71 protein-coding genes and 4 pseudogenes (1 of these 75 running past the window's edge) are annotated in these 84,794 nt (G+C 51.4%); 50 read left to right on the forward strand and 25 right to left on the reverse strand.

What is annotated here, in order from left to right:
* The 14 genes from ispU to tilS form a co-directional block, all read left to right on the forward strand.
* On the forward strand, positions 1-385 hold the 3' portion of the coding sequence (gene ispU, locus Q3A88_RS07830) for a (2E,6E)-farnesyl-diphosphate-specific ditrans,polycis-undecaprenyl-diphosphate synthase (RefSeq protein WP_039467050.1). It extends 377 nt beyond the left edge of the window; 385 of the gene's 762 nt are visible here — the last part of the coding sequence; its start codon lies off the left edge, out of view; it ends in the stop codon at positions 383-385.
* A 9-nt stretch (positions 386-394) separates the two neighbouring features.
* Positions 395-1,252 carry a phosphatidate cytidylyltransferase gene (gene cdsA / locus Q3A88_RS07835; protein WP_110163576.1) on the forward strand — a complete coding sequence of 286 codons (858 nt, stop codon included), beginning with the start codon at positions 395-397 and terminating at the stop codon, positions 1,250-1,252.
* Between the two features lie 21 nt (positions 1,253-1,273).
* The gene (gene rseP / locus Q3A88_RS07840) at positions 1,274-2,629 is read left to right on the forward strand and encodes a sigma E protease regulator RseP (protein WP_039506366.1); all 1,356 of its coding nucleotides are present in this window, start codon (positions 1,274-1,276) and stop codon (positions 2,627-2,629) included.
* 35 nt (positions 2,630-2,664) lie between these two features.
* Positions 2,665-5,106 carry an outer membrane protein assembly factor BamA gene (gene bamA / locus Q3A88_RS07845; RefSeq protein WP_317177691.1) on the forward strand — a complete coding sequence of 814 codons (2,442 nt, stop codon included), beginning with the start codon at positions 2,665-2,667 and terminating at the stop codon, positions 5,104-5,106.
* Positions 5,107-5,283: 177 nt separating this feature from the next.
* On the forward strand, positions 5,284-5,781 hold the full coding sequence (gene skp, locus Q3A88_RS07850; protein ID WP_014914452.1) for a molecular chaperone Skp: 498 nt from the start codon (positions 5,284-5,286) through the stop codon (positions 5,779-5,781).
* Between the two features lie 3 nt (positions 5,782-5,784).
* Positions 5,785-6,807, forward strand: coding sequence for a UDP-3-O-(3-hydroxymyristoyl)glucosamine N-acyltransferase (gene lpxD, locus Q3A88_RS07855; protein ID WP_014914453.1), 1,023 nt, complete (start codon positions 5,785-5,787; stop codon positions 6,805-6,807).
* Between the two features lie 83 nt (positions 6,808-6,890).
* A complete protein-coding gene (gene fabZ, locus Q3A88_RS07860; protein WP_172644777.1) occupies positions 6,891-7,364 on the forward strand; it encodes a 3-hydroxyacyl-ACP dehydratase FabZ in 474 nt (157 codons plus the stop codon).
* Between the two features lie 4 nt (positions 7,365-7,368).
* The gene (gene lpxA, locus Q3A88_RS07865) at positions 7,369-8,157 is read left to right on the forward strand and encodes an acyl-ACP--UDP-N-acetylglucosamine O-acyltransferase (RefSeq protein ID WP_010284845.1); all 789 of its coding nucleotides are present in this window, start codon (positions 7,369-7,371) and stop codon (positions 8,155-8,157) included.
* A 3-nt stretch (positions 8,158-8,160) separates the two neighbouring features.
* Complete coding sequence (gene lpxB, locus Q3A88_RS07870) at positions 8,161-9,312, forward strand: lipid-A-disaccharide synthase (RefSeq protein ID WP_100017422.1); 1,152 nt, start codon at positions 8,161-8,163, stop codon at positions 9,310-9,312.
* 21 nt (positions 9,313-9,333) lie between these two features.
* Positions 9,334-9,930 (forward strand): ribonuclease HII, encoded by a 597-nt coding sequence (gene rnhB / locus Q3A88_RS07875; RefSeq protein WP_010284848.1) that lies wholly within the window; start codon positions 9,334-9,336, stop codon positions 9,928-9,930.
* An 85-nt stretch (positions 9,931-10,015) separates the two neighbouring features.
* A complete protein-coding gene (gene dnaE / locus Q3A88_RS07880) occupies positions 10,016-13,498 on the forward strand; it encodes a DNA polymerase III subunit alpha (protein ID WP_317177692.1) in 3,483 nt (1,160 codons plus the stop codon).
* Between the two features lie 12 nt (positions 13,499-13,510).
* Complete coding sequence (gene accA, locus Q3A88_RS07885; protein WP_010296434.1) at positions 13,511-14,470, forward strand: acetyl-CoA carboxylase carboxyl transferase subunit alpha; 960 nt, start codon at positions 13,511-13,513, stop codon at positions 14,468-14,470.
* Between the two features lie 126 nt (positions 14,471-14,596).
* Complete coding sequence (locus tag Q3A88_RS07890; RefSeq protein ID WP_039497268.1) at positions 14,597-14,986, forward strand: VOC family protein; 390 nt, start codon at positions 14,597-14,599, stop codon at positions 14,984-14,986.
* Positions 14,976-16,310: a tRNA lysidine(34) synthetase TilS gene (tilS, locus tag Q3A88_RS07895; RefSeq protein ID WP_317177693.1), complete on the forward strand. Its 1,335-nt coding sequence runs from the start codon at positions 14,976-14,978 to the stop codon at positions 16,308-16,310. Before Q3A88_RS07890 ends, tilS begins: the two co-directional genes overlap by 11 nt.
* 136 nt (positions 16,311-16,446) lie before the next feature.
* Here the strand turns inward: tilS and rof are convergent, their stop codons facing one another.
* Both rof and Q3A88_RS07905 read right to left on the reverse strand, forming a co-directional pair.
* Entirely contained in the window at positions 16,447-16,707 is a 261-nt protein-coding gene (gene rof / locus Q3A88_RS07900) for a Rho-binding antiterminator (RefSeq protein ID WP_029367608.1), read from the reverse strand.
* Positions 16,694-16,894 carry a YaeP family protein gene (locus Q3A88_RS07905; protein WP_010285748.1) on the reverse strand — a complete coding sequence of 67 codons (201 nt, stop codon included), beginning with the start codon at positions 16,892-16,894 and terminating at the stop codon, positions 16,694-16,696. The genes rof and Q3A88_RS07905 overlap by 14 nt, the downstream gene beginning before the upstream one ends.
* Before the next feature lie 240 nt (positions 16,895-17,134).
* Between Q3A88_RS07905 and Q3A88_RS07910 the strand changes: the two genes are divergently transcribed.
* A complete protein-coding gene (locus Q3A88_RS07910) occupies positions 17,135-17,689 on the forward strand; it encodes a YaeQ family protein (protein WP_317177694.1) in 555 nt (184 codons plus the stop codon).
* A gap of 73 nt (positions 17,690-17,762) precedes the next feature.
* The gene (gene nlpE / locus Q3A88_RS07915; RefSeq protein WP_317177716.1) at positions 17,763-18,458 is read left to right on the forward strand and encodes an envelope stress response activation lipoprotein NlpE; all 696 of its coding nucleotides are present in this window, start codon (positions 17,763-17,765) and stop codon (positions 18,456-18,458) included.
* Positions 18,459-18,520: 62 nt separating this feature from the next.
* Here the strand turns inward: nlpE and mutS are convergent, their stop codons facing one another.
* Positions 18,521-21,085 (reverse strand): DNA mismatch repair protein MutS, encoded by a 2,565-nt coding sequence (gene mutS, locus Q3A88_RS07920; RefSeq protein WP_317177695.1) that lies wholly within the window; start codon positions 21,083-21,085, stop codon positions 18,521-18,523.
* A 516-nt stretch (positions 21,086-21,601) separates the two neighbouring features.
* Between mutS and Q3A88_RS07925 the strand changes: the two genes are divergently transcribed.
* Both Q3A88_RS07925 and Q3A88_RS07930 read left to right on the forward strand, forming a co-directional pair.
* Positions 21,602-21,844, forward strand: a complete 243-nt coding sequence (locus Q3A88_RS07925) for a hypothetical protein (protein WP_317177696.1) — start codon at positions 21,602-21,604, stop codon at positions 21,842-21,844.
* Positions 21,845-22,301: 457 nt separating this feature from the next.
* A complete protein-coding gene (locus Q3A88_RS07930; protein ID WP_317177697.1) occupies positions 22,302-22,646 on the forward strand; it encodes a hypothetical protein in 345 nt (114 codons plus the stop codon).
* Positions 22,647-23,197: 551 nt separating this feature from the next.
* On the opposite strand, the pseudogene Q3A88_RS07935 reads toward Q3A88_RS07930, so the two are convergent.
* A pseudogene (locus Q3A88_RS07935) lies at positions 23,198-23,675 on the reverse strand (Hcp family type VI secretion system effector).
* Between the two features lie 215 nt (positions 23,676-23,890).
* Here Q3A88_RS07935 and Q3A88_RS07940 point away from each other — a divergent pair.
* Positions 23,891-24,046 (forward strand): annotated as a pseudogene (locus Q3A88_RS07940) (DUF4225 domain-containing protein); the annotation flags it as partial.
* Between the two features lie 209 nt (positions 24,047-24,255).
* Here the strand turns inward: Q3A88_RS07940 and Q3A88_RS07945 are convergent.
* The 4 genes and pseudogenes from Q3A88_RS07945 to Q3A88_RS07960 form a co-directional block, all read right to left on the reverse strand.
* The gene (locus tag Q3A88_RS07945; RefSeq protein WP_317177698.1) at positions 24,256-25,488 is read right to left on the reverse strand and encodes a DUF711 family protein; all 1,233 of its coding nucleotides are present in this window, start codon (positions 25,486-25,488) and stop codon (positions 24,256-24,258) included.
* Positions 25,489-25,771: 283 nt separating this feature from the next.
* Positions 25,772-26,401 carry a glutathione S-transferase family protein gene (locus Q3A88_RS07950; protein ID WP_110163589.1) on the reverse strand — a complete coding sequence of 210 codons (630 nt, stop codon included), beginning with the start codon at positions 26,399-26,401 and terminating at the stop codon, positions 25,772-25,774.
* Positions 26,402-26,591: 190 nt separating this feature from the next.
* Positions 26,592-27,143: pseudogene (locus Q3A88_RS07955) on the reverse strand (ATP-binding cassette domain-containing protein); the annotation flags it as partial.
* Positions 27,140-27,475, reverse strand: a pseudogene (locus Q3A88_RS07960) (sigma factor); the annotation flags it as partial. The pseudogenes Q3A88_RS07960 and Q3A88_RS07955, both read right to left, overlap by 4 nt.
* Before the next feature lie 315 nt (positions 27,476-27,790).
* On the opposite strand from Q3A88_RS07960, the gene Q3A88_RS07965 reads away from it, so the two are divergent.
* The 4 genes from Q3A88_RS07965 to Q3A88_RS07980 all read left to right on the forward strand — a co-directional run bounded on the left by Q3A88_RS07965 (position 27,791) and on the right by Q3A88_RS07980 (position 32,318).
* Entirely contained in the window at positions 27,791-29,413 is a 1,623-nt protein-coding gene (locus Q3A88_RS07965) for an EAL domain-containing protein (RefSeq protein ID WP_317177699.1), read from the forward strand.
* A 120-nt stretch (positions 29,414-29,533) separates the two neighbouring features.
* Positions 29,534-29,875: a zinc ribbon domain-containing protein YjdM gene (locus tag Q3A88_RS07970; protein WP_014914475.1), complete on the forward strand. Its 342-nt coding sequence runs from the start codon at positions 29,534-29,536 to the stop codon at positions 29,873-29,875.
* 138 nt (positions 29,876-30,013) lie between these two features.
* The gene (gene mltB, locus Q3A88_RS07975) at positions 30,014-31,084 is read left to right on the forward strand and encodes a lytic murein transglycosylase B (RefSeq protein WP_110163592.1); all 1,071 of its coding nucleotides are present in this window, start codon (positions 30,014-30,016) and stop codon (positions 31,082-31,084) included.
* Positions 31,085-31,592: 508 nt separating this feature from the next.
* Positions 31,593-32,318: a sulfite exporter TauE/SafE family protein gene (locus Q3A88_RS07980; RefSeq protein WP_233989922.1), complete on the forward strand. Its 726-nt coding sequence runs from the start codon at positions 31,593-31,595 to the stop codon at positions 32,316-32,318.
* Here Q3A88_RS07980 and Q3A88_RS07985 read toward each other — a convergent pair.
* The 6 genes from Q3A88_RS07985 to Q3A88_RS08010 form a co-directional block, all read right to left on the reverse strand.
* Positions 32,315-33,211, reverse strand: a complete 897-nt coding sequence (locus Q3A88_RS07985; RefSeq protein ID WP_317177700.1) for a LysR family transcriptional regulator — start codon at positions 33,209-33,211, stop codon at positions 32,315-32,317. The two genes, Q3A88_RS07980 and Q3A88_RS07985, sit on opposite strands and share 4 nt — an antisense overlap.
* A gap of 78 nt (positions 33,212-33,289) precedes the next feature.
* The gene (locus tag Q3A88_RS07990) at positions 33,290-33,997 is read right to left on the reverse strand and encodes a GGDEF domain-containing protein (protein ID WP_100017405.1); all 708 of its coding nucleotides are present in this window, start codon (positions 33,995-33,997) and stop codon (positions 33,290-33,292) included.
* The gene (locus Q3A88_RS07995) at positions 33,984-34,436 is read right to left on the reverse strand and encodes a DUF1987 domain-containing protein (protein WP_317177701.1); all 453 of its coding nucleotides are present in this window, start codon (positions 34,434-34,436) and stop codon (positions 33,984-33,986) included. Before Q3A88_RS07995 ends, Q3A88_RS07990 begins: the two co-directional genes overlap by 14 nt.
* 1 nt (position 34,437) lies before the next feature.
* On the reverse strand, positions 34,438-34,992 hold the full coding sequence (locus tag Q3A88_RS08000; RefSeq protein WP_039276236.1) for a SiaB family protein kinase: 555 nt from the start codon (positions 34,990-34,992) through the stop codon (positions 34,438-34,440).
* A 13-nt stretch (positions 34,993-35,005) separates the two neighbouring features.
* Positions 35,006-36,250: a SpoIIE family protein phosphatase gene (locus Q3A88_RS08005; RefSeq protein WP_317177702.1), complete on the reverse strand. Its 1,245-nt coding sequence runs from the start codon at positions 36,248-36,250 to the stop codon at positions 35,006-35,008.
* Between the two features lie 84 nt (positions 36,251-36,334).
* Positions 36,335-37,528 (reverse strand): alpha/beta hydrolase, encoded by a 1,194-nt coding sequence (locus tag Q3A88_RS08010; RefSeq protein ID WP_317177703.1) that lies wholly within the window; start codon positions 37,526-37,528, stop codon positions 36,335-36,337.
* Positions 37,529-37,739: 211 nt separating this feature from the next.
* On the opposite strand from Q3A88_RS08010, the gene Q3A88_RS08015 reads away from it, so the two are divergent.
* Together Q3A88_RS08015 and uxuA are read left to right on the forward strand one after the other, a co-directional pair.
* Complete coding sequence (locus Q3A88_RS08015; RefSeq protein ID WP_010281749.1) at positions 37,740-38,474, forward strand: FCD domain-containing protein; 735 nt, start codon at positions 37,740-37,742, stop codon at positions 38,472-38,474.
* Positions 38,475-39,031: 557 nt separating this feature from the next.
* Positions 39,032-40,228 carry a mannonate dehydratase gene (uxuA, locus tag Q3A88_RS08020; protein WP_317177704.1) on the forward strand — a complete coding sequence of 399 codons (1,197 nt, stop codon included), beginning with the start codon at positions 39,032-39,034 and terminating at the stop codon, positions 40,226-40,228.
* Between the two features lie 98 nt (positions 40,229-40,326).
* On the opposite strand, the gene pelI is transcribed toward uxuA, so the two are convergent.
* On the reverse strand, positions 40,327-41,370 hold the full coding sequence (gene pelI / locus Q3A88_RS08025) for a pectate lyase PelI (protein ID WP_317177705.1): 1,044 nt from the start codon (positions 41,368-41,370) through the stop codon (positions 40,327-40,329).
* A gap of 577 nt (positions 41,371-41,947) precedes the next feature.
* Here pelI and Q3A88_RS08030 point away from each other — a divergent pair.
* The 6 genes from Q3A88_RS08030 (at position 41,948) to Q3A88_RS08055 (ending at position 50,477) form a co-directional block, all read left to right on the forward strand.
* The gene (locus Q3A88_RS08030) at positions 41,948-43,156 is read left to right on the forward strand and encodes a glycoside hydrolase family 28 protein (protein WP_317177706.1); all 1,209 of its coding nucleotides are present in this window, start codon (positions 41,948-41,950) and stop codon (positions 43,154-43,156) included.
* 752 nt (positions 43,157-43,908) lie between these two features.
* Positions 43,909-45,555, forward strand: a complete 1,647-nt coding sequence (locus Q3A88_RS08035; protein WP_317177707.1) for a multidrug ABC transporter permease/ATP-binding protein — start codon at positions 43,909-43,911, stop codon at positions 45,553-45,555.
* 206 nt (positions 45,556-45,761) lie between these two features.
* A complete protein-coding gene (locus Q3A88_RS08040; protein ID WP_407725599.1) occupies positions 45,762-46,811 on the forward strand; it encodes a type II asparaginase in 1,050 nt (349 codons plus the stop codon).
* Between the two features lie 282 nt (positions 46,812-47,093).
* Positions 47,094-47,615, forward strand: a complete 522-nt coding sequence (aroL, locus tag Q3A88_RS08045) for a shikimate kinase AroL (protein ID WP_014914494.1) — start codon at positions 47,094-47,096, stop codon at positions 47,613-47,615.
* A gap of 139 nt (positions 47,616-47,754) precedes the next feature.
* Entirely contained in the window at positions 47,755-48,039 is a 285-nt protein-coding gene (gene ppnP, locus Q3A88_RS08050) for a pyrimidine/purine nucleoside phosphorylase (RefSeq protein WP_005975968.1), read from the forward strand.
* A 647-nt stretch (positions 48,040-48,686) separates the two neighbouring features.
* Positions 48,687-50,477 carry a methyl-accepting chemotaxis protein gene (locus tag Q3A88_RS08055; protein ID WP_317177708.1) on the forward strand — a complete coding sequence of 597 codons (1,791 nt, stop codon included), beginning with the start codon at positions 48,687-48,689 and terminating at the stop codon, positions 50,475-50,477.
* Positions 50,478-50,601: 124 nt separating this feature from the next.
* Here the strand turns inward: Q3A88_RS08055 and rdgC are convergent, their stop codons facing one another.
* Positions 50,602-51,531 (reverse strand): recombination-associated protein RdgC, encoded by a 930-nt coding sequence (rdgC, locus tag Q3A88_RS08060; RefSeq protein WP_010281791.1) that lies wholly within the window; start codon positions 51,529-51,531, stop codon positions 50,602-50,604.
* Positions 51,532-51,818: 287 nt separating this feature from the next.
* Here rdgC and mak point away from each other — a divergent pair, with 287 nt between their 5' ends.
* A complete protein-coding gene (gene mak, locus Q3A88_RS08065; protein ID WP_039497328.1) occupies positions 51,819-52,730 on the forward strand; it encodes a fructokinase in 912 nt (303 codons plus the stop codon).
* A gap of 18 nt (positions 52,731-52,748) precedes the next feature.
* On the opposite strand, the gene Q3A88_RS08070 is transcribed toward mak, so the two are convergent.
* Positions 52,749-56,432 carry an SbcC/MukB-like Walker B domain-containing protein gene (locus Q3A88_RS08070; RefSeq protein ID WP_317177709.1) on the reverse strand — a complete coding sequence of 1,228 codons (3,684 nt, stop codon included), beginning with the start codon at positions 56,430-56,432 and terminating at the stop codon, positions 52,749-52,751.
* Complete coding sequence (gene sbcD / locus Q3A88_RS08075; protein ID WP_317177717.1) at positions 56,429-57,667, reverse strand: exonuclease subunit SbcD; 1,239 nt, start codon at positions 57,665-57,667, stop codon at positions 56,429-56,431. The genes Q3A88_RS08070 and sbcD overlap by 4 nt, the downstream gene beginning before the upstream one ends.
* 294 nt (positions 57,668-57,961) lie before the next feature.
* Between sbcD and phoB the strand changes: the two genes are divergently transcribed.
* From phoB to proY, 6 genes are all read left to right on the forward strand, one after another.
* On the forward strand, positions 57,962-58,651 hold the full coding sequence (gene phoB / locus Q3A88_RS08080) for a phosphate response regulator transcription factor PhoB (RefSeq protein ID WP_005975981.1): 690 nt from the start codon (positions 57,962-57,964) through the stop codon (positions 58,649-58,651).
* Between the two features lie 27 nt (positions 58,652-58,678).
* A complete protein-coding gene (phoR, locus tag Q3A88_RS08085; protein WP_039275418.1) occupies positions 58,679-60,001 on the forward strand; it encodes a phosphate regulon sensor histidine kinase PhoR in 1,323 nt (440 codons plus the stop codon).
* 15 nt (positions 60,002-60,016) lie between these two features.
* Positions 60,017-60,955, forward strand: a complete 939-nt coding sequence (locus Q3A88_RS08090; protein ID WP_317177710.1) for a phosphate ABC transporter substrate-binding protein — start codon at positions 60,017-60,019, stop codon at positions 60,953-60,955.
* Between the two features lie 242 nt (positions 60,956-61,197).
* On the forward strand, positions 61,198-62,304 hold the full coding sequence (locus Q3A88_RS08095; protein ID WP_039275420.1) for a cobalamin-independent methionine synthase II family protein: 1,107 nt from the start codon (positions 61,198-61,200) through the stop codon (positions 62,302-62,304).
* Positions 62,305-62,972: 668 nt separating this feature from the next.
* Positions 62,973-64,292 (forward strand): branched-chain amino acid transport system II carrier protein, encoded by a 1,320-nt coding sequence (gene brnQ, locus Q3A88_RS08100; protein WP_317177711.1) that lies wholly within the window; start codon positions 62,973-62,975, stop codon positions 64,290-64,292.
* 141 nt (positions 64,293-64,433) lie between these two features.
* Entirely contained in the window at positions 64,434-65,810 is a 1,377-nt protein-coding gene (gene proY / locus Q3A88_RS08105) for a proline-specific permease ProY (protein ID WP_010299043.1), read from the forward strand.
* Positions 65,811-66,042: 232 nt separating this feature from the next.
* Here the strand turns inward: proY and Q3A88_RS08110 are convergent, their stop codons facing one another.
* The 3 genes from Q3A88_RS08110 to Q3A88_RS08120 form a co-directional block, all read right to left on the reverse strand.
* The gene (locus Q3A88_RS08110; RefSeq protein ID WP_110163869.1) at positions 66,043-67,317 is read right to left on the reverse strand and encodes a mechanosensitive ion channel family protein; all 1,275 of its coding nucleotides are present in this window, start codon (positions 67,315-67,317) and stop codon (positions 66,043-66,045) included.
* 223 nt (positions 67,318-67,540) lie between these two features.
* Positions 67,541-68,143 (reverse strand): peroxiredoxin C, encoded by a 603-nt coding sequence (locus Q3A88_RS08115; protein ID WP_010299049.1) that lies wholly within the window; start codon positions 68,141-68,143, stop codon positions 67,541-67,543.
* Between the two features lie 211 nt (positions 68,144-68,354).
* Positions 68,355-68,936 carry an ACP phosphodiesterase gene (locus Q3A88_RS08120; RefSeq protein ID WP_039274427.1) on the reverse strand — a complete coding sequence of 194 codons (582 nt, stop codon included), beginning with the start codon at positions 68,934-68,936 and terminating at the stop codon, positions 68,355-68,357.
* 131 nt (positions 68,937-69,067) lie between these two features.
* On the opposite strand from Q3A88_RS08120, the gene queA reads away from it, so the two are divergent.
* From queA to secF, 5 genes are all read left to right on the forward strand, one after another.
* Positions 69,068-70,135, forward strand: coding sequence for a tRNA preQ1(34) S-adenosylmethionine ribosyltransferase-isomerase QueA (queA, locus tag Q3A88_RS08125; RefSeq protein WP_039511016.1), 1,068 nt, complete (start codon positions 69,068-69,070; stop codon positions 70,133-70,135).
* Positions 70,136-70,231: 96 nt separating this feature from the next.
* Entirely contained in the window at positions 70,232-71,377 is a 1,146-nt protein-coding gene (gene tgt / locus Q3A88_RS08130) for a tRNA guanosine(34) transglycosylase Tgt (protein WP_010282031.1), read from the forward strand.
* 126 nt (positions 71,378-71,503) lie between these two features.
* A complete protein-coding gene (gene yajC / locus Q3A88_RS08135) occupies positions 71,504-71,836 on the forward strand; it encodes a preprotein translocase subunit YajC (RefSeq protein WP_110163797.1) in 333 nt (110 codons plus the stop codon).
* Positions 71,837-71,863: 27 nt separating this feature from the next.
* On the forward strand, positions 71,864-73,711 hold the full coding sequence (gene secD, locus Q3A88_RS08140) for a protein translocase subunit SecD (protein WP_110163796.1): 1,848 nt from the start codon (positions 71,864-71,866) through the stop codon (positions 73,709-73,711).
* 72 nt (positions 73,712-73,783) lie between these two features.
* The gene (gene secF, locus Q3A88_RS08145) at positions 73,784-74,695 is read left to right on the forward strand and encodes a protein translocase subunit SecF (RefSeq protein ID WP_219993363.1); all 912 of its coding nucleotides are present in this window, start codon (positions 73,784-73,786) and stop codon (positions 74,693-74,695) included.
* Positions 74,696-74,770: 75 nt separating this feature from the next.
* Here the strand turns inward: secF and Q3A88_RS08150 are convergent, their stop codons facing one another.
* Positions 74,771-75,340 carry a DUF3251 domain-containing protein gene (locus Q3A88_RS08150; RefSeq protein WP_110163794.1) on the reverse strand — a complete coding sequence of 190 codons (570 nt, stop codon included), beginning with the start codon at positions 75,338-75,340 and terminating at the stop codon, positions 74,771-74,773.
* A 219-nt stretch (positions 75,341-75,559) separates the two neighbouring features.
* On the opposite strand from Q3A88_RS08150, the gene nrdR reads away from it, so the two are divergent.
* The 6 genes from nrdR to pgpA all read left to right on the forward strand — a co-directional run bounded on the left by nrdR (position 75,560) and on the right by pgpA (position 79,772).
* Positions 75,560-76,009: a transcriptional regulator NrdR gene (gene nrdR, locus Q3A88_RS08155; protein WP_010282042.1), complete on the forward strand. Its 450-nt coding sequence runs from the start codon at positions 75,560-75,562 to the stop codon at positions 76,007-76,009.
* 35 nt (positions 76,010-76,044) lie between these two features.
* A complete protein-coding gene (gene ribD, locus Q3A88_RS08160) occupies positions 76,045-77,181 on the forward strand; it encodes a bifunctional diaminohydroxyphosphoribosylaminopyrimidine deaminase/5-amino-6-(5-phosphoribosylamino)uracil reductase RibD (protein ID WP_104213351.1) in 1,137 nt (378 codons plus the stop codon).
* 110 nt (positions 77,182-77,291) lie between these two features.
* Entirely contained in the window at positions 77,292-77,768 is a 477-nt protein-coding gene (gene ribE / locus Q3A88_RS08165) for a 6,7-dimethyl-8-ribityllumazine synthase (protein ID WP_012773708.1), read from the forward strand.
* 24 nt (positions 77,769-77,792) lie between these two features.
* A complete protein-coding gene (gene nusB / locus Q3A88_RS08170) occupies positions 77,793-78,212 on the forward strand; it encodes a transcription antitermination factor NusB (RefSeq protein ID WP_010282066.1) in 420 nt (139 codons plus the stop codon).
* Positions 78,213-78,280: 68 nt separating this feature from the next.
* A complete protein-coding gene (thiL, locus tag Q3A88_RS08175; protein WP_039499020.1) occupies positions 78,281-79,261 on the forward strand; it encodes a thiamine-phosphate kinase in 981 nt (326 codons plus the stop codon).
* Entirely contained in the window at positions 79,236-79,772 is a 537-nt protein-coding gene (pgpA, locus tag Q3A88_RS08180; RefSeq protein WP_039274457.1) for a phosphatidylglycerophosphatase A, read from the forward strand. Before thiL ends, pgpA begins: the two co-directional genes overlap by 26 nt.
* 68 nt (positions 79,773-79,840) lie before the next feature.
* On the opposite strand, the gene dxs is transcribed toward pgpA, so the two are convergent.
* From dxs to xseB, 3 genes are read right to left on the reverse strand one after another with little or no spacing between them, the layout of a single operon-like run.
* Positions 79,841-81,706, reverse strand: a complete 1,866-nt coding sequence (gene dxs, locus Q3A88_RS08185) for a 1-deoxy-D-xylulose-5-phosphate synthase (protein WP_110163793.1) — start codon at positions 81,704-81,706, stop codon at positions 79,841-79,843.
* 18 nt (positions 81,707-81,724) lie between these two features.
* Positions 81,725-82,636, reverse strand: coding sequence for a (2E,6E)-farnesyl diphosphate synthase (gene ispA, locus Q3A88_RS08190; RefSeq protein WP_110163792.1), 912 nt, complete (start codon positions 82,634-82,636; stop codon positions 81,725-81,727).
* Entirely contained in the window at positions 82,633-82,881 is a 249-nt protein-coding gene (xseB, locus tag Q3A88_RS08195) for an exodeoxyribonuclease VII small subunit (protein WP_010282080.1), read from the reverse strand. Before xseB ends, ispA begins: the two co-directional genes overlap by 4 nt.
* Before the next feature lie 252 nt (positions 82,882-83,133).
* Here xseB and thiI point away from each other — a divergent pair, with 252 nt between their 5' ends.
* Positions 83,134-84,582 carry a tRNA uracil 4-sulfurtransferase ThiI gene (gene thiI / locus Q3A88_RS08200; protein WP_014914518.1) on the forward strand — a complete coding sequence of 483 codons (1,449 nt, stop codon included), beginning with the start codon at positions 83,134-83,136 and terminating at the stop codon, positions 84,580-84,582.
* Positions 84,583-84,794: the final 212 nt, after the last annotated feature.

An 84,794-nucleotide genomic window follows, 5' to 3' on the forward strand; every position in this document is an offset into this window, starting at 1 on the left:
AGAAGCACTGACGGAAAAGAATCAGGGGCTCACACTGAATATTGCCGCGAATTATGGCGGCCGTTGGGATATTATTCAGGGAGTACGGCAACTTGCAGAGCAGGTGCAGGAAGGCATTCTGCGCCCTGATAGCATTAATGAAGCGTCATTATGTCAGTACATCTGTCTGCATGATCTGGCTCCGGTTGATTTGGTGATCAGAACCGGTGGAGAACACCGCATCAGTAATTTTCTTCTGTGGCAAATTGCTTATGCTGAACTTTACTTTACTGATGTCCTCTGGCCTGATTTCGATGAACAAGTCTTTGAAGGTGCGCTGAATGCTTTTGCACAACGCGAGCGCCGCTTCGGGGGAACAACACCTATCGATGCTGATGCATCCTAGGGGGAACTTTTGCTGAAGTATCGCCTGATTACTGCTTTTATTTTGATCCCGATTGTTATTGCAGCACTTTTCTTGCTGCCTCCTCTGGGATTCACGCTTGTTACGCTGGCCGTCTGTATGCTGGCGGCATGGGAATGGGGTCAGTTGGCAGGGTTTGCCTCTTATGGTCAACGCCTGTGGCTCGCGATCCTGTGTGGTTTCTTGCTGGCGCTGATGCTGTTATCACTCCCGGCCTACCATTATTCCGTCCATATTCCGCAAATCAGTATCGCGCTCTGGTCATCGCTGGTGTGGTGGGGTGTCGCGCTGCTGTTGGTGCTGTTCTATCCGGCTTCCGCCTCATTCTGGCGTCATTCGCGTACATTGCGACTGGTGTTCGGTATCATGACGATCGTGCCGTTTTTCTGGGGCATGGTCGCGCTTCGTCATTACAATTACGCGATTAACCCATTTGCTGGTGCCTGGTGGCTGCTGTACGTCATGCTGCTGGTATGGGGCGCGGACAGCGGTGCCTACATGTTCGGTAAACTGTTTGGTAAGCGTAAACTCGCGCCAAAAGTTTCGCCGGGCAAAACCTGGGAAGGCTTTCTTGGTGGCCTGGCAACCTCGGCGCTCATCTCTGTGCTGTTTAGCCTTTATGCGCCATTAACGGTAGCGCCAGCCACGTTGTTGATTTGTTCTATCGCCGCTGCGCTGGCCTCGGTGTTGGGTGATTTGACGGAAAGTATGTTCAAACGCGAGGCGGGCATCAAAGACAGTAGCCATTTGATTCCGGGGCACGGTGGTGTGCTCGATCGTATCGACAGCCTGACTGCTGCGGTTCCTGTGTTCTCTTGCCTGATGCTGCTGCTGTTTAAAGTGGCTTAGAATAAAGCGGTAGAGCTATTTATGCTGAGTTTTCTCTGGAATCTTGCCGCGTTTATCATTGCACTGGGTGTGCTGGTCACTGTCCATGAATTTGGGCATTTCTGGGTAGCGCGCCGCTGTGGTGTGAAGGTCGAACGCTTCTCCGTCGGTTTCGGACGTGCGCTATGGCGTCGTCGCGATCGTACCGGTACAGAATTCGTGATTGCGCTGATCCCACTTGGCGGCTACGTGAAGATGCTAGATGAGCGCGTCGACACCGTTGCGCCAGAATTTCGTCACCAATCATTTAATAGCAAAACGGTCTGGCAGCGTGCGGCTATCGTTAGCGCGGGTCCGATTGCCAATTTCCTGTTTGCCATTGTGGCGTATTGGTTGGTGTTTATTCTCGGCGTACCGGGCGTGCGTCCGGTAGTGGGTGAAATACTGCCCAACTCCATTGCGGCGCAGGCGGAAATGTCGGCGGGAATGGAACTAAAGTCCGTTGACGGTATCGAAACGCCTGATTGGGATACTGCGCGTCTGGCCCTGATCGGTAAAATCGGCGATAGCGATGTTGTGATCGGAACCGCACCTTTAGGCTCTGATCGTGTCGTTCAGAAAACGCTGGATTTACGCGAGTGGCAGTTTGAACCTGATAAGCAAGATCCTGCCGCTTCGCTCGGGATTATTCCGCGTGGGCCGCAAATTGAGCCGGTACTGCATCAGGTGCAGGCTGGGTCGGCGGCGGAAAAAGCAGGTTTGCAAGTCGGAGATAGGATCGTTAAAGTCGACGGGCAGGCGCTAGCGCAATGGCGTGATTTTGTTATCGCCGTGCGTGACAACCCCGGACAATCTATTGCTCTGGAGGTGGAGCGCAACGGTTCAACAGTCCCGTTGACGTTAACGCCAGACAGCAAATCTGTGGGAAGTGGCAGAGTTGAAGGGCTGGCAGGCGTTATGCCAAGTGTGACGCCGCTGCCTGAAGAATACAGGACTGTGCGCCAGTATGGGCCGTTCAGTGCGATCTACCAGGCAACAGATAAAACCTGGCAGCTGATGAAATTGACCGTCAGTATGTTAGGGAAACTGGTTATGGGGGATGTTAAGCTGAACAACCTGAGTGGTCCCATTTCGATTGCTCAGGGCGCAGGAATGTCAGCAGATTATGGATTGATTTATTACCTGATGTTTTTGGCCTTAATCAGCGTCAATTTGGGGATCATCAATCTGTTCCCTCTGCCGGTATTGGATGGTGGACACCTGCTCTTTCTTGCGGTTGAAAAGTTGAAGGGCAGGCCGGTTTCTGAGCGTGTGCAGGACGTTAGCTATCGCATTGGTACAGTGTTGCTGATGTTGTTAATGGGACTCGCACTTTTCAATGATTTCTCTCGTCTCTAGGCGCGGGATTAGGTTAGGAAAAACGCATAACAACGATGGCGATCAAAAAGTTGCTCATAGCGTCGCTGCTGTTTAGCAGCGCAACCGTATACGGTGCAGACGGGTTCGTAGTGAAGGACATTCATTTCGAGGGCCTGCAAAGGGTTGCCGTCGGGGCGGCATTACTCAGTATGCCAGTCCGCGTTGGTGATACCATCGGTGACGATGATATCGGTAATACCATCCGTGCCTTGTTTGCGACCGGAAATTTTGAAGATGTTCGTGTCCTGCGCGATGGCGAAACGCTGATTGTGCAGGTGAAAGAACGTCCAACCATCGCCAGCGTCACGTTTTCCGGCAATAAGTCAGTCAAAGACGACATGCTGAAAGAAAACCTGGAGGCCTCTGGCGTGCGCGTCGGTGAAGCGTTAGACCGCACTGCGCTCACCAGCATCGAAAAAGGACTGGAAGATTTCTACTACAGCGTGGGCAAGTACAGTGCGTCGGTTAAAGCCGTTGTCACGCCACTCCCGCGTAACCGCGTAGACCTGAAACTGGTCTTCACGGAAGGCGTTTCCGCCAAGATCCAGCAGATTAATATTGTCGGTAACAAAGCGTTCAGCTCCGACGAATTGATCTCTCGTTTCCAACTGCGTGATGAAGTGCCGTGGTGGAACGTGGTCGGCGATCGTAAATACCAGAAACAAAAACTGTCTGGCGATCTGGAAACGTTACGGAGTTTCTATCTGGATCGCGGCTATGCGCGTTTCAACATCGATTCCACACAGGTGAGCCTGACGCCAGATAAAAAAGGCATCTACATCACCATCAATATGACGGAAGGCGAACAGTACAAGCTGTCCGGCGTAGCGGTGAAAGGCAATTTGGCTGGTCACTCTGCGGAAATCGAAGGATTGACGAAGATTGAACCGGGTGAACTCTACAACGGGACGAAAGTGACCCGAATGGAAGAGGACATCAAGAAGCTGCTGGGTCGTTATGGCTATGCCTATCCGCGTGTGGTCACACAGCCGGAAATTAATGACGCAGACAAGACGGTGAAATTAAACATCAACGTTGATGCTGGTAACCGTTTCTATGTGCGTCATATCCGCTTTGACGGTAACGACACGTCTAAAGACTCCGTTCTGCGCCGTGAAATGCGTCAGATGGAAGGTGCCTGGTTAGGCAACGATCTGGTTGAGCAGGGCAAAGAGCGTTTAAATCGACTGGGATACTTTGAAAGCGTTGATGTAGAAACACAGCGTGTACCCGGCGTGGCCGATCAGGTTGATGTAACGTATAAAGTCAAAGAGCGTAATACGGGGACATTCAACTTTGGTGTCGGTTTTGGTACAGAAAGTGGCGTGAGCTTCCAGGCTGGGGTCCAACAGGACAACTGGCTGGGAACGGGTAACTCCGTTGGTATCAGCGGGACTAAAAACGACTATCAGACGTATGTTGAGCTGTCACTGACCGACCCATACTTTACCGTCGATGGCGTTAGCCTCGGTGGCCGCATATTCTATAACAAATTTGAGGCGTCTGACGCCGATCTGTCCGACTACACTAACGTGAGTTATGGCGTTGGCAGCACCTTGGGCTTCCCGATTAACGAGAATAACTCACTGCGTGTCGGTCTGGATTATGTGCATAACGATCTGTCGGATATGAGACCGCAGGTAGCGATGTGGCGTTATCTGGATTCCGTGGGGGTTAATCCATCCGTGGTTCAGGAAGGGAATAAATCTAGCGCTGACTTCAAAGCGAACGATTTCTTCCTGAATACCGGATGGTCGTATAACAATCTGGATCGTGGCTACTTCCCGACGAAAGGCACACGTGCGTCTGCGAATGCCAAGATTGCCGTACCGGGTTCGGACAACGAATACTACAAACTGACGTTTGATTCGGCGAGCTACTACCCGTTGAGCGACAGTGGCAACTGGGTGGTGATGGGCCGGACGCGCGCAGGTTTTGCGGATGGTATCGGTAGCAAAGAAGTGCCGTTCTACGACAACTTCTATGCAGGTGGTTCCAGTACGGTACGTGGCTTCCAGTCGAATACGATTGGGCCTAAAGCGGCGTATTACCAGTGTACCCGTACATCTGGAGTACTCCCACCTTCTTATTCTGGCTGTGGTATTGATAAAACCAATCTGGATGATGCCGTTGGCGGTAACGCGATGGCGGTATTGAGTGCGGAACTGATCGTGCCAACACCGTTTATCAGTGATAAATACGCGAGTTCCGTACGTACGTCCTTCTTTGTGGATGGCGGTACGGTATGGGATACCAACTGGAAAAATACACAGGAAACAATTGACGCAGGTGTGCCGGATTATAGCAAGGCGACCAACTTCCGTGTTTCCAGCGGTATCGCGTTGCAATGGATGTCTCCGCTTGGGCCATTGGTCTTCTCCTATGCCCAGCCGGTTAAAAAGTACGATGGAGACAAGTCGGAACAATTCCAGTTTAACATTGGCAAAACCTGGTAGTGTGACGTCAATAGATCGTATGCAGGGAATGTCGCATCGTGATTCGTTGAGACGAGTATGTCGTTGATATGAATAGTTCATGGATAGGAATGGTTGATCATAAGACGTTCATACCATGACGCGATGCTCATAATTAAAGTGTTAAGACACAAATTAGGTTAGGTTGAGGAGTTTATAGTGAAAAAGTGGTTATGTGCCGCAGGCCTCGGTTTAGCATTGGCTGCTTCAGCCAGCGTTCAGGCTGCTGACAAAATTGCCGTTGTTAACGTCTCCAGCATTTTCCAACAGCTGCCGCAGCGTGAAACCGTTGGCAAACAGCTGGAAAACGAATTCAAAGGCCGTGCTTCTGAACTGCAATCGATGGAAAACGATTTACAGGGCAAGATGCAGAAACTGCAACGTGATGGTTCTACCATGAAAGCGAGCGAGCGCAGCAAAATGGAGAAGGACGTCATGGCGCAGCGCGAGCAGTTCTCGACTAAAGCGCAGGCTTTTGATCAAGACAACCGCCGCCGTCAGATGGAAGAACGTAACAAAATCCTGAGCCGTATTCAGGATGCGGTGAAAGCCGTTGCAACCAAAGAAGGTTATGATGTTGTGATTGACGCTAACGCAGTTGCGTATGTCGCCAATGCGAAAGACATTACTGCCGATGTGCTGAAACAGGTTAAATAATACATGTATTCAATTCGACTGGACGCGTTAGCTCAACAGTTGGATGCACAATTACACGGTGATGGCGATATCGTCATCACCGGTGTTGCTTCTATGCATTCAGCAAAAACTGGGCAAATTACGTTTCTTTCCGACAGTCGTTACCGTGAGCAACTGGCCGGGACGCAAGCGTCAGCGGTCGTGCTGACGGAAGCGGATTTACCTTACTGTCAGGTTGCGGCGCTGGTAGTGAAGAATCCCTATCTGACCTATGCGCGTATGGCGCAACTGTTGGATACGACACCGCAACCAGCAACCGATATTGCACCGAGTGCGGTTATTGCTCCAGACGCGACGCTGGGCCAGAACGTGTCCATTGGTGCAAACGCCGTTATCGAATCTGGCGCACAGCTGGGTGATGGCGTTGTCATTGGTCCTGGCTGTTTTATCGGCAAAGATGCCCGCATTGGTGCCGGTACGCGTTTATGGGCAAATGTAACGATTTATCACCGCGTTGAGCTGGGTGAGCATTGCCTGATCCAGTCTGGAACCGTGATCGGTTCTGACGGCTTTGGCTATGCTAACGATCGCGGCAACTGGGTGAAGATTCCACAGCTGGGTACAGTCAGAATTGGCGATCGGGTTGAGATCGGTGCGAGCACAACCATCGATCGTGGTGCGTTGGATGATACGGTCATTGGTAATGGTGTTATCATTGATAACCAATGTCAGATTGCGCACAACGTTGTGATTGGCGACAATACCGCGGTAGCGGGTGGCGTCATTATGGCGGGGAGCTTGAAAATTGGTCGTTATTGCATGATCGGTGGTGCCAGCGTAATTAACGGGCACATGGAGATCTGCGATAAAGTGACGGTAACGGGAATGGGGATGGTCATGCGACCAATCACAGAACCTGGGGTATACTCTTCGGGCATTCCTTTGCAACCCAACAAAGTGTGGCGCAAAACTGCAGCGCTGGTGATGAATATTGATGAGATAAGCAAACGGTTGAAAGCCGTTGAACGAAAAGTCGATAACGTTTAATCACTCGCGTTTTATTTGCGGCCTGCCTGAAGACACCTAATTTAGGGTCTGCGCAGGCCGTGTTGTTGATGGCATCAGTTTTTATGGACAGGAAGAGTATTTTGACTACTGACACTCATACTCTGCATATTGAAGAGATTTTAGAATTATTACCGCATCGTTTCCCGTTTTTGCTAGTTGATCGGGTACTGGATTTTGAAGAAGGGAAGTTTCTGCGGGCGGTGAAAAACGTCTCTTTCAACGAACCCTTCTTCCAGGGCCATTTCCCGGGCAAACCGATTTTTCCCGGCGTGCTGATTCTGGAAGCCATGGCTCAGGCCACTGGTATTCTTGCGTTTAAAAGCGTAGGTAAACTGGAACCGGGTGAGCTGTACTATTTCGCTGCTGTAGACGAAGCGCGCTTTAAGCGCCCCGTGCAGCCAGGCGATCAAATGATCCTTGAAGTTGAATTCATCAAAGAGCGTCGCGGCGTTGCGCGCTTTAAAGGTGTTGCCAAAGTTGATGGCGAAGTGGCCTGTGAAGCGTCAATGATGTGTGCTCGCCGTCGGGAGTCCTGATAACGTGATTGATCAAACCGCCTTTATTCACCCTAGTTCGATTGTTGAAGACGGTGCCATTATTGGTGCTGGCGTTCATATTGGCCCGTTCTGCTATATCGGTTCTCAGGTTGAGATCGGTGCGGGGACGGTGCTGAAATCACATGTCGTCGTCAATGGCGTCACTAAAATTGGTCGCGACAACGAAATCTATCAGTTCACGTCAATTGGTGAAGTGAATCAGGATCTCAAATATGCCGGGGAACCGACCCGCGTTGAGATTGGCGATCGTAACCGCATCCGTGAAAGCGTCACGATTCATCGTGGCACGACACAGGGCGGCGGGTTGACTAAAGTCGGTAGCGATAACCTGTTGATGATCAACACGCATATCGCACATGACTGCGTAGTGGGCAATCGTTGTATTCTGGCGAATAACGCGACGCTGGGTGGCCACGTTTCCGTCGATGATTTTGCGATTATCGGTGGGATGACGGCCGTGCACCAGTTCTGCATTATCGGTGCCCACGTCATGGTTGGCGGATGTTCCGGTGTAGCGCAAGACGTGCCGCCGTATGTGATCGCGCAGGGTAACCACGCCACGCCGTTTGGCCTGAATATTGAAGGCCTGAAGCGTCGTGGATTCGAAAAAGACACCCTGCACGCGATTCGTAACGCGTACAAGCTCCTCTACCGCAGCGGCAGAACACTGGACGAAGTGAAACCGGAAATTGAAGCGCTGGCGGCTGAACACCCGGCTGTACAGGCGTTTACCGATTTCTTTGCCCGTTCTACTCGCGGCATCATTCGTTAATCCATGTCATCACGTCCTTTGACTATTGGGCTGGTCGCCGGAGAAACTTCCGGCGACATCCTTGGTGCAGGCCTGATCCGGGCGCTTAAAGAAAAGGTGCCTGATGCGCGGTTTGTCGGCGTTGCCGGGCCACGTATGCAGGCCGAAGGCTGTGAAGCCTGGTACGAGATGGAAGAGCTGGCTGTCATGGGCATTGTTGAGGTGCTTGGACGGCTTCCCCGCCTGCTGAAAATTCGGCGAGATTTAACCCAGCGCTTTAGCGAGCTTCAACCCGATGTTTTCGTGGGCATTGATGCCCCTGATTTCAATATCACGCTAGAGGGCAACCTCAAAAAGCGTGGTATCAATACCATTCACTACGTCAGCCCTTCCGTATGGGCATGGCGTCAAAAACGCGTTTTCAAAATAGGTAAAGCGACCAATCTGGTGCTGGCTTTTTTGCCTTTTGAAAAAGCGTTTTACGATCGTTTCAATGTACCTTGTCGCTTTATTGGTCATACGATGGCCGATGCGATGCCGCTGCACCCCGATAAGCTGGCTGCACGTGCGACGCTGGGTATTGCACCCGATGTGCCTTGTCTGGCGCTGCTGCCGGGCAGTCGCGGTGCAGAAGTTGAAATGCTTAGCGAAGATTTTCTCAATACGGCTGTGTTACTACGCCAGCATTTTCCCGATCTGGAAATCGTGGTTCCGCTGGTCAACAGCAAGCGCCGTGAACAGTTCGAGCGGATAAAAAGTAGTGTGGCGCCCGATCTACGCGTACATCTGCTGGATGGGCAAGCGCGAGAAGCAATGATTGCCAGTGATGCCGCTCTGTTGGCATCGGGTACGGCAGCGCTGGAGTGCATGCTGGCTAAATGTCCGATGGTTGTAGGGTATCGCATGAAGCCCTTTACCTTCTGGCTGGCGCAGCGCCTGGTCAAAACACCGTGGGTGTCTCTGCCGAATTTGCTGGCGGGACGTGAGCTGGTGGCCGAACAGCTACAGACGGACTGTACGCCGGACAAGCTGGCCGCTGCGCTGCTGCCTCTGTTTGCCAATACGGAAAAAATGGCTGAGCTACGCGCGACGTTTGTGGATTTGCACCAGCAGATCCGCTGTAACGCCGATGAGCAAGCGGCTCAGGCGGTGCTGGAATTAGTCAAGCCGTGTTAATAAAACCATGTTAATAAGACCATGAGTGAAATATTTGTCTATCCGCAGGCGAGCTGTATCGCTGGCGTTGATGAAGTGGGCCGCGGCCCTCTGGTTGGTGCGGTCGTGACGGCTGCGGTTATTCTTGACCCAACTAGGCCAATTGTCGGGCTGGCGGACTCCAAAAAGCTGAGTGAAAAACGTCGACTGTCGCTCTATGATGAAATCAAAGAGAAGGCATTGGCGTGGAGCCTTGGCCGTGCGGAGCCGGAAGAGATTGACCAATTGAATATCCTGCATGCTACCATGCTGGCAATGCAGCGTGCGGTTGCTGGCTTGGCTGTCGTGCCTGATTTTGTTCTCATTGACGGCAATCGTTGCCCGGCTTTGCCGATGCCCGCTCAGGCGGTCGTAAAAGGGGATAGCCGCGTGGCAGAAATCAGCGCGGCCTCGATTATGGCGAAAGTGACTCGCGATCGTGAGATGGTCGAGTTGGATCAACGCTTCCCCGCTTATGGTTTTGCCCAACACAAAGGCTATCCAACGGCTTTTCATCTGGAGAAACTGGCCGCACTGGGCGCCACTGAGTTTCACCGTCGGAGCTTCGCGCCAGTCAGACGTGCATTAGGTCTGGCGTAAACATCATCATTAACTCTCGGTATGGCGTGGGCACGTAAGCGTGCCGTTGCCATGCTGACTAATCGATAAATTCTGGGATCTGGAGATGGCCGAACCACGTTTTGTTCACCTGCGTGTTCACAGTGACTATTCCATGATCGATGGGCTGGCCAAAGTCGGTCCGCTGGTAAAAAAAGCGGCGGCACTCGGCATGCCAGCGCTGGCGATTACTGATTTTACCAACCTGTGTGGGCTGGTTAAATTCTATGGCGGTGCGCATGGCGCGGGAATCAAGCCCATTATCGGTGCAGATTTCTGTGTCGAAAGCGACGAATTGGGGGATGAGCTCGCGCATCTTACCGTCCTGGCCATGAATAATGCTGGCTACCAGAATCTTACGCTGTTGATTTCCCATGCTTATCAACGAGGTTATGGCGCTGCCGGGCCGACGATTGATCGGGATTGGCTTGTTGAACATCAGGAAGGGCTGATTTTACTGTCTGGTGGCCGCCGGGGTGATGTCGGTCGGTTTTTGCTGCGTGGTAACCAGACGCAGGCCGAACAGTGTCTGGCCTTCTATCAGGAACACTTCCCCCAGCGTTACTATTTGGAACTGATCCGCACGTCCCGCCCCGATGAAGAAAGCTATTTGCATGCTGCCGTCGAATTGGCGACGAAGCACGGGGTGCCCGTGGTGGCAACCAATGAAGTGTGTTTTATCAGCACCGATGATTTTGACGCTCACGAAATCCGTGTGGCCATTCATGATGGCTACACGCTTGACGATCCCAAGCGTCCACGTAATTACAGCCCACAGCAGTACATGCGTTCCGAAGAGGAAATGTGCGAGCTGTTTGCGGATATCCCCGAAGCGCTGACGAACAGCGTTGAAATTGCCAAGCGTTGTAACGTAACGATTCGTCTGGGTGAATATTTCCTGCCGCAGTTCCCAACGGGCGACATGAGTACGGAAGACTTTCTGGTTCAGTGCTCGAAAAAGGGGTTGGAGGAGCGTCTCGAATTCCTGTTCCCTGATCCGGAAGTGCGCGCTGAGCGTCGGCCTGAATATGATGAACGCCTGGATATTGAACTGGGCGTTATCAACCAGATGGGGTTCCCCGGTTACTTCCTGATCGTAATGGAATTTATTCAGTGGTCGAAGGATAACGATGTGCCTGTTGGACCGGGACGTGGTTCCGGTGCGGGTTCGTTAGTGGCCTATGCGCTGAAAATCACCGATCTGGATCCGCTGGAATTCGACCTGCTGTTCGAACGCTTCCTCAATCCTGAACGTGTTTCCATGCCCGACTTTGACGTCGATTTTTGTATGGAAAAACGCGACAAGGTCATCGATCACGTCGCGGAAATGTACGGGCGTGATGCGGTATCGCAGATTATCACCTTCGGTACGATGGCGGCGAAAGCGGTTATTCGTGACGTAGGGCGCGTGCTTGGGCACCCTTATGGGTTTGTCGATCGTATTTCAAAGCTGGTGCCGCCCGATCCGGGCATGACGCTCGAAAAAGCGTTTGCTGCTGAACCGCAACTGCCTGAAATTTATGAAGCCGATGAGGAAGTTAAGGCCCTCATCGATATGGCGCGTAAGCTCGAAGGGGTAACGCGTAACGCGGGTAAACATGCGGGTGGGGTGGTGATATCCCCCACCAAGATTACCGATTTCGCGCCGCTGTATTGCGATGCGGAAGGCAACCATCCGGTTACCCAGTTCGATAAGAACGACGTGGAATATGCCGGGCTGGTGAAGTTCGACTTCCTTGGCCTGCGTACGCTGACCATCATCGACTGGGCGCTGGGAATGATTAACGCCCGTCGCGCGAAGCAAGAACTGGAGCCGATTGATATTGCGGCGATTCCGCTCGACGATAAGAAAAGCTTCGACATGCTGCAACGCTCGGAAACCACCGCGGTATTCCAGCTTGAATCGCGCGGCATGAAAGACCTGATCAAACGCCTTAAGCCCGACTGCTTTGAAGATATGATCGCACTGGTGGCGTTGTTCCGCCCCGGCCCGTTGCAATCCGGCATGGTAGATAACTTCATCGACCGTAAGCACGGTCGTGAAGCGATCTCGTATCCTGATATCGAATGGCAGCACGAGTCACTTAAGCCTGTGCTGGAGCCGACCTACGGCATTATCCTGTATCAGGAACAGGTCATGCAGATTGCGCAGGTTCTGGCGGGCTATACGCTGGGCGGCGCGGATATGCTGCGTCGTGCGATGGGGAAAAAGAACCCGGTCGAAATGGCGAAGCAGCGTGGTGGCTTCGAAGATGGTGCCAAATCTCGCGGCGTGAACGGCGAACTGGCGGTTAAGATTTTCGACCTGGTGGAAAAATTCGCCGGTTATGGCTTTAATAAATCTCACTCCGCGGCCTATGCGCTGGTGTCTTACCAAACGCTATGGCTGAAGGCGCACTATCCGGCAGAGTTCATGGCGGCGGTGATGACGGCCGATATGGACAACACGGATAAAGTGGTCGGTCTGGTTGACGAATGTTGGCGGATGGGGTTAAAAATCCTGCCTCCGGACATCAACAGCGGACTGTATCACTTCCACGTTAACGACGATGGCGAGATTGTTTACGGCATCGGTGCGATTAAAGGCGTGGGTGAAGGCCCGATTGAGGCGATTATCGAAGCGCGTAATCAGGGTGGCTATTTTAGAGAGCTGTTTGATCTCTGCGCGCGTACCGACATTAAAAAGCTGAACCGCCGCGTGCTGGAAAAGCTGATTATGTCTGGGGCGTTTGACCGTCTGGGGCCGCATCGTGCCGCGTTGATGAATTCATTGCCTGATGCGCTGAAGGCCGCCGATCAGCATGCGAAAGCGGAAGCGATTGGTCAGGTGGATATGTTCGGCGTGCTGGCCGATGCGCCTGAACAGGTTGAGCAATCTTACAGCACGGTGCCGCCGTGGCCGGAGCAGGTGGTGCTGGATGGTGAACGGGAAACGCTGGGGCTGTACCTGACCGGCCACCCGATCACGCAATATATTAAGGAAATTGAACGCTATGCCGGTGGCGTGCGTTTGAAAGATATGCACCCGACGGATCGGGGTAAAATGACCACTGCCGTTGGGCTGGTGTTGGCGGCCCGCGTTATGGTCACCAAGCGGGGTAACCGTATTGGTGTCTGTACATTGGACGATCGTTCCGGTCGTCTTGAGATAATGCTGTTTACCGATGCATTGGAAAAATATCAGCATTTACTTGAGAAAGACCGTATCCTTATCGCCAGTGGACAGGTCAGCTTTGATGACTTCAGCGGCGGGCTTAAAATGACCGTCCGAGAGTTAATGGATATCAGTGAAGCGCGGGAAAAATACGCGCGCGGGCTTGCTATCTCGCTGACTGACAGGCAAATTGATGACCAGCTATTAAACCGTCTCCGCCAATCGTTGGAACCCCATCGATCGGGGACGATCCCAGTGCATCTCTATTACCAGCGTGAAGATGCGCGCGCCCGACTACGTTTCGGCGCAGCATGGCGTGTAACGCCTGCCGATGCACTACTGAACGAGCTGCGCACATTAGTGGGTAATGAGCAGGTGGAACTGGAATTTGACTAATATAGGAATACTATGAGTCTGAATTTTCTTGATTTTGAGCAGCCGATTGCAGAGTTGGAAGCGAAAATTGACTCGCTGACCGCAGTCAGCCGTCAAGACGAAAAATTAGATATTAATCTGGACGAAGAAGTCCAGCGCCTGCGTGAGAAGAGCGTTGAACTGACGCGCAAAATCTTCGCCGATTTGGGTGCCTGGCAGGTTGCGCAATTAGCGCGCCATCCACAACGTCCTTATACGCTTGATTATATTAAGCATATCTTTACCGACTTTGATGAATTGGCTGGCGATCGCGCCTACGCCGATGATAAAGCCATTGTTGGTGGAATTGCTCGTTTGGATGGGCGTCCGGTGATGATCATTGGTCATCAGAAAGGGCGTGAGACCAAAGAAAAGATTCGCCGTAATTTCGGCATGCCTGCACCGGAAGGCTATCGCAAAGCGCTGCGCCTGATGGAAATGGCCGATCGCTTCAAGATGCCTATCATCACCTTCATCGACACGCCGGGAGCTTATCCGGGCGTGGGCGCAGAAGAACGCGGTCAGTCTGAGGCTATCGCGCGCAACCTGCGTGAAATGTCGACGCTGCGTGTGCCAATCATCTGTACCGTTATCGGCGAAGGTGGTTCCGGTGGTGCATTGGCTATCGGCGTGGGCGACAAGGTCAACATGCTGCAGTACAGCACCTACTCGGTGATTTCACCGGAAGGCTGTGCGTCTATCCTGTGGAAGAGCGCAGATAAAGCGCCGTTGGCAGCAGAAGCCATGGGCATTATTGCGCCGCGTCTGAAAGAACTGAAGCTGATCGATACCGTGATCCCTGAGCCGTTAGGTTCGGCGCACCGTAACGTCCCAGCGATGGCAGAGTCTCTGAAAGCACAGCTGCTGGCCGACCTGCTCGACCTCGACGGCCTGACAGAAGAAGAGCTGTTGAACCGTCGTTATCAGCGTTTGATGAACTATGGTTACTGTTAAGTACAGTGGCTACTGCTGATAAAGTGATTGTCTGATTGATGTGTTATCAATCAGGCGATTCTGGCGTTACTTTGAAAATCCGTTGTCAGAAATGACAGCGGATTTTTTGCTATGAGGGTTTGAAGCATGCTGAAGTTGCTTGATGTCCATCACATTGCGGTTATTGCCTCTGACTATGAACGCAGCAAGGCGTTTTACTGTGGTGTGCTAGGGTTTACGTTGAATAACGAGATCTACCGTGAAGCGCGGCAGTCGTGGAAAGGGGATCTCTCGCTGAATGGGCGTTATACCATTGAGCTATTTTCTTTCCCCCACCCACCTGCGCGCGTGAGCCGCCCGGAAGCCTGCGGCCTGCGCCATCTGGCTTTTGCGGTGGCTAACATAGAACAGGCTGTCGCCTCGCTGGAACAGGCTGGCGTTATTTGTGAACCTGTCCGGATCGATCCTGAAACGCAGCAGCGCTTCACCTTTTTCTCCGATCCTGACGGCTTGCCTTTAGAACTGTATGAGATCTGATACCGTGGACCGCACCGAACCTGATGATCGATTGCTCCAGACGATCGCGACGCAAACAGCCGGATGCGGGTCGATCTTGCTGGCCTACAGCGGTGGTCTGGATTCTAGCGTGCTATTGCATCTGCTGGTGGCTCTGCGTCAGCGTTCTGGGCTACCCATTCGTGCGGCTTATATCCATCATGGTTTAAATCCGCTGGCCGATAGCTGGGCTGAACATTGTCGTCAACAGTGTGAGCGCTGGCAGGTGCCGTTTGCCTCGCTGTCGGTGACGGTTGAAGCGCAGAACGGCGGTATCGAAGCTGCGGCCCGAACGGCACGGTATCAGGCGCTGCAAGCGCATCTGCAAGACGGGGAAACCTTGCTGACGGCGCAGCATCTGGATGATCAGAGCGAAACGTTTTTACTGGCGCTTAAACGCGGCAGCGGGCCTGCCGGATTATCTGCGATGGCGGCTCAAAGTACGCTCGGTCATTATCGTCTTGTGCGTCCGCTGTTAGGCCTTTCTCGCTTGCAGTTGGAAGCCTATGCGCAGCGGCATCAGCTTGACTGGATTGAAGACGACAGCAATCAGGACGAACGCTTCGACCGCAATTTTTTACGTCGTCAGATCTTACCGCGATTGACGCAACGCTGGCCGCATTTCTCCTCCGCCGTCGCGCGTAGCGCCGAGCTTTGTGCCGAACAGGAACAGTTGCTAGATGAGCTGCTGGAGGAGTCATTGCAGGCGTTATGCCAACCGGATGGCGCGCTGAATATTGACGGTCTGGTAACGCTAAGTCCGGTGCGTCGTTTTGCACTCCTGCGTCGCTGGCTGGCGCAGCAAGGGGCGATGATGCCCGCGCGTGAACAGCTACAGCGACTCTGGGATGAGGTGGCGACGAGCCGTCAGGATGCGGAACCGATATTGCAACTGAATCAGATGCAGGTTCGTCGTTTTCGTCAGCATCTCTATCTGCTGCCGCTGATGCCGTCACTAAAAGACCAAATTATCCCGTGGCCGTCGCCGTTATGCCCGTTGTCGCTACCCGATAATCTGGGCACGCTGTCACTGGCCGATAGCGGCGTGGAGATTCGCGCGCCGGAAAACGATGAGTTGGTGAGTATCCGTTTTTCGACTAGTGGAACTGTGCATATTGTCGGCAGAGCCCACGGGCGACAAATCAAGAAACTTTGGCAGGAGCTGGGCGTCCCGCCCTGGTGGCGCGACCGTACGCCGCTGGTGTTCTACAACGAGCAACTGATTGCGGCAGTGGGACGATTCGTCACGCGAGAAGGGCAGGCGAGAGAAAGCCAGCCAGTATGGCGCATTGTTTGGGAAAAGTAAGTTTGGGAAAAATAAGCCAGGGGAAAAAGCTGAGGGAAAACCCTGAGGCTAGCGCTGAAATAAAAACGGACAACCTGTGTTGTCCGTTTGGGAAGCATGGGTTCAGCGTTTGCCGCTGAATGAAAGGAGAAGTCTGTCAGGATTCGCTGACGACGACCTTCCCGATTTCAGGATGACTGAAACTGACGATGTGGTCGAGACGTAGCTCGCGCGTTGTGCCTGAGGCTTCAATCACCAGGTATTCGACCTGCTTACGTGAGATCATATCACTGGCTTTACCGGTCACAACTTCACCATTGCGTAGTTCCAGCGTCAGCGTCAAATTCTGCTGACAGGTGGCTTCCAGGCTGTCGTAATCATCACAGTTGATGGGTTGATATTCATTACTCATTGACATAGTCACTCACCAATAAGTTAGCGGCGGCAAAAGCGGCCTGTTCCCTGACGGAGGATGGCAACGCATCATTCGCGGCAATGCCATCCAGGGTTTTTAAAACACAACCCAGCGAATCGGGTATATAGCCCAGATCGCCACTGGCGATCTCTGCGTATAAGCGACGTACTAATTCACAGTATTCTTGCACTATATCCTCCCTTAAAAGCTTAGCTCGGTAGATATTCATGCATCATCACTAGCTGCGGTGCGCGATGTTGTAAGCCTACGAAGATAAACTCTATTTATCAAACCGACTATAGCATAGGCACTAACAGGATATCAGTAGTCCTTAGAGGCCTAATCTATCGGTTACGTGGCAGATATCACCTTTACTGTGAGGATGGCGCTAACTCAAGTAAACTAGGAGGGAATAAAGACGAGGTTACTGATGGCATTAAAAGCAACGGTTTACAAAGCAACAATCAATATTGCCGATATGGATCGGAATTTTTTTCACGATGCGAACCTGACGATAGCGCAGCATCCGTCTGAAACCGAGCAGCGTATGATGCTGCGGCTTTTAGCGTGGATTTGCCATGCTGATGAAAACCTGCGTTTTACCAAAGGACTCAGCGCAGATGATGAGCCGGAAATCTGGCGGCGTAACGATACGATGGAACTGGAACTGTGGATTGAGCTAGGCCTGCCGGATGAAAAACGGCTCAAGAAGGCCTGCAATCAGTCCCGTGCCGTGGTGTTGTACGCCTACAGCGAGCGTGCGGCACAGGTTTGGTGGAGTGCGATATCGGGCAAGGTCTCTGGGTACAAGAATCTGGCTATCCGTTTTCTGGATGATAATCAGCTGGCTCAGCTTGCCGGACTGGTTCAACGCACGATGTCATTGCAGGCAACGATACAGGACGGCACGATCTGGTTGTCTGACGATAAGAATAGTCTGGAAATAGCATTTTTTGAGTGGAAAATTCCTCAGACTCAGGGATGATAACAGATTGGATATATTCCAGATCGTTGAGTAAGAACGATAAAAACAGGGCAGAGACGGCAGGAAAATAATGATGAAAAAACTGGCTATCGGTGTGCTGTTGATTGCAGGGATTTCTGGGTTGATCGGGTGTCATACCCGCTCGCAAGTTCAGGAAGAACCCCTTAAACCAATGGCACAAAGTTATCGTGGCGTTTTACCCTGCGCGGACTGCGGAGGGATAGATACGTCACTGTTTTTGGAAAAAGACGGGACTTTTGTTCTTCGTGAACAGTATCAAACGACACGAGAGGGCAACAACACGTTCGCGTCCTATGGGCAATGGCGACGTACCGCGGACAAGCTGGTGTTGACGGATAGCGCGGGCGAAAAACGTTACTTCCGCCCGGTTGATAACTCTCTTGAAATGCTGGATCGGGAAGGGTTGCCCATCAATTCTTCGCTTCCTCGCCAACTGACGGCAACCAAGCAGGCATTGCCGGATACGCCGATGTCGATGAAGGGCATGTACCGCTATCTGGCGGATGCAGCGACGTTCTCTGACTGCGCAACCGGGAAAACGTTTGTGGTGGCGAGTAATGCCGTGCTGGAAAGGTTGTACCTTCGTACGACGGCGTCGGCAGGTGAACCGGTGCTGGTTTCCTTTACCGCGCATTTTGCCGTGATTCCATCAATGGAAGAAGGGCAGATGGTGAAAGCGGTGGTTCCTAACAGCAGCGATAACGCCCGCATGAACGCGCGAGCAAACTGCGATACACAGATAGACTAACGCAGCGTTAAGTTAAAAAGAAAAGGCACTGATTCCAGTGCCTTTTTCGTATCGATTACGGGTTAGAGCATTTTCTTTAGCTGATAAAGCCAATCCAACGCCTGACGCGGCGTGAGCGCATCAGGATCGATGGCTTCCAGCGCTTCCATTGCCGGTGACGGTTCGTCATTACTCAGCAGCGCTAGCTGCGCGCCATCGATATGGCTGGATGACGCATTATTCGATAGCGTTTCCAGCTCCTTCAGCTTCTGGCGCGCGCGCTTAATCACTTCTTTCGGTACACCAGCCAGTGCGGCGACGGCAAGGCCATAACTTTTGCTGGCTGCGCCATCTTGTACGCTGTGCATGAAGGCGATGGTATCACCGTGTTCGCGCGCATCTAAATGCACGTTCACCACGCCTTCCATTTTTTCCGGCAGAGTGGTCAGTTCAAAGTAGTGCGTTGCAAACAGCGTCATCGCTTTGATGCGGTTCGCCAGATTTTCGGCACAGGCCCAGGCCAGCGACAGGCCGTCATAGGTTGAGGTTCCGCGACCGATTTCGTCCATCAATACCAGGCTGTTTTCCGTGGCATTGTGCAGAATATTCGCTGTTTCCGTCATTTCCACCATGAAGGTAGAGCGGCCGGAAGCCAGATCGTCGGCGGCACCCACACGAGTGAAAATACGATCGACGGGGCCAATGACCGCCTGATCCGCAGGCACAAAGCAGCCGATATGCGCCATCAGCACAATCAGTGCGGCCTGACGCATATAGGTACTTTTCCCGCCCATGTTGGGGCCGGTGATAATCAGCATACGACGCTGTGGTGCTAGCGATAGGGGGTTCGAAATAAACGGCTCACGAAGCACCTGCTCGACAACGGGGTGACGACCACCCGTGATTTTGATGCCGGGCTTATCGCTCAGCGTCGGGCAGACGTAATTCAGCGTATCGGCACGTTCGGCCAGATTCGTCAGAACGTCCAATTCTGCCAATGCGGCGGCGCTTTGCTGAAGCTCGGCCAGATGAGGTAACAGCAGATCGAAAAGCTCATCATAGAGTGCTTTTTCGAGCGCCAGCGCTTTGCCTTTCGAGGTCAGAACTTTGTCTTCGTACTCTTTCAGTTCAGGGATGATATAGCGTTCGGCGTTTTTTAGCGTCTGGCGGCGGACATAGTGGATCGGTACCAGATGGCTTTGGCCACGGCTGACCTGAATGTAATAGCCGTGTACGCCATTGAAGCCGACTTTTAGCGTATCGAGCCCCAGTTTTTCGCGCTCGCGAATTTCCAGACGATCCAGATAATCGCTGGCACCGTCAGCCAGCGCGCGCCATTCATCCAGCTCTGCATGGTAGCCCGGCGCGATGACACCGCCGTCACGTACCAGCACGGGCGGCGCGTCGACAACGGCGCGCTCCAGTAAATCACGTAGCTCATCAAATTGCCCAATCAGGCTGACCAGACGACGAACGGAATCGGTATCCAGTGGCGCAAGCTGCTCACGAATATCGGGGAACTGTTGGAAAGCGTGGCGCATACGAGCCAGATCGCGCGGGCGTGCCGTGCGCAACGCGAGTCGTGCCAGAATACGTTCCAGATCGCCGACCTGTCGCAGATAGGGTTGCAGATCGGGCGTGATGTCCTGCAACGCGCTGATGGCCTGCTGGCGCTGTGTGAGCGCATCAATATCGCGGCTGGGCATATGAATCCAGCGCTTCAGCATTCGGCTGCCCATTGCCGTCACGGTGCAGTCCAGTACAGCGGCCAGCGTATTCTCCACGCCGCCGGACAGATTCTGCGTCAGTTCAAGGTTACGGCGGGTGGCTGCGTCCATGATGATGCCGTCCTGCTGGCGCTCCATGGTAATCCCGCGGATATGCGGCAGCGAGGTGCGCTGGGTGTCTTTTGCGTATTGCAGCAGGCAGCCAGCGGCCCGTAATGCGAGCTTGGCCTGCTCTACGCCGAAACCGGTCAGATCGCGGGTGCCAAATTGCAGGTTAAGCTGCTGGCGTGCGGTATCCGGTTCAAACTCCCACAGCGGACGACGGCGCAGCCCGTGGCGATTTTCGATCAAATCCATGGACTCGAAAGATTCGGGGTAGAGTAACTCTGCCGGATTGGTGCGCTGTAACTCAGCCGCCATGGTTTCCCGATCGTCTGGTTCGCTCACGCGGAAACGTCCTGAGCTGATATCCAGAGTGGCATAACCGAACCCCCGACCGTCCTGCCAGATTGCGGCTAGCAGGTTATCCTGCTTTTCCTGCAATAGCGCTTCGTCACTGATGGTTCCTGGCGTGACGATACGTACAACTTTGCGTTCTACCGGACCTTTGCTGGTGGCGGGATCGCCAACCTGTTCGCAGATAGCGACGGATTCGCCCATTTGCACCAGTCTGGCAAGGTAGTTTTCAACGGCATGATGAGGAACGCCCGCCATCGGTATCGGTTCCCCTGCGGAGGCACCGCGCTTCGTCAGCGAGATATCCAGCAGTTGAGAAGCCCGCTTGGCATCGTCATAGAACAGCTCGTAAAAATCGCCCATGCGGTAAAACAGCAGGATTTCCGGATGTTCAGCCTTTAACCTAAAATACTGCTGCATCATGGGAGTGTGGGCAGTGAAGTCCTTCTCTGTGGCTTCATTCATATTGATTTTACTCAGTCTTAACGCTTTTGTTCGTTCAGGTGACGGCGCAGTGATGGTCAACCTTGCTGATGGCCCATCACCTGAGCATTGAAATGGAATGCCAGAAGTATACTGACTGACGGATGAAAAACATCACCCGCGAATGCGCTATCTTACCACTGGTGGCCGTTATTTGGCGTCAGACGACGTTACCAGACTGGGACCGGGATGCGTATGCGGTTTTTCCTCTATTGCTCAGGCGCGCGAGGCTGCTCGCAAGTTTGCCAGGAAAAGGTATAAGGGCAGTGAGGTGAGGATTAAGTCAAATCGGGGAACAATCAATGTTATTGAGCTTATAATGGGTGACATTTCTGCCCAATAGCGCAGTCAACCATAGGGTAAGATTGCAGTAGCAAGAGAAGGTCTCAGCCTGGATAACGCGTTAAAGTCATCTGTCCGTAAAGCGCTTCGCAAACAGGAATTGGGCCAAAGGGCGAAAATTTAGCTGATTAGCAGAACAGATAACCAAGGGAATGGATGATGGATAAAAGAGCACTAATCTTAAAATCAGGATTGACTGTCAGAGAGCTACTTCGTCTGAAAAATAACTATGTGTATGTCAAAAGCGATGATTTTAAATTTAATACCCTAACAAAGAAAGCGGAGTCCTTTGCAGACTATATTTTTATAGTTGCACGTTTATGCTGGGAAGCAATGTATCTTCCTTTCTTCATGAGCCTATTTTTTCTGTTTATGATTTTTATAAATATGGAAATGTAGTTGCAAGTTTAACAGTGTTTTTTATTCTATAATTATTTTTTTTTGCGTTTTAAAAGTCGAGAGTAATTATTATAGTATACACATGATTACGGTTGTAAAATTAATTGCATTTAAGTTTTTATTATAGATAGTGAATGATTTTACCTAGGTGTAAGTTTTTTTACTATTAATTTAGTTGTCAGCCATGATAAAAGTAGTGCTATTAATACAAGGAAGATAAGTAATGAATCTAAAGACGAATTCATTATGTTAAATGGGTTGGTTAGCTTTGCAATAAATAAGTAAATCTTTTCAGGTAAGTATTTAAATACTAGCTCAAATAAAAATATGATATATATCACGTTAATTATTAAAAATAAAATTGTTTTTTTCACTTTATCCATTCTTCTTATTTTCCTCAACATAAGGTATCATTTTAAGTAAAAGGATTTTAAAGTCAAATTTTATGAGGTACGGGATGACTATTGCTTATCTGAAACAAAAAATGCAAGCAGACCGAATTATTGCGTTGAAAGTTGAGAATGCACTTGTGGAAATTAAGCAGGATCTTAGGGAAACTGCGGATACCTTATATTCCGGAGTAGAAAGAGTAAGTTGGTATGGTTCTTGTCTTTTCGATGATTATAAAGATGTTTGTCGGCAGTTAAGGAAAGAAGATTACAGAATGCTTATTGCTGTTAAGCAGGTGTATCTAAGAGATGATGTTGTTCTTGATATGGTTGAGATTTTTTTCAAAAAAAAGCTAATGGGAATAAGCGAGGAAAAACAAAATAGTATTTTACAGGAGGTTGCAAAAAAATAGCTGAACACACTTCCATTAAATTTAGCAAATTATCCCTTGCTTATGTAATCGCTAAAATAGTCAGAACATCGAGAGATTTTAATGATTCACATACCAAAGTTATTAATAAAGGTAGTCTGGCTGTTGTACAGGTGGGAAGTTTTTATGGAAAAATGCAAAAAGCAGCGATGGCAGCAAGAAGATTAAAAAATATAGAGCCAGAGTATTATTGGGAGTTATATAATGAAAAAATCTAATCATTGTATTTTTTAATTGAACCTGAAATGTCAAAAATAATATACATGACTAACTCCGGTTATTATAATGAAGATGATGTCATTTATTTGCTAAACCAGGTTTTAAAAAAATGAAATGGATTGTTGAATGGTTAGGTCAGTCTTTTTTTATTTTGTACCTGTTGTCGCCATTGTTTTAGGTGGTGTTTTTTTTGTTAGTTTTTTTCCAAACTGCGGATTCTATCTTACCGTTATATGGGTGTTTATTGTTGTTTTTTTATATGTGAAATATTCTAAATGGTATTAGCAATGTTTAGAATATTTCACTGTCAGATGTTAGTATTTTACTGTTTCCCATAAAATGTAAGAACTGGTTCTTGCTACTACATGCTCCCATTCGATTGATGCAAATTTAAAAGAAATGCTTTCATGAGGTTGAACCTCATTATGTGTTAATGAATTCGGATAATGAAATTGTATACCTGTAATAACTGCATCTCTTAGCACCATTTTAAAGTAGAGCTCGTTGCCACCGGATTGGGACGTTCTGTAAAACAGAAATTCACAGGTTAGTTTTTCGTTATCGCTTAATGCCTGAGCCAGAAGTGGGGTGGCTTTATCTATTGGCTTTCTTATTTCGACGGGATACAAAGAAACGTTATCTTGCCTCGTTATCTGACTCATTAACTCATAAACAAAAATTTCATCTTCATGAGAAGCCTGATATTTTTCCGATAGAGTCTGCACTTGAACAGCCCGCAGAGATAAGACCTTGTTTGATGCCAGTGAGCTTTAGGTAGATCAAATTTGCCATTATTTACTCCTTCATGTTGTCCATAATCCTGCCCCATAAATCCTTTTTCCTTATGGGTGGGTAATTTCTGCATTTTTTAATAAATGAGTCAATAGCGGTTATCGTACAATGTGTATGATTTAAATGGTTGCTTATATAGTAATTATCGTGATTGTTATTTGTGTGAATATTTGTTTTTTATAAAAGACGAACTGGGAGGAATGTGATCCATAAGCATCGTAAAATTAACACTAAAACCCGATGCTTGGAGGATTTTTCGATATATTCCCAGCGATTATTATAGAAAAATAAACACGATGAGCAGAGCATCACTGATGCTGAAGATAATCGTACGGCCGATATCATTCAGATTCACTCACCCGAATCACTGACCTGAGTGAGCTCATCGTGATTAAATGAGAGAGATTCTGTCTATCACCGAAGGCCAGTCGTTGGCTGGTCAAATTCGTTCCCGACGAATTTGACCTTCTCTTGCCACGTTATTCGGCCTTACGGCCTCAGCCTTTGGGATCAGCACAAGCGCTGTTCAAAAACGCCTTGCCGTTTTTTTCCTGAAACTCGAATTATTTTGAGCATAACGTTATGGTACAGCCAACACCGCACAATTACATAAGTCATCACTTTCAAAGTTGGTTATATCACCTGCCTGCATGCCAGGAACAGGGAAAACGCGAACAGTAAGTGGTTTATTTAGGCGAAAAGCCATCGTCCCAGTGTCTCTCATTAAAGCAGAAAGTTTATCAATAGATACATCACCGGGAACAGGAACAGTATCCAACCCAATTCCACAAACAGCGCTGTAAGTCAGCAATGCACGAATATCAAAATTTGATTTCACAGAGCCATCGGCTAAACCCTGATCTTCGGTTAATGCAAGCATTAATCCAGAAAAACCCACTAATTCTGTCTCTTTTACTGATTTAAATACTTTGGTTAATAGCCCTGATGCTTCAACAGTACCTGATGCACCAAAGTATTCGACCCCCATCTGTTCATAGACTTCTGCCATACTGGCACAATTTTTAGAGGGAGCTGCTGAACTATCGAAGCCTGAAAACTTAAAAGGAAAATCCATTTCTGCATGTGTAATAATATTTTTAATTGCTGAGATATGATACTGAAGCGCTGTACTCAGTATGGTGTAATAACTACTGAATAGTTCATTATGATTTTTTATATTTTTCTCTTTATTGAAGGTTTTTAATGTATTAACCAGTAGGTCTGGGGTTTCAAGGCCAATAACAAAGCAATCCCCTAATTCTTTTTTGTGATATCCAGCCGGAAAGTAAGGAATCAGTGGCTTGCAATTGAAGTTGACTGTAAAGTTAAAGTTTCCCTCACCCCGAGGAGTTATTATACTGATTTTTTTTACACATGAAGCGGCAGTTTTAATAAGCTCATCGTCGACAATACCATAATCATCTAAGGGGATATTTACACAGGCATTACATAAATCGCCAAACTCATTGATGAGATCAGGCAGTATCTCAATTTCTCTTGTTGTTTTTGCTTCACCAATAGCAAATCGTACCCTTACTCCTGAGTGATTATTATGAGCCAATAACTCGCTAATATAGTGTAAATCATCTCGGGCATTCTCTATACTGCTTAGATTGAGATATTCCCCAAATGGATTGGTAACAATGCGAATGGACTGTACCGTGTAGTGGTGACGTTGAAACTCTGCCATTAAATCTGATAAAAATTTTGAGGCTTTATTAATTTCTGTCTGCCAACTTTCTTTATCGTGACTTAATGATAGAAACGTTGTCACTGTCCGTATTTTACAAAGTGCTTTCTCTTTATAATCCACTAGGTTCTCCCTGGAAACTATTGCCATACATTGAGTTATTTTGTCATATCATCCTACTCGGCATAGCAAAAAAAATACAATAGCATTTGATGTATACGGCGACATGCCCTGCTTTTTTATACGCATTAATATGTATGAGTCGCGATTGGAACTGAGCCATTACCTTGAAAAATAGCGTGTTGTTGGTTTTGATATGGATGCATACCCGATTTTTCCACTATTACTGAAGTGCGCGAGGCGGTACGCAAGTATTCCCAATGGCATGATGCCTCGCGCTGATCCCTTATTCTGCGCGTGATTCAATGGCCTGAATTTTTTGCCAGCTCGGCAGATTTTTCAGGCGTTGTGAGTAGCGCTGAATATTCGGGAAGCGCTCGCCGGGAACGAGTCTCTCCACGACGGTGTTAATAACAAAGCCTAGCATAATATCTGCGCCGCTCAGCGTATCGCCCACGATAAATTCCCGTGAAGATAGCGAATTGTCTAAGAATGAAAAGACTTTCTCGAATTCGTTGTCAGCGTAACCTTCGAGGAAATTCAGCGTGGTGCCGGTATTCTTTTCAAACTCGCCAAAGATCTTCAATAAAACTGGGAGCATGGCGGAGCTTTCCGCAAAGTGTATCCATTGCAGATAGTCAATGTATTCGGCCGCGTTTGCATCCGGGGCCAGATGTTTTGCGTGGCGATTGATCAGGTATTCCACGATAGCGCCGGATTCTGCGATGATCTTTCCATCTTCTTCAATCAACGGTGATTTACCTAAAGGGTGGATCGCTCTTAAGGAGGCCGGAGCTAAATGCGTTTTTTCATCCCGCTGATATCTGACAAGCTCATAAGGTATCCCTGCTTCTTCAAGCAGCCAGAGGATACGAACAGACCGCGAATCATTAAGATGATGCAATTTTAATCCCATATCACGCTTCCTTAAATCCTGATGGTTTGAGTTAATCGCCATAGTGGTGTTATGTGTATTGGTTCCATATCACACAGGCAGAGTAGCGGTTCTGCTGGCTCACGGCTAACAAGGCTATTTTTGAGGGGGCATAAATATTTTTATGAGATGGTTATGCCCACGAATGCTGGATAAAAACCATGACCCTCTATCACCGCACTATACACATTGACTGTCCTGATACGGGTTCGGCGTGGATCTCCGCATCAATGCTGAACACCTGCTGTAGTAACGCCGGTTTCATTACCTTCTGCGATGAGCCCTGCGCCATCACGCGTCCACCTGCCAGCATCACCAGATGATCGCAATAGCGGCTGGCCTGATTCAGATCGTGCAGGACGGTCACGACCGTTTTTCCCGCCTGATTCAGTTCACGTAGCAGCTTCATTAACTCGACCTTATGATTGATATCAGGATAGGTTGTCGGCTCATCGAGCAGGACGACGGGCGTATCCTGCGCCAGCAGCATCGCCCGCTGACGCTGTCCACCGGATAAATCGGTTAACCGTTTGTCGGCAAGGTCGACGATGTGCGTCTTCTCCATTGCGAGCTGCACGCGCTGGCGATCGTCCGGCGATAACCGTCCCCACACTGATAGCCAAGGGCTGCGTCCGTAGGCCACCATGTCACGCACGGTGATTCCCTCTGGCGTCAGATGCTGCTGCGGTAACAGCGCCAGATGGCGCGAGAGTTGGGGGGCATGAGATCCACCTGCTGGAGCGTCTCAAGCTGCTGTTGCTGGATCTCTGGTGAGGGCGCAAGCGCCAGCCGATCCAGATAGGCTTTCTCCAGCGCATTGCGGCGAAAGAGATCGACCATCACACGCTTGGCAACAGTACACAGGAAGGATTTTGGATCGCGGATTGCGGTCAGCGACTCGCCGTTCATCACGCGCAGGAAAGTGTCCTGAGCAATATCATCGGCGTCAAAAGAGGATTGCAGCTTGCCCGTTAGCCAGTGCTTCAGCCAGCCGTGATGCGAACCATAGAGCGATTCGAGCGTCAGTTTAGCAGAGGGCGTGGCGTGGTCAGATATCATGGGCAGAAATAGAAAAAACGTATCGACGGTCAATAATAGGGCGCTATGTTAATATGATAATGGTTCTCATTACAATTAAATCACAGGGCGATAGCGATAAGAAAAAAGTGATAGAAAGCAACTGGCTGTTTTTTAAGGTAAATAGAAAAGCAAATAGAAGAGAAAATAGCGATGTCGCCTTTGCCTGAGAGGCGCAGCGGAACCCGACGGTTACTGATGTCTTAAAATCAGAATTATTTGAGATATCGATACATTGTTGGGGGAGGGTTGTGTGCTATGTTGGATTCTTCATAATAATGATGCGTCGCTCCTATGAAAAAAAGCCTGCTAGCCTATTTTCAAACGCTCTATTTTAAGAAAAGCTTTTTCTTATTATCCTCCAGTCTGTTTTTTACTCTGGTGGCGCTTTTTGCGTTAGTGCTTACGGTTTATTCAACGTTTTCGCTTAGACAGTTTGAAAACGAAGTGGATGATTTTTCTAACGTTACGGTTGAACATGCCGGGAAAATTATTCAGCAGGCCACCTCCGCACTTGATATTTTAGAAGAAGGATTTCCACCTTATTGTGATAATTTTCATTTGGGTTTACTGCGAAAGGTGGCTTACGACAATGATTATATTCAGGATGTAGTATATATCGATGGGAATCGGCCGCGCTGTTCTTCGATGATGAACGAAATTAATACGATGTTTCTTCCGGAACCCGATTTTCGTTATAAAGATATCTATAACATCTGGTATAAAGTTGAAAGTCCGCTGAATAAAAATAAACCGATGATTTATGTTGGTGCCACGCGTCATCTTGTGGTGTTGAATCCACGCTCATTTCTGGATGTGCCTTCCTACAGCTATAATATCCGGTACGCATTACTGGAGAAAAATAAGCTGGACGGTCGGGTTATTCTGTCGGATTCGATGAGTAGCTCTATTTATTCCCGTTTGACCGCAGGGGGAAATAATCCCGATAGATTTTATATTGACGATAAATATTACGTCCTGAAACCCCTACCGGATAGCGATCTGGCTTTGATGGTCAGGGCGGATAAACCCGTGAAACTTTCATTTTACCTAACGATTTTCTTCTCCGTGCTGCCCGTTTTTATGCTGATTTCCCTGCTGTTGTCAGAGATTATCACCAGAAAATACTTGGTCATTCAAAGCCCGCGCTATGTTTTCAATCAGGCGCTGAGGCAAAAAGAGTTTGAATTACATTATCAGCCGATTATTAAACTGGATACCGCTCAGGTCGTGGGGTGTGAAGCCCTGATACGCTGGCGTCATTCGGATGGACGCCTGATTACGCCGGATTCTTTCATTCCCATGATTCGTCAGGTTGGGCTAATGAAAGACTTAACGTTTTTCGTTATCAATGAGGCGCTACAAACGGCCAGTGTGCTGAGACATCGTTATCCTGAGATGTTTGTCTCTATCAATCTTGAAGCGGCGGAGTTCGAAGATATTGATGTTTTCAATTATCTCGTGGAACAGGTTGCCATATACGAACTCGACGGTGCTAATGTTAATGTCGAATTAACCGAATCATCGATGATTGAACCCCAGAAAGCGGCGCCGATGGTAGAGCTGTATCAACAAAAAGGCATTGATGTTGCGATTGATGATTTTGGTACCGGCTATTCCGGGCTGTCGTATCTTGAGCGGGTAAAAGCCAATAAGCTTAAAATCGACAAGTCCTTTGTTGGGAATATTAGTGACCATTCACCGACTGATATCGTGCTGTCTCATATTGTCAGCATGGCGCACTGCCTTAATCTGCATATTGTTGCTGAAGGGATTGAGACTCCGGCTCAGGAAGCCTATCTGAGAAGCCTTGGTGTGGCGTATGCGCAGGGCTGGCTGTATTCCAAAGCGCTAACGCAAGAAGACTTGCTTGCGTTTCTGGCAGCAAGAAGCGAAACGGTATTGGAAGGACAGTAAAGTCACGATAAACGCGGCTTGACTATCAAAAATACGCATAAAAGGGTAAAATATCGAAAATATGGTAATTACCTAATGATATTTATTACTTTTTTATTGTGAATTTTTCAGGAGTTTATCATGCAACAGTTACCTCATTGTCCAAAATGCAGTTCTGAATATACCTGGCAAGAGGGCGAAATGCTTAACTGCCCTGAATGCGGAAATGAGTGGTCGGCGGCAGGTGATGCGCCAGCGCAGGATGACGCTTTAGTGGTGAAAGATGCCAACGGTAACCTGCTGGCGGATGGCGATACCGTAACGGTCATTAAAGACCTGAAAGTCAAAGGCAGCTCAACGCCGCTGAAAATCGGCACCCGTGTGAAGGGCATTCGTCTGGTGGAAGGCGATCACAATATTGATTGTAAAATCGACGGCTTCGGCCCGATGAAGCTGAAGTCCGAGTTCGTGAAGAAAAACTGATTCGGATGTAATAACGCGCGCGTCGGCCTTCTATTTGAGCGGCGCGCGGCATTTTTTCACCTCTGGCTGGTTTTTTCACATCAGACAATCCTTTACCATAGCCTGTATTGATTTCTTACCTGGCTATACGGATATCTGATGCGTCATTTGGTTCGTTTTCTCCCTCTGCTCGTTTTGCTCTCGGCCTGTAGCAGTCAGCCGGCCCCTCCTCCCGCAGAAGCGCCTTCAGGTAATCCTTTTAAAGGTGGTTTCCTGCTTGAGCCCGCACACAATGTTCATCCGCTAGACGGTGATTTTGCGACTAACCCGGCTACCGCGCGGTTTGTCGATAAAATGGTGCTGGAGCATGGCTTTAACCGCCAGCAGCTGCATGATGTGCTGGTGCAGGCGAAAAGTCTGGATTGGGTGATCCGTCTGATGGATAAACAAGCCCCGACATCGCGCCCGCCTTCAGGGCCGAACGGTGCCTGGAACCGTTACCGCAATCAGTTTATTACGCCAGATAACGTGCAGAACGGCGTGGCGTTCTGGAATCAATATCAGGATGCGCTACAGCGTGCTCAGAACATTTATGGCGTTCCGCCTGAGATTATCGTTGGCATTATTGGTGTTGAAACCCGTTGGGGCCGAGTGATGGGGAAAACGCGCATCATTGATGCCCTGGCAACGCTGGCGTTTGATTACCCGCGGCGTGCCGATTACTTTGCGGGCGAGCTGGAAACCTTCCTGCTGATGGCGCGTAAAGAAGGCAACGATCCGCTCAGCCTGCGCGGTTCTTACGCGGGCGCGATGGGCTATGGACAGTTTATGCCGTCATCCTTCAAGAACTACGCGGTGGATTTCGACGGTAACGGACATACAAACTTATGGGATCCGGTGGACGCGATTGGCAGCGTAGCCAATTATTTCAAAGCACACGGGTGGGTGAAAGGCGCGCCTGTGGCGGTGCAGGCAAACGGTCAGGCTCCGCTGCTCCCGAATGGTTTCAATACCCGCTACTCGCTCACGGAACTCCAGGCCGCGGGATTAACGCCACAGCATTCGCTGGCGGGATACAGTGAAGCCAGCCTGCTGCGGCTGGACATCGGCACGGGCTACCAATACTGGTACGGACTGCCGAACTTCTACACCATCACGCGCTACAACCACAGCACGCATTACGCGATGGCAGTATGGCAGTTGGGTGAGGCCGTAGGCCGCGCGCGCTAAGATATTTGCGGATACTGCTTATGCTGTATCCGTCTTCTCTTTCGCAAGGGCAGCTCCTTATACACAATGTAAGGATGCCATCGTGTCTGGCCGTTATCTGGCGTAAAAAATTATGCTGAGGAGATAGCAGGCTTAGGATGAGCCGCAAGGATGCGGCGAAAGCTTGCGCCACGTCGGGAACGTGTCGCAAGCGGTCCTCTAAGCCTGATACCGACGAAGGCACCGCTTTAGCGGCATAATTTCCGCCAAAAGCCGGGGTTCATAGGGGGCTGGCGTAGCCCCCTATGTCGGGCGCGTGCTACGAGGTAGCATGAGAATAGCGATATTGTTGCGCACGAAACGGTCTCTGAGCCTGCATATGCATTATGCATAAATATGTGACTCTCAATCCTCCCTCTACCTCAAATTTTCCCTGAATCACCCTCAATACAATCCGCATAGACACCATCAGCGCCCTCATCGGACTATTCCTGCGTAGGGTTTATGGCGCAACAAACCGAGGCGATGAATGACGACGATGATGGTGGTGTTCCTGCTGGCTGGCGTGGTGAAAGGCGTGATTGGTCTGGGATTGCCGACCATCGCGATGGGCTTGTTAACGCTGGTGATGCCCGCAGCCAGCGCGGCGGGGCTCTTGATCGTTCCTTCGCTGGTGACCAACATCTGGCAGCTTGCCTGCGGCCCCGCCTTTCTCAGCCTGATTAAACGGTTTTGGACGCTGTTTGCCGGGATCATTATTGGGACGTTCTGGAATGGCCTGCCGGCGCTAACTTCGTCATCGTCATGGACCAGCGCGGCACTCGGCGGCATTTTAGTGGTTTATGGCCTGTGGGGAATCATGGCGACGACGTTGCCGCAGCCGGGACGTCACGAAGTCTGGTTGTCGCCGCTGGTGGGCTACATCACCGGCGCTATCACGGCGGCAACAGGCGTCTTCGTCATTCCCGCTGTGCCTTACCTGCAATGCCTGCGGCTCAATAAAAACGATCTGGTGCAGGCGCTCGGGCTGGCGTTTACCGTCTCCACTTTGGGGTTGGCGCTACAGCTGATGCAGGGGATGGGGCTACAGGGCATCAATCTCTGGCAGTCGATGCTGGCGCTGATTCCCGCGCTGCTGGGCATGATGATAGGGCAACGCCTGCGCCAGGCGATTAGCGAAGCGGTTTTCCGGCGCTGCTTCTTCATCGGATTGATAGCACTGGGCGGATACATGGCCGCACGCGGGCTGCTTTAACCTGCTGCGTTCTCTGTCGTAATAAACGTCACGAAATCCTGAACATAGCCGGGCAGTGCGGAAAACTGGCGGGCACAGACCACCAGATTACGCGTCGCCCAGTCGTCTGCGAGCGGGATCGTACGAATCGCCAGCCGCTCCATCATGCGCTGTGCGGCATGTCGCGGAAGAATGCCAATACCGATACCGCTGTGAATCACCTGCGTGACGGCGTCGAAGCTGGCAAGACGCACGCGATAATTGAGGCGTTTTCCTAACCTTTTGGCATGTTCGTCGATGTGTTCCTGCAAAGCCGCGCCTTCGCTAAGCCCGATAAATTCGGCGTCGGCAATGGCGGAAAAGGTGAGCTGTTTTGCGTCAGACCAGATGCTGTCACGGGGAAGGACAACCACCAGTTCGTCCTGACGAAATGGGCGCGTTTCCAGCCCGTCGAGCGGCACGGAATCGGCCACAATGCCAAGATCGGCGGTTTGATTGCGAATCGCATCGACGATATCGCGACTGAGTTTTTCATTCACCGCCACGGATATCTGCGGGCAGACCACTAGATAGCGGCCCAGCAGGGCAGGCAAATATTCATTCAGCGCCGCAGAGTTGCACAGCAGCGGAATATGACCGCGCAGCCCTTTGCTGTACTGGTGTAATTCGCTGCGCATATGGTCTACCTGACGCAGGATAATGTGGGCATGGTGCGCCAGCGAAAAGCCTGCGTCGGTGAGCGAGACACCCGCCTTTGAGCGCAGCAGCAGCGGCACGCCAAGTTCATCTTCCATACCCCGGATTCGCTCACTGGCGGCCTGCACGGTCAGGCTGGACGCCGCTGCGCCACCGGTAATGCTGCCTGCTTTCTGAATATTGAGAAACAGCCGGAGATCGGTTAAATCGAATCGCATAGGGAATCTGTCTCGGATAAGCCGATACCCCCTATTATGGTCATGAGTCAGGGCGACGGCAATCGCCCAGCCTGCGACTTACTGAAACTCCACGCGATTTCTGCCTTTTTCCTTGGCCTGATAGAGCGCAGCATCTGCGGCACCGTAGAGTGCATCGAAACGGGTTTTCTGCGGTGCCCAACTGACGCCAAAGCTGGCAGTGACGCGCTGTTGCGGCAGTACGCTGAGCGGCATTCTGTTGAGATCCTGATGCAGGCGGCTGGCGAGTGAGACGGCCTGCATGAGCGTGTGCCCTTCCAACAGGATAGTGAACTCTTCACCGCCGACGCGGCCAATGCTGCTGGTGGTATTCAGCACGTTCTGCACGCGCGAGACCAGATCGCAGATCACGGCGTCGCCAGTGGGGTGACCATAGGTGTCATTCACCTGTTTGAAGTGGTCGATATCCAGCACGATGAGCGCGGCCTGATTGCGCTCCAGTGCGTGGTTAATGCGTTCAATAATCGCGCCACGGTTATACACGCTGGTCAGCGGATCGTGGCTGGCTTTGTATTCCAGTTCGATGGCCAACTGATTGAGCTGCGCGTTCAGACGGTTCAGCTCTTTCTCCGCCCGGTCGCTGCGTGAAATCAGGCGGTGCGACTCGCGTACCAGCCGCTGATAGTGGTCGGTTAATGCCAGCAGCGTGTCGCGATAGACTTCGGCTGGTCTTTCCTGCTGGTTAGCGATATTGCGCGCGGCGAGCAGAATGTCGTATTCCGGTGTAAACAATTCAATTGTGCTCATGATTATCACTCAAAATGGTGCTGTGAAAGGTCAGGGCAGGGAAATCGATGTGAAGTTCTTCACCAAATTCTTCCGCAATATCGTCGTCTTTGTCGTAATACCAATACAGCGCAATCGAGAGTGTCTGTTCCGCAGCCTGATTAAGCAGATTGAATAAACTGAACAGCATCTTGGTGCTGGAACTGTTGAAGTAAATCAGAGAAACGTGAATTTCGATGCTCGGCAGTGCTCCATCCGGCGGCATCGTTTCGGCGTAGGCCGTCAACGCGTCCAGATATGCCTGAATATCGGTGAGCAGCGGGCGATAAAACGCCGCGGCGTTCTCAGGGTAAGATTCGCCGGAAAGATAAAGACGGTGTGTGTCAAAGTGAAAATCAACCGTCGGGGTACAGGATGTCCCCGAAATATGGAGGTTGCTTAGGGTTGTTATATTTTTCATGTTAAATGATTGCCTTCAGATAAAACGTAGATAGCCCCGTTGATGCATCGGCCCGAAACGTAAACTGGAGTGGCTCACTGGCATCCCGCGCGACGGTCAACAGCCCCATATCCGCGCCTTTGCTTGATGACGGGGTTTCATCACGCAGAGAGACTTTGTAGGCGAGTCGGATTTCATCAAGCGTCATGCCGCGCAGCGGTTCAAGACGTCCCCGCAGCGTCTCGACATCGTCGGGGTGTATCGGGTTGGCGCACAACAGGAAGTATTTCCCATTTTCGTAACCCAGACACACGGAGCCATGACGGACTTCGACGGTGTGATCGAGCGCGGTTAACGGTGCAGCGGAATAGCGGGTAATGTTCTGCACCATTTCGACGAACGTAGAGAACAGTCGGCGACGGATGCCGGCAGGAAGCTGCTTTTTCTCCAGCTGTAGCCGCATGGTTTCGGCCAGTGAACTGATGATGTTTTGTGAAAAATAGCCCACGTAATACAGCGTGATGTCATGCTGGTGTGAGGGCGAAAAAAATTCAGTGTATTTGATGTTTGGCATCATTCTGTCTGCCTGATTAAACAAAAGTCGAACAATGTCGGAAGCCCCAAAATGTTAAATCGTCTCGCCGGGTCTGATCGCCCTGGTAGATCTTGTGTGCCGACAGGAGCTGGTTAGCCAGTTCGCGCATCGGCTGGTGTTGATGGTGCTGGAGGTACTCCTGTAGGCGACGTTTACCAAACATAATCCGGCGTTCTCCGCCGATTTGATCCGTCAAGCCATCCGTGGTGGTGAAAAACATATCGTTATCGTGAAGCGGCAATTCATAGCTCGACCACTGGTAGTCATAAGGCGTTTCGGTGTAGCCGACCCCCATACGATCGCACTGGAGTGGCGTCAGCTGTCCGGTATCGCGTTGCAGTATGAAGGCGGGCATGCGAGCGCCGGAAAACGTCAGCGTATTTCGCGTCATATCGCAGAACACCAGCATCGCGTCGCAGCCGTCGTTAGAGGATGAAAGCTGACGTGCTTCGTCACGTTGCCCCAGCGTATCTTTGATATGACGGTTGATCGCCTGTAATAGCTGCGCTGGCAGCATCGGGCCGTGCTGTGTCAGCGCCTGTTCCAACGCGGAAGAGAAAATCAGCGTCATGAATGCGCCGGGTACGCCGTGTCCGGTACAGTCCGCGACGGCGGCAAGCCAGCCGTTCTGATAGGTTTTAAAGGCATAGCAGTCGCCGCCGACACAGTCTCGCGGTTCCCAGGCTAGACACCAGTCGGCAAGCGTGCGGGACATCGCCTGCGTTGACGTTGTCAGCATCGCTGTCTGAATCACGCTGGCATACTCGATACTCTGCATAATCTGCTGATGTTGGCGCAGATGCATATCGGAGACGGCCTTGATCAGATCGATGCCTAATCCGATGCCGATATAACGCCCGTTCTCGGTGATCATAAAGCCGTCCGTCAGCGACTTATCACCGGTAATCACCGTTTGATCGGCGACGTCGTTCAACGATGCCAGCGCGTCGACAATCAGCGGGTTTTTATCCATAAACGCGATGCAGCTCTTTTTGTCGTACAGCTCGCGATAAAAAGGCCGGGACATCTGCGAGAGAAAAATATGGCGGTTGATGAGGCCGAAAGGGCGTCCATCCTCCACGACAGGCAGGCTGACCCATTCTTTATTCTTACTGAACAGCTGCAATACGGTGGCATTGTCGGTGTCAGGAGAAACATCCGGCAGAGGAATACAAAGATCTCGCGCCACCGGTGTACCCCGGAGGAGTGGTCGGGCGCAAGGAACGGGCATGGCGATCATGGTTAATCTTTGGGCGGATTTATCTTTAAGTCAAAATACCTGCCCTTGATGACCAAATGATGACAACTCCCGTTTTCGGTAAGGCTATTGCGCGTCCAGTACGTTAGCCATGATCTGATTTTGCCAGTCGAAGTAGGGGTTAAAGGTCAGGCGCACATGGGTTTTGCCATTTTCCACGTATCCCCAGTCGGAATACCACAGCGTGCTACGGTCCTGACAGGTTTTCAGATCGTTCAGGGGTTGGCCGTTGGCGCAGATGACGATTGCCCCGGTTTTACCGTATTCCTTATTGTCTGGTGAAAACAGCAGCGACATGTGCGAGAACTGGCTGATGCGCCAGTCGGGCAGCGAGCCTGTGCGCACCAACACGCGTGAGGAATGGATGCCGGCAGGGCGATCGCCATACCAGATCAGACGGCTGCGCGGGTGGGTAAACTGTTTATCGAACGTGTCGACAATGTACGTTGTATCGACGACGGAATCATGTTCCGCCAGCACGATTAGCACCGGTTTGTCATAAGGCTTTTTGGCAAGCTCTGAACGCACCCCACTGCTGGAATAATAATATTGGGCGAAACCGTTGGTCGGCACGCGCATATAGCGGGTTGCTAACTGTTGTGGATAGCCAGGGCGCGGCGGCATCAGCCAGTCGGTAAACACCGACAGCAGCGGCGTCATGAAGTCGTATTTTTCATTGGATTTTATCGCGGGCGAAAACAGCACCAGCCCTTTGATTTCAGGGTGTTGTAAGGCGTATTCCAGTACCAGATTGCCGCCGGTGGAAAAGCCGCCCAGATAGACCTCATCGACTTCTTTACTGAGAATAGCGGCCTGTTCGGCGACGACTTCGCGCCAGTCATCGACGGTGACGTGCAGCAGATCGGATGGCTGGGTGCCATGCCCCGGTAACAGCACGGTTCTGACCAGAAATCCCTGTTCGACCAATTTTGGGGTGATGTCAGTGAATGAACCGGGTGAATCGCCCAATCCGTGCACCAATAAGATGGCTTTCTGTGGCTGGCCGAGGGGGCGGGTTTCGCTGGGGGTGTTCCAGCGTAATTCCAGCTGTTTATCCGTGGTTTGGAAGGCGCGGTGTTGTTCTACCCAACGCGTCGTGTCTTGCTGATAACGCTCGAATGACGTTTGCCCTAATGGCGCGATGTCGCGCGAACTGCTGTTGCATCCCACCATAAAAAGTACGCCGATGAGGGCGAACAGTCCTGTCATCGTCCGCTTCCAGACTCCCCACGAACCGAACCGGAATACGCTTATTGTCATTTATGCTCCTTGCCTTTTGGCAATATCAACCCGATCGCTAACGGGGTAATGGCGTTTCGACAACACTATATCTGAAATTATTTCGCGTGCAGATTGCTCAACGTGCGGCGCTGTATGGCTTCATGTTATACTTCAGACAACTCTGGCGTTTTTTCTGTCTTTTGGTCAGGCCAATATTGCGGTGGCCGATGTTGAATAAAGGGATGGCGGTATGCGTTTATATCAGCAGATTGGCGACAATCTTCGCGCGGAAATTCTGAAGGGAAACTATCAGATTGGCGACCGCTTGCCTCCCGAGCGTGATATTGCTGAAACCTACAACGTCAGCCGCAGCGTGGTGCGTGAAGCCCTGATCATGCTGGAGCTGGAAAAGCTGATTGAGGTGCGTAAAGGTTCTGGTGTTTATGTCATGCAACTGCCAAGCGCGCAGGGAAAAGACAGCGTGGTGGACAGCGGCTATGGCCCCTTCGAACTGATGCAGGCGCGTCAGCTGCTGGAAGGCGAAGTTGCGGCATTTGCCGCGATGCAGGCGACCAAGAGTGACATCCTAAAAATGCGGCAGGCCATTGAACAAGAACGGGCATCGCTTGAGAACGGCAGCGTGGATGAAAGCGCCGATGAACAATTCCATTGCCTGCTGGCGCAGTCTACCCAAAACAGCGTCTTAGCCAACATGGTGTATGAGGTGTGGCAGGCGCGTAAACGCAGCCCAATGTGGCAGGGCATTCACTCCCATACCGATGATTTCAGCTATCAGCGCCAGTGGCTGGACGATCATGAACAAATCCTGCGTGCCGTGTCTCGCCGCGATGTGAACATGGCGCGTCAGGCAATGTGGCAGCATCTGGAAAACGTAAAAATTAAACTGCTGGAAATCTCGAACGTGGACGATCCGGCCTTCGACGGCTACCTGTTCGAGTCTGTTCCTTCCCGTCTGGAATCCTGATTCCCCTGTATACCCGTCATACTTCAAGTTGCATGTGCGTTGGCTGCGCTACTCGGTCCACTTACGTGGACCTCGCCCCGTTGGGGCCGCTGCAAGCAGCGTTCAAACCTGCCTCTGGCAGATTTGTCACCCACCCGAATCACTTACCTAAGTAAGCTCATCGGGATGTCTTCTCTTGCCGCGTTACGAGGCTCATAAGTGAGCCTCGCCCTAGCGGGCCAACGCTTTGCGTTGTTCAAAACGTAACGTTTTGTCCTGAAACTCGAATTATTTAGGGTATGTGTCCCTGTGTGAATTTTCTCTCCGGCATCGTATTGGTGTACGGAGAGAAAAGATATCAGACCAAATAACCCACCCTTGACTCTTTTCCTCACGATTGCAGCCTGAATACGCATGATGTTAGTCCAAAATGCGAATTTTTTGTGTAATTGGTCAATCAATTCGTGAGTTTCGTTTGACAGCCTGTCCCGGTGAGGTAGGCTTTTCCTATTCTCGGCGAAAACTAACAAACTCGACGAAAACTCACTATCTTGACGAAAATAAAAGGGTAACTCGGTATGGAACAAACCTGGCGTTGGTACGGCCCGAACGATCCTGTCTCACTGGATGATGTTCGACAAGCCGGAGCGACCGGCGTGGTGACGGCATTGCACCACATCCCCAATGGCGAAATTTGGTCGGTTGAAGAGATTGAAAAGCGCAAAGCCGAATTGAAGGCAAAAGGGCTGGTATGGTCGGTGGTGGAAAGCGTACCGGTTCATGAAGAGATCAAAACCCAGACGGGGAATTATCAGCGGCATATTGCCAATTACCAGCAATCGCTGCGTAATCTGGCGCAGTGTGGCATTGATACGGTGTGCTATAACTTTATGCCTGTACTGGACTGGACGCGAACCGATCTGGAGCATGTTCTGCCGGATGGTTCAAAGGCGCTGCGTTTCGATCATATTGCCTTTGCCGCCTTTGAACTGCATATCCTTAAGCGTCACGGTGCTGAAAAAGATTACACGGCGGATGAACAGGCACAGGCTGCTGACTACTTCCGTGCAATGAGCGAAGAAGATATCGCGCGCCTGACAGGTAACATTATCGCCGGGCTGCCGGGCTCGGAAGAGGGCTATACGCTGGAGCAGTTCCGCGGCCGTCTGGCGGAATATGATGGTATCGACCATGCGAAACTGCGCGAGCACCTTGGGTATTTCCTCCGTGAGATTGTGCCCGTTGCGGAAGCCGTTGGCCTCCGCCTTGCCATTCATCCGGACGATCCACCGCGTCCGATCCTTGGGCTGCCGCGCGTGATGTCGACGATTGACGATATGCGCTGGCTGAAACAGACAGTCGATAGCCTGCATAACGGCTTTACCTTCTGCACAGGATCGTACGGCGTACGTGCCGATAACGATCTGGTGACCATGCTGGAAACGTTTGCCGATCGCGTGCATTTCACCCATCTGCGTGCGACCTGTCGCGAGAAGAATCCCAATTCCTTCCACGAAGGGGCGCATTTGCAGGGGGATGTGGATATGGTGGCGATTATCAAAGCCATTCTGGCGGAAGAATTACGGCGTCAGAAGGCGGGCGATCGCCGTCCGATCCCGATGCGGCCAGATCACGGGCATCAGATGCTGGACGATCTGAAAAAGAAAACCAACCCCGGCTACTCGGCGATCGGTCGTCTGAAAGGGCTGGCGGAACTGCGTGGCGTCGAGCTGGCGCTGAAGCGCACGCTGTTTACCGAATTGCAGCAAGGGTGATGAAATGAAACAGACCGTGCTTAGTAGCACGGTCTGTAGATGACTGATGCGTCAGGACCCCAGAGGAAGTTAGTTACGTGTGAATTCTGCCAGCAGAATTACAGCGGTTTAACGTTTGAACGGCTGACTTTACAGTTCTTGGTATCCCAGAATTCGCCGTATTTCTCAGATTTACCTTTCCCTTTTTCGACACCTTCAAACTCTTCACATACAGGGGGTTTACCCGCTTTGTAGCCTTTAATGCGAAGATCGCGGATTTCAGCGACATCGCCAAAGTTACGGTTTACGCCAGCGATGCTGTCGATGGTGCCGTTAACGGTTGCGCTGATGATGGTCAGGTTACGTGGGCCACCGTTACCGGTGCAGTCACCGCAAGAGCGCCACAGTTTGCCGTGTTGGCCAGTCAGGGTGAAGTTGCCCTGTACGATAGTGTGGCTGTTTTTGGCATTCTGTTGCAGCACTTTGTCCGGCTTGCCGCCAGGGCCATTGGTGGTGTTATGGGCAACACCGCCGACGATGGTCATGGTTTTACCCAGGTTGGTTGCTGCATCTTCACAAACGTCTTCCCAGATCACGTTTTCAATACGGCAGTTGCCTGACTTACAGTGGATACCGTCAGAACCGCCTTTTTCAGAGATGCGCAGGTTCTTAATGGTGGCATTTTCCAGCGTGATAACAGGAGGCTGTTTATCACTGTCGCCTGAACAGCTCAAACCCAGAGTAATACCACCGCAGTCGACGGTTTTATCTTTAATTACCGCACCTGCTTTACATTCTGGGCTGGCTGCCTTAAGCGGCGCTGCACGCAATGGCGCAGGTGCCGTTGAGGCGGCATTAGATTTCAGAACGCTATTATTACCGCTAACGGTATCTACCCAATACCAATAGTCTGACTGTGGATTGGCGGTTAAATCGGTAAAGGTTCTGTCTGTGGAATTGAGCTCTGCGATTTTTTCGCTGCCTGCCTGAGCACTACTGATGCTGCGATACACATCCTGGCGAACAACATTGCCTGCATCGGTAGACCAGCTTAAATAGGTGGCATTGTCTTTTTTCAGCAGCATCAACATGGTGTCATCAGCTTGAGCCTGAAAAGAAATAGCAGCGGTGCATAAAAATATCGGTGTTAAATACTTAAACATGTGTTTTTCCTTGTAAATTAAACGGATATTTTTTCTCTTTATTTATTCCAAATAAAGAGGGAGTCCTTGGGCATCGAAAAGGATTATATAGCAGAGAATATGAAATGAATAATAATTCGACAAAATTGTTGAGGTTAATCAGGTTATTTAATTTAGTCTGTTATTATTTTATTTTTAATTTTATTTATCGTTTATTATATTCTGTTTAATTATTTCTTTGGGATTAATAAATATTCGGAAGGTTCTTATTAAAAAATAAGAAAAGTGAAGGGTGTAGCGAGATAAAAATCTTATCACTCGCCTACGGCTGTGCGTGATGGGATTCGGTTTGTTTCCACGTTTCGTTGATGTGCCATTTACTTTTCTGGTGATAATTTAATCATGCATAAAACTGGATGCTTCTTTTAATAAACATTGGCAAATTTTTATGTAAACGGAATTTTATTACTCTACATATTCATATGCGACAATTTTTAGTTTCTATAAAGACGTTTCATTTTTCTTAATTAAGAAAAAAGAATGCGCCATTCTTTTTTAGTCACAAGAAATTGCGGATATCTATAAGGGAAGGTTTGACATGGAATATCAATCAGGCAAGCGAGTTTTATCACTATCATTAGGGCTTATCGGGCTGTTCAGCGCATCGGCATTTGCTTCTGACTCACGAACGGTGAGTGAGCCGAAAGTACCGTCTTCCTGTACGGTGCTTAAAGCAGACAGCAGCACGGCCACCAGCACCATTCAAAAAGCGTTGAATAATTGTGGGCAAGGAAAAGCAGTAAGGCTGAGTACAGGAAGTTCGTCTGTCTTTCTGAGCGGCCCGCTTTCCCTGCCTTCGGGTGTCAGCTTATTAATCGACAAAGGGGTGACGCTGCGAGCGGTGAATAACGCCAAGTCTTTTGAGAATGCCCCGTCATCCTGTGGCGTGGTTGATAAAAACGGCAAAGGTTGTGATGCGTTTATTACCGCCACTAGCACGACAAATAGCGGAATCTATGGGCCGGGCACGATTGACGGGCAAGGGGGCGTGAAGCTTCAGGATAAAAAGGTGAGCTGGTGGGATCTGGCTGCCGATGCCAAAGTGAAAAAGCTAAAACAGAATACCCCCCGGCTGATTCAGATTAATAAGAGCAAGAATTTCACGCTGTATAACGTTTCCCTCATTAACTCCCCGAACTTCCACGTCGTGTTCAGCGATGGTGATGGTCTCACCGCCTGGAAAACGACGATCAAAACGCCGTCCACCGCCAGAAACACCGACGGGATCGATCCGATGTCATCAAAAAACATCACCATTGCCCACAGCAGTATTTCGACGGGCGACGATAACGTGGCGATCAAAGCCTATAAAGGCCGTGCCGAGACGCGCAATATTTCCATTTTGCATAACGAGTTCGGAACCGGACACGGCATGTCGATCGGCAGCGAAACGATGGGTGTTTACAATGTGACGGTCGATGATCTGAACATGAATGGCACCACGAATGGCTTACGCATTAAAAGTGACAAATCGGCAGCGGGGAAGGTGACCGGTGTTCGGTATAGCAATGTGGTCATGAAGAATGTGGCGAAACCGATCGTGATTGATACGGTGTATGAGAAGAAAGAGGGAAGTAATGTCCCTGACTGGAGCGACATTACGTTTAAAGATATTACGTCCCAAACCAAAGGCGTGGTCGTGCTGAACGGCGAGAACGCGAAAAAGCCGATCGAAGTGACGATGAAGAATGTCAAACTGACCAGCGACAGCACGTGGCAGATCAAGAACGTCACCGTTAAGAAGTAACGCGATTAAAAAATCGTTCTGTCATCACAGCGCCGCGCGGGGAACCGTGCGGCGCTGTGAGAGGCATGTTTCTGGTGAGAGTACTGAGATTTCTGAGTGTGCCACTGTCGCTAGTCTGCAGGGATGTGGTGCCATTCGGTAAATTTTGTAGTAGGACATTCACTAGCTGAGAAAGCGCCCAATTAACTACTGCATCAACATCCCTGTGTACGTCACGCCACTGAGTGTCGCAGTAACGGTTTGCCCTGGTGAGGCGATATCGATTGTGACGCAGCTAGCCGCTGCGGCATTGATGAACTAACCACTATGACGCGACAGGATATTGGCATTTCTTGCAATAACATTCATATCTGACATGAAATAGCCTCTTGCTTATCTGCAACCATTGTCTGAATACCTCTCACGGCGGATCGGAGACGCAACGCGAGACGTATGGGGCCTAGATTATCGGGATCATATTCACCCAATTCTTGATATTTATAGGCGCGTCTTAACTAAAAATCCAACTTTTTTGAAATGTTTTGAAAACAAAAAACATGGCAATATATCTAATGATAACAAGGTGTGGTTATCTATCATTTTTTCTAATGATTTATCTCTGGTGTTGTGTTTCTCGCGTCTGGTGTTGACGGTTCTGGGTGAAGAGGGTAACGATGACTTTGTGTAGGGCTGGATATGAGAATTATTCTTGATATCACGGTCATCCCTATTACACTGCGGGCGATTGTTTTCATCAGAGAGACCAGGTTGTTATGGAGTTGCTCCGCATTGTTTACCAGCAGTACCGTTGGCCATTTCTGGCCGTTATCCTGTTAAGTTTGTTGAGTGCCGCGCTGGGCATTGGGCTTATTGCCTTTATCAACCTGCAATTGATTGAAACGGTCAATCAGTCGTTGAGCGTATTGCCACAATTTCTGGGCTTGCTGCTGCTCCTGATGGGCGTCACTCTGGTGTCGCAATTGGCGCTGACCACGCTGGGGCACCATTTCGTTTACCGCCTGCGTGGGCAATTTATCAAGCGTATTCTGGACACTAACATTGCCCGTATCGAACAGATCGGCAGTGCGCAACTGCTTGCCAGTCTGTCCAGCGATATCCGCAATATCACGATTGCGTTTGTGCGCCTGCCGGAGCTGATTCAGGGCATTGTGCTTACCATCGGTTCGGCTGCTTATCTGGCCTGGCTTTCCCCGAAAATGCTGGTGGTAACGTCCGTGTGGATTGCGATAACGCTCTGGGGCGGCTTTATGCTGGTTTCCCGTGTGTATCGCCATCTCACTCAGGTGCGGGAAGCGGAAGATCGTCTCCAGAAAGACTACGAAACCGTGATTAACGGGCGTAAAGAGCTGACGCTCAACCGTGAACGGGCGCAGAAGCTGTATGAAGAGGTTTATCAGGCCAATGCGCAGGATTACCGACAGAACGTGATTCGTGCCGACACCTTTCACCTCAGCGCAGTGAACTGGTCGAACATTATGATGCTGGGCGTGATTGGCGCAGTCTTTTTCATGGCCAACAATCTCGGCTGGGCGGATACCAGCGTGGCGGCGACGTACTCACTGACGCTGCTGTTTTTACGCACGCCAATGCTACAGGCCGTTGGCGCACTGCCGACGCTGCTGAGTGCGCAAGTCGCGTTTAATAAGCTAAAGCGTTTCGATTTGGCGGATTATCAGGAACCGTTCTTCGCTGCGGTTGCCCCTGCCGACTGGCACACGTTGGAACTGCGTGACGTGGTGTTTCGCTATGACGATTCCGGCTTTGAAGTCGGGCCGATCAATCTGGTGATAAAACGTGGCGAACTGGTGTTTCTGATTGGCGGGAACGGGAGTGGAAAATCGACGCTGGCGATGCTGCTGACGGGGCTCTATACCCCGGTTTCCGGCTCGCTGCTGCTGGATAACCGCCCCGTTACGGCGGAAACGCGTGAGGATTACCAAAAGCTATTTTCTGCCATCTTTACGGATTTCCACCTGTTCGGACAGATGATGGGGCCGCACGGAACGGAGCCTGATACGGCGCTGGTCGATAGCTGGCTGGATCGCCTGAACATGCGGCATAAGCTGACGCTGGAGAATCATCAGGTGATGAACTTACAGCTTTCTCAAGGGCAGCGTAAGCGCGTGGCGCTGCTGCTGGCCGTCGCTGAACAGCGTGACATCCTGCTGCTGGATGAATGGGCGGCCGATCAGGATCCGCAATTCCGCCGCGTGTTCTATCTTGAGCTGTTACCGCAGTTGCGTGCATTGGGGAAAACGATTGTGGCGATCAGCCATGACGATCACTACTTTGAACATGCCGATCGCCTGCTGGAAATGCATCAGGGAACGCTGTCAGAGCTGACGGGCGACGCGCGTGAACAGGCCTCGCAGGATGCCGTGGCGCAGATTAGCCGGTAGCGTAAATCAGCGCGGCGGAATGCCGCGCTGTGAGGCATCACACATCGTTAACGCGAAGTCTGACAGGCATATATTAATTCGTTGAATTCTGGGGCAGAATAAGCGCCAATGTTGGCAGGCTGCTAACAGAGTGGACGTTTTTTACTTACAGATCAGGCACCTGACGTATCTGGTCTGCCACTTAACTCAATAAGTTGGTATATGTTATGAAAAGGATGTTTAACGCATTATTCGTTGTTGTTTTTGTTTGTTTTTCGTCTCTGGCAAATGCCGCAGAAAACCTACCTAATATTGTTATTCTGGCAACGGGCGGTACGATTGCCGGTTCCGCTGCGGCCAATACGCAAACCACCGGGTATAAAGCGGGTGCGCTGGGCGTAGAGACGCTGATTCAAGCGGTGCCAGAGCTGAAAACGCTTGCCAATATTTCAGGCGAGCAGGTTGCCAGCATCGGCAGTGAAAATATGACCAGCGATGTTCTGCTGAAGCTGAGCAAGCGCGTGAATGAGCTGCTGGCACGCAGCGATGTTGATGGCGTGGTGATTACGCACGGTACGGATACACTCGACGAATCGCCTTACTTCCTGAACCTGACGGTGAAGAGTGACAAACCGGTGGTCTTTGCCGCCGCGATGCGTCCGGCAACGGCAATCAGTGCCGACGGCCCGATGAACCTGTACGGTGCGGTAAAAGTGGCGGCGGATAAAAACTCTCGCGGTCGCGGTGTGATGGTCGTGCTGAACGACCGTATTGGTTCTGCCCGTTTCATCAGCAAAACCAATGCCTCTACGCTGGATACCTTTAAAGCGCCAGAAGAAGGCTATCTGGGCGTGATTATCGGCGACAAAGTTTATTACCAGACGCGTCTGGATAAAGTTCACACCACACGTTCTGTATTTGACGTGACCAACATCGATAAACTGCCAGCCGTTGACATTATTTATGGCTATCAGGACGATCCAGAATACATGTATGACACGGCCATCAAACACGGCGTGAAAGGGATTGTCTATGCGGGCATGGGTGCAGGCACCGTATCCAAACGCAGCGATGCAGGCATCCGTAAAGCGGAAAGCAAAGGCGTTGTTGTTGTACGCTCCAGCCGTACCGGCAGCGGCATCGTACCACCGGATGCGGGCCAGCCTGGTCTGGTTGCCGATTCTCTGAACCCAGCTAAATCACGTATTCTGCTGATGCTGGCGCTGACAAAAACGACGAACCCTGCGGTGATTCAGGATTATTTCCACGCGTATTAATCGTCTGATCGGTTTGTAGTGTGATGGCCCCGCCTTTAAACGCGGGGCTTTTTATTTCCCGTCATTCAATTTTTACTTTTAGTTATTCAACTTTTCGTTTCCACTGAGAAGTCACTTCCCTCTCTGTTGATTTTATCGGTATGATTCAGCCCACGACAAAGCAGGTAATCACCCCTATTTATCTTTGATACCCGAAATAATTCGAGTGGCGGGACTGCCTACGTGCGTCCAGCTTGAAGTATGGCGGAGCGGGTGAATTAAAGAAGAAGGATACGTCATTACATGACACACCCCATTTTTATGGTTGGTGCCAGAGGCTGTGGGAAGACCACCGTTGGGCATCAACTGGCGCAGGCGCTAGGATATGACTTTGTCGATACCGACCTGTTTATGCAGCAGACCACCAATATGACGGTGGCTGATGTGGTTGCGCAGGAAGGATGGCATGGGTTCCGCCAGCGTGAAAGTCTGGCACTTCAGCAGGTGACGTCCAACCGCTGCATCGTCGCGACAGGCGGCGGTATGGTGCTGGCGGAAGCCAATCGGCGCTTTATGCATGATAAAGGCACTGTCATTTACCTCCATGCGGATGCCGAACTGCTGGCCCAGCGGCTGGAAGAAAACCCGCAGGATAACCAGCGGCCGACGTTGACCGGTCGTCCTATCGCTGAGGAAATGGCTGATGTACTGGCCGCGCGTGAGGCGTTGTATCGCGGCGTTGCGCACCACGTCATCGATGCCTCACAAACGCCAGAAGCGATTGTGGCAAGCGTGTTGAAGGCACTGCGTCCGTCGGCAGCATAGGAAGGTGGACCAGGCACTGGCAAAATAATCACCAGTCAGTGTTACCGAACACCAACTTTCAATGAATAGATCGTGACAGTGGCTCGACTCTCCTTTTAAGATGAATTTCCTGAATTTTTTCGACGATAGGTGCCGCGCTATGCTGAATGTAAATGAGTATTTTGCAGGGAAGGTCAAGTCAATCGGTTTTGAAGGCGACAGCATTGGCCGCGCCAGTGTCGGCGTCATGGATGCGGGTGAATACACCTTTGGAACCGGGCAGCCGGAAGAAATGACGGTGATCACCGGAGCATTGAAAGTACTGCTGCCAGGCGCACCGGATTGGCAGGTTTTCACACCGGGAGAAACGTTTTTCGTTCCGGGAAAAAGTGAGTTCAACTTACAGGTGGTCGAGCCGACCTCTTATCTGTGTAAATATCTGTAATTTCTATTCTTTCTCTGTAGGATAGATCATTATCGCTGCGTTATGTACGACATAACGCGGCGTTTTTTTTACCCTTTCGGCCTTATTGCCTCAGCCCTTCGGGGTCAGCGCAAGTGCTGTTCAAAAACGCCTTGCCGTTTTTCTCCTGAAACTCGAATTATTTGGCGTATATACTGAAAATGGTAATCGGAGCATTACCACATAAAATAAACTATTTTTAGTGATTTTTAGCATGTTATTCTATAACGAAAATGTCATCCATTCTTTGTAACGCTAATCATTAATTCCATATATGAGTTATTTTATTTAATTATTTTTATTAATTAACAGAGTAAAATAATGTCTCGATTATTAGGAATAATCCCTGAATTGTTAAAATACAACAGATTACGGTATGTGATAATAATTTTACATTATGTGATTAAGTAAGTTTTTTATTTTAAAAATTTCCTTTATTTTGGTGTTTTATGTTGATTTGGCAATCAAAAATCCATTTGATGTCTTCTTTTTTATAAGAGTGTGGTTAAACGTAGTAACTATTTTTCCGAGTTTTAAGATAAATAGTGGTTGTTGAATGTGATCGCATTCAAGTTTTATTTTTCTCTGCCGTTATGGATAGTATAACTATTCTACACAAAGAGTATTTTATGCTGAAAACGACCCGCTCCCGCATCCTTGCGGCCTGTTCGACCATTGTTGTGCTTTCACTTGTTATCAATACCTTTCTTAATTACACCATCGCCAATAACGCGAATAAGGAATCGATCCAGAATACGCTGAATGCGGTAGCCACTAGCCATAGTATTGCTATTAGCGACTGGGTTGCTTCTAAAACGCTGATGATTTCTGCGTTGCACGATCGTGTCATCACCGATGAGGATCCGATTCCGCTGTTTAAACAGATTGCGGCATCCGGCGGACTCCTGAATGTGTACATGGGTTATGCCAATGGCACGGCCAAATTTGCCGATCCCGGCGGTATCCCTCCTGATTACAACCCTACTGTCCGGCCCTGGTATCAGCAGGCGGTGAAAGAGGGCAAACCGCTGGTCACTGCCCCTTACGTTGATGCGGTGACGAATACGCTGGTGGTTTCTTTCGTTGCTTCCGTGGTGGAAGGCGGAACGGTCAGAGGCGTCGTCGGTAGCGACGTCACGATGAAAAGCGTGATTGAAAACGTCAAAGCGATTAACCCAGCCAAAGATAGCTTCGGTGTTCTCATCGAGCGTAGCGGTCTGATCATTGCTCACCCGGATGAAAAACTGACGCTGAAAAATATCACCGACATTGCCCCTGGGATTGATCTGAACGACATTCTTTCAGCCGATAGCGCCCGCGATGTGGATTTTTCTGGCGTGACAAAGCTCGTGGTGGCAAAACCGATTGCTGGCACGAACTGGTTCATGCTGGTGGCGTTGGATAAAGCGGAAGCGACAGCGGGCATGAATTCCCTGCTGTCTACCTCTGTCATCACGCTGGTTGTTATCGCGCTGCTGGGCACGCTTGTGATTGGTTTCATCATTGCGTCTGCGCTCAAGCGTCTGCTGCAAATTCGCGATGCAATGGATGATATCAGCAACGGTAATAACGATCTGACGCAGCGTCTGCCGGACGAAGGGCATGATGAAGTGGCGCAAATTGCCCGCTCGTTTAATATCTTTGTCGACAAGATCAGTCAGGTCATGATGCAGATTCGCGATATCAGCGCATCGCTTCAGGTGGCGGCGGATGAAATCTCGGCGGGGAACAACGATCTCTCTGCGCGTACTGAATCTGCGGCATCGAGCATTCAGCAAACCGCAGCCTCGTTGGAAGAAATTTCTGCGGCGGTCACGCAGTCGGCAGGTTCTGCGCAGCAGGTTAACGCGAAAGCGCTGCTGCTGTCGAAAGATGCCGGTACGGGTGGAAAAGTGGTCTCCGATGTGATTGTCACGATGGAAGAGATCGTGGTCGCGTCTGGCAAAATCGGCGATATCATCGGCGTGATCGATGGCATTGCATTCCAGACTAACATTCTGGCGCTTAACGCGGCGGTAGAAGCGGCGCGTGCGGGTGAGCAGGGCCGTGGTTTCGCCGTGGTTGCCGGTGAAGTTCGCAGCCTGGCACAGCGCAGCGCGCAGGCCGCAAAAGAAATTAAAGCGCTGATTGAATCGACGGTTTCCAGCGTGACGTCTGGCTCTGTGCAGGTTCGTCAGGCCAGCGATACGATGAATGAAATTGTCGGCGGCGTCTCTACGGTGAGTTCGGTGATGTCTGAAATCACGCATGCGGCTGATGAGCAAATGCGTGGCATCAACGAGATCAACAAAGCGGTCGCACAGTTGGATTCGATGGTGCAGCAAAACGCCGCGCTGGTGCAGGAATCTGCTGCTGCGTCGGGGGCGTTGCAGACACAGGCTGAAGAACTGAACGCTGTTGTCGGGGCATTCCGGGTCTAACGGGTTCAGGCACTAAAGAGTGATTGCCCGCCGAACATTGGCGGGCAATCACCGACTGCATTAACAATCAGCAGTATTAACGATCGACTGTATTAACAATCGACTGTACTAAAAATCGACAGCATTAACGTTGGGCTTCTCCGCCCAGTGCTTCAATCAGATTCGCAATCAATGCCGCCAGCTCGCTGGTCATCAAAATAAAATCGGCATCAAACCGCTGAGCGAAATCTTCCCGATCGATATCGTCGTTTTGTTCCCTCAGCGTATCGGAGAACTTCAAGCGTTTTACCGAACCGTCTTCGGACAAGACCAACTGAATCCGTTCCTGCCAGTCTAGCGCCAGCTTGGTGACCAGTTTGCCTGCTTCAATGTGTACGGCGATTTCATCGCAGACCAAATCCTGTTTTTTACAGCGGATAACGCCGCCGTCTTCCAGAATGGCTTTCAGTTCTGCTTCATCCTGTAGCGCGAAACCTGCCGCCGGCTCACCGGAACGAACCCACTCGGTCAGCGTCAGCTCGATAGGGTTTTCCATCGTCAGCGGTACCACGGGCAGCGAGCCCAGCGTTTTACGCAGCAGCGCCAGCGTATCTTCCGCTTTTTTGGCGCTGGCGGCATCGACCATAATCAGACCGTTAACCGTATCGATCCACAGCCAAACCTGGCTGAAACGGCTGAATGCACGCGGCAGCAGGCTATGCAACACTTCATCTTTCAGCGAGTCTTTTTCGGTTTTTTTCAGCTTGCGGTGCTGCTCCGCTTCCAGACGTTCAATCTTGGCTTGAAGAGTTTGCTTGATGACCGGGGAAGGCAGGATTTTTTCTTCTTTGCGGGTGCAGATAACGATTTGCCCATTAACGACGTGCGTTAAAGCATCGCTATGGGATCCCATCGGTGATACCCAACCCGTTTTCATCATATCCTGACTGCCGCACGGGGTGAACGCGAAAGCGCTGAGCCGTTTTTCCAGTTCGTCCGCAGACAAAACGTTATCTTTGGACAGCACGCTGTCCCGGCTTAGGCGGTAAATCATTAAGTTCTTAAACCACAACATGGTGTTATCCCTGACTGGGCGCGCAGGTTTGCACGCGGGTTTGTAATGTTGCGCGCATGATAACGAATTCGAGACGGTTATGTGGAATAAAATACCGGGATTCAGAGGAATACCTATCACGCTTTGAATGGCAGCTGATTGGTTTCTCTGGTTATACCCGTCATACTTCAAGCTGCATGTGCGTTGGCTGCACGACTCGAATTATTTAGGGTACTTATCCCTATAAGAACGTTTTCAGGTCGGTGGCGAATTGCCTCGGGCCTATTTACAACACGCGGGGAGACATCATGAGAATCGGTATCGATCTAGGCGGGACGAAAACGGAAGTCATTGCGCTGGATGATGAGGGGCAGGAACGTTTTCGGCAACGTATGCCGACGCCAAGAAATGACTACCCGGAAACGCTGCGGACTATCGTCACGCTGGTGGAGATGGCTGAAAAAGCGACCGGCTCTCGCGGCAGCGTCGGCGTGGGGATCCCCGGTACGCTGTCGCCGTTTACCGGTAAGGTAAAAAATGCCAACTCCACCTGGCTCAACGGTCAGGCGCTGGATCTCGATCTCGCCACGTTGCTGAATCGGCCCGTGCGGGTTGCCAATGACGCAAACTGTTTCGCGGTTTCAGAAGCGGTTGACGGTGCCGGAGCTGGGAAGCAGACCGTTTTCGCCGTCATCATCGGAACCGGCTGCGGGTCGGGCATTGCGCTGAATGGTCAGGCGCACGTCGGCGGCAATGGCATTGCGGGCGAGTGGGGACATAATCCACTGCCCTGGATGGATGACGATGAGCTGCGCTATCGGCAGACGGTTCCCTGCTACTGCGGTAAGTCTGGCTGTATTGAAACGTTTATATCCGGCACCGGATTTGCCGTGGATTACCAGCGCCTGAGCGGCCAGCCGCACAAGGGCGAGGCCGTTATTGCCTTAGCGGAGCAGGGCGATCCCATTGCAGAACTGGCGTTACAGCGCTATGAACATCGTCTGGCAAAATCGCTAGCGCATGTAATTAACCTGCTTGACCCTGATGTCGTGGTGCTGGGGGGCGGAATGAGCAACGTTGCTCGCCTCTATCAGACCGTGCCGGAAAAAATTAAACCGTGGATCTTCGGCGGTGAATGCGAAACGCCCGTGCTTCAGGCCATACACGGCGACTCCAGTGGGGTACGCGGAGCCGCCTGGCTCTGGCCGAAGACGAAGTAATTGCAGATCGAATGATGGCTACACGGCGTACTGCGGCGCCAGCCGGCTGACGCCCAGCCCGTTAATCTTCTGCACTTTGATCTGTACCGGAATACGCTCTTTCATGGCTTCGACATGGCTAATGACGCCGATGGTTTTACCGGAGGCGTTTAGGTTATCGAGGGCATCAAGTGCGATATCCAGCGTCTCGGCATCCAGCGTGCCGAAGCCTTCATCCAGAAACAGCGAGTCGATGCTGGCTTTGTGGCTGACCAAATCGGAGAGCGCCAGCGCCAGCGACAAACTCACTAAGAAGCTCTCGCCGCCGGACAGCGTACGCGTATCACGCTCGGCGTCCGCTTGCCAGGTATCCATCACCAGCAGCTCCAGATCGTCACCGGGTTTACGTTTCAGCATATAGCGCCCGTGCAGGCGGGAAAGCTGGAGATTGGCGAGATAAACCAGATGGTCCAACGTTAGCCCCTGAGCAAACTTACGGAATTTATGCCCGCTTTGTGAACCAATGAGCGTATTAAGACAGCTCCAGTCGTCATACATTTGCTGACTTTGGGCGATCTCATTGAGCAAATCCTGCTGATTCTGGCGCTGTTGTTTATCGTCAGCCAACTGACGCTGGAACTCGCCCTGTTGCCGCAGGTTGGTTTTCAGCGTTTCATCCAGCGCTGTCAACTGCTGCTGTACCGCTTCTTGTGTGGCGTCTTCCGTCAGGGAAGCGGGGCGCTTTTGTTGATGGGCGAGCAGCTCACGTTCAGCCTGCTGGTGAAGTGCCGCCGCCTGCTGCAAACGCTGAGATAGTTCTTCCTTCCACGTCTGCAACGTCTGGCGTTCCTGCTCATCAAGCAACGCATTGAGGAACGTGGTTTCATCGGCGAAAGTGCTTTGTTGCAACGCCTGAGTAAAGCGTTCGATAGCACTCTCATGCTGGCGCGTGCTCTGTTCATATTGCTGTTGCGTGCTAGCCAGCTCTCCCGTTAGACGGCTTAACGTCGTTTCGGTTTGCTGACGAGCTGACAGGGCTAGCCTGAGTGCATCGTCGTACTGCTGGCTGGTTCGCTGTAGCTGTTCGCGCACGGTAGCGATCTGCCTGTCCCCAAACAACGCCAGCCGCTCTTGTTGGTTTGTGTTGAGTTGCGTGAGGTACTGTTCCAACTGCTGTTGCTGTGTTTGGATCAGTTGTCTCGCCTCTGTCACGCTGCGATTCAGATGGTGAAGATCGCTTTGTAGCGTGGCTAAGAGAGGAGCTAGGCGAGATTGCTCCTGCTCTTTGATTTTCCAGTCTTGCCACTCATTCTCGCGCTGAGCCAGCCAGTCGTTCTGGGCATCGGCCTCAGGCAGAGGAAGGTTTAAGGTTGCCAGCGTCTGCGTGATTTCCTGAGTATGCTGCGTGATCTGCTGGTGCACGTTTTGCAGCGATTGATCGAGTTCTTGCTGCGTAACGTTTAGCGAGGCTTGCTGCTGGGTATTCAGCGCGATTTTCTGGTCGAGTTCCCGCTGCAATGCCTCTGCGGCAGTCAGTAAATCCTTACTTTCCTGCCACTGTTTTTGCAATTGCTCGCGTGCGGTAATCTGCTGTCGAATAGCCTGTTCTTCAGCTTCATTCTGCGCAAGCCAGGCTGCGACCTCATCTGGTTGTTCCAACGTGTAGTTAACTTGTAAGCGCTCACTGACATCTTTCCACTGTTGCAGCAGGGCGTGATGCTCGCTATCGATCTGAGCGATCTCCTGTTGCAACAGTTCCTGCTGTTGCGCTAGCGAGGCCAACTGTGCAGCCGTATTTGCCAGCGCTGTCGTTAACTGGTTCACGTCCTGCTGTAGCGCCGTCAGTCGCTGCTGGGTTTCAGACGGTTGCAGCGCCTGATAGCGTTCGATGGCTGGATGCTCGGTTGAACCACATAGCGGGCACGCTTCTCTGGCCTGTAGCCGCTGGCGTTCGGCTTCCAGCTTAACGATACGCTCTTCCTGCCGATGCACCGTTTCCAGATCGACCAGATGCTGGCTTCGCTGCTCATGCTCGGATTGCTGCTGTTTCTTTAAGATTTCTGACTGGCTGATATGCCCTTGTATCTCATTCTGTTTGGCGAGGTACTGTTGCTTGCGAACATGCAGACGCTGGAACTGGTCGCTGATTGTCGCGAGTCGTTGGCGTTCAGCATGCTGGTCAATGCGTTGATTGAACCGCTGGTGCAGGATGGAAAGCGGCTGGTGCGCTTCCTGCTGTTGCCGTGTTTCATCGTGTTGCATGAACTGCTGACGGGCAGCATCAACGATCGCTTGTTGTTCACGCTGCTGTGCTGCCAGGGTCACCGTTTCTTGCTGTAGCGTTGTCGACTGTGCGGTATGTTGCGCCTGTTTTTGCTTCAGCTTCTCTTGCTCGTCCTGAAGCTGGCGCAATTGCCGAAACTGGGTGCGCCACAGAGGAAGTTGTTCTCCCCACTGCTGATGATGCGCGTGTTGCTGGCGGTAAGACTGGATCTGTTCAAGCTGCTGTGTAGCCTGCTGCTGTTCCGCTGCCGTCTGGGTTTGTTTACTTTCATCGGCGTGCAGACGAGCCTGCGTTTTTGCCAGTTCGTCCTGCTGCTGCGCTTTTTGCTGCTCCAGCGTGGCAATGCGATGGTCAAGTGGCACCACCTGTTCGTTGATTACCTGCTCTTGCTGCTGCCGTACCCGTTTGTGCTCGCTCACATCCCGCTCGGCTTTTTCTTCCTGCTGGCGTAGCGCGGTTAACGTGAACTGTTCGGCGGCCTGCTTCCCGGTCAGTTGTTCAATACGCTGTGCCAGCGTGAGAGATTCCTGTCGATAGCGCTCTCGTTCCTGATGTAGTGGCCTCAGTTTTTCTGCCGGTTCGCTGTGAGTTAACCTGTCGAGCTGCGGTTTAGCCTGCTGAATGGCGGATTCGGCGCTTGCATGTTGCGCCTGCGTGTTGGTTCGCTGCGTGTGCTGCTGCGTCAGTTGCTCAAACCAGCGCAGCGTAGTCAGCGCTTGCTCACGTTCGATGTTGCCCCGTTGCTCTTGCTGGAGCAGCTCAGCAAGCTGTTCTTCCACCTGCTGACGCTGGTCGTCGGTTAAAAGCTGAATGCCTGATGCGCGCGCCTGTAGCGTGCTCAGTGCGACGTTTGCCTGCTTGTGCTTGTTATAGACGCGTTCGGAAATCAGGCCGTAAATGTCCGTGCCTGTCAGCTCTTCCAGCAGTTCCGCTCGGTCGTCTGCTTTGGCGTTGAGGAAGGCGGCAAACTGGCCTTGTGACAGCATCATGGATCGCGTGAAGCGGCCGAAATCCAGCCCAGTGAGCTGCGTGATCATCTCTTTCTTATCATTGAGCTTTTCACACAGAATCTTGCCGTCTTCAATGAGCGCAAGTTCGGCCTTTGGAGACTGCAAATTGCCGTCTGGGGCGTTTCTTGCCCGACGCTGGCTCCAGAAGGCGCGATATCCGACGCCTTTCACCTCAAACTCGACTTCGGCAAGGCACTCAGCGGTGTTACGCGTCATCAGGTCATTCTGGCTGGCGGAAAGCAGGCCAAGCCGTGGTGTTTCGTGGTACAGCGCCAGACAGATCGCATCTAGCAGCGTGGTTTTCCCCGCGCCGGTCGGGCCGGTAATGGCAAATAAGCCGTTGCTGGAAAATGGCTCCTGCGTGAAATCGATCTTCCATTCGCCTTTCAACGCATTAAGGTTTTTTAAGCGCAGACTGAGAATCTTCATTTGGCCGTCTCGCTATTTTCCAGTTCATCAATAACCTGATTAAACAGCGTTCGAACCCGCTGTTGGCGGCTATCTTCCATATCTGTCTCCGTTACCAGACGACGTTCAAAAACGTCATGTACGCTCAGTTCGTTTAGCGTTTCCTTGTCCTGTCGGGTAATTGCCTGTAGGCGCTGTTCACGCGTGCGGCGCAGCAGCAGTACCTCCACGGGCAGGTTCTCGGTCATCGCCTGAATGCGTTTTTGCATGTCGCTCAGATAATCTTGCGTGTTGATCTCGATATCCAACCACACGGGTTTATCGCCCTGATGGTTCTTGAAGGTGCTCAACTGTTGTTCAATATCGCTCAGGCTACCTTTAATCAGCTGCATCGGCTGAGTCATGGGAATCGGCAGGATGTCTATCTGCGGAGGCGTTTGCGGTGGTACATCGGGTACAAAGCTCACCAGACAGACGGATTTCTCGCTGTTTAGCTCATCAAAACTCAACGGGATGGGCGAACCGCTGTAGCGAATGTGCTCGCTTTGGGTCACGCGCTGCGGGCGGTGAATATGGCCGAGCGCGATATAATCCGCAGGCGGAAAAGCCTGTGCAGGAAAGGCATCGAGCGTACCAATATAGATATCGCGTACGGATTCTGAGGCGGTTGCGCCAATCGTCGTCAGGTGCCCGGTTGCGATAATCGGCAGCGGCAGGCCAAGTTCGTCGCGTTTTTGATAAGCCAATTGGTAACACTGCTGGTAGTGCGCGGTAATCGCTCCCTGTAGCGCCAGCTGTTTTTCATCCCCGGATTGCCCAGCTTTGCTGGTTAACACATCACGTGGACGTAAAAAAGGAATCGCGCAGAGCAGGGCGCCGGGCTGCCTTTGACGGTTTTCTAGTAGGAGCACCTGTTGGGCTGGTTCGCCGCTGGCGCAGGCAATCACTTGCGTGTTCAGACAGGCCAGCAGCTCGCGAGATTCATTTAGCATCGCGACAGAATCGTGGTTACCGCCGAGAACGATGAGCTGGCAGCCTGTGCGCTGTAGCGCGACCACGAAGCTATAATACATTTCCCGCGCATAGCTGGGGGGCGAACCGTTATCAAAAATATCGCCAGCAACGATAATGGCATCGACCTGGTGTTGTTCCACCTGAACAATAAGCCAGTTCAGAAAAGCCTGATGCTCAGCAGCGCGGCTTTTGGTATAAAAATATTGCCCTAAATGCCAATCGGCGGTGTGGATAATGCGCATCGTGTTCTCTCGATATTCATACCGCGTGGCGGTGGATGACGTTGTCATTATTTATTATGTGAAAGGGTGTGTCGTCGCCCTGGTGCTTTGTCATCGTAATGCCATGATTATATATAGCAGGGATGGAGGCTGTCGCGGTGGAATCAGACGTTTGGAAAGCGGCTCGAAAAATCGGATGTACGCGCTGTAACAATCGTGCAGAGCGGTCCGTGCGTTTTTCATAAATCTGTCATAAAACTGACGCATAATGCCTCCGCCTGCTAACAGCGACGATGATTAACGACAGGATTAACAATGGCAAAACGCATATTAGTCGTGGAAGATGAAGCACCAATTCGTGAAATGGTCTGCTTTGTACTGGAACAAAATGGTTATCAACCCGTTGAAGCTGAAGACTATGACAGCGCGGTAACGCAACTGTCGGAGCCATTCCCAGAACTGGTGTTATTGGACTGGATGCTGCCAGGCGGGTCGGGCCTGCAATTCATCAAGCATATGAAGCGCGAGGCGCTGACGCGTGATATTCCGGTGATGATGTTAACCGCGCGCGGCGAAGAAGAAGACCGCGTGCGCGGGCTTGAAGTGGGTGCGGATGATTACATTACCAAACCGTTTTCACCCAAAGAATTGGTGGCGCGTATCAAAGCCGTTATGCGCCGCATTTCACCGATGGCGGTGGAAGAAGTGATTGAAATGCGTGGCCTGAGCCTCGATCCTTCCTCACATCGTGTGACGACCGAAGAGCACGCGTTGGACATGGGGCCGACGGAATTTAAACTGCTGCATTTCTTTATGACGCATCCTGAACGTGTTTATAGCCGGGAACAGTTGCTGAATCACGTTTGGGGCACTAACGTTTATGTTGAGGATCGTACTGTCGACGTCCATATTCGTCGCCTGCGTAAAGCGCTGGAAACCAGCGGACATGACAAAATGGTGCAAACCGTTCGGGGAACGGGCTACCGTTTTTCAACGCGTTACTGAGGTGATCGTAACCGGAGACACATTAACGTGCTAGAACGTTTATCCTGGAAAAGGCTGGCATTGGAGCTAGCTTTTTTTTGTTTGCCCGCTTTACTGCTGGGGCTGATTTTTGGCTATCTGCCCTGGTTTCTGCTGGTCGCCGTATTAGGCTTACTGTGCTGGAATTTTTATAACCAGCTAAAACTCTCTTATTGGCTGTGGGTTGACCGCAGCATGACGCCACCGCCCGGTCGCTGGAGCTGGGAGCCGCTGTTTTACGGGCTCTATCAGATGCAGTTGCGTAATCGACGCCGACGCCGTGAGCTAGCGCTCCTGATCAAGCGGTTTCGCAGCGGTGCCGAATCCTTGCCCGATGCTGTGGTGATCACCACCGAAGAAGGAACGATCTTCTGGTGTAATCATCTGGCGCAGCATCTGCTGAATTTCCGCTGGCCGGAGGATAACGGTCAGAATATCCTCAACTTATTGCGCTATCCCGAATTCACGAATTACATGAAAGGACAGGATTTTAGCCGTCCTCTCACGCTACAGTTGAATAATTCCCACCATGTTGAATTCCGCGTGATGCCCTATTCTGAAGGCCAGCTATTGATGGTGGCGCGTGATATTACGCAAATGCACCAGCTTGAAGGCGCCAGACGTAACTTTTTTGCCAATGTGAGCCATGAACTGCGTACGCCGCTGACGGTGTTGCAGGGCTATCTGGAAATGATGCAGGAAGAAACGCTGGATGCGGCGCTACGAGGAAAAGCGCTGAATACCATGCAGGAGCAGACCCGACGCATGGACGGGCTGGTCAAACAGCTGCTGACCCTGTCCCGTATTGAGGCGGCGACGGCAATCGATCTGAATGAAAAGGTCGATATTCCGTTGATGCTGCGCGTATTGCAGCGTGAAGCGCAGACGCTGAGTCAGGGGCGTCATGAGATCGTCTTTCGTGTGAACGAAAGCCTCCGCGTGTTTGGTAATGAAGAACAGCTGCGCAGTGCGGTATCCAATCTGGTGTATAACGCGGTCAACCATACGCCAGCGGGAACGCGTATCGAAGTCTGCTGGCAGAAGATCCCACAGGGTGCGCAATTTCAGGTCAGCGATAACGGGCCGGGCATTGCGGCCGAGCACTTGCCGCGCCTGACGGAACGTTTTTATCGGGTGGATAAGGCGCGCTCACGACAAACGGGCGGCAGCGGGCTGGGGCTGGCGATTGTGAAGCATGCGCTCAGCCATCATGATTCTCGTCTGGAGATCATGAGTGAGGATGGTCTGGGCTCACGTTTTGTCTTTACGTTGCCGAATCGGTTGATTGTCCCTGCCTCTCTGGCTGAAAATACGGTGAAACCTTCAGCCTGACGGAAAACGCTATCTATGACATCCGCCACTCGTATCGCGGGCGCTTTTTTACTGCTGCTCAGCGCGTTGTGCTCCGCACAGCCTCGTCAGATGCTGGCGGGTAACCTCTCCAGCGCGGGGTCGGATACGCTGGCTAACCTGATGGCCTTTTGGGCGGCGGATTTCAGCCAGCATTACCCTAACGTGAATTTACAGATTCAGGCCGCCGGGTCGTCCTCTGCGCCGACATCTCTGGCATCCGGTGCCGCGCAGCTTGGGCCGATGAGCAGGGCGATGAAGGCCAGCGAAATTGAGGCGTTCGTCCAGCACTATGGCTATCCGCCGCTGGCGGTGCCGGTGGCAATGGATGCGCTGGTTGTGCTGGTCAATCAGGATAACCCGTTACCTGGGCTGAATTTGTCGCAACTGGATGCCATCTTTTCAATTACGCAGCGCTGCGGTAACCACCAGCCTATAAAGCAGTGGGGGGATGTCGGCCTGCACGGCAGTTGGGAAAAGCGCACGCTACTGCGCTATGGACGAAACTCTGCGTCGGGAACCTATGGGTTCTTTAAGCAAAAGGCGCTATGCCGTGGCGATTTCCTTCCTCAGGTTAATGAGTTACCGGGGTCAGCGTCTGTGGTACAAGCGGTTGCGGCGTCAACCGATGCCATCGGCTATGCCAGCGTGGGTTTTCGTACCAGCGGCGTGAGAATGCTGCCGTTAGCCGCACAAGGCACCGACTACATCTACCCCTCGACTGAAAATATCCGCAGCGGTTTGTATCCCTACACCCGCTATCTCTATATCTATGTAAACAAAGCGCCCAGCCAACCGCTGGAAGCGCTGACGGCGGCATTTTTAGATCGTGTGCTGTCCGAAACGGGGCAGTCGCTGGTGAATCAGGATGGTTATTTACCGCTGCCGGAAGAAACGCGTCGTCAGGCGCGTCAGCAGGTTGGCCTGCCGCAATAATTCCTCTTTCCACTACGAATTTGTGATGTTTTCACGTCACATGAACTTTCTTCATGTGACGTGAAAATTCTTCCATTGCCCTGTGATTCGCCACGTGACAGGATAGTTTTAAATTTAGACGTCCAGATGGCTAAATAAGATTAAATGTAACTATCCCTCTGGGCAAATATTTCATATTGAAACTATCTGCCAGTACGCTTCTTTCCCGAAGATTGGTGCTGGCAACATGTCAGGAGCGACATATGGCGAATACCTTATCCCCTTTCCGTGCCGATAGCGTCGGCAGTTTCTTGCGTCCAGCAGCGATTAAGGAAGCACGTCTTCAGCATCAGGCGGGTGAAATTGATGATACCGCGCTGCGTAACATAGAAGATCGTGAGATTCTGCGGGTGGTAGAAAAGCAGCGTGAAGCGGGCCTGCAGGTTGTGACGGATGGTGAACTGCGTCGTGCCTGGTGGCATTTCGATTTTTTTGCCGACTTGAACGGCGTGGAGCGCTACGAAGCCGATCACGGTATTCAATTCAACGGTATTCAGACCAAATCCCATGCGATTCGCGTCGTGGATAAAGTGAGTTTCAATCCCCAGCATCCGATGCTCGATCATTTCCGTTATCTGAACAGCATTTCTGGCGATGCCGTCGCTAAAATGACGATTCCAAGCCCTAGCGTGATGCATTTCCGCGGCGGCCGCAAAGCGATTGATGCGACGGTTTATCCCGATCTGGCGGATTATTTCGACGATTTGGCACAAACCTGGCGCGATGCGATTCACGCATTTTATGACGCAGGCTGTCGCTTCCTGCAACTGGATGACACCGTATGGGCCTACCTGTGCTCTGACGATCAAAAACGCCAGATCCGTGAACGTGGTGAAGATCCGGCACAGCTGGCGCGAACCTACGCTGATGTGCTGAATAAAGCGCTGGCTGATAAGCCTGCGGATCTGGTTATCGGTTTACATGTCTGTCGCGGTAATTTCCGCTCAACCTGGATTTCTGAAGGCGGGTATGAGCCTGTGGCAGAAATTCTGTTTGGCGAAGTGAATGTTGATGCGTTCTTCCTGGAATATGATACCGAGAGAGCCGGTGGATTTGAGCCACTGCGTTTTGTGAAGCCAGGCCATCAGCAGGTGGTGCTGGGGCTGATCACGACGAAGAACGGTGAGCTGGAAGAGGCAGAAGTCGTGCAGGCGCGCATCGCGGAAGCGGCAAAATATGTCGATCTCAGCCAGATTTGCTTAAGCCCGCAGTGTGGCTTTGCTTCAACGGAAGAGGGCAATAGCCTGACGGAAGAGCAGCAGTGGAATAAGCTGAAGCTTGTCGTGGATATCGCCAATCGCGTGTGGTGATACCGATGAGGTAGCGCTATCTCTGCAACAGGTATACAGAGGCTGGATCATTCGATCCGGCCTTTTTTGTGGCCGTCATCCGGCTTTCCACTCACGGCATTTTTGTGAAATATGTTTTTTTTATGATTTAACAACGCATTTTATGCCGTTTTTTGTCAGTTTTATTGCAATGAAATATCGATAAATGCGCAAATCATGTGTTATGCAAATCAGGATAAACCAATTTATATTCTTATTTTTTGGCATAGTTAGGCCATATACTCTGGTTTTTGGATCTCTGCTTGTCTTTTTACGCTATAAACGTTTTACTTAGCACCCAATATGGCTGTGCAAAAAATAACTCCTCTGTACTCGTCATACTTCAAGTTGCATGTGCGTTGGCCGCGTTCAGCCACCCGAATCACTTACCTGAGTAAGCTCATCGGGATTGCTTCGCTTGCCGCGTTATTCGGCCTTGTGGCCTCACCCCTTTGGGGTCAGCGCAAGCGCTGTTCAAAACGTTAACGTTTTGTCCTGAAACTCGAATTATTTAGAGTATATGACCGCCATCTTTCGCGTTTCCAGAGTGCTGGCGTCTGCTTCGAGCTAGCCCCTTGTGAATGGCTTCTGGCGGCGATAAACAGCGCGTTTTCTTTTTATCGATTTGATACAGGCAACACGACATAACTATGAGTCATCGTTTAACTTCCAAAGATATCGTGGCATTAGGTTTTATGACCTTTGCTTTGTTCGTGGGGGCAGGAAATATTATTTTCCCGCCGATGGTGGGATTGCAGGCGGGAGAGCACGTTTGGACCGCAGCGCTCGGCTTTCTGCTAACGGCGGTTGGTCTACCTGTGTTGACCGTGATCGCGCTGGCCCGGGTTGGCGGTGGCGTTGATGCGCTCAGCTCGCCGATTGGTAAAAAGGCCGGTGTTGTTCTGGCTACCGTGTGCTATTTGGCCGTTGGGCCACTGTTCGCCACGCCGCGCACGGCAACCGTGTCGTTTGAAGTCGGTCTTGCTCCTTTGGTCGGCAACGGAGCCTCTCCGCTGCTGATTTATAGCCTGATTTATTTTGCCATTGTGATCGCGATTTCCCTGTATCCGGGCAAACTGCTGGATACGGTCGGCCATGTATTGGCACCGTTAAAGATCATTGCGCTGGCGGTACTGGGCATTGCTGCAGTGCTGTGGCCTGCCGGTTCGCCTATCCCGGCGACAGAAACGTATGAGCAACTGCCGTTCTCTAATGGTTTCGTCAACGGTTATCTGACGATGGATACGCTGGGCGCGATGGTATTCGGTATCGTGATCGTCAATGCGGCGCGCTCGCGTGGGGTGACCAGCTCCGTGCTACTGACGCGTTACACCATGTGGGCAGGATTAATTGCGGGGATCGGTCTGACATTAGTCTATTTGAGCCTGTTCCAGCTCGGTTCCGTCAGTGGTGAACTGGTGCCGCAGGCGCAGAACGGCGCAGAAATTCTCCACGCCTATGTGCAACATTCGTTCGGTAACATGGGAAGCAGCTTCCTGGCGTTGTTAATCTTCATCGCGTGTCTGGTGACGGCGGTGGGGCTGACCTGTGCCTGTGCGGAATTCTTTGCGCAATACCTGCCGTTGTCTTACCGCACGCTGGTGTTTGTGTTGGGAACGTTCTCGATGGTGGTGTCTAATCTGGGCTTGAGCCATCTGATTCAACTTTCCATTCCTGTACTGACGGCGATTTATCCACCGTGTATCATCCTGGTTTTATTGAGCTTTACGCTGCGTTGGTGGAATAGCGCTTCACGTATTGTGGCCCCCGTCATGTTAGTCAGTCTGTTATTTGGCATGATTGATGGTATAAAATCGTCGGCCTTCAAATCGCTGTTGCCAGAGTGGAGCCTCAACCTGCCGCTGAGTGAGCAAGGGTTGGCCTGGCTGCCTCCGTCACTGCTGATCTTACTGGTTGCGGTAATTTACGACAGACTTTGTGGCCGTCAGGAAGTGACGGTACATCAATAATATCGTTAATGCCTGATAGCGCTGGGGCGGTAGGGATAGCGTACTGCTCCAGCACAAGGTTGGGTTTATGCACCACAGGTATTTGCCTGTGGTTTTTCTTTTTGTAATGTTTTTCTTTCTATAAGACAGGGTTGCTTATCAATGGAACAACCATCTTCCAAGCTCAAGCGTGGGTTAAGCACGCGGCATATTCGCTTTATCGCCCTTGGCTCTGCGATCGGAACCGGTCTTTTTTATGGTTCCGCAAGTGCGATCCAAATGGCTGGCCCCAGCGTGTTACTGGCTTATCTGATCGGTGGGGTTGTCGCGTATATCATCATGCGCGCTCTGGGCGAAATGTCGGTACACAACCCGCAGTCCAGTTCGTTTTCTCGCTATGCGCAAGATTACCTCGGGCCATTGGCGGGATATATCACCGGCTGGACCTACTGCTTTGAGATGCTAATTGTCGCCATTGCCGATGTGACCGCGTTTGGCATCTACATGGGCGTCTGGTTCCCTGCCGTGCCTCACTGGGTGTGGGTTCTGAGTGTAGTGCTCATTATTGGTGCCATTAACCTGATGAATGTGAAAGCCTTTGGTGAACTGGAGTTTTGGCTCTCTTTCTTCAAAGTCGCCACCATTATCATCATGATCGCGGCCGGGATCGGCATCATCATTTGGGGTATTGGCAACGGGGGGGAACCGACGGGGATCCACAACCTCTGGAGCAATGGCGGGTTCTTCAGTAACGGTGTGATGGGGATGATTCTGTCGCTGCAACTGGTGATGTTTGCGTATGGCGGCGTGGAGATTATCGGGATTACGGCCGGTGAGGCCAAAGACCCACAGAAGTCTATCCCTCGCGCGATTAACTCTGTGCCATGGCGTATTCTGGTGTTCTATGTCGGTACGCTGTTCGTCATTATGTCAATTTACCCATGGAATCAGGTAGGCACCAACGGAAGCCCGTTCGTGCTGACGTTCCAGCATATGGGTATTACGGCGGCGGCAGGTATCCTGAATTTTGTTGTGATTACCGCGTCGCTGTCGGCGATTAACAGCGATGTTTTCGGCGTTGGCCGTATGCTGCACGGGATGGCGGAGCAGGGGCATGCACCGAAGGTGTTTAGCCGTATTTCCAAGCGAGGTATCCCGTGGGTCACGGTTGTTGTGATGATGATGGCGCTGCTGGTGGCGGTGTATCTGAATTACATTATGCCCGGTAAAGTTTTCCTGGTGATTGCTTCACTGGCCACCTTTGCGACGGTGTGGGTGTGGATCATGATTCTGTTTTCTCAGATCGCCTTCCGCCGTCGTCTGAGCCCGGATGAAGTGAAGGCGCTGGCGTTCCCACTGCGCGGCGGCATCGTGACCTCCGTGTTCGGTATTGTCTTCCTGTTCTTTATCATCGGGTTGATTGGCTACTTCCCGGACACGCGCGTGTCACTGTATGTCGGCATCATCTGGATATTGCTGCTTTTAGTGGGCTATGTCTGGAAGAAGAAGCGTCAGAACGCGGTAGCGGCACAGAATTAAGTTAGTCGCTTGCTATCAGAAGAAGCGCTCAGACTGTCCGTTGACAAACCTTTTTGTCGAACGAAAACGGGAGTAACGAAATAGAAGAGTAAAGCGTTTGCGCCATGGATGGCGCAAGCCGAGCTTACATGGACGTACTTGCAGCGTCTTTACGATCTATTCGTTACTCCCGCACTACGGACTTTATTAGCAACCTCTGCGCTTCCATTGGAGCATTTTTTTGTGCCTATTTTTACGCTTTCGGCGTAGTCATTTGCTGCGCCATGACTCGCATATCGTGGCCGGTTGGGATTTGATGAATGCGGAGATCGAACTCCGGTAAGATCGCAAAGATATGGTCGAAAATATCAGACTGAATGCTTTCATAATCGACCCAGGCGGTTGTGTTGGTAAACGCATAAATCTCCAGCGGTACCCCTTCTGACGTTGGCGCAAGCTGCCGTACCATCAGCGTCATCCCTTTATGAATACCCGGATGCGTGCGCAGATAAACCTGAAGGTAAGCGCGGAAGGTGCCTAAATTCGTCAAACGACGGCCGTTCAGCGGTGATGTCAGGTCGGAGTCGGACTGGGCATTATGCTGATCCAGTTCACTCTTCTTGTTCTGAATATAAGGCGACAGCAGCTTGCTGCGCAGCAATCGCGCCTGCTCGTCTTCCGTCATAAAATGCACGCTGGTGGTATCGATATTGATACTGCGCTTGATACGCCTGCCCCCAGATTCGGACATCGAACGCCAGTTCTTAAAAGAATCGGAGACTAACGCATAGGTGGGAATCGTGGTGACGGTATTGTCCCAGTTTCTCACTTTTACCGTTGTCAGCCCGATATCGATAACGGCTCCGTCAGCGCCGTATTTCGGCATTTCGAGCCAGTCTCCCAGCGTTAACATGTCATTGGCGGAGAGTTGGATGCCCGCGACCAATCCCATAATCGGATCTTTGAACACCAACATCAGGACGGCGGCCATCGCGCCTAGTCCACTGATCAGAATCAGCGGCGATTTCCCGATGAGCAGTGACACCACCATAATGCTGATGACGATGGTGGCAATCAGTTTCAGGCTCTGGAAGATACCGCGCAGCGGCAGCTGGCTGGCGACTTTGGTACGGGCGGAAACGTTGAGCAGAACATCGAGGAGCGAGAACAAGGACAGCAGAGCAAAAACCATGATCCACACCTGGGAACAGATGATGAGTGCTTCACGGGTTTCACTCTGCGAGGGAAGCCACACAAAGACCTGAATATTCAGGATCACCCCTTGTAGCAAGAAGGCCAGCCGGTTAAACAAGTTGTGTTGCGTCAGCGCCTGCTTCCACCCGTGTCCCTCGGTTTTTCCCGGCTTATTGAGTGAGCGCAGTACCATTCTTTTCAGCACAACCTGATGAAAAATCAGGTGGATGACGGCAGAAATGAGCAATATCAGCCCAAGAACAATCAGTAACGCAATGAGGCTAGCGTGTTGTATTCCAGCTTCTCTCAGCCATAGCGCGAGATTTTGTTGCATGCGTTCTCCTTTTATTCCAGTGAATCTGTCGTGCATTAACACGATGTGGCTTTAAGGCTAAGGATTTAGCGCCCCTAGTCAACCTTTTGTATTATTTAAGATATCGCAGGGAAGAGACGGTGAGAGGTGAAGAAGAACAGATGAATAACTTGCGGGCAAAGAAAAAGCCAGTCGCATCGCGACTGGCTTGGTCATCATATTGCCATGTCGGCAGGATGAGGAATTACAGCTTGTCTGCGTTCTCAGACAGGTATTTTGCTACGCCGTCTGGTGACGCGCCCATACCGGATTTCCCTTTTTCCCACTGCGCTGGGCACACTTCGCCGTGCTCTTCGTGGAATTGCAGGGCATCAACGGTACGCAGCATTTCATCGATGTTACGACCCAGCGGCAGATCGTTCACTACCTGGTGACGAACTACGCCGTTTTTGTCGATCAGGAAAGAACCACGCAGTGCAACACCGGCTTCTGGGTGCTCAATGCCGTAGGCCTTCTGGATTTCGCGCTTGATGTCAGCAACCATCGCGTATTGCACTTCGCCGATGCCGCCTTTGTCCACAGGGGTTTTACGCCATGCGTTGTGAACAAACTCGGAGTCGAAGGAAACGCCAACCACTTCTACACCGCGTTTCTTGAACTCGGCATAGCGGTGATCGAAAGCAATCAGCTCTGACGGACAAACGAAGGTGAAGTCCATCGGCCAGAAGAAGATCACGGCAGCTTTACCGTTGATGTGCTTCTTCAGGTTGAAATTTTCGACGATTTCGCCACTGCCTAAAACGGCAGCTGCGGTGAAGTCTGGGGCTTGACGAGTTACCAGGACCATAATTACTCCTGTAGATAGCGGTTAATGATCGGATGATATAAAAAACAGCGAGTAGTATAGGGACTCTGCCTAAGTGAATACAGGCAAAGAGACCAATCAATGAGATAGTTTCTGTCTATTGAACTCATCGCTATTTCCTTTCAAGGGGCTAGATTAACCCTTTTGATGGAAAGGACAATACGCCGCGTAGAAAAACGGAAAAGTCGCGATCTTACAGCTGCTGCGCTTTCGCTAATTGCATCATCCGTGGATAAAACTGCCAGAAGAGTGTTTCAAATTGATGATAGTGCTGCTCGATATCCTGAAAAGAGCCGGACAGCGCAGCCAGTTTCGGACGGCGTACCGACATTCTGTGCAGCACATCGGCGATAAACGGCAGCTCTGCGTAACGGGTCATCCAGCGTTCCGGCCACAGATAGCGATTCAGGTTCTGAAAGCGTTCCGGCGTTTGCGCCAGATGCGGCTCGATTTGTGATTGCGCCTCGTCGATAAAGGCTTGCAAGGGCGTGTCCGGCACCAGCTGTAGCCAGTGACGTGCAAGATAGTGATCCCACAGCACATCCAACGTAATCGGCGAAACGCGGCGGAATTCATCGCTGAAATACTGACGCGCCTGTTTGACTTCCGGCAGGCTGTCGGTCAGCGAATCAACACGACGATGCAGACGAATACCCGCGACGATCTCGTCAGCGTAGCTGTCTTGTGGGTTACCGCGCACGAAATCCGCCATCAGATTACCTAATAGGGAGCTGTCGGCCAGCGTGGCTAGATGGAGGTGGGCAAGAAAATTCATCGTGACAGTATATACCTTTTCTATTGGATATCATGCATTCCACGACTCAGGTGCTTATTTCTTGCAGCCATGCGCTTGCGGCTCTAGACTAGGCCGCCCATTTTTAATGTATTACAGCTAAGTGAATTGCCATGCGTGTTACCGATTTTTCGTTTGAACTTCCTGAATCATTGATTGCCCATTATCCACAAGCGGAACGCAGTGGGTGCCGCCTGCTATCGCTGGACGGGCCGACGGGAAATCTGACGCACGGCGTGTTTACCGATTTGCTGGATAAACTGAATCCCGGCGATCTGCTGGTATTCAACAATACGCGCGTGATTCCTGCTCGTCTGTTTGGTCGTAAAGCCAGCGGCGGCAAACTGGAAGTACTGGTTGAGCGTGTGCTGGATGACCATCGGGTACTCGCGCACGTTCGGGCGTCAAAAGCGCCAAAACCGGGTACGGAACTGCTTCTGGGCGATGACGAAAGCGTCAAGGCCACGATGACCGCTCGCCACGATGCGCTATTCGAGCTGCATTTCGATGATGATCGTGATGTTCTATCGATCCTGAATGATATCGGCCATATGCCGTTACCACCGTATATCGACAGACCGGATGAAGATGCCGACCGTGAGCTTTATCAGACGGTGTATAGCCAACGTCCGGGCGCCGTAGCGGCACCGACGGCGGGCTTGCACTTTGATGAGCCGATGTTGGCCGCGCTGCGCGAGAAGGGCATCGACATGGCGTTCGTTACGCTGCACGTCGGGGCGGGGACTTTCCAGCCTGTGCGCGTCGATACGATTGAAGATCACATTATGCACGCCGAATATGCCGAAGTGCCGCAGGACGTCGTTGATGCTGTTCTGGCGTGCAAAGCGCGGGGAAATCGTGTGATCGCCGTTGGTACTACCTCGGTACGTTCACTGGAAAGTGCCGCGCAGGCCAGCCAGAACGCGGCGATCGAACCGTTCTTCGGCGATACCAAAATTTTCATCTATCCAGGCTATCACTACCGCATTATCGATGCGCTGGTGACCAATTTCCATTTACCCGAATCGACGTTAATCATGCTGGTGTCGGCCTTTGCCGGTTACCAGAACACGATGTCTGCCTACCGCCAGGCGGTGGCAGAGCAATATCGTTTTTTCAGCTACGGTGATGCGATGTTTATTACGCACAATCCGATGGCCGAACAGGAAAACGTGGGCTAAACCCACTTTCCACATAATAGGAACGCCACAGACCACGCTCTGTCAGGCGTTAATACATCATTACCATCAGACTGTTTTTCTGATGCTGGAGGCTAAGTGAAGTACGAATTACAAACAACGGACGGCCGTGCGCGACGCGGTAGATTGATTTTTGAACGTGGCGTAGTAGAAACCCCGGCTTTTATGCCCGTGGGGACGTACGGCACGGTGAAAGGCATGACGCCGGAAGAAGTGAAAGAGACCGGCGCACAGATTCTGCTCGGCAATACGTTCCATTTGTGGCTGCGTCCCGGTCAGGAAATCATGAAGCTGCATGGCGATCTGCACGACTTCATGAACTGGCACGGCCCGATTCTGACGGACTCCGGCGGTTTTCAGGTGTTCAGCCTCGGCGATATTCGCAAGATTACCGAACAGGGCGTGCATTTCCGTAACCCGATCAACGGGGACTCGATTTTCCTTAGCCCGGAAAAATCGATGGAGATTCAGCACGATCTCGGTTCCGACATCGTCATGATCTTTGATGAGTGTACGCCGTACCCTGCCGATTGGGATTACGCCAAGCGCTCTATGGAGATGTCACTGCGCTGGGCAAAACGCAGCCGTCAGCGTTTTGATGAGCTGGAGAATAAAAATGCGCTGTTCGGTATTATTCAGGGAAGTGTTTACGAAGATTTACGTGATGTATCCGTAAAAGGGCTGGTAGACATTGGCTTTGATGGGTACGCTGTGGGCGGTTTGGCTGTCGGTGAGCCGAAGGAAGATATGCACCGTATTCTGGAGCACGTTTGCCCGCAGATTCCAGAAGATAAACCGCGCTACTTGATGGGCGTTGGCAAGCCGGAGGATTTAGTCGAAGGTGTCCGCCGCGGTGTCGATATGTTTGACTGTGTGATGCCAACGCGCAACGCACGTAACGGGCATCTCTTCGTGACTGATGGCGTAGTGAAAATCCGTAATGCGAAGCATAAAGATGATGTCAGCTCGCTGGATGAACACTGTGATTGCTACACGTGTCGCAATTATAGCCGCGCCTACTTGCATCATCTTGACCGTTGCAACGAAATACTCGGAGCACGACTCAATACCATTCATAACTTGCGTTATTATCAGCGTTTAATGGCAGGTTTACGCCAGGCCATTGAAGAGGGTAAATTAGAGCACTTTGTGGTGGATTTTTACCAACGCATAGGCAAACCGGTTCCGCCGCTTGCTGAAAAAGACGTTGCCGCAAGCAGCTGATAGTCCGTTTGCTATGCATTGTATCTTGTTATGAATTGTATTTTGTTGTGAAGCGTTTTTACGATTATAAGGTTGATAACTTATCTTTTTGATAGCTTATCTTTTGACAAAAAAGAGGATATTTAAATGAGTCTTTTCATCTCCGATGCTGTAGCTGCAACTGGCGCTTCGGCTCAGGGAAGCCCGTACTCTCTGGTTATTATGCTGGCCGTTTTTGGTCTGATTTTCTACTTTATGATCCTGCGTCCTCAGCAAAAACGCGCCAAGGAACACAAAAAGTTAATGGATTCTATCGGCAAGGGCGATGAAGTTTTAACGACCGGTGGTCTGGTTGGTCGCGTAACCAAAGTGTCCGAAACTGGCTATATTGCGATTGCGTTGAACGAGACCAATGAAGTGGTTATCAAACGTGATTTCGTGGCTGCCGTGCTGCCGAAGGGCACGATTAAGGCCCTGTAATTTCCGATTTTCCCGAAGGGAACTGCCGTGTTAAATCGTTATCCTTTGTGGAAGTACCTGATGCTGGTCGTGGTGTTTTTTGTCGGCCTGCTCTACGCACTTCCTAACCTATATGGTGAGGATCCGGCGGTACAAGTTACTGGCGCGCGGGGAACCGCCGCCAGCGAAACGACGCTGATCCAAGTCCAGAATGTTTTAAAAGAACAGAACATTACCAGTAAGTCGATTGCATTGGAAAACGGTGCAATTCTGGCTCGCTTCTCTAACCCTGATGTTCAGCTCCGTGCGCGTGAAGCGCTCGTTAATGAGCTGGGCGAAAAGTTCGTGGTTGCACTTAACCTGGCACCTGCTACGCCAACCTGGCTGCGGTTGTTGGGCGCTGAACCGATGAAACTGGGGCTTGACCTGCGCGGCGGCGTTCACTTCCTGATGGAAGTGGATATGGATACGGCGCTGGGTAAACTACAAGAACAAACCATGGACTCTTTGCGCAGCGATCTGCGTGAGAAGAACATTCCTTATGCCTCCGTGCGTAAAATTGATAATTACGGTGTCGAAATTCGTTTCCGTGATGCTCAAACTCGTGATGAGGGCATCAACTATCTGACGACTCGTCACCGTAATCTGGTTCTCAGCAGCAGCGGCAGCAACCTGCTACGCGCAGTGATGTCTGACGAACGTCTGCGTGAAGCACGTGAATACGCCGTACAGCAGAACATCAATATCCTGCGTAACCGTGTGAACCAACTGGGTGTTGCTGAGCCTCTGGTACAGCGTCAGGGTGCCGATCGCATCGTCGTTGAGTTGCCGGGTATTCAGGACACGGCGCGCGCGAAAGAAATTCTTGGTGCAACCGCTACGCTGGAATTCCGTCTGGTCAACAGTAATGCTGACGCAACCGCAGCGGCGAACGGCCGTGTGCCGGGCGACTCTGAAGTGAAGAATATGCGTGACGGCTCACCAGTGGTGTTGTTCAAGCGTGTGATTCTGACGGGCGACCATATTACCGATTCGACATCGAGTACGGATGAATACAACCAGCCTCAGGTGAATATTTCTCTGGACAGCGCGGGTGGCAACACCATGTCCAACTTCACCAAAGACAGCATCGGTAAGCTGATGGCGACCCTCTTTGTGGAATACAAAGACAGCGGCAAGAAAGATGCAACTGGCCGTTCGATATTGGAAAAACACGAAGAAGTGATCAACGTAGCGACGATTCAGTCGCGACTGGGTAACAGCTTCCGTATTACCGGCATTGATAACCCGAACGAAGCGCGTCAGCTTTCTCTGCTGCTGCGTGCGGGTGCGCTGATTGCACCGATTCAGATCGTTGAAGAACGTACCATTGGGCCAACGCTGGGGATGCAAAACATCACTCAGGGGCTGGAAGCCTGTTTGTGGGGCTTGATCGCATCGATCCTCTTTATGGTCTTCTTCTACAAGAAGTTTGGTGTCATTGCGACCAGTGCATTGGTTGCTAACCTGGTGTTGATTGTCGGCGTGATGTCGCTGCTGCCAGGGGCGACGCTGACCATGCCGGGTATCGCGGGTATCGTGCTTACGCTGGCGGTGGCAGTCGATGCTAACGTACTCATTAACGAACGTATCAAAGAAGAACTCAGTAATGGTCGCTCCGTGCAACAGGCCATTCATGAGGGCTACAAAGGTGCATTCAGTTCGATTGTTGATGCGAACATCACGACGTTGATTAAAGTCATCATCCTGTATGCGGTTGGTACCGGTTCTATCAAAGGGTTTGCTATCACGACTGCGATTGGGATTGCGACCTCAATGTTTACGGCGATCGTCGGTACTCGTGCCATCGTTAACCTGCTTTACGGCGGTAAACGTATCAACAAGCTGTCTATCTAGGAGTGCGTTGTGGCACAGGAACAGGAATACAACATTGAACAACTCAATCATGGGCGTAAAGTCCATGATTTCATGCGCTGGGACACATTGGCATTTGCCATTTCCGCTTTGCTGATCATCGCTTCTATCGCGATTATGGGTGTACGTGGTTTCAACTGGGGACTCGATTTTACCGGTGGTACGGTCATTGAGATTAACCTTGAGAAACCTATCGATCTCGATGTCCTGCGTAGTTCATTAGAGACCTCCGGGTTTTCAGAGCCGCAGGTGCAGAACTTCGGTAGCAGCCGTGACGTAATGGTACGTATGCCACCGGTTTCTGGCAGCGAGAACGAAGCGCTCGGTAACAAAGTGCTGAAGGTGGTGAACGATACCTTCCAGCAGCATGCGACGGTGAAACGTATTGAGTTTGTCGGGCCGAGCGTGGGGAGTGATTTGGCACAGGCGGGCGCATTGGCGCTAATGTCTGCGCTGATTGCTATCCTCATTTATATCGGTTTTCGTTTTGAATGGCGTCTGGCGATGAGTGCCGTACTGGCTTTGGCGCACGATACGATCATCACGATGGGTCTGCTGTCTCTGTTCTCTATTGAGATTGACCTAACGATCATTGCGTCGCTGATGTCGGTAATTGGTTATTCACTTAACGATAAGATCGTGGTATCTGACCGTATTCGTGAGAACTTCCGTAAGATTCGTCGTGGCACACCTTACGAGATTACCAACATCTCTCTGACACAGACGTTGCATCGTACCATCATCACATCGGCGACCACGTTGGCGATGATTGTGATCCTCATGGTCTTCGGTGGCGCATTGTTGCATGGCTTCTCGTTGACGATGTTTATCGGTGTGATCATCGGTACGATCTCTTCTATCTACGTTTCTTCCGCTCTGGCGCTGAAACTGGGTATGAAGCGTGAACACCTGATCGTTCAGAAAGTGGAAAAAGAAGGTGCGGATCAACCGTCTATCCTGCCTTAATCTGCCGCCTGTAAACATAAAAAACCCCGCATTGCTGCGGGGTTTTTTGCATCTTAGCGTTGGGAAATGTGCTTACTAGGGGGACTCGGTTGCGGCAACCGGTGGCGGACTCTGTATTTCCTGAACCTGATGTAAACGAACAAAGCCGAGTTCTTCCGGCGACAGGTTGCTCAGGCGCAATTCAATAATCGCTTCGGCTTTTGGTAACAGAGTAGGGGAGACGACAAACGACTGTGTTTGCGTGTCGCCAGCTAAAGGCTTCCCGCTCACAGGATCGAGCCGTCCCCAGTCAAGCTGTGCGCCAAAGGCTGGTAGCCCCTTCGCATCAAGTGTGCGAATGTGCAGCAACGCGCTTGTTCCGTTCGCTTCCGTCTCGATATTGCGTAACGACACGTTGAGTCTGCCAATACTGCTTTCCAGAACAGTGCTGGTTTGGGCTGCTGGCAGTAAATAAACGCCGGAGGTGGACTGGGAATTCAACGCATTTTGTCGCTCTAATGCCGTGGCCTGATCGGTCAGCGTTTGTAATTGCTGATTGAGCTGGCCTATCTGATTTTGCAATTTGGGCATCTGGCGCTGTTCAGCGCACCCTGCGAGCAAAATGAGCGCTGGCAGGAAGCTCAGTACGCGATATCGGGTTCTCATGTCTGTGGTTCCCCTTTCGATGTTTTTATTCATTGATCCGTTGATCCCTGTTGCTGAGTTTAGCTGCGATTAAGCCTAAGTCATAGGTGAGACAGCTTTTTTCATCCTATTACCGGAAGAGATGCGAAACCCTTCGCAACGTGGATCAGGAGTTTTGGTTAGTCCGTTAATTCAGGGTAAACTGTCGCTACGTTTAAGGATTACTGGTCAGGACACATCATGCATTGCCCATTTTGTTCCGCTGTTGATACCAAAGTCATTGATTCCCGTCTGGTCGGCGAAGGTTCGCAAGTACGTCGTCGTCGGCAGTGTCTGGTTTGTCATGAACGCTTCACCACGTTTGAAGTGGCTGAACTGGTGATGCCGCGAGTCATCAAAAGCAATGAAGTACGCGAGCCTTTTAATGAGGATAAATTGCGTAGCGGCATGCTGAAGGCGCTGGAAAAAAGGCCGGTCAGTTCTGATGACGTCGAAATGGCGCTTAATCACATTAAATCCCATCTTCGTGCGACCGGAGAACGCGAGGTGACCACCAAGATGGTGGGGAATCTGGTGATGGAAGCGTTGAGAAAGCTGGATAAAGTGGCTTATATCCGCTTTGCATCGGTGTATCGCAGCTTTGAAGATATCCGCGAATTTGGCGAAGAAATTGCGCGTTTGCAGGATTAAGTCGCGTCGACGCAATAGAGATAAGAGGTTCGGGAATGAGCGCTTTTCAGGAAAACGGCCACTTGCCGCAGGATGAATTATACATGGCGCGCGCGCTAGAGCTGGCGCGCCGTGGCTGTTTCACGACAGCTCCCAACCCTAATGTTGGCTGCGTGATTGTTCGTGATGGCGAAATTGTCGGTGAAGGCTATCATTTTCGTGCTGGTGAGCCACACGCTGAGGTGCATGCGCTGAGAATGGCGGGGGAACGTGCACGTGGTGCGACGGCCTACGTCACGTTGGAACCGTGTAGCCATCATGGGCGAACACCGCCTTGCGCCGATGCGTTGATTACGGCTGGCGTTTCCCGCGTGGTTGCTGCGATGCAGGATCCGAATCCACAGGTGGCAGGGCGTGGTTTGCATCGCTTACAGCAAGCGGGGATCGCCGTCAGTCATGGTTTGATGATGGTGGAAGCAGAGAAGGTGAATGTCGGCTTCCTGAAACGCATGCGGACGGGCTTTCCTTACGTGCAGCTTAAAATGGCGGCGTCTTTGGATGGGCGTACTGCGATGGCGTCGGGAGAAAGCCAGTGGATCACCTCACCGCAGGCGCGGCAGGATGTGCAGCGCTTTCGTGCGGAGAGTGCAGCGATTCTGAGCAGTAGTGCGACGGTGTTAGCTGACGACCCTTCTCTCACTGTACGCTGGTCAGAGCTGGGGGCTGATGTGCAGAAACGCTATTCAGAAGCGGATCTCAGGCAGCCCGTGCGGGTGATTGTGGACAGCCAGCAGCGCGTCACGCCACAGCATCGGATTGTTAGCCAACCGGGTGAGACCTGGCTGGCGCGCGTGCAGGCGGATGAACAAGCGTGGCCGCAGGGCGTTGAACAAGTGATGCTACCGCAGCACAATGGCGGTGTTGATCTGGTGGCGTTGATGATGGTGCTGGGGAGACGGCAGATTAACTCCGTCTGGGTCGAAGCCGGAGCCAGTCTGGCCGGTGCGCTGCTTAATGCTGGCGTTGTTGATGAACTTATCGTTTATCTTGCCCCCAAGCTGTTAGGTGAAAATGCCCGTTCGCTGTGCCTCTTGCCCGGACTGGATCAGCTGTCTCAGGCACCGGAATTTGATATCGCAGACGTTCGCCAGGTTGGCCCAGATTTGCGATTGCGCCTGAAGCCTAAATTCTGATGTGTATGTAAATACGTGGCGCAGGTCCGACAAAACCGGATACGTGCCAACAATAATTATGATAGAATCCGCCCCCCTGCGGGCCATAAAGACCAGATACAAGGAAAGCTATGAACGTTATCGAAGGTGTTGTTGCTACTCCTGATGCCCGTGTGGCGATTGCGATTGCGCGTTTTAACCATTTTATTAACGATAGCCTGCTGGAAGGTGCGATTGATGCACTGAAGCGCATCGGTCAGGTTAAAGATGAAAACATCACCGTTGTTTGGGTGCCAGGTGCTTACGAACTGCCATTGACGGTTCGTGCGCTGACTAAAAGCGCGAAAAATGGCGGATATGATGCCGTGATTGCTCTGGGAACGGTCATCCGTGGTGGAACAGCGCATTTTGAATTTGTTGCTGGCGAATGTAGCTCAGGCCTGTCCTCTGTTGCGATGGACAGTGAAATCCCTGTTGCTTTCGGCGTTCTGACGACGGAAAGCATTGAGCAGGCGATTGAGCGTGCCGGTACGAAAGCGGGGAACAAAGGTGCTGAAGCTGCTTTGACCGCGCTAGAAATGATTAATGTATTGAAAGCGATTAAGTAAGCCTGATTAAGTAAGGGGAATTCCGTGAAACCTGCTGCTCGTCGCCGCGCTCGTGAATGTGCGGTTCAAGCGCTTTACTCCTGGCAGTTATCTAAAAATGATATTGCCGATGTTGAACACCAATTCCTGAGCGAGCAGGATGTCAAAGATGTCGACATTACCTATTTCCGTGAATTGCTGGCGGGTGTTGCCACTCAGGCTGAGAAGCTTGATCAACTGATGGCACCTTTCCTGTCTCGTCAAATTGAGGAATTGGGACAGGTTGAAAAAGCGATTCTGCGTTTGGCGATGTTTGAGCTGAGCAAGCGCGAAGACGTTCCTTACAAGGTGGCGATTAACGAGGCCATCGAACTGGCTAAAATCTTCGGTGCTGAAGATAGCCATAAGTTTGTGAATGGCGTGCTGGACAAAGCCGCTCCGAGTGTACGGAAAGGCAAGAAGTAAAATGAATCGAATCAGGGCCGGATATCCGGCCCTGATCGCTTTTGAATGATAGGCTGGCTGGAAAGGTTATGGTTGAAGGTGAGTTTGACCTTATTGCCCGCTATTTTAATCGGGTCCGAAGTTCACGTCGCGATGTTGAGTTAGGCATCGGTGATGACTGTGCGTTACTGACGGTGGCAGATAAGCAGATGCTGGCGGTGAGTACCGACACGCTGGTATCTGGTGTTCATTTCCTACCTGATATCGATCCCGCCGATTTGGGTTACAAATCTCTGGCGGTCAATTTAAGCGATCTGGCTGCAATGGGCGCCGATCCTGCCTGGCTTTCTCTGGCCATTACCCTACCTAAAAGCAATAGCCAGTGGCTATCCGCGTACAGCGACAGCTTGTTTGAACTGCTTGATTATTATGGCATGCAGTTGGTCGGGGGGGATACGACGCGCGGCCCGCTGAGCCTGACGCTGACTATCCACGGTCTGGTGCCAGCAGGTCGGGCATTGACGCGTCGCGGAGCCAGAATTGGTGACTGGATTTATGTTACTGGTTCATTAGGCGACAGCGCGGCTGGTCTGGCTATCCTCCAGAATACCCTGCATGTTGAGGATGAACAGGCACGTCAGGGATTGATCCAACGTCACCTTCGTCCTCAGCCGAGAATCCTGCAAGGTCAGGCGCTGCGCGATCTGGCCAGCTCGGCCATCGATCTTTCCGACGGCCTCATCTCCGATCTACAGCATATACTTAAAGCCAGCGAGTGCGGCGCGCGTATTAATCTGGACGCGATCCCACAATCTGATTGGCTACGGGGCTGCGTCGATGAAGAACAGGCGCTGCGTTGGGCACTATCTGGCGGCGAAGACTATGAGCTGTGCTTCACCGTGCCGGAAATTAACCGTGGTGCGCTGGAACTGGCCTTGGGGCATCTCGGCGCTGACTACACCTGCATCGGGCAAATCGGGCCTTCCTCTGAAGGGCTACGCTTTTTCAGAGATAATAAAGCGACCGAGCTGAACTGGAAGGGGTATGACCATTTTAGCGAGCAAAACTGACTCTGCGAACAAGGCGAAAGGTGCTGAAGTGGCAAAACGCCGCTTACGGCTGAGTAACCCGTGGCACCTGCTGGCAACCGGGTTTGGCAGCGGTCTGTCTCCCTGGATGCCGGGTACGGTAGGATCGCTAGCGGCGATTCCACTGTGGTACCTCATGTCGTTCCTGCCGCTTGAATTGTATTCGCTGTTGGTCATGCTGAGCATTTGCATCGGTGTTTACCTGTGCCATCAGACCGCGAAAGATATGGGTGTTCACGATCACGGCAGCATCGTCTGGGACGAATTTGTCGGCATGTGGATTACCCTGATGGCGATCCCGGCGGATAAGTGGCAGTGGGTGGCGGCTGGGTTTGTCGTCTTCCGCTGTCTGGATATCTGGAAACCCTGGCCGATTCGCTGGTTCGATCGCAACGTGCATGGCGGCATGGGGATTATGATCGATGATATTGTCGCGGGGGTGATCTCTGCGGGGATTATCTACTTTATCGGCTATCACTGGCCGATATTCTGACGTTACTGCGTTATTGAACGACTGATATTATTGAACCGGGGCCATGTGCCCCGGTTATCGTTAGCGACTTATTCCATCCACTGCGTGATTCTGCGCTCGATGCCAGCGGCATCCAGACCCAGGTCGGCACGGATTTCTTCCTGAGAACCTTGTGGGATAAAGACGTCCGGCAGCCCAATGTTCAGCACCGAGACAGAAAGGCGTTTCGCCATCAGGAATTCATTCACGCCGCTCCCTGCACCGCCCATGACCGCATTCTCTTCCAGCGTCACAAACGTGCTGTGAGATTGCGCCAGCTCTTCAAGTAATGCTTCATCCAGTGGCTTAACAAAACGCATGTCGACGAGTGTGGCGTTTAACTTCTCTGCCGCAATCTGGGCTTCTGGTAATAGCGTCCCGAAATTCAGAATCGCGATCGTTTCGCCCTGACGACGCACCACGCCTTTCCCGATTGGCAGTTCTGATAGTGGAGTCAGCTCCGTCCCCGTACCGTTTCCGCGCGGATAGCGCACCGCCGTAGGGCCTTTCTGGTAGTGATAGCCCGTGTGCAGCATCTGGCGACACTCATTTTCATCGCTGGGCGTCATGATGATCATGTTCGGGATACAGCGTAAGAAAGAGAGATCGAACGCGCCTTGATGCGTCTGTCCATCCGCACCAACAATACCGCCGCGATCGATAGCAAACAGAACGGGTAGATTCTGGATCGCCACATCGTGGATGACCTGATCGTAGGCACGTTGCAGGAAAGTGGAATAAATAGCGACAACCGGATGATAACCACCGACAGCCAGACCAGCAGCAAACGTGACGGCATGCTGTTCGGCAATCGCGACGTCAAAATATTGTTGTGGATAGTCGCGGGAGAATTGCACCATGCCCGAACCTTCGCGCATTGCAGGCGTGATTGCCATCAGCTTGCTGTCTTTGGCGGCTGTTTCTTGTAGCCATTGACCGAAGATTTTGGAATAGGTGGGTTGGGCACCTTCTTTGCTTTTCGGCAATGTACCGCTGGCCGGATCGAATTTCGGCACGGCGTGCCAACTGATCGGATCCTGCTCGGCCGGAGCGTAGCCTTTGCCTTTCTTCGTCATGATGTGCAGGAGCTGTGGGCCTTTCAGGCTGCGCATGTTTTTCAGCGTATGCGCCAGTGCCTGAACGTCATGACCATCAACTGGGCCGATATAGTTAAAACCCAGCTCTTCAAATAACGTGCCCGGCACGACCATGCCTTTAAGGTGTTCTTCAGTGCGTTTCACCAGCTCTTTGATAGGCGGTAGGCCGGATAAGACCTTTTTACCGCCTTCGCGCAGGCTGGCGTAGAGCTTGCCGGATAGCAGCTGCGCCAGATGGTTGTTCAGTGCGCCGACGTTTTCTGAAATCGACATTTCATTGTCGTTCAGCACAACCAGCAGATCGGATTTGATGTCGCCCGCATGGTTCATCGCCTCAAAGGCCATGCCCGCGGTAATCGCGCCGTCGCCAATCACACAAACGGTACGGCGGCCTTTGCCTTCACGCTCGGCCGCAACGGCCATGCCCAGTCCGGCACTGATTGAGGTGGATGAATGCCCGACGCTTAATACGTCATATTCGCTTTCATCACGCCATGGAAAAGGGTGCAAGCCGCCTTTTTGACGGATCGTTGAAATACGATCGCGACGACCGGTAATGATCTTGTGCGGATAAGCCTGATGGCCGACATCCCACACCAGATGATCGAAAGGGGTGTTATAGACGTAATGCAGTGCAACCGTTAATTCAACCGTCCCTAACCCTGAAGCAAAATGGCCGCTTGAACGGCTGACGCTGTCCAGCAGATATTGGCGCAGCTCATCGCACAGCTTTGGCAGGCTCTCTTTCGGCAACAACCGAAGTTCATCCGGTGTTTCCACTAACGCCAATGTAGGGTACTTCGCGGTATCAAAACTCATTAGAGACTCATTAGGTAATTACTTATCGCGTTCAACGATGAAATTCGCCAGCGCTTGTAATGGGGCAATATTCAGGGGAATTGAGCTGGATGCGACGAGGTCGTCAAGCGATGCCAGTGATTCCTGATAAAGCTCCTGTGCTTTTTTTCGTGCGTTATCTAACCCCAGTAAACTGGGATAGGTGCTTTTACCTAGCTGCTGGTCTGCACCCTGACGTTTGCCTGTTGTTGCGCTGTCGCCAACAACATCGAGAATATCGTCCTGAACCTGAAAAGCGAGCCCAATCGCATTAGCGTAGCGATCCAGATGGGGCAATGCGTCGCGACCTGTTTCACCGGCTGCTAGTGCGCCTAGTCGGACAGCAGCGCGAATCAAGGCACCGGTTTTGTGGCGGTGAATCCGCTCTAACGCGGCCAGATCGACCTGATGACCTTCCGCTTCCAGATCGAAAGCCTGCCCGCCGCACATGCCTGCAACCCCGCTGGCCTGAGCCAATTCTGAGATCATCGCCAGCCGATCGCGGTCAGAAACCTGTGGCATCGGTGCATCGGCCAAAATGGAGAACGCCAGCGTTTGTAATGCATCGCCTGCCAAAATGGCATTGGCTTCGCCAAATTTGATGTGGCAGGTCGGCTGTCCACGGCGTAAATCGTCGTCGTCCATCGCCGGCAGATCGTCATGAATCAATGAATAGGCATGGATACATTCGACTGCCGCAGCAGGGGCATCCAGACTCTCTAACGGCATGCCAAACAGTTCGCCAGTAGTATAAACCAGAAACGGGCGCAGGCGTTTGCCTCCTAAGAGTGAGCCATACTCCATCGCATTGACCAGTGGACTACTCTGAAAGGGGAGGTCGGCGATGAAATGCCCCAACATACGGTTCGTGCGTTGGTAATGCGCATTCAGTTTCGTGCTGAAATCGGTCATAGCGAGTCGTTATCCGGCGTAAACGGTGACAGCGGCGCTTCGGGATCGTCGCTCAGCAGGATTTGTACGCGCTGTTCTGCCTGTTGCAGTTTTTGCTGACCCTGGCGAGCGAGCTGGATGCCATGCTCAAACTCATTTAGCGCATCGTCCAGCGGCAGTTCGCCTGATTCGAGGCGGGTAACGATTTTTTCCAGTTCGTTCAGCGAGCTTTCAAAGCTGACTGGCTGCTCGGTCTTCTTAGGCATAGTGGTTTCAGAATCCTGGTGTTATACGCCGTTGGCTTGTGGCGGCAGAGCGTGGTGTTACGTGTGGTCATCCGTGGATGCGCAACAATTATACGGTTAAAGCGCACAGTATATCTTCATATAATGATATACTCCGCGCCCTGGATGCTATTGGTAAAATCATCCCTGTTCTGGCTGATTTTACCGATAACGTGATTTTAGTGCTCAGGGTAAATTTATTTACGCCTTTCTGACCAAGTAACGACAGCCACCATGAAGTTTATCATTAAATTGTTCCCGGAAATCACCATCAAGAGCCAATCTGTGCGGTTGCGCTTTATCAAGATTCTAACCGGAAACATTCGCAACGTATTAAAACACTATGATGAAACGCTGGCGGTTGTCCGTCACTGGGATCATATCGAAGTTCGGGCCAAAGACGAAAGCCAGCGTGAGGCGATTCGTGATGCGCTGACAAGAATTCCCGGCATTCACCATATTCTGGAAGTTGAAGATCACGCCTATACCGACGTGCACAATATCTTTGAACAAGCGCTGGCATTGTACCGTGAGCGGTTGGAAGGTAAGACGTTTTGTGTGCGAGTGAAACGCCGCGGTAAGCATGAATTCAGCTCACAGGACGTAGAACGCTACGTCGGCGGTGGTTTGAACCAGCACATTGAAACGGCGCGAGTCAACCTCACTGCACCGCAGGTCACCGTACACCTGGAAATCGAGCAAGACCGTCTGCTGCTGATTAAGGGGCGCTATGAAGGTATCGGCGGTTTCCCGATCGGTACGCAGGAAGATGTGCTGTCACTGATTTCCGGTGGTTTCGACTCCGGCGTATCCAGCTATATGTTGATGCGTCGCGGATGTCGTGTGCATTACTGCTTCTTCAACCTTGGCGGTGCAGCACATGAGATTGGGGTGAAACAGGTCGCACACTATCTGTGGAACCGCTTTGGTAGTTCACATCGGGTGCGTTTTATTGCTATCGACTTCGATCCTGTCGTGGGTGAAATTCTCGAGAAGGTCGACGACGGCCAAATGGGCGTCGTGCTGAAGCGTATGATGGTGCGTGCGGCCTCCAAAGTTGCTGAGCGTTACGGTGTTCAGGCGCTGGTGACGGGTGAAGCGTTAGGGCAGGTCTCTAGCCAGACGCTGACCAACCTGCGTTTGATCGATAATGCCTCCGACACGCTGATTCTGCGTCCGCTGATTTCTCATGATAAAGAACACATTATCAAACAGGCTCGCGAACTGGGGACGGAAGATTTCGCCAAAACGATGCCGGAATACTGTGGTGTGATCTCGAAAAGCCCGACGGTGAAGGCAGTGAAAGCGAAGATTGAGGCCGAAGAAAGCCACTTCGATTTTGCTATCCTGGATCGTGTGGTGAGTGAAGCCCGGAATATTGATATCCGTGAGATCGCCGAGCAGACCAAGCAAGACGTGGTTGAAGTGGAAACGGTCGCGTCATTTGCGCCAACCGACGTGCTGCTGGATATCCGTGCGCCGGATGAGCAGGACGATAAGCCGCTTGAACTTGATCAGGTTGAAATCAAATCCTTACCGTTCTACAAGCTGGGTACGCAGTTTGGCGATTTGGATCAGAGCAAAACCTATCTGCTCTACTGTGAGCGTGGCGTGATGAGCCGCTTGCAGGCGCTATACCTGCGTGAGCAAGGTTTTACCAACGTGAAGGTGTACCGTCCGTAATAGGGATAAGGCGCGTAAGCGCCTTAGACTTTCTGACAAAGTGCGCCGAGCGGTGTTAATGGATAGATCGTAAAGACGCTGCAAGTACTTCCCTTGTATCTTGAACCATGTAGTGGGTGGTGGTTAGCTACCATCACCTGAAACAGGGTGAATCTGGTACTTCCTATAAGGTCAGACCTTGTCTTACAGCTGAGATCCCCTGTTTCACCTTT

It is taken from the genome of Pectobacterium sp. HCp5_1 (genome assembly GCF_032905925.1).
Taxonomy (GTDB): Bacteria; Pseudomonadota; Gammaproteobacteria; order Enterobacterales; family Enterobacteriaceae; genus Pectobacterium; species Pectobacterium brasiliense_A.

Coding starts and splice junctions, on each gene's coding strand:
- rseP (WP_039506366.1), top strand. CDS start 1,274: ATGCTGAGTTTTCTCTGGAATCTTGCCGCGTTTATCATTGCACTGGGT.
- bamA (WP_317177691.1), top strand. CDS start 2,665: ATGGCGATCAAAAAGTTGCTCATAGCGTCGCTGCTGTTTAGCAGCGCA.
- lpxD (WP_014914453.1), top strand. CDS start 5,785: ATGTATTCAATTCGACTGGACGCGTTAGCTCAACAGTTGGATGCACAA.
- fabZ (WP_172644777.1), top strand. CDS start 6,891: ATGGACAGGAAGAGTATTTTGACTACTGACACTCATACTCTGCATATT.
- lpxB (WP_100017422.1), top strand. CDS start 8,161: ATGTCATCACGTCCTTTGACTATTGGGCTGGTCGCCGGAGAAACTTCC.
- rnhB (WP_010284848.1), top strand. CDS start 9,334: ATGAGTGAAATATTTGTCTATCCGCAGGCGAGCTGTATCGCTGGCGTT.
- dnaE (WP_317177692.1), top strand. CDS start 10,016: ATGGCCGAACCACGTTTTGTTCACCTGCGTGTTCACAGTGACTATTCC.
- accA (WP_010296434.1), top strand. CDS start 13,511: ATGAGTCTGAATTTTCTTGATTTTGAGCAGCCGATTGCAGAGTTGGAA.
- Q3A88_RS07890 (WP_039497268.1), top strand. CDS start 14,597: ATGCTGAAGTTGCTTGATGTCCATCACATTGCGGTTATTGCCTCTGAC.
- tilS (WP_317177693.1), top strand. CDS start 14,976: ATGAGATCTGATACCGTGGACCGCACCGAACCTGATGATCGATTGCTC.
- rof (WP_029367608.1), bottom strand. CDS start 16,707: ATGTCAATGAGTAATGAATATCAACCCATCAACTGTGATGATTACGAC.
- Q3A88_RS07910 (WP_317177694.1), top strand. CDS start 17,135: ATGGCATTAAAAGCAACGGTTTACAAAGCAACAATCAATATTGCCGAT.
- nlpE (WP_317177716.1), top strand. CDS start 17,763: ATGAAAAAACTGGCTATCGGTGTGCTGTTGATTGCAGGGATTTCTGGG.
- mutS (WP_317177695.1), bottom strand. CDS start 21,085: ATGAATGAAGCCACAGAGAAGGACTTCACTGCCCACACTCCCATGATG.
- Q3A88_RS07925 (WP_317177696.1), top strand. CDS start 21,602: ATGATGGATAAAAGAGCACTAATCTTAAAATCAGGATTGACTGTCAGA.
- Q3A88_RS07930 (WP_317177697.1), top strand. CDS start 22,302: ATGACTATTGCTTATCTGAAACAAAAAATGCAAGCAGACCGAATTATT.
- Q3A88_RS07950 (WP_110163589.1), bottom strand. CDS start 26,401: ATGGGATTAAAATTGCATCATCTTAATGATTCGCGGTCTGTTCGTATC.
- Q3A88_RS07965 (WP_317177699.1), top strand. CDS start 27,791: ATGAAAAAAAGCCTGCTAGCCTATTTTCAAACGCTCTATTTTAAGAAA.
- Q3A88_RS07970 (WP_014914475.1), top strand. CDS start 29,534: ATGCAACAGTTACCTCATTGTCCAAAATGCAGTTCTGAATATACCTGG.
- mltB (WP_110163592.1), top strand. CDS start 30,014: ATGCGTCATTTGGTTCGTTTTCTCCCTCTGCTCGTTTTGCTCTCGGCC.
- Q3A88_RS07980 (WP_233989922.1), top strand. CDS start 31,593: ATGACGACGATGATGGTGGTGTTCCTGCTGGCTGGCGTGGTGAAAGGC.
- Q3A88_RS07985 (WP_317177700.1), bottom strand. CDS start 33,211: ATGCGATTCGATTTAACCGATCTCCGGCTGTTTCTCAATATTCAGAAA.
- Q3A88_RS07990 (WP_100017405.1), bottom strand. CDS start 33,997: ATGAGCACAATTGAATTGTTTACACCGGAATACGACATTCTGCTCGCC.
- Q3A88_RS07995 (WP_317177701.1), bottom strand. CDS start 34,436: ATGAAAAATATAACAACCCTAAGCAACCTCCATATTTCGGGGACATCC.
- Q3A88_RS08000 (WP_039276236.1), bottom strand. CDS start 34,992: ATGATGCCAAACATCAAATACACTGAATTTTTTTCGCCCTCACACCAG.
- Q3A88_RS08005 (WP_317177702.1), bottom strand. CDS start 36,250: ATGATCGCCATGCCCGTTCCTTGCGCCCGACCACTCCTCCGGGGTACA.
- Q3A88_RS08010 (WP_317177703.1), bottom strand. CDS start 37,528: ATGACAATAAGCGTATTCCGGTTCGGTTCGTGGGGAGTCTGGAAGCGG.
- Q3A88_RS08015 (WP_010281749.1), top strand. CDS start 37,740: ATGCGTTTATATCAGCAGATTGGCGACAATCTTCGCGCGGAAATTCTG.
- uxuA (WP_317177704.1), top strand. CDS start 39,032: ATGGAACAAACCTGGCGTTGGTACGGCCCGAACGATCCTGTCTCACTG.
- pelI (WP_317177705.1), bottom strand. CDS start 41,370: ATGTTTAAGTATTTAACACCGATATTTTTATGCACCGCTGCTATTTCT.
- Q3A88_RS08030 (WP_317177706.1), top strand. CDS start 41,948: ATGGAATATCAATCAGGCAAGCGAGTTTTATCACTATCATTAGGGCTT.
- Q3A88_RS08035 (WP_317177707.1), top strand. CDS start 43,909: ATGGAGTTGCTCCGCATTGTTTACCAGCAGTACCGTTGGCCATTTCTG.
- Q3A88_RS08040 (WP_407725599.1), top strand. CDS start 45,762: ATGAAAAGGATGTTTAACGCATTATTCGTTGTTGTTTTTGTTTGTTTT.
- aroL (WP_014914494.1), top strand. CDS start 47,094: ATGACACACCCCATTTTTATGGTTGGTGCCAGAGGCTGTGGGAAGACC.
- ppnP (WP_005975968.1), top strand. CDS start 47,755: ATGCTGAATGTAAATGAGTATTTTGCAGGGAAGGTCAAGTCAATCGGT.
- Q3A88_RS08055 (WP_317177708.1), top strand. CDS start 48,687: ATGCTGAAAACGACCCGCTCCCGCATCCTTGCGGCCTGTTCGACCATT.
- rdgC (WP_010281791.1), bottom strand. CDS start 51,531: ATGTTGTGGTTTAAGAACTTAATGATTTACCGCCTAAGCCGGGACAGC.
- mak (WP_039497328.1), top strand. CDS start 51,819: ATGAGAATCGGTATCGATCTAGGCGGGACGAAAACGGAAGTCATTGCG.
- Q3A88_RS08070 (WP_317177709.1), bottom strand. CDS start 56,432: ATGAAGATTCTCAGTCTGCGCTTAAAAAACCTTAATGCGTTGAAAGGC.
- sbcD (WP_317177717.1), bottom strand. CDS start 57,667: ATGCGCATTATCCACACCGCCGATTGGCATTTAGGGCAATATTTTTAT.
- phoB (WP_005975981.1), top strand. CDS start 57,962: ATGGCAAAACGCATATTAGTCGTGGAAGATGAAGCACCAATTCGTGAA.
- Q3A88_RS08090 (WP_317177710.1), top strand. CDS start 60,017: ATGACATCCGCCACTCGTATCGCGGGCGCTTTTTTACTGCTGCTCAGC.
- Q3A88_RS08095 (WP_039275420.1), top strand. CDS start 61,198: ATGGCGAATACCTTATCCCCTTTCCGTGCCGATAGCGTCGGCAGTTTC.
- brnQ (WP_317177711.1), top strand. CDS start 62,973: ATGAGTCATCGTTTAACTTCCAAAGATATCGTGGCATTAGGTTTTATG.
- proY (WP_010299043.1), top strand. CDS start 64,434: ATGGAACAACCATCTTCCAAGCTCAAGCGTGGGTTAAGCACGCGGCAT.
- Q3A88_RS08110 (WP_110163869.1), bottom strand. CDS start 67,317: ATGCAACAAAATCTCGCGCTATGGCTGAGAGAAGCTGGAATACAACAC.
- Q3A88_RS08115 (WP_010299049.1), bottom strand. CDS start 68,143: ATGGTCCTGGTAACTCGTCAAGCCCCAGACTTCACCGCAGCTGCCGTT.
- Q3A88_RS08120 (WP_039274427.1), bottom strand. CDS start 68,936: ATGAATTTTCTTGCCCACCTCCATCTAGCCACGCTGGCCGACAGCTCC.
- queA (WP_039511016.1), top strand. CDS start 69,068: ATGCGTGTTACCGATTTTTCGTTTGAACTTCCTGAATCATTGATTGCC.
- yajC (WP_110163797.1), top strand. CDS start 71,504: ATGAGTCTTTTCATCTCCGATGCTGTAGCTGCAACTGGCGCTTCGGCT.
- secF (WP_219993363.1), top strand. CDS start 73,784: ATGCGCTGGGACACATTGGCATTTGCCATTTCCGCTTTGCTGATCATC.
- Q3A88_RS08150 (WP_110163794.1), bottom strand. CDS start 75,340: ATGAGAACCCGATATCGCGTACTGAGCTTCCTGCCAGCGCTCATTTTG.
- nrdR (WP_010282042.1), top strand. CDS start 75,560: ATGCATTGCCCATTTTGTTCCGCTGTTGATACCAAAGTCATTGATTCC.
- ribD (WP_104213351.1), top strand. CDS start 76,045: ATGAGCGCTTTTCAGGAAAACGGCCACTTGCCGCAGGATGAATTATAC.
- ribE (WP_012773708.1), top strand. CDS start 77,292: ATGAACGTTATCGAAGGTGTTGTTGCTACTCCTGATGCCCGTGTGGCG.
- thiL (WP_039499020.1), top strand. CDS start 78,281: ATGGTTGAAGGTGAGTTTGACCTTATTGCCCGCTATTTTAATCGGGTC.
- pgpA (WP_039274457.1), top strand. CDS start 79,236: ATGACCATTTTAGCGAGCAAAACTGACTCTGCGAACAAGGCGAAAGGT.
- dxs (WP_110163793.1), bottom strand. CDS start 81,706: ATGAGTTTTGATACCGCGAAGTACCCTACATTGGCGTTAGTGGAAACA.
- ispA (WP_110163792.1), bottom strand. CDS start 82,636: ATGACCGATTTCAGCACGAAACTGAATGCGCATTACCAACGCACGAAC.
- xseB (WP_010282080.1), bottom strand. CDS start 82,881: ATGCCTAAGAAGACCGAGCAGCCAGTCAGCTTTGAAAGCTCGCTGAAC.
- thiI (WP_014914518.1), top strand. CDS start 83,134: ATGAAGTTTATCATTAAATTGTTCCCGGAAATCACCATCAAGAGCCAA.